Source organism: Brevundimonas sp. FV1ye7S (genome assembly GCF_058680995.1).
Window position 1 is genome coordinate 2792199 of sequence record NZ_CM178726.1, and the last position, 113126, is coordinate 2905324.

Here is a 113126-nt window from a genome sequence, read left to right on the forward strand (position 1 = left end):
CCGCCAGGCCGAACAGAGCGGCGCGCAGGCGCGGGCGCGCCTTGAAGAAGGCGTTGAACATCGGATGTCTCCCTTGGATTTTAGGTTTGGTCCGCCGCCGTCAGGCGTGCGGGTTCTCGAAAATCTCTTCCACCGGCCGCTCGAAGACCGCCGCGATCCGGTAGGCCAGGTCCAGCGACGGATCATGCCGCTCGGTCTCCAGGGCGATCACCGCCTGTCGCGACACGCCCAGCGCCTGGCCCAGTTGCTCCTGCGTCCAGCCGCGCTCGACGCGCAGCAGTTTCAGCCGGTTCTTCATCGGCTGCTCCGGATGAAGGGCGCGGTCAGGCCGTACATGCCCCAGAACAGCGGCACGATCAGCCAGGTCTGCATATGCGGCGCGCCGGCGAAGCTCTCCCCGAACCCCCAGAAGGTGGCGACCGCCATGGCCAGTCCCGAGGCGACGATGAACTGTTTCGCCGTCACGCCTCGCACGAACTCATCGCTCTCCCGCATCAGCGAAAGCACCGCCCAGATCTGGCCGATCACCGGCGCAGAGACCACCGCCGCCAGCCCCCAGGCCGCCGGCTTTCCCATCACCTCGTCAAAGGCGTCGGTCGTCATCATGGCCACGCAAATGGCCACATAGGGGATGGTGAACGCCATGATGCGAATGACATATCGCCGGTGCGCCGGTGTTCCGTTCTTCCATGCTGCAAACATCGTCGGTCTCCTTGTGTAAGGACAACCTGACACCAACCAAATGTCATGTCAACCTGACTTTTTGTAATGCGTACCTAACGTAATTGCGTTGCTTTTCTAGACGCGCGTCAAGGCCTAGACTGCCCCCATGCTCGCCGCTCCGCGCATCGCTCCGTCAGCCCTGTTCACACCCGAGGAATGGGCTCCGTTCCAGGCCCGCTCGGCATGGGTCGGGCCGCTGCTGGTCGCCCACTGCTGGGCCGTGATCGCGATTGCGGTCGTCACGGGCGTGCTGATCCCCTGGCTGATCCCGCTGTGCGTCATGGTGATCGGCACGCGCCAGTTGGGCCTGGCGATCCTGATGCACGAGGCGGCGCACGGCGGCCTGTCCCGGAACCTGCGGCTGAACGATTTTCTCGGCCACTGGCTGTGCGCCGTGCCCATCGGCGCCAGCCTGACCGCCTATCGCCCCTATCACCTGGCCCACCACCGCTTCGCCCAGCAGCCGGAGGATCCCGACCTGATGCTGTCGGCGCCCTTCCCCGTCTCGCCCGCCTCCCTGCGGCGCAAGCTGATCCGCGACCTGACCGGCCAGACCTTCTTCAAGCAGCGGGTGCTGCTGCCGCTGGCCCAACGGCGCTCAGGCAGCCCGAAGGGCGATAGCGCACAAACAATGAGCGATAGCGCCCACCAATATGAGGCCGTCGTCACCGGCCGCTCGGTCCTGCCCTTCCTCGCCTTCAACGCCCTCTTGCTGGCGGGCTTCGTCGCGGCGGGGGTCTGGTGGGCCTTCTTCGCCTTGTGGCTGCTGCCGATGGCGACCTGGTTCCCGATGGTGACGCGGCTGAGAAACATCGCCGAACACGCCTGCGTCGAGGGCTCGGCCGCCGACGCCTTCCGCGCCGCCCGCACCACCCGCGCCGCCTGGTGGGAGCGCGCCTTCATCGCCCCCTACTGGGTCAATTTCCACGCCGAACATCACCTGTTCATGCATGTGCCGTGCTGGAAGCTGCCGGCCCTGCACCGCGCCGTCCACGCCCGTCCCCAGGCCGCCGGCATGGAGGTCGCGCCCGGGTATGCCGACGTGCTGAAGACCGCGACGCGTCGCCGGGCATGACCATCCCCGATCCGGCCGCCTTCATCCACGCCAACACACGTCTCCAGCCCGTGCCCCATGCGCCGGAGATCTCGCTGTGGCTGGCGGACGAGATCACGCCGATCTGGCGGATGACGGAAGAGGAACTGGGCGAACTGGGCCTGCCGCCGCCCTTCTGGGCCTTCGCCTGGGCCGGCGGCCAGGCGCTGAGCCGCTATCTGCTGGATCACCCGCAAGAGGTCGTCGGCAAGCGGGTGCTGGACTTCGCGACCGGTTCGGGCCTGGTCGGGGTGGCGGCCATGCGGGCGGGCGCCGCCTCGGTCCTGTGCGCCGACATCGATCCCTTCTGCCAGGCCGCCGTCGCCGCCAACGCCCAGGCCAACGGCGTGGTCCTGGACTTCACACCGCTCAATCTGCTGGACGCCCCGCCGCCGGCCGTGGACGTCATCTGCGCCGGCGACATCTGCTACGAAAAGCCGATGACCGAGGCCGTGCTGGCCTGGCTGGGCCAGGCCCGCGCCGCCGGAACCCGTGTCCTGATCGGCGATCCCGGCCGCACCTATTTTCCCCGCTCGGGCCTGGATTTCCTGGCCGAATACAGCGTGCCGACGACCAGAGAACTGGAGGACCTGGAAATCAAGCGATCCTCCGTCTGGGCCATGCCCTGATGTCACGGCGCGGCCGCGCTTGCCTCTCGCGCCGTCGCCGCCCATCTTCAAGGACATGAGACCGATCACGACCCTTTCCATAGTGATCGCCGCCATGGCCTCCAGCGCCGTGGCGCAAACCCCGCCCTATGTCCCGCCTTACGCCGCGCCCTACGGCGCCTATCCCGGCGGCGGTCCTGCGGCGATCGCCGACCAGCATCGCTATGAAAACGACCGGCTGCGGCGACAATCCGAGGCCAACGCCGTCCTGGCCCGACAGCAGCAGATCGAAACCCGTCAGCGCCTGATGCAGATCGAAGCCGCGCGCGAACCGACCGTGTCGCCGGCCGTCCCCGCCCGCCCCCTGTATGACGTCGCCCAGGAGCGCAGCCTGCGCGAAGGCGCCGCCGCTCGTCGCCAACAGACCCGCCAGGGCGTGACCCAGATCGACGACTGGCTGGATCGGCCGAACTGACGCATCCCTTCCCTTTCCTCCTCGTTCCGGCCTAGCTTCAAGACGGATCAGGCGGAGGGAACGGGCATGCGCTGGCAGGGCGGACGGACAGGCGGCGGCGGGGTCGAGGATCGGCGCGGTCTCGGCGGCGGGGCGCTGGCGGGCGGCGGGATCGGCGTCGGGGTCCTGGCGATCATCGGCTATCTCGTGTTCGGCATAGATCCGGCGACCACAACCCAGTTGGCCAGCCAGTTCGGCGGCGTCGGCGCCGAGCAGCAGCAGGGTCAGGTCGGGACGCCTGAAGATCAGGCCGGTCGGTTCGTCGATGTCGTCGGGGGCAATATCAACGACGTCTGGACCCAGAAGCTGAACGGCTACGAACCGCCCAAGGTGGTCATCTATGAACAGGGCACATCGACCGGCTGCGGCTTCGGCCAATCGGCCATGGGCCCCTTCTATTGCCCGACCGACAAGACCGTCTATCTGGACCTGGGCTTCTGGCAGGAGATGGAGACGCAACTGGGCGCCTCGGGCGCCGACTTCGCCCGCGCCTATGTCATCGCCCACGAGTTCGGCCACCACGTCCAGACCCTGACCGGAACCTCGGCCCAGGTCCGTCAGGCCCAGCAGCGCGCGCAAGGGGAAGCCGAAGCCAACCAGTATTCCGTCGCGCTGGAGCTTCAGGCCGATTGCTACGCCGGCGTCTGGGCCAGAAACGCCTCGGCCGTCTCAAACGGCCAGGTCGCCCTGGAGCCCGGCGACATCGAGGAAGGCATGAAGACCGCCCAGGCCATCGGCGACGACACCCTGCAACGCCGGGGCGGCGGGCGCGTTTCGCCAGAGAGCTTCACCCACGGCTCCGCAGCCCAGCGGGTCGAGTGGCTGCAACGCGGCTATCAGTCGGGCGACCCGGCCGTCTGCGACACCTTCAGCGGCGCCTGAACAAGGTTTTCGGTGATGGATTCTGCGGGTTGCGGGTGTGGTCCCGCGCCCCTAACACCGCCTCGCGCGCCCCAGCGACGCACAGACCGACGGATACACTCTCATGCACGCTCGCGCCGGCCGCCAGGCCCTACCGGAAGACCTGATCGACCTCGACGCCCTGATCGGCGCCTATGGATCCGGCCGGCCCGACATGGCCGACCCGGCCCAGCGGGTGGTGTTCGGCACCTCGGGACACCGGGGCTCGGCTCTGGACGGCGCCTTTACCGAGAGCCACATCCTGGCCATCGCCCAGGCGGTCGCCGAATATCGCGCGGCGCAGGGGATCGACGGCCCGCTGTTCGTCGGGCGCGACACCCACGGCCTGTCCGAACCCGCCTGGCGCACTACGCTGGAGGTGCTGGTCGGCAATGGCGTCGAGGTGCTGATCGACGCCCGTGACGGCTTCACCCCGACCCCGGCCGTGTCCCACGCCATCCTGGCCTACAACCGCGCCAATACGCGCCAGGCCGACGGGATCCTGATCACCCCGTCGCACAATCCGCCCCGCGACGGCGGCATCAAATACAATCCCCCCTCCGGCGGTCCGGCCGGGAGCGACGCCACCGGCGCCATCGCCGCCCGCGCCAATCAGCTGATCGAGGGCGGCCTGGCCGAGGTGAAGCGCGTCCCGTTCGACAGGGCTTACGCCACGGCGGGCCGGTTCGACTTCCTGGGCGCCTATATCGACGACCTGCCCAGCGTGCTGGACCTGGACGCCATCCGCGACGCCGGGGTCCGCATGGGGGCCGATCCGCTGGGCGGAGCGGCCGTGGCCTATTGGGGCGAGATCGCCGATCGCCACCGGCTGAACCTGACCGTGGTCAACGACGCCGTCGATCCGCGCTGGGCCTTCATGCCGCTGGACGCCGACGGCAAGATCCGCATGGACTGTTCATCGCCCAGCGCCATGGCCAATCTGATCCAGATGATGCAGGGCGGATCGGCCTATGATCTGGCCTTCGGCAATGACGCCGACGCGGACCGCCACGGCATCGTCACGCCCGACGGCGGCCTGATGAACCCCAATCATTTCCTGGCGGCGGCCGTCGCCTATCTGTTCGTCAACCGTCCCGGCTGGGGCCCGGACGTGGCGGTGGGCAAGACCCTGGTCTCGTCTTCGATGATAGACCGCGTCGTCGCCGGCATGGGCCGCCGCCTGCTGGAGGTGCCCGTCGGGTTCAAGCATTTCGTGCCCGGCCTGCTGGACGGAACCGTCGGCTTCGGCGGCGAGGAATCGGCCGGGGCGACCTTCCTCCGGCGCGACGGCACGGCCTGGTCCACAGACAAGGACGGCCTGCTGCTGTGTCTGCTGGCGGCCGAGATCCAGGCCCGCACGGGTCAGAGCGCCAGCCAGCTCTATGCCGGCCTGACCGAACAATACGGCGCTCCCGCCTATGCCCGGATCGACGCCCCCGCAGATCGGACGCAGAAGGCGCGTCTGGCCGCCTTGAGCTCCGCCGACGTCGCCGCCACCACCACCCTGGCCGGTCAGCCGATCACCGACATCCTGACCAAGGCCCCCGGCAATGGCGAGGCCATCGGCGGGCTCAAGGTCGTGACCGCCGACGCCTGGTTCGCCGCCCGCCCGTCGGGCACCGAGGACGTGTACAAGATCTACGCAGAGTCCTTCCTGGGAGCGGATCACCTGGCCCAGGTCCAGGCCGAGGCCAAGACGCTCGTGGCCGCCGCCCTGGCGGGCTGAAGGGCTTCAGGCTTGACTTTACGTCCGCGAACCTCCATTTGCGCTGCGTCGCACAATCGCGATCTCCGGCGTCTCCAGCGCGTGTAAGTCCATCTCGGACCTGTCTGTAGAAGCCGCCGGCCCCTCAAGTTCATTCGCTGCCCGGACACGCGGGGCGGCGCCCGATCCACCCCGCAGGCTTCATTCCGAAGCCCGGCCGGGACTGGCGGTGCGCGGCCCTACGGCGTCATGCCATGGCTGAAAGCGCCCTGCCGCACGCGAAAGACACTGCTGTGAGCACCACATTCGAATCCATGGGCCTGAACAAGGCCCTTCTCCAGGCGCTGGCGTCGGAAGGCTACACCAAGCCGACCCCGATCCAGGAAAAGGCCATCCCCGACGTCATGCAGGGCAAGGACCTGCTGGGCATCGCCCAGACGGGCACCGGCAAGACCGCCGCCTTCGCCCTGCCGATCCTGCACCGCCTGGCCGAGAACCGCATCGCCCCCAAGCCGCGCACGACGCGCGTGCTGGTCCTGTCGCCCACGCGTGAACTGGCCACCCAGATCGGCGACAGCTTCAAGGCTTACGGCGCCCACCTGGGCTTCCGGGTCGCGGTCATCTTCGGCGGCGTGAAATACGGCGCCCAGGAGCGGGCCCTGCAACAGGGTCTGGACATCCTGGTCGCGGCGCCCGGCCGTCTGCTGGACCACATCCAGCAGAAGAACCTGGACCTGTCCTCGACCGAGATCTTCGTCCTGGACGAAGCCGACCAGATGCTGGACCTGGGCTTCATCAAGCCGATCCGCCAGATCGTCAGCCGCATCCCGGCCAAGCGCCAGAACCTGTTCTTCTCGGCGACCATGCCGACCGAGATCGGCAAGCTGGCGGGCGAGCTGCTGAAGGACCCGGTCAAGGTCCAGGTCACGCCGCAATCCACCACCGTCCAGCGCATCAGCCAGTCGGTCGTCCACGTCGAACAGGGCCGCAAGCGCGCCCTGCTGACCGAAATGTTCAGCGATCCCGAGTACACGCGCTGCCTGGTCTTCACCAAGACCAAGCACGGCGCCGACAAGGTCGCGGCCTATCTGGAAGCGGGCGGGGTCGAGGCCGGCGCCATCCACGGCAACAAGTCCCAGCCCCAGCGTGAACGCACGCTGGACGCCTTCAAGAAGGGCAAGCTGCGCGTCCTGGTCGCCACCGACATCGCCGCGCGCGGCATCGATGTGGACGGCGTCTCGCACGTCGTGAACTTCGAGCTGCCCCATGTGCCTGAGGCCTATGTGCACCGCATCGGCCGGACGGCCCGCGCGGGCGCCGACGGCACCGCCATCAGCTTCGTCGCCGGCGACGAGATGAAGCTGCTGAAGGATATCGAAAAGGTCACGCGCCAGAAGATCCCGGCCATCGACCGCCGCAACGACAAGGCCCTGGGCCAGCTGGACGCCACCATCATGGCGACCGGCGTCGGCAAGAAGGCGACCATGCCTGAACGCGAAGGCGGCGAGCGCAATGAAGGCGGCCGGGGCGGTCGTGGACGCAGCCGCGTGCCGCACCGCGACGGCGTCCGTCCGGAAGGCGGCGGCCAGCCCCATCGCCAGCGCCGCGCCCGTCCCGGCGAGACTCCGGCGGCTCCGCGTCCCGAGCGCGCCTACAACCCCCTGGCCGGTGAGCGCGTGCCCTCGATCAACGACAACGCCAAGCCTGCGGAAGGCGAAATGAAGCGCCGTCCCCGTCGCCGTCCGTCGAACGGCGGCAAGGGCTACGGCGGCGCGGCCAAGGCCTGATCCCCGCTCGCCACCCTCGGGCTTGCCCCGAGGGTGGCGGACCGGAAATCGGCGATAAAAAACGGCGGCTCCTTTGCAGGAGCCGCCGTTCTTTTTTCAGCCGATGGCTGTGGACCTTAGAAGTTCCAGGTCGCGCCCATCGAGAAGCCGACGCCGTGGCCCTTGGCCTCGCCGCGCAGGGTCGAGACAACCAGGCCGTTGCCATACACGTCGCGGGTGTCGTTGATCGTGGCCGTATCGATGTCGATATAGGTCACGGCGCCGTCGAAGGTCATGGAGCCCACGCTCTTCGACAGACCGGCGGTGTAGAGGAACCGGTCGCCGTCCGGGATACGCGCGGTGCGGTGATCGTCCGGCGTCGGGGTCGGGTCGTAGCCCAGGCCGGCGCGGACCGTCATGGTCGGATCGATCTTGTAGTCGAAGCCGATCGCGCCGGAGGTGACGTCGTCATAGTCCTGAACGATGGTCGAGGAACCGGACGTTCCATAGGTCACGCGGATGGCGTCGAACTCGCTCCAGCCGATCTGGTTGACCTGGGCGTTCAGCGTCAGGCGGTCGTTGACGGCGTAACGGGCCGAGACGGTAGCGTACCAGGGGGTGGTGAAGCTGGCGACGCCGTCAGCCGAGACGTTGGCGGCCGCCAGAACGCCGGTCAGGCCCGAGATGTTCACGGTGCCTTCCAGCTCGTGCTCGATCTTGGAGCGATAGGACAGACCCAGGTCCAGCTTGCCGAAATGCATCTGGGCGCCGGCGTTCCAGCCGTAATCCCAGCCGTCGCCCTCAAGCTGGTTGCGGCCGTCGGTGCTGGGCGAGACGGCATAGGTCGGAGCAAAGACGCCGGGGATGGCCACGTTCGGCAGGGCCGAGCTCAGGGTCGCCTTGGCGTACTGGGCGTCAAAGCCGGCGCCGATGTCCAGCCAGTCCGTGACCGTCATGGCGGCCACCAGGCTGACGTTGGCCGAGCGCAGTTCCGACGTCAGGGCGTCGTAGCGGGCGAAATCGGTCGGCTCGTACTTGGTGGTGAAGTTGAACGGCGCCTGGACGGCCATGCCGACGTTGAAGCGCTCGCCGATCGGCATGGAGACGGCGAAGTTCGGGATGATGCCGCTTTCGACCACGTTATGGACGTGCGGATCGCCGTTGACCGGCGCAGTCCGGCTGACGATGGCCGGGGTGGGGACGTTGTAGGTCAGGCTGGAGCCGCGATCATTGACGTCTGAGTCCAGGATCAGGCCGTGCATGCCGGTGTAGACCTGGCGCTGGGTTCCGGCGATCGCGGCGGGGTTCCACCACAGCGATTGCACGCCCTTGTCGGCGCCTTCGCCCGAGTTGGCGCGGCCCTGGCCGCGGGTCGATTGTTCCTGCACGTAGAACGAACCGGCCATGGCAGGCGCGGCGACGCCGGCCAGCAGGACGGTGGTCAGGGCGATGCCGCCCATACGAGCGAGATTCCTGGGAGTCATTAAGCCATTCCTATAGTGTTGCCCCCGCCATCAAACGCGGCGGTGGGTATCGGGGAGGGTTGTGCACGGCAGCGCTTTCGTCAGGAAAACGTTGCATGCGTGGCGGGTCTCGGCCGGGAAACGGGCGAAACTGTGTCGGAAAAATCGCACACGATCACACCGGCGAGAGGTTACGCGGCGGCAGGTTCATTCCGTCAGGCGACAGTGTCGTGCAACACACAGTCTGGCATGACGTCGGGTAAGGAATCCTTGACCGCCGCACAATCGCCTTGCGTATCCATGATAGGATGGTCATCTGAAAATACCCGCCGCTGCTGATTGAACCATGTACGAAACGCCCGATCTCGAAACCGACGCCCTGGTCCGCACCAGCGCCATCCGCATTCACCAGGCGGAGGACTTCGAGGGGATGCGCAAGGCCGGTCGTCTGGTCGCCGAGGCGCTGGACATGATCACCCCCCATGTTCAGCCGGGCGTGCTGACCAGCACGATCGACGACCTGATCCGCGAGTTCACTCTGGACCACGGCGGCCTGCCGGCGTGCCTGGGCTACAAGGGTTACGAGAAGACCGTCTGCACCTCGATCAACCACGTCGTCTGCCACGGCATCCCCGGCGACCGGGTGCTGAAGGACGGCGACATCGTCAACATCGACCACACGGTCATCGTCGACGGCTGGCACGGCGACTCAAGCCGCATGTATGCGGTCGGCGAAATCAACGCCCGCGCCAAGAAGCTGATCGATGTGACCTATCAGTCGCTGGAGCTAGGCCTGGAACAGGTCAAGCCGGGCAATACCTTCGGCGACATCGGTTTCGCCATCCAGAAATTCGTCGAGGCCCAGCGCATGAGCGTGGTGCGCGACTTCTGCGGCCACGGCATCGGCCGGGTCTTCCACGACAGCCCCAATGTCCTGCACTACGGCCGCAAGGGCGAGGGCGCCGTGCTGAAGCCCGGCATGTTCTTCACCGTCGAGCCGATGGTGAACCTGGGCAAGCCCCATGTGAAGGTCCTGTCCGACGGCTGGACCGCCGTGACGCGCGACAAGTCCCTGTCGGCCCAGTGCGAACACACCATCGGGGTGACGGAAGACGGGCTGGAAATCTTCACCGTCAGCCCGGCCGGACTGTTCCGCCCCAACTGAACCCTTGATCCCCCCTCGTCTTCCGCACAGGTTGCGGCGGGAGAGGCAGGGGACATGCTGGACGACCTGACACCCGAACCCAAACCGAAGCCGCGCCACAGCGGTCATCGCGACCGGCTGCGCGAGCGGGCGGCCAAGGGCGGGTTGGGCGCCCTGCCCGACTATGAGCTGCTGGAACTGCTGCTGTTCCGCTCGATCCCGTACAAGGACGTCAAGCCGCTGGCCAAGGATCTGCTGTCCCGGTTCGGCGGGTTGGAGGGCATAGGCGCCGCCAGTCACGAGGCCGTCGAGGACCAGGTGGCGCGGACCCTGGCCTATGTGCCCGGCAAGGCGACGCGGGCGGTCGCGCTGGACCTGCAGCTGATCTTCGACGTGACGCGCCGGATCGCGCGCGAGCCGACGGCGAAACGGCCGGTCATCTCGTCGTGGAGCGCTTTGCTGGCCTATGTCCGCGTGGCCCTGCAACATGAGCCGCGCGAGCAGTTCCGCATTCTGTATCTGGACAAGAAGAACCAGCTGATCCTGGACGAGGTGCAGAACCGCGGCACCGTCGATCACGCCCCCGTCTATCCCCGCGAGGTCGTGCGGCGCGCCTTGGAGCTGTCGGCCAGCGCCCTGATCCTGGTCCACAACCATCCGTCCGGCGACCCCACCCCCAGCCGCGCCGACATCGAGATCACGAAACAGGTTGTGCAGGCCGGCCGAGCCCTTAACGTCGAGGTTCACGACCATCTGGTCGTCGGCCGCGACGGGGTGGCCAGCTTCAAGCAACTGGGCCTGATGTGAACTCTGAAATTCTCAAGACTGAGAGGCTGGTTCTGACGCCGGTCGAGGTGAACGACCTAAGCTCCCTGATCACGCTTTGGGCCGACGAAGAATTCACCCGCCACATCACGGGTCGGGCCCTGACGAGCGAGGAGGTCTGGTTTCGGCTGCTACGCGACCTGGGACAGTGGAGCGTCGCCGGCTACGGCGCCTGGACCGTCCGCCTGGCGGACAACGGCTCCTATCTGGGCAGCGTCTCGATACTGGATCACCGACGACTGATCGATCCGCCTCTGGCCGACCCCGAACTGGGCTGGGGCCTTTCGCCGGCCTGCCAAGGCCAGGGCTTCGCTTTTGAAGCCGTGCAAGCGGTTCTGGACTGGGCGGACGTCCGCCTGCCGGCCGCACGCACTGTCTGCATGATCGCGCCGGAGAACCTCGCCTCCGTTCGGCTGGCGGAACGGGTCGGCTACCGCCCCTATGCGACGACGACATACAAGGACAGTCCGGTTCAGCTCTTTGAACGGCCGAAACAGGCGTAGCCCGGCATTAAGGTTTATCGGGCATGCTGAAGGGGAACGATCCGAGAGCCCCGCCCATGCCCATGTCCGTCGAAACCCTGCGCCAGCATCTGGTCGAGGCCTTTCCCGACGCCGAGATCGCCATCGACGACCTGGCCGGAGACGGCGACCACTATCGCGCCCGCATCGTCTCCAGCGCCTTCGCCGGCATGCCGCGCGTGCGCCAGCACCAGTTGGTCTATGCCGCGTTGAAGGGACAGATGGGCGGCGAACTGCACGCCCTGGCGCTCGAAACCGCCGCCCGGCCCAAGGAGGCTTGATCCCATGCGCTATCGCCCCTTCGGCGTGTCCGGCGCCGCCATTTCCAACCTGACCCTCAGCTTCGGGCTGGACAATCTGGCGCGCGGTCGTGAGGGCGCGCTGAACCTGCTCTATTCCGCCCTGGAAGCCGGGGTGAACTCCTATCGGCTCGAGACCGCCGATCCGGTTGCGGCCGAGGTGCTGGGCGAAGCCCTGGCCCATGTGGATCGCAAGCTGGTCTGTGTCAGCCTGACCCTGGGCGTCGGCGCAGGCCGCGAGGCGGCGCGCGATTTCTCGGCCGAAGGCATGACCGGCGCCATCGACCGGGTGCTGCATTTCTCGGGCCTGGGCTGGATCGATGTCGCGGTGCTGCACGAGCCGGGCGAGCACGAGCTGCCGCAGTCGTCGCTGAACGCGCTCAAGGCCCTGCGCGCCACCGGGCGCATCAAGCTGCTGGGCGTGGCGGGCGGCGGCGAGGTCATGGACACCTATGTCTCCACCGGCGCCTTCGACGCCCTGGTGACCCCGTTCGACATCAACGCCGACTGGAGGCTGCGCAATCGTGTCCGCGCCGCCCGCGAACAGGACATGTCGGTCTTCGCCTACGACTATTTCACGGACCGCCGCGCCAAACCGCGTGGAACCGAGCCTGTTGCGAAAAAGGGCTTCTTCGGCCTGGGCGGCGCGCCCAAACGTCCGCCCCAATCGCGTCAGAGCGACGCCTTCGGCTTCCTGTATCGTACGCCCAACTGGCCGGCCGAGGCGATCTGCCTCAGCTATGTCCTGACCGATCCGACCATCTCCAGCGTCATCATACGCGCCAATGACGTGGAACGGCTGAGCATGCTGGCCTCGACGCCGGAACGCGACCTGCCCCCGGGCCTGGCGGCCCAGATCGAAATGGGCCGGGTCACGGCCTCGGCCGCGGCCTGATCTCGAAGCATAGACGCGACCACGCCTTGACCCGGCCGTCGCCTCTCCCTAGCTGACGACCTTCACGAAAGGCCCTCTCCCGTGACCGACACCGTTCCTGCCGCCGATCCCGTCCACGCCTTCATCGGCGACACTGTCGCCCAGCATGACGTCGTGCTGTTCATGAAGGGCACGCCGGACCAGCCCCGCTGCGGCTTCTCCTCGCTGGCCGTCCAGATCCTGGACCATGTCGGGGCGTCCTTCGTCGGCGTCGACGTGCTGCAGGACGAAGCCCTGCGCGAGGGCGTCAAGAGCTTCACCGACTGGCCCACCATTCCCCAGCTGTATGTGAAGGGCGAATTCGTCGGCGGGTCGGACATCATCCGCGAAATGTTCCAGGCCGGCGAACTTCAGGCCCTGATGGCCGAGAAGGGCGTGCCGCTCGGCGAAGCCTGATGGCTCGCCCGGTCCTGACGCCGCGCGAGGATCGCGAGGTCTTCGTCGTGCCGCTGGAGGTCCGCCCCGAACACATCGACGCCAACGGCCACGTCAACAATGTCGTCTATGTCGGCTGGCTTCAGGACGTCGGCACGGCCCATTGGAACGCCCGCTTCGACGCGGAGACCCGGGCGCGATGCTCCTGGGTCGCCCTGCGGCACGAGATCGACTATCTGCGCGCCATCGCGCCCGGCGCGACCGGGATTGTGGCCCGGACCTGGGTGGGCGACCCGCAGGGACCACGCTTCAACCGCTATGTCCGCATCGAGGACGCCGAGGGCCGGGTCTGCGCCCAGGGCGTCTCGGAATGGTGTCTGGTGGACGCTGCGACCCTGAGGCCGCAGCGCATACCGTCGTCGATGCTGAAGGTGTTCGAGACTACTTCAGCGGATTGAGGATCCGCGCCGGCGCGCCGGGCTCCAGGCCCAGGTCGGCGTAGGTCCAGCGCAGTTCCACGCCGTCGGGCAGCAGGGCCTTGCACAGGTCCGGCTTGGTGCGACGCAGGGTGATCTCGGTCGGCGAATTCTCGGCCACGGACACTTCGAAGTCCGAAGCCTGGGTGCAGCCGTTGGAATCGACCCGGACGACCAGGGCGCCGTCTGCAAAGCGCGCCTCGCGAATGGCTTCGGCCGGCGGGGCGTCGTTGCGGGTCACGTTGACCGAGACGTTCTCGCCCGCATCGCTGTCATAGATGACGCAGGCCGACAGCAGCGGCGCGACGCACGCTGCGACCGCCAGACCCTTCAGCAGGCCGCGCATCATTGGTCCGACGCCGGGGCGGTGATGACCCGCGTGGTCGGCTTTTCGGTCGAGACGATGATGCAGCCCGACAGCAGCGGGGCGGCGATGGCGATGGCGAGAGCGAGACGAAGCATTGGTGTGATCCCCTAATGAGCTTGACGCTTTTGTGGCGCGCGTCGACGCGCCAGGCACGTGAATTTTCGGCAAGCCAGGTGAACAATCGGAAAGGTCGGGCCTTGATCGCGACTGCAACCGGCATAGCTACCGTCCTTCTCCCCTCCCCGGACGCCCCCATGAGCCAGCTCTTTTCGCCGCGCAGCATCGGCCCCCTGACGCTGAAGAACCGCATCGTCATCGCGCCGATGTGTCAGTATTCCGCGGTCGACGGCGTGCCCCAGCCCTGGCACGTCCAGCATATCGGCCGTCTGGCGGTGTCGGGCGCGGGCCTGGTCATCATCGAGGCCACCGGGGTGGAGGCCGCCGGCCGGATCACGCCCGACGACACCGGCCTGTGGAACAACGAACAGGAGGCCGCCTTCGCCGAGATCCTGCGCGGCATCCGAACCTATTCCCACACCCCCATCGGGGTTCAACTGGGCCACGCCGGCCGCAAGGCCTCGACCTCGGCGCCGTGGAAGGGCGGTCGCGCCCTGGGCCCGGACGAGGGCGCCTGGCAGACCTACGGCCCGTCTGCGCTGCCCTTCCGCGACGACTGGCACACCCCCGCCGAAATGACCGAGGCGGACATGGACCGGGTGATCGCCGCCTTTGAGGACGCGGCTCGCCGCGCCGACCGCGCCGGGTTCGACCTGGTCGAACTGCACGCCGCCCACGGCTATCTGCTCACCGAATTCCTGTCGCCCCTGTCGAACCACCGCGCGGACCAGTACGGCGGTTCAGCCGAGGCCCGGATGCGCTTCCCGCTACGGGTGGCCCAGGCTCTGCGCGAGGCCTGGCCCAGGACCAAGGCCCTGGGCGTGCGTTTCAACGGGTCCGACTGGGTCGAGGGCGGCGTGGCCCTGGACGAGGTGATCGCCTTCGGTCGCGCCCTGCATGAGATGGGCTACGACTATCTGCACCTGACCTCGGGCGGCAATGTCGCCCGCGCCGAGATTCCGGGCGCCGAGCCCGGCTATCAGGTCCGCTTCGCCGAGGCGGTCAAGCAGGCCGTGCCGGACGCCGCTGTCATGGCGGTGGGCATGATCTTCGATCCGCAACAGGCCGAAGACATCGTCGCCTCGGGCCAGGCCGACATCATCGCCATCGCCCGCGCAGCTCTGGACGACCCCAACTGGCCCCACCACGCCGCCGTGGCCCTGGGCCAGGGCGAGGGTCTGCCGCGCCAGTACGAACGGGCGGGCAAGGCGCACTGGCCGGGTTACGGCCGGTAAGCGCGGCTCAGGTCTGGGGCAGCTGATAGGGGTTGTTGACGCTGACGGGCGAGCCGGGCGCCAGGCCCAGTTCCTCGAACGACCATTTCAGCTCGACCCCGTCGACCAGGGGTTCCTTGCAGGTGTCCTCGTCGAGGCGGCGCAGGGTGATGACCGCATCGGCGCCCTTGATGCTGACGATGGGGATCAGGTCTTCCTTGCGGGTGCAGCCGTTGGAACTGACCCAGAAGACGGCCGCGTCCTTGGTGAAGGCGGCGGCGTGGATCGGTTCAAGCGCGCCGGGCATGCCCAAGGTCGAAACACTGGGCGCATCCCCCCCCGCGCAGGCGGATACGCCCGACACAGCGGCGATAAACGCCATAGATTTGAAGACGGCGCGCATCGCTTAGGCGGCCTCCCCTGCTCCGTCGAACCCTGAACAGCCCGAGAATGCGCCTGTTCGCCCCGGAAGGGAACAGGCCGATAAACGAAGGGCCCCGGACGGATCCGGGGCCCTTCCAACTCAATTTTCTGCTGCCGCTCAGATCGCCCGAGGGACGATCGCCGCGCCAGAGAAGGCTTCGATTACGAAGCGTAGTATTCGACGACCAGGTTCGGTTCCATCTTCACCGGATACGGCACGTCCGTCAGTTCCGGCACGCGGACGTAACGGACCGAGAACGAACGGTCGGACAGTTCCAGATAATCCGGCACGTCACGTTCCGACGACTGCTGGGCTTCGATGACCAGCGCCATGTTGCGCGACTTTTCCTTCACCGTGACGACGTCTTCCGGCTTCACGCGGTAGGAAGAGATGTCGACCTTCTTGCCGTTGACCAGGACGTGGCCGTGGCTGACGAACTGGCGGGCGGCCCAGACGGTGGGGACGAACTTGGCGCGGTAGACGATGGCGTCCAGACGCGATTCCAGCAGGCCGATCAGGTTTTCCGAGGTGTTGCCCTTGCGACGAGCCGCCTCGTCATAGGTCTTGGCGAACTGCTTCTCGGTGATGTTGCCGTAGTAGCCCTTCAGCTTCTGCTTGGCCTTCAGTTGCAGACCGAAGTCCGAAACCTTCGACTTGCGACGCTGACCGTGCTGGCCGGGACCGTAAGAACGCTTGTTGACCGGCGACTTGGCGCGGCCCCACAGGTTCTCACCCATGGCCCGGTCGATCTTGTATTTGGCGCTGTGGCGCTTGGACATTCTATTCTCTTTTCGACGATACGGCCCGGCATCCCCTCGATTGGGAATGCGATCTCAACGGCGGTCCACGCATCTTCCGTCATCAATCCCGCTTCCGGCGAACCGGAAACGTGGAAGGCGGCGCTTATCGCCACACAGCCCCCCGGAGTCAAGCCGTGGTGAGCGTTAAGCACGATGGACAGGAACCCCACGACCTCGGCCGATCTTTTTGTCGTCGGAGGCACATCTCCTGATCCCCTCGCGGAGGGCGAAATGGCGCATGCGACGACGACCGGCCTGACCGACGAGGCCTTTGACAGGCTGAAGCAAAAGCTGATCGACCTGGTCGAACCGCTGTCCGACAGCCAGTTGCTGGATCTCGCCGATGGGATCCACGAGTTGCTGCGTCAGCGACGCACCCTGCGGCAGCATCATGCCGAACGCATGACGGAACGCGCGCGCCTGGCGTCGCTGAGCTGACCCCGCGACGCCAGGCCACGATCAGGCGGCCGGCTGCGCCTCGCTGATGAACATCGCCCGGCCTTCCCGGGTCTGGATCTTCCCCAGGCCAGGGAAGGGGAAGTGATAGGCGTAGATGTGCGCGCCCGACGCCCGCAGGGCCGTGATTTCATCCAGACGCGCCTTCTTGCCCGCCGTCGGGTCGTCGTCATAGCCGACGGTCCAGTCCGGATGTTCGACCGACAGGACCCAGTGGTGCATCAGGTCGCCCGTATACAGCAGCTGGTTCTGACCATCGGCGATCAGATAGGCGACATGGCCCGGCGTATGCCCGGCCGTGTCCTGGGCCTCCACGCCCGGCGCGACCTCTTCATCTGGACGGAAGGCCTGGACCTTGGGCGCGATCACGCGGACCAGGTCCGCCATTTCCGGATTGGCGCGGATCGACGCCCATTCCGCATCCGACATCCGGATAGCGGCGTTGGGGAAGGCCGGGGCGCCGTCGGCGACCAGACCGCCCACATGGTCGGGGTGGCCGTGCGAGATCATCACGTCAGTGATGCTGGCCGGATCGACGCCGGCGGTCTGCAGGCTCTGCATCAACTGACCCTTGCCCGCGCCCAGACCGGCGTCGAACAACATGGTCCGGGCGCCGTTCCGCACCAGCAGCGGATGGATCTCCAGCATGATGGGATCGGCCGGTTGTCCTGCGGCGGTCAGTGGGGCGGCGACCGCCTGGGGCGTCAGGCCCACGCCGAAGACCTTGTTGTCGTTCGGCACGGGGTTCTGGCCGTCGAACAGGGCGATAGCGTCCAGTGCGCCGATCTTGAACCGATAGACAGGCTTCTCCGCCGGGGCGGCGACCGTCTGGGTCGGGTTCGGCGGCGCAGGCTCGCCGGATTTCTGATCGTTCGCCGCCGGGGAGCAGGCCGCCAGGGTCAGGGCCGTCACGGCCGCCGTCGCCATAAGAATCCGCATCGTTTCACTCCTGTGTGCAGGCTGAATCGAAAACGCCCGCCGGAGGTTCCGGCGGGCGTCGTCTTGTCGCTTAGGCCAAGCCTAGACGGCGGCGGCGTACAATTCGTTGACCTTGTTCCAGTTCACCACCGACCAGAAGGACTTCAGGTAGTCGGCGCGGCGGTTCTGGTATTTCAGATAATAGGCGTGTTCCCAGACGTCGGCGCCCAGGACGACCTCGCCGCGCTCTTCCACGACATCCATCAGCGGATTGTCCTGGTTCGGCGTGGAGGTGATCTTCAGCTTGCCGTTCTGGACGATCAGCCAGGCCCAGCCCGAGCCGAACTGTGCCGCGCCGGCGGCGTTGAAGTCTTCCTTGAACTTGTCCATGCCGCCCAGGTCGCTGTCGATGGCGGCCTTCAGCTCGGCCGAGGGTTCGCCGGTCTGATCGGCGGGGGCCAGCAGTTCCCAGAACAGGCTGTGGTTCCAGTGACCGCCGCCGTTGTTGCGCACGGCCTTGGGGGCGGTCGAGATGCTGGTGAAGATTTCTTCCAGCGACTTGCCCTGCAGATCCGCAGCCGCATCGATGGCCTTGTTCAGGTTGTCGACATAGGTCTGGTGGTGCTTGTCGTGGTGGAAGGTCATCGTCTCCTTGTCGATGGCCGGCTCCAGCGCGTCATAGGCGTAGGGCAGCGGGGGCAAGGTGAAGGCCATGTCTGTCTCCTGAAGACGGTTGTTCTGAACCCCATTTAGGGGCTGTGGCGTCTGACCCAAGCGAATTAATCCAGTTTTTGTTCAGCTTGGCCATTTGCATTGCCTGACAAGACGAACGATTGTCCATACGTCAATCGGAGGCTGTCATGTCGCGCATCGGATTCATCGCCCTGACGGCGCTGGCCGTTTCCGGAAGCGGTTGCACCAGTTTGCGGGCGCTGGATCAGGCCGCGACCGATCTGGCCAACCAGACGCCGACCTGCACCCAGGAACCCGCAGTCGGCATCGACAACTATGGCGGCAAGACCTGCACGATCACTCATACCGTTCGGTCCTCAACGACCACGACCACGACCACGACCGTAGAGGAAACAGGCAAGGAGCCCGTCACCACCCGCACCGTCACGACGCCGTCGGGAACAACGACCGAGATCGTGCCGACGCCGTAAGGGATAAAGTCAGCCGACGGGCAAGTTCGCCTTCAGGCATTCGCGCACGGCGCGCTTGACGTCGCCCGGCGCATTGGGCTCGTCCACGCCCTCGGCAGCGAAGACGGCGCGCACGGCGGCGTCCAGACCGGCCGGCAGTGCGGCGATCACGCGCTTTTGCCCCTTCTCATGCAGACAGAAGCCCACCTCGCGGCACAGGGCGGAAAACATCGGCTCATAGGGATCGGTGGCGCTCATCGCGCCCCTCTAGCATCAGGGGATGAGACGCGACAGCCAGTGCATCAGGTTCAGTGCGAACTGTTGGTCGTCATGGCCGCCGGTGTTCAGGCCGAAATGATAGGGTTCGCGGTCCGGCTGGTGAGGGAAACGCACGATCTGCGCGGTCAGCATGCCGGCTTCACCCAGCACCACGACCCTGCCCGCGCCGAACGGGAAGGCGAGCCCCTGGGCCGGCAGGGCGGGCCGCGCCAGCTCCGCCGTCACGACATCCACATCCTCGCCCGCGCGCAGGCGCTGCCGAATGGCCTGAAGGGTGGCGAGATCCGGCGCTTCGAACGCGTCGTCGCTCATCGCCAGCAACACGGTCGATCCGTCGGGCCCCTTGAGGGACTGGCCGGTGAAGGTCTTGACGATCTGCACGCCCTCGCCGCCCCCACGACCGGCGATGATCGGGTGATCCCCCAGCGCCTGTCGCGGAAAGACCAGATTGGCCGTGCCGTCGTTGCGAACAGATTGAAAGGCGTAGCCCTTGCCCATCGTCACGCCGAACCGAGCGCCCAGCGCCTCGGCCGCCGTTCCATGCGGCGCATGATCGGCCGCCAGCAGTAGCGACCCGCCACCTTCGACCCACTGCGCCATGGCCTCGATCTCGGCCTCGTCAAAGGCGGAAACGCGAGAGCCGTTCTCGGGACTGGCGGCGTTGGCGATCACCAGCACCGCGACCCCATCCAGCGCGCCCGGCGCATCCAGTCGCCCGCGCCCCGCGTCAACCCGATAGCCGTCGGCCCGCATGAGGGCGGCAAACCCGGCATATCGGCCGTCGATAGTCTGAAGGCTTCCATGCCCCTGATCGACACGGATCAGGGGTCCATCAGCCGTATAGGCTGGAACGGCGACCTGCGGACGCCAGTCGAGATCGCCCGCCTGTTCCTGCGCTGCGGCCAAAGAGGCGTTTAAGGCCACGAGCAGCCCCAGCATCAGGACCGAGCCGAGGCGCATCATCCTCAGGCCTTCAGCCGTTCAGCGTGGAAGGCGATGTGGTCGCCGATGAAGCTGGTCATGAAGAAGTAGGAATGGTCGTAGCCGGGCTGCAGCCGGATGGTGACCTTCTGACCGGCGGCGTCGGCGGCGGCCTGGAGCAGTTCGGACTTGAGCTGGTCGGTCAGGAAGCTGTCGGCGTCGCCCTGGTCGATCAGGATGTCGTCATAGACAGACTTGGCGGCGCCGGCCTCGATCAGTCTGGCGGCGTCGTGACGATCCCAGGCGGCGCGATCCTCGCCCAGATAGGCGGTGAAGGCCTTTTCGCCCCAGGGGCAGCGGGTCGGAGAACAGATGGGGGCGAAGGCCGAGACCGAGCGGAACAGGTCGGGATGGCGCAGCGCCAGGGTCAGGGCGCCGTGGCCGCCCATGGAATGGCCCGAGACCGACCGGGCGCCTGTGGTGGGGAATTCGGCGTCGATCAGGGCGATCAGTTCGTCCGTGACATAGGACTCCATGCGGAAGTGCGGAGCCCAGGGCGTCTGGGTCGCATCGACATAGAAGCCCGCGCCCTGGCCCAGGTCATAGGCCGGATCATCGGCCACACCCTCGCCGCGCGGCGAGGTGTCGGGCGCGACGATGATGACGCCGTGCTCGGCGGCGGCGCGGTAGGCGCCGGCCTTGGTGGTGAAATTGTCCTCGGTGCAGGTCAGGCCCGACAGCCAGATCAGCACCGGGAACGGCCCCTGCCCGCCCGGCGTGAAGACCGACAGGGTCATCGGCGTGCCGGTCACGGCGCTGTCGTGCTTCAGATAGCGCAGGGTTCCGCCGTGGACGATGTGGGTCTTGGTGGTCTGCATCAGTCGACGACCCGGTGCATGGCGCAGATCTTGTTGCCCGAGGGATCGCGCAGATAGGCGAGATACAGTTTGCCGAACGCGCCCTGGCGCAGGCCGGGCGGATCTTCGATCGTGGCTCCGCCGGCCTCGACGCCTGCCGCGTGGAAGGCGTCGACCATGGCCGTGTCCTTGGCCGCAAAACCGATGGTGCCGCCGTTGGCGTGACAGGCCGGCTCGCCGTCGATCGGCTTGCCCACGGCGAAGGCGCCGTGCGCCGTGCGCCACCAGTAGCGGCCCTTGGGATCCGGCCCCTGAGCGGAGTCGATGCCGAGAGCGCCGAGAGCGGCGTCATAGAAGCGGCGCGACGCCTCGATATCGTTGGCGCCGACGGTGACGTGGGTGAACATGCGTCTCTCTCCCTTGAACTAGAAGACCACCACCGACCGGATGCTCTCTCCGGCGTGCATCAGGTCGAAGGCCTTGTTTATCTCTTCCAGCGGGAAGGTGTGGGTGATCATCGGGTCGATCTCGATCTTGCCGTCCATGTACCAGTCGACGATCTTCGGCGTGTCGGTGCGGCCGCGCGCGCCGCCGAAGGCCGAGCCGCGCCACACCCGGCCCGTGACCAGCTGGAACGGGCGGGTGGCGATCTCCTTGCCCGCCTCGGCCACGCCGATGACGATGCTCTCGCCCCAGCCGCGGTGGCAGGCTTCCAGCGCCTGGCGCATGACCACCGTGTTGCCGGTGCAGTCGAAGGTGTAGTCGGCGCCGCCGCCGGTCAGTTCGACCAGATGGGCCACCACGTCCGGCACGTCCTTCGGATTGACGAAATGGGTCATGCCGAAGCGACGGCCCCACTCCTCCTTGTCCGGGTTCAGATCGACGCCGACGATCATGTCGGCGCCGACCATCTTCAGCCCCTGGATGACGTTCAGGCCGATGCCGCCCAGGCCGAAGACCACGGCGTTCGCGCCCGGCTCGACCTTGGCGGTGTTGACCACGGCGCCGACGCCCGTCGTCACGCCGCAACCGACGTAGCAGGCCTTGTCGAACGGGGCGTCTTTCCTGATCTTCGCCACCGCGATCTCGGGCAGGACGGTGAAGTTCGAGAAGGTCGAGCAGCCCATGTAGTGGGCGATGGCCTGGCCCTTGTAGCTGAAGCGCGACGTGCCGTCGGGCATCAGCCCCTTGCCCTGGGTGGCGCGGATCGAGGTGCACAGGTTGGTCTTGCGCGACAGGCACGACTTACACTGGCGGCATTCGGGCGTGTACAGCGGAATGACATGGTCCCCGACCGCGACCGAGGTCACGCCCGGCCCCACCTCGACCACCACGCCCGCGCCCTCGTGGCCAAGAATGCTGGGGAAGATGCCCTCGGAGTCCAGGCCGTCCAGCGTATAGGCGTCGGTGTGGCAGATGCCTGTGGCCTTGATCTCGATCAGCACCTCGCCGGCGCGCGGCCCCTCCAGATCGACCTCGACGATCTCGAGCGGACGTTTGGCCTCAAAGGCGACGGCGGCGCGGGTTTTCATAATTTTGGTCCTTCGGACGTCCCTACCGCTCGCCGCGCGGCGGCTTGCTACATGAGGAACAGGCTGGATGATGTGATCCTGTTCTAGGCCGCTCCCGGCATCGATGAAACGGCGATAAACGCAAAACATTATTGCCAGGCAGGGACAATCGTGTTGGACCCTCCGTATGAGCAGTCGTTGGGACGGGATCGACGAATTCACGGCGGTGGCTGAACAGGCCAGTTTCTCGACGGCGGCGAAGCGGCTGGGCCTTTCCACCTCTGCGGTCAGCCGAGAGATCGCGCGATTGGAGGACCGACTGCAGACCCGGCTGCTGAACCGGACGACCCGCCGGGTCGAACTGACCGATGCAGGCCGCGATTTCCTGGCGCGTTGTCGCCGGCTGATCGACGAAAGGGACGAGGCCCTGGCGGCCGTTCAGCCGGATGACAGCGCCCCGCGCGGCCTGCTGCGGATGACCTGTTCCGTCTCCTATGGAGAACGCTTCGTGGCCCCGGCGGTCAACCGCTTCGCCCGCGATCATGCCGAGCTGTCGATCGAGCTGGACCTGGATAATCGGCTGCGCGACCTTGTCGGCGACGGCTATGATCTGGCGATCCGGTTCGGGCATCTGACGGACTCGCGACTGATCGCCCGCCGACTGGCGTCACGACGGCTGATCCTGTGCGCCGCGCCAGCCTACCTGGCCCAGCGGGGCGCGCCGCGCGATCTGTCCGAACTGCCGGCCCACGATCTGCTGACCGGATCATCGGAACACTGGCGCTTCAGCGAGGGCGGGCGCGAGACCAGTTTCCGCCCCCAGGGCCGATGGCGCTGCAACTCGGGCGCCGCCGTGCTGGATGCTGCGATCCAAGGGCTGGGCCTGTGCCAACTGCCGGACTTCTATGTCACCGAGCCGCTTCGCGCCGGCGCCCTGACCGCCGTGCTGACAGAGCACCGCCCGCCCGATGAAGGCGTCTGGGCCGTCCATCCGCACCGCCGCCATGTTCCACCCAAGGTGCGGCTGATGATCGAACATCTGCGCGCCAGCCTGGCGGCTTGACACATCACGGGTCTGCATCGTCCACGCGCAATGATCGTGTCTGATCCAGCCGCGGGGGTCCCTGCGCCGACAGAGGACCCGGAACGGCCGGAACAACATCGCGCGCCGATGGATTCTTGGCCGGCCCGACTACGCCGCCTATCTGGCGAATTTTGGCGCTTGCTGACCGAGCCGCAGGTCAGGCAAACAATCGCATCATGAACCTCGTCGTCCTGACCGGCGCTGGCATATCGGCCGAAAGCGGCGTGCCCACATTTCGAGCCGAGGACGGCCTGTGGTGCGGGCATCGGGTCGAGGCTGTGGCGACGCCGGAGGGCTATGCGGCGGATCCCGCCCTGGTGCAGGACTTCTATAACCAGCGGCGGCGGCAGTTGGCGCAGGTTCAGCCGAACGCCGCCCATCGCGCCCTGGCCGAGCTGGCGGCGCGGTGGGAGGGGGATTTCCTGCTGGTGACGCAGAACGTGGATGATCTGCACGACCGGGCGCACGCCGAGGTCCCGCCGCGCGCCGGGTTCGAACTGATCCATATGCACGGCGAACTGCTGAAGGCCCGCTGCACCCGGTCGGGGGTGGTGATGGCCTGGGCCGGCGACATGGCGGCCGACGAAGCCTCGCCGCATCATCCGCAGGGGCGGATGCGGCCGCACATCGTCTGGTTCGGGGAGATGCCGTTAGCCATGGAGCGGATCGAGACGGCGCTGGAGACCTGTGACCTGTTCGTCTCCATCGGCACCTCGGGGGCGGTCTATCCGGCGGCGGGGTTCGTGCAGTCGGCCCGATACGCGGGGGCGCGGACGGTCGAGATCAACCTGGAGCCGACGCAGGGTGCGCGCCTGTTCGACGAGGGGGTGTACGGCCCGGCAACCCAGGCCGTGCCGGCCTTCTTCGAAACGTTGTAGATGCGAAAACGGCGGCCGCTGCGATGCGGCCGCCGTTCGGGTCTTCAGGTCTGCGAAACCTTAGGCGAGGACCACGATGGTCACGCGGCGGTTCTGCGACCGGCCCTCGGGGGTGTCGTTGGAGGCGACCGGCTCTTCCGGACCGTAGGAGATGGTCGACATCCGGTTCAAGGCGACGCCCTGGCGGTTCAGGAAGCGACGCACGGCCTCGGCGCGCTGCTCGCCCAGCTGGTTGTTGTGTTCGACCGGGCCGGTGGCGTCGGTATAGCCCTGGATTTCCAGATAGACGTTCTTGTTCTCGTCGCGCAGACGTTGGGCGAACTGGGCCAGGCGCTGCTCGGCCTCGGGCGACAGGGCCGAGGCGTCGGTCGGGAACTTCACGGAATCGTCCGACAGGACGACCTGATAGAGGAACTTGCCCTCGGCCAGTTTGTGGGCGTCGTTGGCGCGTTGCAGGGCCTGGCCCGCCGTGCCTTCGACCCCGGTGACGCGGGTGTCCACCACCTCGACCTGATCACGCACGAAACGATGGCTGGCGCAGCCGCTGGCCGCAAAGCCGAGGGCGATGAGGGCGCCGCCGACGACCGCCGTCCTGAGTTTCGATCTGCTCAAGTTCTGTCTCCTTCTTGCCGGGGGCGCCACACCCAGTTCATGCGCCAGATGAAAATGGCGTAGGCGACAAGGCGGAGTAATGACGTGCTTTAGGCCGGAAAATGTCAGCTTAGCTATATAATCCGAACCGAATTCGCATGATTATTGCGTCAGATCGGAACCGGAGCGCGAGCTGGTACGTTAGCCCGCCAACAGGCTACGCCCTGTGGCGGATGAACTGATCTATCGCTGATCTTGAACAGCGAGCGGTTGTATTCGCAACCATGCCACCGTCCTGCCGCGACAGAATGTTTTCAACAGGACGTCGTGATTTTTTACAGGGGTTGGCGACGGATGACCATGCGACCGATCATCTTCGACACATCACGGATCGGCGATTGAGCGCCGCGCGTCCCGACCGGACCCGGCGCTGGCCCCTGGCGGCCGCCTGCGTCGTCGCCGGCCATGCGGCCCTGGTGCTGGTCATGACAGCGGCGCGGCCGGAACCGCTCGCGGCGCCCCATGAAGCGGCGCCGGTGATGGTCGAACTGGTCGATCCGCCGCCTCCGCCCACTCCCATCCCCGCGCCCGATCCGGCGCCGACGCCCGACGCGCCGGCCGCAGCGGCTCAAACCCCGGCGCCGCCCAAACCCGCGCCCCAGCTTCGACCGCCCGCCGTGGCCGCTGCGCGTCCCCGAAAAGTCGTCGCCAAGCCGCCCCTGGACGTCGAGCCCCTGCCCGCCGCCCCCGCGCCGCCGGGACCGCCCCTGCCCCTGCTGGGCGCGGCTCAGTTGGCCGGCGCCGCCACGGTCGGATCGGGTCCGGGCGGCGGCGCTGGAAACGGCGTGGGCGGAGGCGGCGGGACGGGCGGATCCGGCGCCGGATCAGGCTCGGGCGGCGGGACTTGCGACATGGTCCGCTGGGTTCAGGACGCCGTGCGTGACGACGCCGCCGTGCGCCGCGCCGTCATCGCCGCCAGCGAAGAGATGGACGCCTCGGGCCGCGCCATCCTGGTCTGGAACGGCGACTGGCTGCAAAGCCGCAACCAGTCCGGCAAGGGCCTGGCCGGGGTGCGCCAGGCCATCGCCCTGGAGGTCGCCTTCGCCCCGGCCGAGTGCAGGACCCAGCGGATGACAGGCCTGGCCGTGCTGAAGCTTGAGGACGGCGCCGACGGCGCGCGGATCGCCCTGGGCAAGGGCAGCTGGCGCTGGTCGGATCTGCTGGGGGCGGGATGACGACCTCTTGCGTCATCCTCGGGCTTAACCCGAGGATGACGGGGAGAAGGAGCGACTCCTTATTCGCTCGCATTCCCCTTCGCCGCCCGTTCGGCCGCCAGCTTGGCCAGCACCCGCCCCCGTCCCTTGGCCAGGGCGTGGATGGCGCCGCGCATGGTGGCGACCTCCTGTTCGGAGAAGGCGGCGCGGCCCAGCATGACCCGCAGGTTCTGGCTCATCGAACGCTTCTTCTCGGGCGGATAGAAGAAGCCGCCGCTCTCCAGCTCCGCCTCCAGATGTTCGTACATGCCGACCAGCAGGTCGTTCGACGCCGGCGGCTCGCTGTCGCGGAAACGGGGCGGCGGGGCGTCCAGGATCAGGGTGCGCCACTCATAGGCGTTGATCGCCACCGCCTGGGCCAGGTTCAGCGAATGGTGTTTCGGGTCGATGGGAATGGTGACGATGCCGGCGCACAGGGCGATGTCGGTCGTCTCCAGCCCCGCGCGCTCGCCGCCGAACAACAGGCCGGTCTTCAGTCCCGAGGCGGTGTCGTCGTACAGGATACGGCCGGCTTCGCGCGGCGTCCGCACCGGCTGACGCGTCTCGCGCGGACGGGCGGTGGTTGCGAAGACGGTGTTCAGGTCGGCGACTGCCTCGGCGACGCTGTCGAACACCCGCACCCCCTCCAGCACCCAGTCGGCCCCCGAGGCCGTGGCCCAGGCCCGCTCCTGGGGCCAGCCGTCGCGCGGCGTGACTAGACGCAGGTCCGTCAGGCCGAAGTTGGCCATCACTCGCGCCACGGCGCCGATATTCTCGGCCATCTGCGACTTGTCGAGGATGACGGCAGGAGGCGTGAGGTCGGCGGCGGCGAAATCGGGGGAAGCGGACATGCCGCCTCCCTACCCGTCCAGACCGTAACGGACCAGAGCGGCGCGCAGATCGTCCAGATGTGGCGCATAGTTCTTCCATCGTCCCGAGGCGCGGGCGTACAGGGGCTCGCGCACCTGCCAGACGCTGGCGGTGCGGACCGGCCCCTGGCGCTGATGGAAGTCCATCACCGACGGCTCCCACGCCAGGTCGCAGGCCGCCACCAGATCGCGCACGGCCGGCTCGCCCCGCGCGACCAGGTCGTCGTAGTCGACCTCGTGCACGTCATCCGGCCAGACCGATTTCCAGTGCGCCGCCAGCCGTCGTTCCTGGGCCGTCCAGTGGGCGGCGTGCTCCAGGTCCAGCGCATAGGCCATGTCGTAGGACAGGTGCAGGAAGAAGACCGACAGTGCGTTGTCGATCGGATTGCGCACGGTGTGGATGATCCGAGCCTTGGGGAACAGGGTCTTGGCCAGGCCGATGTAGAGGATGTTGTCCGGCCGCTTGTCCGTGACGACGCCGACGCCGGGCACGCGCTCGCGCACGGCGTTCAGATAGACGTCGCGGATCTTGCGCCGACTGGCGTCGTCGAACACGCCCAGGGCTTCGGGGAAGGGATTGAAGACGTTGGCGGCCAGGGTCGGCAGCAGATCCAGCTCTCCGCCCGCACGCACGCCGCTGTGGCCGCCCAGAATACGCTCGACCAGGGTCGAACCGGACCGGAACATGCCGCAGATGAAGATCGGCGCCGCCTCGCGATCGTCGTCGTCCAGCGCCGCAACCGGGGCCGGCGTCGCCGCGATCAGCCGATCAACATAGGCTTCGGCCAGGGCTGGATCGTAGACCACGCCCTTGGCGCGAGCCAGGGCTGCGCTGATCTGGTTGGCGGCGACATAGGCTTGGAAGGCGGCGTCATACTCGCCCGCCACATCCAGGATTCGTCCCAGGGCGAAACCCAGGTCCGCCTGTTCCAGCCCCTCGGGCGTGGCGGCCAGGGCGGATCGCAGCCGACCGATCAGGGGATCGTCCGACGTCGTCGCCGCCTGCAAGCCCGCCAGCCGCGCCAGGGCGGTTCCATGGCCGGGATCTATGGCCAGGACGGACTCATAGGCCTGCCGCGCCTCGTCGCGTCGCCCGGCGTCCTCATGCAGATTGCCCAGGTTGAGCCAGGCGGGCGCATAGGCGGGCGCAATGGCGAGGGCGGTCCTTAGTTCGGTCTCGGCCGCATCTGGCCGGTTCAGATCCTCCGCGAAGATCACGGCGCGGTTCAGGTGGATTTCCTGCGGATCGCGCGCGCCCTGGGCCAGGGCCTGGTCATAGGCGGCCAGGGCGTCGTCAAGGCGACGCATACGCCTCAGAAGCCGCCCCAGATCGTACCAGACGTCGCCCAGCTCGGGCCGCTCGGCCACGACGGATTGATAGAGGACCACGGCCTCGGGGATGCGCCCTTGGCGCTCGAGGGTCGCGCCTTGCGCCAGGCGGACCTGGCCCGCGTCGGACATCAGTCTTCACCAACCATGGCGATCCAGGGATCAACGGTTCCAGCCTCGACCTCGGCCACCTTGACGGCGGGCCAGCCGATGGAGGCGCTGCCCGAGGCGGTCCAGGCGGTGGCGATGAAGTCGCGCAGTTCGGCGGCGCCGGCCGCCAGACGCTCATTGACGAAGGCGGCGCCGCGCGGATCGCTGTCGCGGAAAGCCCCGGCTTTCTCCAGCCGGTAGAAGGGGATGACCGTGCCCAGGGTGGTGGTCAGATAGGAGACGGTGCGCGCCTTGACGTCGAAACCGTCCAGATCGGCGGCCGGCATGGCGGCCTCGACCGCGTCCAGGCGGGCGACGCGGTTGGTGAAGGCGCCTTCGAACAAGGCATGGGTCTGGCGCGAATTGGTGAAGCCTTCGGGGTTCGGGAACTCGCCCCAGCCATTGTAGTGGATCGTCGTGTGATGGGGTTGCGACCCGTCGCCGACATAGTGGCCCATGACCCCGATGTCGCGCAGGATCAGGGCCTCGCGGCGCAGGCGGTCGGCCCGGTACCAGGCCTGGCGCTCCATATTGGTCTCACGTCTTTCGGCGGCGTTCAGCACGCGCCAGTAGGCGAAATCGCGGCCCAGATTCTGCCAGGCGTCGATCATGGCGTAGGGCAGATAGCCGGCGTCATCGACGTCCAGCCCCGCCTTGGTCAGGGCGGCGTCATATTCGGACTTCAGGCGGGGCAGTTCGGCCAGGGTCATGCCGCGCGGGTCGAAGACATGGCCGGCGTCGTCCAGGTCGATGAAATGGGCGGTGTCGCGTTCGCGGTCGTGGGGCTGGCCCGCGCCCTTCCAGCGGTCGGGTTCGCGCGCCAGCTCGCCGACGTCGGCGATGGCGCCGGGCGTCTTCAGAAAGCCCGGCATGTCGGCCGGCAGGGCGCGCATTGCGGCGATCCCGATCAGCCGGTGGCCGGTGTTGCCCCAGGCGTCGACCACGGCGGGGGTGGCGACAGCGACGAGAGCCAGGGCGGCGATGACGAGACGTTTCATGACGGACAAACCTCAGTGAGATCACGCCCGTCTAACGTATCCTTGATCGGCTCTCCAGCCCGCCGGGGTGGCGATCACGCCGCGAACGCCTAGATTAAGCGGGCTCCCCGCTCCTTTATCCTTACAGGCGCCACAGCCATCGGGGAGCGATGACGTGATTGCGTCGTCGCCGTCCTTGCACGGCATAAGTGGACGCCAGATCGAAAGGACCACGCACCATGCGCGCGCCCCGCCTCGCTCTTTTTGCTTCCGCCGCCGCTCTGCTGACCGCCGCGGGCGCACACGCCCAAACCCCTTATGAAGCCTCGGGCCAGACCGCCCCGACCGCGGCGCCTGCCCCGGGCGCAGCCGACTTCACCGACGAAGAATTGCGCAAGTACGATGTCGCCATCACCCGCGTCCGCGCGGTCAGCGACACCCTGAACGGCACCCAGCCGACGCCCGAACAACAGGCCGAAATGGCGGCTGCGGTTCAGGAATCCGGCCTCGAGGTCGTGCGCTTCAACGCCATCTCCAACGCCGCCGCCGAAAGCCCGGTGATCAACGCCCGCATCAACGCCATGAAGGCGCCGAAGCCTGCTCCCGGATCGGTCGCGGCCGGCGTCAGCGACGCGGAACTGCGCCAGTTCGTTGAAGCCATGACCAAGATTCGCGCCGTCACCGCCAATGTCCAGAACGGCCAGGCCACCCCGGAACAGAGCGCCCAGCTGACGGCGGCGGTCGAGGGGTCCGGCCTGGCGGTGGACCGTTTCAACGCCGTCGCCACCGCCGTGTCCCAGGACGCTGGCCTGCGGGCCCGGGCCGAGTTGATCGGCGCGCGACAACAGGAGGCCGGCGCCCAATAGGGCGTCAGGTCTCGGCGGGTTCGCGCCGTGTGTCCGGTGCGGCCGGACCCGCCTCGTCCTCGTTCAGCAGTCGGCCTTCGCGACGCGGCTTCACATAGGGAGCGGGTTGCGGCGTCGGCATATTGCCGCGCATCAGTTGGCGCCCGGCCTTGATTCCGCCGGTCAGCTGCAGGTCCAGACGCGCCTCGTCGCGGCGGCGAACGTCGCCGATGGCCTCGGCCGCCTGGCCCTCGTCCATGCCCAGTTCGATCAAGGCGCGCTCGCCGAACTTCAACGCGGACTCGAAGGTCTCGCGGATCTGATAGTCGACCCCGGCCTGGATCAGCCGCATGGAATGCCCCCGGTCGAAGGCCCGGGCCATGATCTTGGTCGTCGGGAACTCGGACTTGACCAGTTCGACGATGCGGTCGGCGACCTCGGGCTTGTCGACGCAGACCAGGACGATTTCGGCCTCGTCCGCACCCGAGGCCCGCAGCGTGTGCAGCTGAGCGCCGTCGCCATAATAGACCTTGAACCCGAACTGCGAGGCGGCCTGGATCATCTCGACGTCGTTCTCGATGATCGAGACGTCCACATCCCGCGCCAGCAAGGGCTGTGACACCACCTGGGCGAAACGGCCGAAGCCGATGATCAGCACCTGCCCGCGCAGGTCCTTGGCGAAGTCCACCCCCTCGGCGTCCTCGGCCGACAGGGTCGGCTTGGGCAGCAGGCGCTGGGTCAGCAGACTGGTCAGCGGCGTCAGGGCCATGGACAGGATGACGATGGCCGACAGCATGGCGCCGATCTGGGCGTCGAACAGACCCGCCGTCACCGCCGCGCCATACAGGACGAAGGCGAACTCGCCGCCTTGCGCGAACAGGGCCGCCCGCTCGACCGCCTCGTGGTGCGAGGCCTTGAACAGTCGCGCGACGCCATAGATGCCCAGCGCCTTGACCGCCATGAAGGCGATCACGCCGCCGACCACCAGACGCCAGTCGGCGACCACCACCGACAGGTCCAGCGACATGCCGACGCTGAGGAAGAACAGACCCAGCAGGATGGCGCGGAAGGGCTCCACATCGGCTTCCAGCTGGTGACGGAAGGTGGATTCCGACAACAGCACGCCTGCCAGGAAGGCGCCCATGGCCATGGACAGCCCGCCCAGCGACATGGCCCAGGCGGCGCCGACCACGACCAGCAGGGCCGCCGCCGTCATCACCTCGCGACCGCCGTAACGGGCCAGCAGGCGGAAGATCGGATTGACCAGATATTTGCCCGCCAGCAGAACGCCGCCGACCGCCGCCACCGCGAAGCCGATGGTCTGCCACAGGGGGGGCGCCTGTTCGTTCGCCACGCCCAGCACCGAGGCCAGGACGGCGACGATGGCCAGCAACGGCACGATGGCCAGGTCTTCCAGCAGCAGGATGGAGACGGACCGCTGACCGGCCCCGCCCGCGATCTCGCCCCGCTCCTCCAGCATCTGCATGATGACGGCGGTGGACGACAGGACGAAGCCCATGGCGCCGACAAACGCGACCGGCGCGGAAAAGCCGGCCAGCATGGCGGTCAGGGTCAGGATCAGGCCGCAGAACAGCACCTGGGCCGCGCCCAGGCCGAAGATCTCTTTCCGAAGACCCCACAGACGTTTGGGCCGCATCTCCAGCCCGATGATGAACAGGAAGATGACCACGCCGAACTCGGCGACATGAAGAATGGTCTCGGGCTCCTGAAACAGTTTCAGGCCGAACGGCCCGATGGCCAGCCCGGCCGCCAGATAGCCGAGCACCGAGCCCAGACCGACCCGCTTGAACACCGGCACGGCGATCACGCCCGCCGCCAGCAGGGCCGCCGCCGCGCCCAGATCCAGTCCCGTCGTCGCCTCGGCCATCGTCACCCCTTCGCAGGATATTCATAGTGGGGGAGAAGCCGTAGGATTGCGAGATGGCGCCGACGACACGATCACGAATGGAGCGGCGACAGGCGCCTGCATCGCCACAGTTTCGCCTCAGGCGACAAGCGGAGTAGCGTCCAGAACAACCGGAGGAAGCCATGTCGCGTCTCGTCAGGATCGCCGTCGCCGCCACCCTGGGCCTGTCCGTCGCGGCGCCGCCCGTAGCGGCTCCGACCTTCGCCCTGGCCCAGCCCCAACGCCCGTCATTGGATGGCGAAGCCACGCCGGCCGCCTGCGCGCCGTTGGGCTTCGTCCTGTCCCCGCCGGGCGAACCGATGCAACATCTGACCAGCCCCGTCCGGCCGACGCCGATCCCGGCCCCGACGCTGAGCCGTATCGAGGGCGGGGCGCCTCCCCCGCCGCCCCCTCCTCCTCCACCGCCGCCGCCGGCCCCGCCAGCACCCATGCGTCCGGCGGTGGTCGCCGCCGCACCGGGGCAGGCTCCGCTCAACGCCGTGGTCGTGACCGGATCGCGCATCATGCCCGGCGCCCCGGCCCCGTCCGACACCGAAACCTATCCCGACGCCACGCCCAACCCGGTCAAGCGGACGGCGGACCAGCCGGTCTCCACCTTCTCGATCGACGTGGACACAGCCGCCTATTCCAATGTCCGCCGCTTCATCGACGAGGGCCGCAGCCCCCCGGTGGACGCGGTGCGGGTCGAGGAGCTGATCAACGCCTTCGACTATGGCTATGCCCGCCCGACGTCCCAGGCTCGACCTTTTGCCATCACCACCGCGGTCGCCGCTTCGCCCTGGGCAGACGGCCGCCAGATCGTCCAGATCGGCTTGCAGGGTTATGAGCTGCCGCAGGGCGAGCAGCGGCCGCTGAACCTGACCTTCCTGGTCGATGTGTCGGGCTCGATGCGCAGCCCGGACAAGCTGGACCTGGCCAAACAGGCGATGAACCTGGCCATTGACCGGCTTCGGCCGCAGGACAGCCTGGCCGTGACCTATTACGCCGAGGGTGCGGGCACGACCCTGCAGCCCACGCCCGGCGACCAGAAGCTGAAGATGCGCTGCGCCGTCGCCAGCCTTCGCGCCTCGGGCGGCACGGCCGGGGCGACCGGGATGACCAACGCCTATGACCAGGCCCAGGCCAGTTTCGCCCGCGACAAGGTCAACCGCATCCTGATGTTCACCGACGGCGACTTCAACGTCGGCGTGACCGACAACAAGCGGCTGGAAGACTATGTCGCCGAAAAGCGCGGAACCGGCGTCTATCTGTCGGTCTACGGCTTCGGGCGCGGCAACTACCAGGACGCCCGGATGCAGACCATCGCCCAGGCCGGCAATGGCGTGGCGGCCTATGTGGGCGACCTGCGCGACGCGCGACGCCTGTTCGGCCCGATGTTCGACAAGGGCGCCTTCCCCATCGCCGACGACGTCAAGATCCAGGTCGAGTTCAATCCCGCCCGCGTCGCCGAATGGCGGCTGATCGGCTATGAGACCCGGCTGCTGAACGAGGCGGACTTCGCCAACGACCGCGTCGACGCAGGCGAGGTGGGATCGGGCGCCAGCGTCACGGCCCTGTACGAGATCACCCCGGTCGGCGGTCCGACCCAGGTTCCCGAGCGCCGCTATCCCGACAATCGGATCGGCGCCGGCGGCGGCGATCCAAACGGCGAGATCGGCTTCATCCAGGTCCGCTACAAACAGCCGGGCCGCAGCCGATCGGACCTGATCCAGCAGCCTCTGACCAGCCGCCCCGCCGGCGCCCAACCGCCCGAGGCCACGCGCTGGGCCTTGGCCGTCGCCGCGTTCGGTCAGAAGCTTCGCAACGACCCGTGGATGAACGCCGACTACGGCTGGGACCAGGTGCTGGCCCAGGCCCAGGGCGCGCGCGGCGAGGATCCCTGGGGCGACCGGGCCGAGTTCGTCCAGTTGGTGCGCGCGGCCAAGGACCTGCCTGAACGCCGCGCGCCTTAAGGCCGAGCGGCGTCAAGCGGGCGCACAGCGGCGGAACCCCGCCGTGCGCGGCGGGTTTTCACGGTGACGCTACACCCCAGGAGACCGCCATGAAGATCCGCGACGTCATGACCAAGGATGTCCACCTCGCCCGACCCGGCGACACGCTTCAGGAGGTCGCCGCCCGGATGGCCAAGGGGGATTTCGGCTTCGTGCCCGTGGCCGACGGCGACCAGTTGATCGGCGCCATCACCGACCGCGACATCGTCGTGCGCGCCATTGCCGCTGGTGCGTCGCCGACCGCGCCTGTGGTCGAATACATCACCCGCGACCCGCAGACGGTGCTGGACACCGACGACCTGAAATCCGTGCTGGACCTGATGGGGTCGCGCCAGATCCGCCGCGCCCCCGTGGTGGACAAGCATGGCCGCATCGTCGGGGTCATCTCGCTGGGCGACCTGTCGACCCGGGTGAAGGAGAAATACGCCGGCGAGACGCTGGAGAGCATCTCGCGTTAACCCTCCCCCCTCACCACGCGCTAACCGGCGTCAGTCATCCTGCACCCTGAACGGTGGGAGATCAGAATGGCGCGCGCGCAGTTCCAGAAGGGTCAGAAGGTCTGGGTCGAGTGCGTGGGCGCCTGGGCCACCATCGAGAAGGTTCAGCCGGTCTGGGCCAAGGGTTTCGACGAGCCGGTGCGCGTCACCTACGACGTCGGCCTGGGGCGTGAGTTCGCCGCCGCCGAACTGATGATGGCCGCCGCGGACGCCGCCGGGGCCGAGGTCGGCGACTGGCGCGTGCTGCGGGCCCGCAACAAGTGGCAGGCGGAAGAGGACTGCCTGCACCACCCCCAGCCCGGCACCTATCCCGTCGTCGTCACTGACACGGCCGACTGGGGCGGCTGGCGCGTGCCCGGCGCGGAATATGACCGCGACCCCCAGCGCATTGAATTCCAGTCCCGGCTGATCGCCGCCGCGCCGCGTCTGATGCAACTCGCCGAAAGTCTGATGGACCTCGTGGCCGAGAGCCCCGACGACGCGCCGCCCGCCGTTCTGGCCCTGGCGCGTCAGGCCCGCGACACGCTTCAACCTGTGACGGAAATTCTGGAAGCGGCGCCGGCCCGGGCGAGCGGCGTCATGCCGGGTGCGGACGCCGGCCTGGCGGAACGCTGAACAGGAGCGCAGGCTCAGATCGCCCCGCTTGACTCCGCACGGCATAGCGCGCCATTTGGAACAAATGGAGAACATTGGACCTGATGACCGTTTGGCCGCCTTGAGGACGCGGCTTGAATCGCTCAATGCCTGCACCCTTTCGCTTGCTCCCCGCCAGACACGGGACGCCAGCGTCTTTCCATCCTGCTGGGCGCGCGGGGCAGTACATGACCTGTACGCCGAAACACCGGCCGACGCTGTGGCGATCAACGCCTTCGGCCTGGGCGGCGCGCTTCAGGCGGCGGACGGACGGGCCATCGTCTGGGGGCTTCACGACATGATGGGGCTGGAGGCGGGGCGGCCGCATGGACCGGGGCTGCATGAGATGGGGCTGGCGCCGTCGGACATGCTGCTGGTGCGAGCGCCGGACATTCAGACGCTGCTCATTATCGGCGAGGAGGCGTTACGGACACCGGCGGTGGGCGCCGTGCTGCTCAGCGCCTGGGGCGAGGCCAGGGCCTTGTCCCTGACGGCCAGTCGGCGGCTGGCGCTTGCGGCCGGGGGTGGTCATGGGACGCTGTTCCTGGCGAGGGCCGGCGCCGTTCCGGCGCCCAGCGCCGCCGAAAGCCGATGGTCGGTGCGCGCCGTGGCGTCCGCGCCGCTCGAGGGCGGAGCGCCGGGCAGACCGTCTTTTTCCGCCACCCTGCTTCGGCGACGCGGCGGGGGCGAGCCCAGAACCTGGATCATGGAGTGGGATCGTGACACGCGATCGTTCCGCGAACCGGCGCCGCTATCTGGCGCTGTGGTTCCCCTGGCTGCCCAGCGACCGGCTGAAGCGTCGCGCCCGTTCCGCAGACGGGTCGCCTGAGCCCGATCCAAGGCCTTTGGTCCTGGTCGAGAAGATCGGCGGCGCGCTGCGGCTGGCCGCCGTCGATCCGGCGGCGTCCGGGGCGGGGCTGGTCCCCGGCCTGACGCTGGCCGACGCCCGCGCGCGAACGCCCGCCTTGCGCACCATTGTTCATCGACCGGATATGGACGCGGCCTTGCTGCTGCAGGTGATGGAGGATTTCGGCCGGTTCACGCCCATGATCGCCGAGGATTCGCCACATGGGCTGATGCTGGACGTGACCGGCTGCGCCCATCTGTTCGGCGACGAAACCGGACTGGTCCGCGCGGCGCATGAGCGTGCGGGGCGTATCGGCCTGGGGATCCGCAGCGCCCTGGCGTCCACGCCCCAGGCGGCGCGCGCTCTGGCCCGTTTCGGGCCGGGCGGACGGTTCGAAGCGGGACAGGATCGACAGGAGGTGCGTCGGCTGCCTGTTGCGGCGCTGGAACTTTCGCAACGCGAGACCCAGGCCCTGCAGCGCGCGGGTCTGAAGCGGATCGCCGATCTGGACGATCGTCCGCGCGCGCCGCTAGCCGCGCGCTTCGGCGCCGATTTTTCCGCCCGGCTGGCGCGGATCCTGGGTGACGAGGACATGCGCATCACGCCGTACCGGCCGCCGCCGCCCATCACCGTCGACCGCATCTTCTTCGAACCCATCGTCGATGACGCGGATGTAGAACGCGTCCTGTCCGATCTGTTGATCGAGACTGCGGATCGACTGGATCAGGCAAGCCAGGGCGGCCGGGCCTTCGAGGCGGGCTTCTACCGCGTCGACGGCGAGGTCCGACGCATCGTCGTGCGGACCGGCCGGGCCACACGCGACCGGATCGCGGTGCTTCGTCTGTTCCGTGAAAGGCTCGCGGCCCTGGCCAATCCCCTGGACCCCGGCTTCGGCTTCGATCAGATCAGGCTGTCTGTTCTCGAGACCCAGACGCTGAAACCCGACCAGCCAAGCCTGGACGGCGACAGACCGGACGGCGAGGATTTCAGCCGCCTGATCGACCGGCTGACGGCGCGGCTGGGGCCTGAAGCCGTGCTGCGGTTCGAACCTCTGGGGTCGCACATGCCCGAGCGCGCCGCACGGATGGTCCCGGCGACAATGAAGGTCGGGCGAGCGGCCCAGGACTGGCCGGATCTGACGCCTGACGATCCGCCGTTACGCCCCTTGCAGATGTTCGACCCGCCCCAGCCGGTCGAGACCCTGGCCGAGGTGCCCGACGGTTCGCCCTTGCGCTTCCGCTGGCGCCGGGTGCTGCATGAGGTGGCTTGCGCCGAAGGACCGGAGCGGATCGGCGGCGAATGGTGGCGCGCGCCGGATCAGAAGACGCGCGACTACTATCGCGTCGAAGACCGCGAAGGCCGCCGGTTCTGGCTGTTTCGGCAGGGCCTGTACGGCGAGACCGACGAGCCGCGCTGGTTCGTACACGGCCTGTTCGCATGAACGCGCCCGCCTATGCCGAACTGGCCAGCGCCAGCAACTTCTCCTTCCTAAGGGGGGCGTCGCATCCGAAGGATCTGGTGATGACCGGAATTCTGCGCGGTCATGCGGGCCTTGGCCTGGCCGACCGCAACACGGTCGCCGGGGTGGTGCGGGCCTGGAGCGCCCTGCGTAGCCTGCGCGAAGACGGCCTGTCGCCGCCCGATGTCGTGCGCGACGGCGCAGGGCCTGGCGAAGCGACCTATGTCGAGGATCGGTTGAACGATCCGACCCTGTCGAAAGAGGTCAGACGACGGGCCGCGACCTTCAAACTGGCGACCGGCGCGCGTCTGGCTTTCAACGACGGAACGCCCGACATCATCGCCTATCCCGAGACGAGAGCCGGCTGGGGGCGACTGACGCGGCTGCTGACCCTTGGCAATCGCCGAGCCGTGAAGGGCCAGTGCGAAATCGGGCTGCGCGACCTGCTCGCCGCACCGGAGGATCTGCTGCTGATCCTCATGCCGGACGCCCGGCTGGACGGTCTGGACCGGACGCTTGACCGTGTGACCGAGGCGGCGCCCGGCGCGGTCTGGCTGGGCGTCGCCATGGGCCGGCGCGGCGACGACGGGCGGCGGCTGGCGCGGCTGAAGGCGCTGGCGGAACAGAGCGGCGTCCCGCTGCTGGCGGTCAACGACGTCCTCTATCACGACGCCGACCAGCGCGACCTGCAGGACGTGCTGACCTGCATCCGCGAAGGCGTCACGGTGGAGGCGGCGGGGCGGCGTCTGAACGCCAACGGCGAACGCTGGCTCAAGCCGCCCGCCGAAATGGCCCGCCTGTTCCGCAACGCGCCCGAGGCCGTCGCCGAGACCGCGAACCTGCTGGCCCGCGTCGGTTTCGACCTCAGCGACATCAGCTATCAGTACCCCGAGGAGACGACCCCGCCCGACCAGACGCCGCAGGCCTGGCTGGAACATCTGACCTGGCTGCACGCCGAGATGCGCTATTCCCAGGGCGTCCCCGATAAGGTGCGGGTGCTGCTGGAGAAGGAGTTGGCCTTCATCGCAAAGGCCGACTACGCACCCTACTTCCTGACCATCTACGACATCGTGAGGGTGGCGCGCGACAAGCGGATCCTGTGTCAGGGGCGCGGTTCGGCGGCCAATTCCGCCGTCTGCTATGTGCTGGGCATCACGGCGGTGGACCCGGCGGAATCCGACCTGTTGTTCGAACGCTTCCTGTCGTCGGACCGAGGCGAACCGCCCGACATCGATGTCGACTTCGAGCACGAGCGGCGAGAGGAGGTCATCCAGCACATCTACACACGCTATGGCCGAGAACGCGCCGGCATCGCCGCCACCGTCATCCGCTATCGTCCCAAGAGCGCCATCCGCGACGTGGGCAAGGCTCTGGGCCTGACCGAGGACGTCACCGCCCGTCTGGCCTCCAGCCAGTGGGGCAGTTGGGGCAGCGAGATCGGCGACCGCCATGTCGAACAGGCCGGGCTGGACCCAACCAATCCGATGATCCGGCGCGCCGTGGCGATGGCGACGCGGCTGCTGGGTTTTCCCCGCCACCTGTCCCAGCACGTCGGCGGCTTCGTCCTGACCCAGGACCGGCTGGACGAACTGGTCCCCATCGGCAACGCCGCCATGGCCGACCGCACCTTCATCGAATGGGACAAGGACGACATCGACGAACTACGCCTGATGAAGGTCGATGTGCTGGCGCTCGGCATGCTGACCTGCATCCGCAAGGCCTTCGATCTGATCCGCACCCATTCGGAGGAGGACTGGGCGCTGCATACCATCCCGGCCGATGACGCCGGCGTTTACGACATGCTGTGCCAGGGCGACTCCATCGGCGTCTTCCAGGTCGAGAGCCGCGCCCAAATCAACATGCTGCCCCGGCTGAAGCCGCGCAAACTCTATGATCTGGTGATCCAGGTGGCCATCGTCCGGCCCGGTCCGATCCAGGGCGACATGGTCCATCCCTATCTGCGACGTCGCAACGGGCTGGAACTGCCCGACTATTCCAAGCCGGGGCCGCAATACCCGGCGGACGAGCTGAAACAGGTTCTGGAAAAGACCCTGGGCGTGCCGCTGTTTCAGGAACAGGCGATGAAGGTGGCCATGGTCGCCGCCGAATTCACCGAGAAAGAGGCCAACGGTCTGAGGAAGGCCATGGGCACCTTCCGGGGCGACGGCACCCTGCACACCTACGAAGACCGGATGGTCGGCCGGATGATCGAGCGCGGCTATGATCCGGCCTTCGCCCGGCGCTGCTTCGACCAGATCAAGGGGTTCGGCTCCTACGGCTTTCCGGAAAGCCACGCCGCCTCCTTCGCCCAGCTGGTCTATGTCTCGTCGTGGATCAAACACCACCATGCGGCGGCCTTCGCCTGCGCCCTGCTGAACAGCCAGCCGATGGGCTTCTACGCCCCGGCCCAGATCGTGCGGGGCGCCCAGGAGCATGGGGTCGAGGTGCGCCCGGTCGATGTCTCCTGCAGTGATTGGGACAACAGCCTGGAAGGCCCGAAGGGCGCGCCGGCGCTGCGGCTCGGCCTGCGTCAGATCGACGGATTCCGCGAGGACTGGGCCCAGGCGCTGGTCGCCGCTCGCGCCGCCGCCCGCCCCTGCGACGTCGAGACCCTGGCGCGACGCGCCGCCCTGCCCGCCGCCGCCATGCGCAAGCTGGCCGACGCCGACGCCTTCCGCTCGCTGGGCCTGGATCGACGCGAAGCCCTGTGGGCCGTGCGCCGTCTGCCGGACGATGCACCCCTGCCGTTGTTCGCCGCCGCCGATGCGCGCGAACTGGGCGCCGAACCCGACGCCAGGCTGCCGACCATGCCGCTGGGCGAACATGTCGCCGCCGACTATCAGACCCTGCGCCTGTCCCTGAAGGCACATCCCATGAGCATCCTGCGGCCCCTGTTCGACGCCGAGCGGATGCTGACCTGCGCCCGGACCGAGGCGAAACGCGGCGGCGCCCTGGTGCGGGTCGCCGGGGTGGTTCTGGTCCGTCAGCGTCCAGGCAAGGGCAACGCCATCTTCGTCACACTGGAGGACGAGACCGGCATCACCAATGTCGTCCTGTGGGCGCGGATGTTCGAACAGTTCCGTCGCGAGGTCATGGCCGCCCGGCTGATGGAGGTCGAAGGCGTCGTGGAAAAAAGCCCGGAAGGCGTGGTCCACCTGGTCGCCCGCCGCGTCATCGACCGCTCCAGCGAACTGTCACGCCTGTCCGAAGACCACGACACCTCCGTCCAACTGGCCCGCGCGGACATTGTCGCCAATCCCCAACCGCCCCGTCACGCCCCACACCGCCACCCCCGGGACGTCCGCATCCTGCCGGGCTCGCGAGATTTCCACTGAGCTCCGCCGCTCAGATCTGTGTGCGTGTGTCTCTCAGGGCCATGTTCAGATCGTCCTATCCGACACCGGCGGCGCGGATGGCGTTTTCATCGCACTCGCCGTCCCGCACTGATATCGAGCGGGCTCCATTTGCCGAAGGCGCGGGTCCCGACGGATCGCGCCGCCAGCACGCCGACGGCGAAGTGAGGACGCCCGGACCGTTTCCGAGCGAGTCAGGCCTAGATCAAATCCATGGTCACGCTGAGCGCGGCAAGGCCGTCAGAGAGCCGTCGGTTTCGAGAAACACGGCTTCAAGATCGTCGAGACGCTGGACGCCGGCGGCGCGCGCGGCCGCCTGAACCTCTCCCTCGGTTACGCGCTGGCGTCGCATTGCGCGCGGCAATAGCTGGCCGTCTCGCAAAAGGAGGGTCGGCTCGGCTTTCACCAGCCGGTCGATCAGCTTGAATCGGACGGAAGCGGCGGTGACCGCCAATTGCATCGCGACGAGCAACAGAAGCGCCGTCAGCCCCTCAACGAGCGCCAGCGACTTGCTGGTGATGATCGAGGCCAGCGTCGAGCCGATGGCCACAGTGACGATCAGGTCGAATGCGTTCAACTTGGACAGCGTCCGCTTGCCCGACAGCCGCAGGATCACGACCAGAGCGGCATAGGCCGCGGGCGCGATGATCAGGATGCGCAGAACGCCTGACCAGCCGTCGAACAGGGCTTCAGGAAGAGGATTGGAAGGCATGGCAAGCGAACGACTTGGCCCCGGGGGAGTTGCGTCCCCGTGGCAAGTGGTGCGTAGAACCTCGGCCGCCCTCGTCACGCAAGAACGCCATGACCCCGCTCCATCTGTCCCCGTTTGACGCCGCCGCGATTCTTATCGTGCTCAGCGCTGTGCTGGGCTGGATCAATCACCGCTATTTCCGACTGCCCGGCACAGTCGCGATGACGCTGATGGGAGCTCTGGCCTCGCTGGCGGTCATCGGCGCCGACGCGCTTTTCCAGGGAAGCGACATCTCGGCGCGGGTCAGCCGGTTTCTCGAGGACATCGACTTCCACGACACTCTGATGAACGGCATGTTGTCCTTCCTGCTGTTCGCCGGCGCCCTTCATGTCGATATCGAACATCTCAGGCGCGGGCGCTGGCAGATCGCCATACTGAGCACGATCGGGGTGGCGGCTTCGACCTTGATCGTCGGCTTCGGCCTCAAGGCGCTCACCGGTCTTGTCGGCTTCGACGTCCCGCTCATCTGGTGTTTTGTGTTCGGGGCTCTGATCAGTCCGACCGACCCTGTCGCGGTCATGGGCGTGTTGAGGACCGCGAAGGTCCCCCCGACCCTCCAGGCTACGATCGCGGGGGAGAGCCTGTTCAATGACGGCGTGGGCGTCGTGGTGTTCTCGATCCTTCTGGCCAGCGCCGTCGGAGGCGAAGCCTTTTCGATCTCCCACGCCGGCGAGCTGTTCCTAGTCGAAGCCTTGGGCGGGGCGCTGCTGGGCGCGGTCGTGGGCTGGATCGCCTATCGGGCCATGAAGATGATCGACGACTATTCCGTGGAGGTCATGATCACCCTGGCGACCGTGATGGGCGGCTACGCCGTCGCCATGACGCTTCAGGTCAGCGGTCCGGTCGCCATGGCGGTGGCGGGACTGATCGTGGGCAATCAGGGCGTCAGCTACGCCATGAGCGACACCACCAAGGACTATGTGCTGAAGTTCTGGGCCCTGATCGACGAAATCCTCAACGCCGTCCTCTTCCTCCTGATCGGATTGGAGGCCGTGGTGCTTGCGGACAGCATCGGCCTGCTGGGGCTGGGTCTGCTCACCATTCCCCTGGTGCTGATTGCGCGCGCGGTTTCCGTGGGCGCCCCGCTGCTGTTCTGGCGACGCCTCCTCCCGATCCGGATGGCCTTTCCGGTCATGACGTGGGGCGGCCTTCGCGGCGGGATTTCAATCGCCCTGGCGCTCTCGCTGCCAGCCGGCCCGATGAAGGACCTCATCCTAGGCGCGACCTATATGGTCGTCCTCTTCTCCGTCCTGGTTCAGGGCGCGACGATCAGCCGTCTGGTGCGTCGTAGCGCCGCTCGCGCGATGGCGGACGGGTCGATCCGCTGAGCATGATCTGTGATGTCCTGCCGGGCTCGTTCCCGAGCCCGGCAGGGTCGCCCAGGCATACTCCGTTCGATTCAGGTCATTCGTGCTCCGGAACCTCTCGCCACAGCGCCGCAAGAACGGGCAGGACGATCAGTGTGAGCACCGTCGCGGTGGTCAGCCCGCCGATGACGACCGTGGCCAACGGCTTCTGCACCTCGGCCCCCGCCCCCGCCGCGAACGCCATGGGCACGAACCCCAGCACCGCGACCAGGGCCGTCGTCAGGACGGCGCGCAGACGGCTGACGGCGCCGTGAAGCGCGGCCTCGCCCGGCGGGTCGCCGTCCGTCAGGCGTTGGCGAATGGCCTGCATCAGCACCAGGCCGTTCAGGGTCGCGACGCCTGACACGGCGATGAAGCCGACCGCCGCACTGATCGACAGCGGCATGCCTCGCAGCGCAAGCGCCAGCGCCCCCCCGACCAGGGCCAGGGGCACGCCCGCGAACACCAGGGCCGCGTCCTTCCACGACCGCAGGGCCAGGACCAGCAGGCCGCCGATGGTCAGGAAGACGATGGGCACGATCAGGGCCAGGCGGGCCGAGGCCCGCTGCAGGTTCTCGAACTGTCCGCCCCAGTCGATCCAGCCGGACGGCGGCGGCTGGACCTGAGCGGCGACCCTGGCTTGCGCCTCGGCGACGAAACCGCCCAGGTCGCGACCGCGCACATTGGCCTGGACGATCATGCGACGCTTTCCGTCGGCGCGACTGATCTGGTTCGGCCCCTCGGCCACGTCGAAACGGGCGACCGAGGACAGGGGCACGGTCGGAGCGCCGGCCTGGGCGTTTTCCGGCATGACCGGCAGTTGCTCCATGACCGTGGGGTCTGCGCGCAAGGCGTCGTCCAGCCTCACGACGACGTCGAAGCGTCGATCGCCCTCGTTGACCTGACCGGCGGAGCGGCCGGCGAAGGCGATGGCCAGGGCGTCGGCGGCGTCGGACGCATGGACGCCCTGCGCCGCCGCCACGGTGCGATCGACGCTGGCGGTGATGGTCGGCTGGCCCGACACCTGTTCGACCCGCACATCGGCCGCGCCCTCGATGCCGTTCAACACGCCGGCCACCTGCTGGGCCGTGCGGTCCATGGCGGCGAAATCGTCGCCATAGATCATGACCGCCACGTCCGACCGGACCCCGGCGATCAGCTCGTTGAACCGCATCTCGATGGGCTGGGTGAACTCGTAGTTGTTGCCCAGCAGGCTCGACAGCCGTTCCTCCATGTCCGCCACCAGATCGGCCTTGGCCAGTCCCGGTTCAGGCCAGTCGCGGCGGTCCTTCAGGATGACGAAGGTGTCCGAGATCGACGGCGGCATGGGGTCCGACGCGACCTCGGCAGTGCCTGTCCGGGTGAAGACCCGCTCGACCTGCGGTATGGCCTTCAGCGTGCGTTCGACCTGGAACTGCATCGCCTGGCTCTGTTCCAGCGAGGTCGAGGGGGCACGCAGGGCCTGGACCAGCACGTCGCCCTCGTCGAGCTGGGGCACGAACTCGCGACCCAGGGTCAGGAAGGCGACCAGACCCGCGAGCAGGGCGATCCCCGCGCCCGTCAGCACCAGCCGCGGCCGGCCGATGGCCCCTTTCAGCAGCGGTTGATAGCGGGCCTTGGCCGCGCGTGTCAGGCGCGTCTCCTCGTGATCCGCCCTGGGCTCCCTGACCAGCAGGGCCGCCATGGCCGGCACGAAGGTGAAGCTGAGGACGAAGGCGGCGGCCAGGGCCAGCATCACGGTCGCGGCCATCGGCCCGAACATCTTGCCCTCCACGCCTTCGAACATCAGCAGGGGAGCGTAGACCAGCAGGATGATCGCCTGGCCGAAGGCGGCCGGCCGGGCCATCTCACGCGCCGAGGCCGCAGCGACGGACAGACGTTCGGCGGTCGTGAGGGCGCGCCCCGTCTCCGCGCTCTTGAGGCCGAGCCGGCGCAGGGTGTTCTCGATCACCACCACGGCCCCGTCGACGATCAGGCCGAAGTCGAGCGCGCCGAGGCTGAGCAGATTGGCGCTGATGCCGAACCGGTTCATCGCCGAGGCGGCGAACAGGAAGCTGAGCGGAATGACCAGGGCGGTGATGATCGCCGCCCTGACATTGCCCAGGGCGAAGAACAGCACGGCGACGACCAGCAGGGCGCCGAGCAGCAGATTGTGCTCGACGGTGCGGACGGTCGCCTCCACCAGTTCGGTCCGGTCCAGTTCAGGCCGCAGGCGCACCCCGGGCGGCAGGCTGGGCTTGATTTCCTCGAGGCGTGCGCCGACGCGGCGGGCCACCTCGCGCGAGTTCCCGCCCTGCAGCATCAGCGCCGTGCCGACCACGGTCTCGCGGCCGTCGGCGCTGGCCGAGCCCAGGCGGGGAGCGCGGCCGATCTCGACCGTCGCGACGTCGGAGACGCGGATCACCTGGCCGCCGCGATTGAGGATGGGCGTCTGGGCCAGATCGTCCCGACTCTTCAGCCGGGCGTCGGCGCGGACGATGTAGGCTTCTCCCGCGCGGTTGACGTAGCCCGCGCCGGCGATGCGGTTGGCGTGCTCCAGCGCCTCGACCAGTTGCACCAGACCCACGCCGTAGGCCGCGAGGCGACCGGGGTCGGGATGGACCGCATACTCCTTCACATAGCCGCCCAGCACGTCCACGCCGGCGACGCCGGGAACGGTCTTCAGCTGGGGGGCGACGAGCCAGTCCTGGATCGTGCGGAGATAGGTCGCCTTCTCCTGATCGGAGACCAGACGTTCGCCCTCGGGCGTGACATAGGCGGCGCCGGGCCGCGCCGCCGGGCCGGTCAGTTCCAGCGTCCAGATATAGACCTCGCCCAGGCCCGTCACGACCGGCCCCATCGACGGCGAAAGCCCTGCGGGCAGGTCCTCGCGCGCCGCCTGAAGCCGTTCGTTGACCAGGTTGCGCGCGAAATAGATGTCCGTCGCGTCGGTGAAGACGGCCGTGATCTGGGAAAAGCCGTGGCGTGACAGGGACCGCGTCTCTGTAAGACCCGGCAGGCCCGCCAGCGCGGTCTCCAGCGGGAAGGTGACCTGGCGTTCGACCTCCTCTGGCCCCAGGGCCGGGGCGACGGTGGTGATCTGCACCTGACGGTTGGTGATGTCGGGCACGGCGTCGATGGGCAGGTGCAGCAGTTCGCGTCCGCCCAGGATGGCCAGCACCACGGCCAGTCCGACGACCAGCCAGCGGAAACGCACGGAGGCGTCGATGATCCGGTTCAGCATGATCAGTGTCCGTGCTCGGCTTCGCCCTTGGCCAGTTCGGCCTTGAGCAGGAAGGCCCCGGCGCCGGCGATACGCTCGGCGCCGGACAGGCCGGACACGATCTCGATGCGACCATCGGATGTTCGGCCGGTCACGACAGGCCGGGCGCGGAACCCTCCATTCTCCTGCACGAAGACGGACGGCCCGCCCTCTAGGGTCTGCACCGCGTCCAGCGGCGCGACGGGCGTTCCCGTCCCGGCGCCGGCCGAGACGCGGGCCGAGACGACGGCCCCCGCGGGGGGGACATCGCCGGACGGGCGGGCGCGCACGATGACGACGCCGTTCGCATTGGCGGGGGCGATGGCGATGACGACGCCCGACACGACGCGTGATCCGGCGACTGTGCTTTCCAGCCTGTCGCCGACCTTCAGGATGGCGGCGGCGGCGGGCGGCGCCTCGAACAGCAGTTCGACGCGCCCCGGATCGGCGACGGCGGCGACCTGCAACGCCTCTTCGTGCAGCACCTGGCCCGGCGCGGCGCTCAGGCGGGTGACGACGCCGGCGATGGGACTGCGGACCACCGTCAGGCCGTCGGAGCCCGGCGCGCCGAAAGCGCCGACGCGGGCGCGGGCGGCGCGATGCTGGGCCTCGGCGCGACGCGTCTCGGCGGCGGTGACGTCCAGCCGGGCCTGCGAAACCCAGCCCTGTTCGAACAGGGTGCGGTCGCGGCGTTCGGCCGCGCGGGCCGCCTCGACCGTCGCCCCGGCCGCGTCGGCGTCGGCGCGGGAAGCTGCGCCGTCCGGGCTGCGCACGGTGATCAGCGGCGAACCGGCGGCCACGCGATCGCCCAGGCCGACGTGGACGCGCACGACGGCGCCGCCCAGAGGGGCGTCCACGACCGCCTCGGCGCCGGGCGCGAAGGCGACCCGGCCCGGCAGTTTCAGCTCGGCCCCGCCGCCCCGCTGAACGGCGACGACGTAGACGCCGGCCCGCGCGGCCGCCTGGGGCGTCAGGGCGACGAAAGCCGCCTCGGCGGATGGGTCGGCGTGGCCGTCCGCCTCTGCGTGGTCGGCCTCGGCGGGCGGGCGCTCCATAAGTCGGGCGGCGCCGAAGCCCGCGCCCAGGGCGATGACGACGGCGGCGCCGCTCATCAGCCAGTGTTTCTTCAAGGTCATGATCGATCCTCGCCCGGCGCACGGCCGGGCCCAGAGTTCAGGACGCGCGGCGTCGCCGCCGCGCGCAGGGCTCAGTCAGGGCCGGACGCCGGGTCCGGCCGAGGATCAGATTCTGGGAGGGCGCTCAGGACCGTCAGGCCGCCCGAGCGGTGAGGCGACGCTGTCGCTCCAGGCGTGGGGTTGGCCGAAGACCGCAATGAAACGCGGCGTGGCCATGTCGTTGGACACGGCCGAATGCGGCGCGTGGCAGCAGCCGTTGGCGCACGCAGGCCCGCAGTCGGGGCACTGGCGATCGCCGGCGGCGTCGGCCAGAGATGCCGCTTCGACGGATGCAGGTTGGACCGCGCAGGCGTGGGTTTCGAAAGCGGGCACGGCAAAGGCCAGCGTCAGCAGCAGGACGCTGACGAAGCCAAATCGACTGACCATGACCCGCAGAGGTTTGAGCATTGACGTGTTCTTATCACCGATCATCAGCGAAGTCGTCGCCGCCTTGCGCCGGTGGGATATCGCCACCTTGCCCCACCCTGCTGCGACGGCCAAGGCCGACCATCAGCCGCTCGGCCAGGCGGACGCTCTTCGAACTTCAGCGCTCCGGGGTGCAGCCGCACATCTTAAGCCAATCGATCAGCGCGCCCGGTTCGTCGGTCTGGATGATGTTGGCGCCCATCCGGATCAGCCGTCCCCAATGGGCGTCGGGATTTCGCAACGCCTCTTCATCGACATGGCCCGCCGCATGGGCAGGTTCGAGGGTGTTGACCCACACCCGCCCCGAACGCGCCCGAAGCAGGGGCGCGCCGGCTTCCAGATAGGCCTCTGTCGTAAAAACGACCTCATAAGCGGGCGGCTGCGGCCTGTAGCGATCAGGCGCCGTCGAAAGAACCGTTCCATCGCGTTCGCGCAAGATGGGCATGAAGAGCAGCAGGTTGCGCCCATCAAGCACGGCGCGAAGTTCCGGATCGTCCGCCGGCGCCGGGCTCTTGATCACCACTTGATCCACGAGGCCCATACGCTCCAGTTCCTGCACCGCCTGAAGATTGACCTCGCCCTTGGCGTCGACGTTGACCAGGATCGCGCCACGCGCGGCCTCCATGGCTTCAGAGAAGGTCGGCGGCGCCTCGTCCGTCAGGGCCGCCGTCGGGCCGCCGGCGCCGACCTTGAGACGCAAGGCCTTGATCTGCGCCAGGGTCAGATCGGCGACCCTGCCCGACCCGTTTGTGGTGCGATCGACCGTGGCGTCGTGCATCAGCATGAGGCGGCCGTCGCGCGTGCGCTGAACATCCAACTCGACCATATCGACGCCCAGGCGACGGCAGGCGGCGATGGCGGCCAGAGAGTTCTCGGCGGTCGTGGTCCAGCAGCCGCGATGGGCGACGACCATGGCCGGACCGTTCGAATCCAGAAACCGTCGTCGCAACTCGGACGCCCGGTCAGCGCGCTCGACCGTCGGTTTCGACGGCCGAGGGTCCGAGAGAGGCGCGCAGCCCGCCAGGGCGACGACGCCGACCAGGGCGAGCGACAGGGCCGCACGACCCGCAAAACGACTGATCATCGGCGTCCTCAGTGGCGATAGCTGAAGCCGAAGAAATAGGCGGCGCCGTAATCGGCCGCGACCATCGGCAATTCCTGGTCCCAGCCGATCCATTCGGTCCGTCCTTCACCGGTGATGTTGGATGCTGTGAACGAGGCCGACCACGCCTTGCTGACCCTATAGCGGATCTTGAAGGCCAGGGACTGGTTCTCGCCGTCGAACCTGTTGCGATAGACCGAGGTGGTGTTCACCCGTTCCGACAAGCGCTCGCCAGCGTAGTTGTAGGCGAGTCGGGCCGAAACCGGTCCGCGATCATAGGTCAGGGCCAGATTATAGGCGATCTTCGGCTGTCCGATCATGGTTTCCAGTTCGACTTCGGACCCGTCGTTCATCTGCTGTCTGAAATTGGTGTCCAGAAGGGTCAGGTTCGCCGTCGCGGTGAGGCCTTGCAAGACACCAGGCAGCAGGCCGTCCAACTCCTGCACGAGGTTGAATTCGACGCCGTAGATGTCCACCGGATGGCCCGCATTCTTCGGCTGCGTCACCATCGCCTCGACCTGGCGGCCGTCCAGGTCGATCATCATCAGGTCCGCCGAGGTGAAGAACTCGTTCTTCACCCGCTTGTAGAACAGGCTTGCGGACAACAGATTGCGCCCCCCGCCCGGATACCAGTCGATCGCCAGATCCAGATTGTCCGCACGGCGCGGCAGAAGGTCGGGATTGGAGCGCGTCAGCCTCACGTCCGACCCGTCTTCGGTCAGCTTTTCGCCCACAGGCGCGATGGCGTTGAAGGGCACACGGCCAAGGGATTTCGAATAGGCCGAGCGCAGTTTGACGGCCGGGGCCAGCGCATAGGCCAGATTGACCGAGGGCAACAGGTCGTCGTAGCCCCCGTCGTTGTCGACCGTTTCCCAGACCTTGCCGACCAGGCGTTGGCCCCGGCCGTTGGTGCGGGTGTCTTCATAGCGAAGACCCAGGTTCAGGCTCCAGACCGGACCGGCGCGCGCGATCAGGCCGTAGGCGTTCCAGACCGTCTCCTCCATGGAATAGTCGAGGTTGTTGTCCTCTGTGGCCATCGGATCGAAACGCCACTGACCGGGATTGGCGGCGAGGTGGGCCTCGAAGGCTGTGATTGCACGGCCCGGATCGATCGCCACCATACATTGGCCGGCGCCGGCGCCGGGCGGACGCAGGCAGAGGTCCGGGCGCAGGACGCCCGAGGCCAGCAAATTATAGGTGTTTCCCTTTTGCGGCAGATAGCGGTCCCGGTTCTCGTCGAAGGCCCGCTCGATGCGTCGCACCCCGGTTCCGACCTTGAACCGCCAGCCGTCGCCCAGTCGGTTCAGGTCGCGGCCGAAGTCGATGCGGCTCTCATAGACATCCTCATCCAACTCCCGATCATCGAACTGGCGGCGATAGGGCGCATAGGCCGCGTAGTCGTTGAAGGCGCTCGGATTCAGCGGCGTGAAGACGTAGTGGTCGCCGACCTGCTGGTAGGAGAAGGCCGCGCCAGCGCCGTTCTGTCGCCACTCGGCCCAGTGCTCGGGGTTTCTGAAGTGCGAGCCCGAGTAGTTCAGGCGCCAGGACAGATCGCCGCCCATGGCCCCGTGATCGCCGCCGCCGGTCACAGCCCAGACCGAGCGTTCGAAATCGAACTGGCCCAGATTCTCCTGGATGGACAGGCCCGAAGGGTTTTGCAGCGTGCCGCCCGTGGCGGTCGCGTTCGTCAGGACGCCGCCGCCGCTGTACGTGAGAAGGTCGGTCTGGCGCGCCTCGTCGTCGGTCGCCGTGTTCCAGAAGCCGCGAATGAACAGATAGTCGTCCGCCGAGCCGCGATACTCCAGCTTGGCGCCGCCGCCCACCCGGGTCCTGTCATTGTGGTAGAAGTACCACCGCCGCTCGCTGGGAACGGCGATCCCTGTGCCGGGATAAACGCCCGTATTGGCGCCCGGCTGGCCGGCGCTGACCCCGGAGGCGTCATAGAAATACCGGGAACTGCCGTATTCAGCCTGACCCGAATAGGAGTCGCGCTTGTAGTAGTTGCCGAACAGCACCAGGCCGAATTGATCGGCGCTGCCGAAGGTCGTCAGATAGCGGGCGTCCAGGGTTCCGGACGGTCCCGCGCCTTCGAAGCCCTTATGGTTCTCATATTGGCCGATCTGACCGGAGACCGACAGGCCCCGGCTGCGTCGGTTGAAGGCGCTTGCGGTCCGAATGTCGATAATTCCGCCGATGGCGCCGCCTTCCTGATCCGCCGTAAAGGTCTTGTAGACATCGATCCGGTCGGCCAGCGAGGCCGGCATGACGTCCATAAAGACCCGGCGGCCGTTCCGGTCGGGCACGGCGATCGAAACGCCGTCGACCAGGGTGTAGTTGTAGTTGGCGTTCAGCGCCCGCACCGTCACGAAGCGGGCTTCGCCCTGGTCGTTCTGGACCGCGATGCCCGGCAGACGCATCAAGGCCTCACCGATGTTGAAGTCCGGCAAACGCCCGACGTCGTCCGATGTGACGGAATCGGTCACCTGAAGATTTTCCCGACGCTCTGCGACGGCCTTGCGGTTTTGCAGCCTGGCGCCGGTCACCACGATTTCGGCGACCTCGGAGGGCTGGCCCGCAGGCTGGGGCGGCGTCCGGGCCGGCGTTTGGGCCATGGCGGCGCCGGCGACGGCGAAACCGGCGGTCGATGCCAGAAGTGCGGTTCTGAAGCGGATTTGAAACGTCATGACATCCCCCTGTCTGCGTGGGACGCCTATTACTCACTCAAACTCACTATTTTATGACAATGGTGGACGATTCCGTATTTGACCCCCCGCCAGCCGTCAGGCCACACAGCCTCCATGATCCAGAGACTCGCCCCTCAGGCGCCGGCGGCCTTTTCCAGACGGCTCGACGTGGCGGCCAGTCGCAACGAGCGCGCCTTGCTCGATCTGATCTTGCGTCACGGCTGCCTTGGCCGGGCGATGCTGGCGCGGGAAACCGAACTGACGATCCAGTCTGTTTCGCGCTTGATCGAAGGATTGGAGGCGCGCGGCCTGGTGCGTCGGGGCGACCGGATCAGCACCCGCGGCAATCCGTCCGGCGGCTATGGGGTGGAACTGGCGCCGGACGGGGCCTTCACCCTGGGCGTCTCCCTGATGACCGACGCCCTGTCGATCGTCCTGATGAACTTCCGCGGCGAGGTTCTGGAAAGCCGGTTTGAACCCCGTGAGGACATGTCGGCCGAAGCGGTTCTAAAGGCCATTCAGGCCGCGATGGAGGCCTTGATCGCCGCCCATGTGCCCGATCGCAGCCGGATGCTCGGGATCGGCGTGGCGGTGACGGGCTATTTTCTAGAAGGCGGCCGCAAACTTAACCCCCCGGAACCGCTGGATGATTTCGCCCTCGTCGATCTACAGTCCATGTTCGCCGGTCGGCTAGGGCTGCCGGTCATCGTCGAGAACGACGCCAGCGCGGCGGCCGTGGCGGAGAGTTTCCTGGGCGTCGGGCGCGACCATGGAACCTTCGCCTATATCCATTTCGCCGGCGGCGTCGGCGGGGCGATCGTCGTCGAAGGAAGACTGATGCGCGGCGCACGCGGCAATGCGGGCGAGGTTGCGGGAATCCTGCCGCTTGATCTCTTTGAGACGCGGCCGACCCTGACCTTGCTGCTGCGGCTGTGTCGCGAGGCCGGGGTGGAGGTGTCGTCGATTTCCGAACTGGTCGCACGACTGGATTTGGACATGCCGGGCGTCTCCCTCTGGAGAGAGGTCGTGCGCGCGCCGCTCGACGCCATCGTCTCGGCCTTAGGCGCGGTCGCCGACCCGGAGGTGATCGTCCTGGGCGGCCGCCTGCCCACCGCTCTCGCCGAAGCCCTGATCGCCGACGTCCGGCCCTTCGAAATCCCGCGACGGGGCGCGCCCCGCCCTCTGCCGTCGCTTGTCCCGGCCCGGGTGACAGGCGAACCGACAGCCCTGGGCGCGGCGGTCCTGCCGCTGAAGGCCCACTTCTTCGGCTAGCGCCCGCCGTCTGACGTTGGACCGTCATATGCGGCTGGTAAGAGCGAGAGCTTCTGGAAAGCTTCTGGAAGATGGGGCGTTTCAGTGCTCGGCAGGCGCGACGGATGGACCACGACCGCCGCCTATGGTGCGGCTCACTACGGCAAGAGCCTGTTCTGGTACGGCGGCGAGGTCCTGTTCGCCTTTTTCCTGACCGAGGTTGCGGGCCTGACCCCCGTCCATATGGCCGGCGTCCTGGCGGCCGGCTTTCTTGTCAGCGCAGTCTTTGACCTTCAGGCGGGCCGTCTCTTGCTTCGCCGGCCGGCGGGCGTGAGGCGCGCAGCCGGCCTGCAAGCCCTGGGCGCGATTTTCAGCGGCGTCGCCCTGGTGGGCGTGGTCGCCACCGCCCTGCTTCCGGAACCGATGCGCGTCGCCTGGGCCCTGGCGACCGGCGTCCTGTTTCGCCTCGCCTTCGCCGTCTACGACGTCTCTCAAAACTCCCTGATGGCCAATGCGACCTCGGAAGCCGAGGCGCGGTCACGTGTGGCGGTCACGCGTATCTTCGCCAGCGGCCTGGGAAATCTCAGCGTCGCCGCCGTCGTCGGTCCCTTGATCGCCGCCGAGCGGCGCGGCGGCGGGGGCGTCATGCTCATCGGCCTTTCGCTGCTCGCCGCCCTGGTCGCCGTAACGACGGCGGTTCTGTTGAACTGGCGCCTGCGGCGCTCGGCGGATCCAGCCGTTCTGGACGCCCCGGCCCCGATGAAAGGATCGGGTCTCGGTCTGGCGGCCTTGTGGCCCCTGTTCGCCATGATGGTCCTGATGATGTCGGGCCCCTCTCTGTTTCAGAAGCTGGAACCCTATTTCGCGACCCGCGCCTTCGTCTCATCGACGACGGGCGGCGCCCTGATCGTCGCCGCCGCCGCCGGCGTCTGCTGCGGCCAACCGCTCTGGCTCGCGTTCTTTCCTCCGGCGCGCCGCGGTGCCCTGTTCATGGTTTCGGCTCTGCTGCAGGCGGCGGGAGCCGTCGTCTTCGTTCTGGCGCCGTTCGACGCGCCGATCGCCTTCATCGCCGGCGCCTGGCTGTTCGGCCTGGGCAACGGCGGTTTGGGGATGGCGAAGTGGGCCAGTTTCAGCGACCTGGCGTCTCGCCTTCCGGCCGACCGCCAAGGCCCGGCCTTCGCTGTCTTCAGCGCCTTGGCGAAGATCACTCTGGCGCTGGGGGTGCTGATCGTCGCCGTCGCAATCCATCCGGATGCGACAGCGGAACGGCTGCGCGGCTTCATGGCCGCCGGCCCCATCCTGACGTCAATCGGAATGATCATCCTGGCGCGACGGGCCACACGCCGTCCGGATCGCGACCTTAATGTGTATTGAGCCAGTTCTAAGTGGTCTCTGAACGACGGCGAACAGCAAGGAACCTGTCCCAAGCTAAAGCTGCCACTACAGGGCCCCCGAGCGTCTCGGTTCGTCCCCTAGCCAAGAGCAGTCACGATGGCCTTCGCCCCGCATCAAAAGTCAGTCACGCGGATCATGGCCTTCCATTTGTAATGGGTCGCCGAGTTGACACCGTGACGCCGACATACCTCCGTCGTCGCCAAACCGGCCTCCTACTCCCGCGGAATCCCCGTGATCTTCTCTCGATTGAACCTTGATCGCTTCATCCTGTCCGTCCTCCGCTAGGACGGACTCCAACTATTCGTCCAGAGGTTCAAGGGGTCAGGTCGGCGTTAGCGGTCCTCCACCTCCGAGGTGCTAGCGATGGCGACGGTGCATTCGCCGATCTGGATGAGCATGGCGGCGACCGACATGGGGCCCGCGTCGGAGACGCGCGCGGTTTCGAAGGCGAAGGCAGCGGACATGTCCACTTCATCGCCCAGCGCGGGATACTGGTAATAGGTCACTGTCAGGGTAGCGCCCTTTGGGAAGGCGCCAGAGGGCGAGGTCGCCGTGACCACTAGGTTGCCGGAGAAATTCGCCGGCACGCTGGCGTCGAAACCCGTGATCTGGTTACCGTTTACGTCGGGCGCGGGCAGCGTCATGTTCTGGTTGATCGGGCAGGTCTGGTCGGTGCACTGAGCGCTAACCGCCGTGCCTGTCGCGAAACCGCGGCCGAGCACCCGAAAATGGAAATAGGCTGGCGTGGGGTTGATACTCGCGAAGCTGAAGGTCCGGATGATCTGCGTCGATGTATTCGACTGGTAGCTAATGTTCCGCCAGCCCACGGCAGGATTGTTCTGGACCCACAGGGCGAAGGCCGCATTGGACGGAAAGGTTGCCGGTATCTGGATCGGGTGGGTTGCGGTCTGGAGGACGGAGATCAGACAATAGTGCGGCCCGGGAGGAAGACCCGTCAGGAGGAAGGATGGACTGCTGATCGCGATCCCGCTCGCGGCGATGTTGGTGTTGCCCGTACCGTCCACCAGAGACAGCGCGCCAGCGCCGCCGGCGCTGTTGATCTGGGTCCAGGTCGTCGGCAGCAGAAACAGAGAGGCGTCGGCATAGTAGAGGCTGGCCGTGCCGGCGCCCGCGACCGTATTCAGGTTCTTGGCCCGGACATAGATGTTGTTGACGCCGCCGTTGATGATCCCCTGCCCCTGATCCGGTCCGGCGTAGGTGGAGTTCGCGGTCGCCCAGGTGAGCGACCCGCTCTGGACGGGGATGATGTCCGGAGACTGACAGGGATTTCCGCCCGACGGATAGAGGCCGGTGTCGCCGAAATTGTCGCGGACATAGAGGTCATTGTACATGGTGGCAGCGACGGCGTTGCGGATCAGGGCAAGCATGAGTGGGCTCCTGTGAGCGGTTGAGATCGTTGAACGTCAGGACGCTGCGGCCAGAATTTGACGGTCAACCACAGTGGCGAAGGGTAGGACCGACACAGGTTCGTCGCCGATGCTGCGGACGTCCCCGAGCACATTGTGGCGGACGAAGAAAACGACAGTGACCAGTTCGCTGTGTCCGCGGAAGGCCACATCCCCGACCTTTGGCTCCTCAGTTCGGCCATCGGAACCGCCGAAGCGCGGCAGGGTGACGGCCATGGAGTGCGAAAGGAGCTCCAGCAAGGCGGCCAGGGCAGCCCCGTGGTCCTCAAGCTCGCTCACCCGCACCATAATCCGATGCTCGGGGTGGGCCGCTTCATGGAAGTAATCCGTATAAACCCGCGCATCCTGGGCCACACGCCGTTCGAAAACCCAGTTCTCGGACGGTACTTCAAACAGGGCTAGCCCACGGGTCCGGAGCTCCGCCGCTGCGCCGACGCGACGCGGCCACGCCTCAAATTCGAACCTTTTTTTGGCGCCCTCGAGCCAGGCTTGATCGGTCATGGAGCAGTCTCGCTATGCCACCGGCCTGCGGCCAGAGTTGGTGTTGGCGTCAGGGCCATACGGGATGCACCGCGCGATGCCTGCCGCCGTATTGGCGGCGAGGCGCTCCCGATAGCTGGTGGCGGTGAAGGGGGTCGGTATGGGGACGAACGGCGAGGGGCTCGCGCCCAGGGTCGAGAACGGCACCTTAACGGGCAAGCCTGCGGTATGGGGCCCCATTCCCCAGGGGTTGGGGCCTGTGTCGTATTGCAGGCAGGCGTCGTAGAGCGGATCAGAATAGCTCCCCGTCCCGGTCCAGGTCACTTCATGATAGCTGAAGCCGCCGCTGCCGTGGGGCGGCGGAAAGGGAACGGACCAGGTCGTATATCCGATGGCGAGGATCTGGTTACAGGTGAAGCCCGTCGAGAAATCCGCCGTATTGAGCATCATGGAAGCGAAGACGTTGGCTCCCAGCACGTTGGAGAAGGTGGTGACGATGGTGGCGCAGTCGGTGCAGTTCACCGTTTTGCCGTTGCCCTTGCCCGTTGTGAGATAGTCAAGGAACAGCCCACACAGGAATCGGGAAACGCCTGCGCTCGGCCCGGTGTAAAAGGAGGCGCCAGCCGTCAAATCGTACTGAAGGCCGATACCGGAATTGACCTGGGTTGTGATCTTGCTGAGGAGCTGATCCGGGGTGGTGACGCCCTTGGCCCATACGCAGGCATAGTCCAACAAGTCCGTCCACGGCAGCTGCTGGTTGGTTCGTAGCGCGCCCTGCTGCCACGGCGCGTTGGGCAGGCTGAGCGTCACATAGACCCGATGACTGGTCGTTGCCATGTTGGCCCAGGCGCCGTCATCGACCTGATACTGCCACGTCCAGGTTACATCTTGGCGCTGAACGCCGCCGCCCGCCAAGGCATGGTGCGTGAGGGGAATCGTAACGGTCGCCGTCGTGCCGCTGAAGGTCACGGCGATGGGATCCAGGGCGCCGAGGATGCCGCCGCCGGTCGCCTGTATCCTGACGGCATGGGTCGTCGGGGCCGGGATGTTGACCACCACCTGGATCGAGGGTGTCTTGCCCGCGACACTGGCGAGCGCATACGCGCAGGGCGCCTCCTTGGCCGAAACCCGCCCGGGCACCCATTCGGGCACGGAAACGTCCGTTCCGAAATTGCGCCGTATGGTTAGGGCCTCCACGGTGGCGGCCGTGGGATCATAGTCAAACGCGACACTGGCCAAAGCCACTGTCGGCAGGGGGTCGCAGGTCGCCGGCTTCTCGAGGTAGATCTTGACGAAGGTGACGACGGTCGCCGCCAGCGACGCGATCACCCGCGCCGTACCGACGCCTGCGGCGATCAGAAGCAGATTGGCGACGACCCTGATGAGACTCCAGAAGCCAACATCAATGAGGGCCAGTATCAGGGGCCTGAGGAGACCAGCGGTATAGGCCGACCCGAGGATGGCGAACGCACCGGCGGCCGTCATTCTTGCACCGGCTGCCATCTGGGTCGCGACGCTGGGGATGGTCAGCATCCGGCCGATCAGGACGATGGCCTTATCACCGAGTGCGCTGCCGACCCCAGTGAAAGCGTCTATTGCGCCGCCGATGACCGTGAAGATCAGCCGCACCTTCCACATGGTACAGTCGTCGATGGCCGTTGGATCACCCCGATAGGCGACATAGGACCCGCTCGGCCGATGGACGATGATCAGGCGCTCGCCATCGATGTCATGCTGGGCGACCAGGAACGGCAAGGCCGTCGGGTCTTCCGCCAGCTTGCGTCGGGCATCTGTCCACGCCGCCTCAACCAGCGCAACGTCTTTCGGGTCGTCAAAGGCCGCCAGGTCGCTGGCCATGGCGGCGTCGAACTCGGCGCTGTTACGTGCATGAAAATCCGAAAAGTCCAGGTCGGCCCGCAGCGCGGCCATGACCTTCGGATCAAGACCCATGGGCGGCGGAGGCGCATCCTCCTGACCGCCCGCCTGCGGCGGCATGGCGGGCGCGGGCTCGAGTTGCCCGGCCATGACCGCGCCCTCCGCCAAACCTACCGGATGACCGTTAGCCTGGTTGCGGGCCGGAGAATTGGTGAAGACATAGGCCGCCGACAGGTTCGTCGAGGTGACGTCGGGCGGTGTGCCCATATAGGTCAGGATATCGGCCGCGCTCAGCGCCGTGGACCAGACATCGACCTCCTTAAGGAAGCCTTGCAGGGTCGTCGCTCCGGAGGGGATGCCCCGGGCGATGGCTGCGCCGATCAGCAGGTCGCTGAACTGGCTGTACAGCGGAATGGGTGGACAGGCCTTGGTGCTGTCTAGGACGCCGTTGATGTAGATCGACAGCGTCACGCCGTCGAAGGTCGTGGCGATATTGGTCCAGACCCCGACCCGAACCGAGCCAGACGAGGTGAGAACCTGCCCGCTATCCCCATCCGAGCCCCTTTGCGACACCACCCGGAAGGCGGACACCGTGGTGTCGTATTGCAGATAGAGGGCCACCCCCGTGTCCATCGAAAGGTCGCTGTTGACGAACACCGCCTGGACCGGATTGAGGGCCGACGAGACATAGACCGAGGTCTGGATGGTGTACGGATCGACCTGGCCGCCGCCGGGATTTATCGCCTTCTCTCCCATCGGCCGGATGAAGCCGACGGTGCCGAGAGACGCGGCGGGAGAGACCTTGATGGGAACGGCATTGCCCTGAAGCGTGATCGGATAGGCGCTAGGCCCGCGATCGACCGGAGGATTACTGCTAAAGTCGAAATCCGCCACAAGTGTCCCTGCTGCGGGCGGCCCGAACATGTTGTTGAGCACATCCTCAGCGTTCAGGGAGGTGTTGTAGATTCGCAACCGGCGCATCAGGCCCTGGACGCCTTGGCCGATGGTCACCTGGTTGGCGTTCGCCGCAACCTGCCCCATGCAACTCTGGCCGGTGTTGAACTGGCCGTCGATATAAAGCCTGACCATCGCCCCATCGAAGGTCATGCAGATGTAGTGCCAACTGTCGTCCTTAAGCTGGGCCTGGGTCAGGTCCGATAGGACGATGGGCAAATTGTTGAACTCAAAATAGACCGAGGGACCCTGGCTGCCGAAGGCGAACACCCCGTCCTGGCCTATTGCGACGGTGCTGGCGGGCAGACCGTTGAACCGAACCCAGGCATCAACGGAGACCGCCTTGTTCGCGGTGAAAAGCGCCCCGGCCGCCGCGCTCGTCTGGGCGCTGGAGAGGGCGTCGAGCGCGAGCGAAACATAGCTACGATCAGTTCGCGGATCGGTCGGCATTCTGAAGCCTCGATAGCCAGATTGCAGGGGACGCATTGTAAGGAACGGTAGCCGGAACTGCAGGAACGCCCGCGAACCGCAGCAAAAACAACGACAACCCCGTCGATGACCCAGGGTAGTTTGCCGACATCCGTAGATTGGCGCCGATCGTGGCGTCTAGCAACATAAAATAGATGACTACTCGCTTATAAGGCGAATGACCCCGCAGATACTGGGTATCCGGTCTGCGTCCCGACGAAGCGCAGCGCCGCGAGTCTAGGCCCTCGCCTCGCCTCGCATCGATACCAGCCTGCTGACGAAATCGCCGCTGAGCCGCCAACTGGTTCACTAGACAGACCTCAACGGGATCCCATCATGGCTGATCCGGCTGCTCGCGACTGAATAGCTCCAACGGCCTTGCAGCGGTCGCCGGTACAAGGCCTGGCCAAAAGGGAACCGGTTTTGGCGGCCCCGGATTCTCCCATGCAGAAACGAGGAGACGTCGCCGATAAGCAGCGATGATACCGTCGGGTCCCCAGAGACTTTTGCGCTCCCAGAAGCCAGAGCGATCTCGCTCAAAGCCCTTAAAAGGGAGCCTCCAGTTCAGAGCGGCTGTCCTCATACATAGCAGCGCGGAAATCTCCTGAATGCTTATGTAGTTCTGGGCGAACTGCTCCACAGAACGCGCCTCAAACACAGTCGGCTTTTGGCTCACGACATTGAGAAGGTCGCACTTGCACAGACGGCTAATATCAGCGGGAAGGCAGTTCAGAAGGCGTTCGACTTCGGTGCGGCTTAGGATATTCGGCCTCAGGGAGCCCATGGAGGCGGCCGGCACATGGCACATGACTGGGTGCCGGCTGAGGGCGCGTTGGCGGATGTCAAACGCTACCGATTCATGGACCAACAACCGTCCCAACTTGAGCTCGCGTGACCCAGGGTATCTAAGTCCGTGGGGTAAGGAATCCGCCAGAGCTGCTGTGATGACCGCAGCCCAAGGCTTGTAGCCCCCACCAATGCTGGCGAAAGCCCATTCGATAGGAACAAAGTCTTCGCCCTCGCTTGAGAACTGAACCTTGGAAAGGAGGGCTTCTTCGAACGCTCGTAGACTTCCGATTTCTATCTGGAGACTGCCCTGAAAAGCACGATCAACCGTCTCAGAGCAGCGCTGGAGGAGTCCCGACGCCATCAGCTGGCGCACGTCCGCCACGCTGAGATCGACCTCTTTGGCCCAGGTCGAAGCGAAGGTCCTACCGTCCAGACACTCCCGCCCCAAGGCCACGTCACGGTCCGTAAACCAGTCGCACTTCCGCACGACCCCGCGCGGATTGCGCTGACCAAACACGCCGGCGTCCGCCATCGCCTTGACGGACGCATTCTCGACTCTCAACGCACGGGCCAGCTCTGTCGTTGAAAGGAGATTGTTGCTCTGCCGAATGTTCCTGAGCCTTACGATGCCAGGGACTTTGGGGTCCATAGCGCTCATCGCGATCATGACCTTGCGCAGATCACCGCCCCTCGCCTCTGCCGCCACTTCCATGCGACGGAAAAAGACAGGCTTCAGCGCATTTAACGCCGCCGCCTCCGTCAGGGCGTGGACAGAGGCTGGATAGCCCATCACCAATTCCATCCCAGCGGCTAGGCTTAGATAGCTCCACCCTTCGTCCTTTTGCAGCTTCTGGCCGGATCGAGGGGGCTTCAGAGCGCGGCCGCAAGCGACCACAAGCTGGAAGACTTCGACAGGACTCAGGGAGCCCAGGTCCTCATGGAGAGCGATCTCGGCGCCTAGGTCTTGGCGCTCAACAGTGGCCAAGCGCATGGCCTGTGTGAGGACCGGTCGCCAACTGTCGGGCACATAGTCGCTGTCTGCTTTGCGGAGGTCCGCTGTGCAGGAGGGGCATGTGTGGACCGAAGGCTGACCCCAACCCAGCGGAGCGCGGCATGAGGGACAACTTTCGATCAACATCTGCCAAGTCTCGACGCAGAAATCGGCGGCGCTGATGAACCAACTCGCCCTGTGGTGAGGCGAGATGCGCAGCGACGCTGGAGCGACGCGGCGACGCCCATAGCTCAGCATCTTACGGGGAAGCTCCGGAAAAACGCTCCTTTCGCAGACCGCCTTGAACGTCTGGATCGGAATCCCGATGATCTGGGCGATGCCGTCCTGCTGGAACCTCGTGAGCTTGCCCGGCGGCCAGTCACACACTCCGTCGAGAATGTCGGCAGGGCGCTGAAGGACGTTATGGTCCGCCACCCGCGTAAGGTAACCCAGCAAGCTCTCATTGGGGGCGGGTTGGATCCTGATCACAAGACGCCGGCGGGGGGCGTTGGCCGCTCTCACCGAAGCAAGGACCGGAACGGGTTGGTCGAACAGAAGCTGTTCGGGATCGCCCATCGATCCGTTGCGAGAACGAAGTCATAGAGTTCGATCCGTTCGGCAGACCGCCGGATTGCGATCGTCATCGCCTCCTTCGCCAGCCTGGACACCGTGCCGACGACGCCGCCGGACACATTGTGCAAAGCACCAAGGAACTCCGCTCCATCCAGACCGGAGGCGCTCCGCATCAGGCCGCGCTTCACGACCTCCGCATCCAGCCGCTGCCAGAAGCCGCTAAACAGCTCGGCGTCTTCCGCCACCGTGGCCCTCAGAGGCTTGAAATCACAAGGCGGAAGCAGCCGCCCGTTGAGCTGCAAATTCCGATTGAACATGGCCTCGGCGTCTTCCGTGCCAAGGAAGACGATGGGGACCACGCCCGTATCCAGAAGCGACTTCAGCGCATCCGTGAAGTCGTTTTTCGCCGAGCTTCTGAAATTGAGATGCTGCACCTCGTCGATGATCAGAAGCTGGGTTTGGAAGTGTTCAAAGCACGCAATGACACGACGCCTCAGGGTCTGTTCGGTCCCCCTGTCTGCGAACCCGTCTCCCATCTCGGTGAGGATGTCTGAAAACAGCTTCTTGGGGGTCGCAGCGCTCGTGAGGCTCACCATCACCACAGGCTTTACGTCTGGGTCGGAACGCTCCCGGGTTTCCAGTTTGGCGATGAAGGTCCGCGCCGCAGTGGATTTGCCGGAGCCGGACGGCGCCAGCACCCGCAAGCCGCTTTGCGGACGCCCCTTCGTCGCCAAACCGAGCTGACGCAGATAATCACAGTCGGAGTGGAAGGTGACGTGCCGCGGGTAAGGCAGGAAAATCTCCTTATAGGTCGCGACTGCAGCGGCGACCTTCGCGTTGGCGACGGACGAAGTGTCTTCCACGACATCGCCCGTCTCGGGCGCGAAGCCCTCACCAAGGGATCGAAAGCGCGTCATTTGAACTCATCCCAGTTGCGGCTGGTTGAGACGATCGCGAAGGCGTTCGGTTCGGCGCCCTCTTCTCCCTTCGGTTTCCGCTTGGATGCTGGTTTCTGGCGTGATTTCGGTCGCGCAGGACGACTGGGACGTATGCCGCCGTCCGTCCGCTCCGACGCCAGGGCGATCTGGGGAATGATCGGCGCGAGTCCGTCATGTCGTGAGGCGGCGTACTCGATTTCGACCACCCCGGACGGCGCCGCTTCAACCACTGGCGCACGGAGCATCCGAACCAGGGCTCTGCGCTGTCGCTGCTTGGCGTCCGGCATCAGCCGCTCGGCCTTGGCGACCAGCCGAGCCCGGGCTTCAAGGCGCTCCCGCTGAGAACTGAACTTCAGGCCCTCCTCACGGGCCGAGGCCTGGACCTGCTCGTGCTGCCAAAGCGACAATCCTTCGGCATAGTCCGGCTCCGTGCAGGGCAGGCGGACATAGACGTCCCGCCGGTGATTATAGACGTGCACCGCTCCCAGGTTCGCGGGATTGTATTTGACCTTCACTCTGCAGACCGCAGAGCCTGAGTTCCTCTGCTCCCTGACTGGGGCCGAGAACACGAGATCCTCCAGCAAGGGTCCGACCAAGGCGGGGTCGTGGTAGGTGAGGTTGTTGAGCAGAATCCCGGATCGGCTCAGCTGTCGCTCCATGGGCACGCCAAGCACTTTGTCGAGCACGGACGGATCATCATAGATCGGTATGCCGTAGGCGGCAGCGTCACGCTTCCACAGAAGACCGGGCGGAAAGCCCGTCCCTGTATGCACATCCAGGTGATAGATTCGCAGCGCCTCCCAGATGAGGTCTTCGATTTCCTCAATCGTCAGGATAGCCGTTGCGAGCGGATTGTATCCCAGCTCCCTCGACCGCTGGATCGAAAGACGGGCGCCGGGAAGCTTGTGTACGACCAGGGTGTTGAGGGTGCGGAAGAAGCGTTCGACGATGGCCTTGTGTTGGGGAGACGCAATCGGCGCCAGTTCGAACGTCGTGCCGAGATCGGTCAGGCCATCTTCGGCCGTAATGCCGGAGAACTCCTTGCCGTTGTCCATGATGATGTGATCGAACCTGCCGAAGATCTGATCGAACCCCCGGCTCTCATCCTTGCGGTCGAAGTAGACCTTCTTCGGCAAGGCGGCGCGCTTCACGCACTCGGCGACGGTGTAGATGGAGGGCGGCTCAAAGCTCAGGACGAACCCGACCACGCACCGCGTCTTCACGTCGATGATAACCGTCAGCCAAGGCGTTCCGATTGGAAGCATATGGACTGCGTCGAAGGCGGCGATCGCATCCAGGGAGGTGCTGTCCATGCATCCAATGGCAAGGAAGCGAGACGCCCTCAGCTGGCCCTTCACCGCCTTGAATCGGGCAGCCGCATCCTTGTCGCCCCATTTCGCCGCGTGGGCCCGTCGGCTGTCGCACTTCTTGATCTTGGACCGGAAGAACTCGCCGGACGGCATCGGGAGCGGCTGAAGACCCGCACGCTCTCGCCAGCGGTTTAGGCGATGTATGCGACTGGCGAAGACGGCGTAGGCGTCAGCCTGCGACCAGCCCATCCGGGTCCAGTAAAGCACCGCATAGCGGTCTGCAGCGCGATGCAGGGCTTGGGGATGGCGGACAGCGCGAGGGACCCGTCCCGTCATCGACATCATCTGCCCTAACGATCGGCGTCCCGCTTCGCCGCGATCCTCCAGCCATCGGATCACTGTCCGTGGATGCGGCTTCTCGAACTGCGCCGCCTTCTCCGCCTGTTCAGACCAGAGCCTGGCCATGGCGTAGCTGATCTGGGTCTCGCTACGCTTGACCAGACCCAGTTCATCCAGCCCCCGCAGAACGAACACACGTCTGCGCGCATCACGGTCCATCTGATGGATGGCGCCGGGATCATATTCTCGCTCCGCCGCGACGCGACGCGCCAGCGTGGCCTTCATCGGAGGAAGACGCCGCAGCTTTCCTGATCGGTAGGCGTCCATGGCCCAGGCGCTGTCAGGCAGACGGTAGCCCATGTCGTCCTGAAGCTGGAACGGTGCGCCGGAGCGTTCGATCCGGAACTGTAAAAGGTCGCCGCCGAGTTCGCGCTCAAAGGTCAACACTAAACCCTCGAACGCCCAACGCTCGCCCGGTTCCAGTCTGATCGGTGAGGGCATCAGACTTCTCCCTCAATCAAACTGCTGTAGGCCCTGACTTCACTGTGGGCCGTCAGTGGCTCCTCCAGATCAATCTGAACCAGCCGGGCGACCATCAGCGCTCGCAAGATGGCTTCACCTTTCGGCGGCGCCTCGATCACTGAGGCGATCTCGTCAAACAGTCCCTCCCCGCCCCGCTCAGCCAGCGCCGCTCGGGCTCTGTAGACGTGCCGCTCGTCGAACAGCACCATTCTATCCTGCTGGATGAGCTTGATGTTCTCACGGCGCACGCGGGGAAGGTGGATGCGTTCGCCGACGGCAAAAGCGAGCGTCCAGCCGATCATGGCGCAGATTTTCGCCACCTGGCTGAGCTTGCCGCTGTAGTCCGCGTCACGCAGGTACCGGCTGTCCGCCTTCACCTCGACGACCTCTATCCGACCGCTGTCAAGCAGCCTGACGCAATCTGGGATGTAGCGCCTCAGCTGGCCATCAAGCACGAACTCGAACCGGAAGGGTTGGGCCCGATAATCGACAACGCGCGGATCAACCTCGCACTCCTGGTAGAAGGCCAGTTCATTGTGGCTTTCGAAGACCTGACCGCGGCCGGCTTTACGGCTGGCGTACTTGCCGGTCATGTTGCGTTTGCGCCCTGTGAGAACGCTTCGGATCGGCCGCCCGTCCGGCGTGAGTACGATGCGGCCGGCCACGCTGTGTTCGCGATGCCCGGGCTGGGCCAAGGCGCCTTTGACCGCCGCCATCAGAAGCGAGGGCGTTTCACCCCTCAGCGGCGCCCGAGATTGCAGGTTTGCGGTTGGGGGCTCAGCCAGGTGCTCCCGGCTTCCCGCCAACGGAAATGCTGACATCGGATAATCTTCCTCATGCCTCACAGCCGACCGGCGTCGAGGCCCTCGGCGAGTTGCGGACGAGCGTCAGGGCTCCCGCGCCGACGATGGCGACGGGTTGCTTGACGCGATCAGTTGTTTGAGGGAGAGTCCGACGTCGCATCCTACGACTTCGGGGTTCGCCCCTCGAGAGGCCCACGCTTTGGCGAGCGTGGGCTTCTTCAGTTCTGGACCTGGTGGGTACGTCAGGGACTGGGCATGTCGACCGCCCCTTCCTGAACACGCACCGGCATTGGGTATCGTTCTGGCCAAAGGTGAGCAGGCTCTTTCCCCGCCGCGCGGGCGATTGCCGTCTCCACCCGTCGGGAGCGACGATCCCCTTGGCTCACGATCGTGACCGTGCTGGCCGCGACGCCGAGCTCTCTGGCCACCTGAGCCAGGGTGCAGCCGTTGACGGCCAATGCCGCCTTGACCCGCTCATGATTGGCTTTGGCATCCATCATCGCGGCCATCCTTAGACTACTACAATGCGAGTGCGCCTTCCCAGCGGATTCGCCTCTGATGAAATACCGCAAACAAATATGATGAAGTCAATACAGTAAAATTCTCCACTTTCGGACTGATGATTTCGTTCAGCGACGCACACAAATTTGACAACAAAAACAATGACGCCCCACCCTCTCACCCAAAGCTGTTTAACTGCCTCACACAGAACTGCTTAACTGCCTCACGCAGAACTGCTTAACTGCCTCACACAGAACTGTTCGACAGCCCCAAAACTGCGCGGCTTTAGACTCGGCTACTCATGCGGCCGCACCGGCCCGTCGCAAGAACGCGCAGCATCGCGCCCAGAAAGTCGGGACGTCCTCGACACGCCGCCCTTAGGAACCCTTGCGGGAGGGGCTGGCGCTCTCGAGTGTTCTCCCTGATGGTCAAAGCACCACAGAAACCTGAAGGTGAACATGTCTGTCCCATCTACTCGCCAAGGTCTCGAACACGCCTCCACAGGCCTGCTTCTTTTGATCAGCGCATGGGCCTCAGCCAGTACGGCCTACTGGTCGATGGGACTGGCCGCGGTTGCACCGGAATGGATCAAAGCCGTTAACTCCCTAGAGAGCCCGACAGCCTTTGGCTGGACTGGCGCGCTTGTGACCGCCGGCTTCTTCGTGATCGGATTGAGCTGGCTTTTGTCGACACTGATCGCAACGGCGTCTGGCGGGGTGATCGTCAAGCGCCTGCAAGCAGGTCGTGCTGATCGTGGCCCGCGTTGAGGGCAATCAGATCTCGGCTGCCAACCCCGAACAGGTTCGCCGGGCGATCAGCCTGATAAGGGCCGGCCGGTCGAGCTGAGGACCGCCGACGCGATCTTTGCAAAGGCGGGGATGTCGGATGGCCGCAGTGCGCCGATACTGTTGAAAAAGTCCGCAGGCCCGCCGTGATCGACCTTTTTGGGCAGATCTAGTGCTGCTGCGAAAGTTTAAGCGATTGATTTCGTTGGAGTCGGATTTCGAGGCCAGCACGCAATTTGCGCCGTTTCAGCGGTCCCCCGACTTTTTCAACAGTATCCGCCCGGACCGGACATTCAGACCTAAGCGACCTTCAGACGTTCCGCTTGAGCCTACACCACCTCTCCGAACATCCGGTTCGCTCAAATTCAGCCGTGCTCGTCATCCGCGCCAGCGGCAGCGAGACGTCTCACAGGAGCATACTTCAGCGAGGCTCACCTACCACTCGACCGTTAGAGGATAGAGGTCAGCTTCGTCGCCAACGCCGACGTAGAGTCCGCCCGGAAAGGAAGTCCGTCCGACGATCACCATCAGAACGCCAGCCAAGACCAGCCGTGACTTCCTAGCCGTACTTTTGACCGTCCGGATGTCGCGTCCAGACGGCTCGGGAACAGCTTGAGGGTGGGTGTGCCAGTCGCCCACATAGTGCCAGCCCAAGGCACACATTTCCTGAATCTCGCGCTTCTCGGCGGCTCTATCAGGAATGTATGAGAACGGCCTCCGGATGTCCGTCGGACGCGGCCCAGTCGCGACTCCAATGGAAATGACATCGGTACTGAACTTGGCGAAGAGTTGCCCTCCCGCCTCCAACTGCCAGAACCGAAGCTGGCGGTGTTTATCGAAGCGCTCCAGTACGGACGGGGATATCTCGACGATTTGCCCCGACACGCCAACCACGTATCGCATCATGCCCTTCCACAAACGTGACAGCCGTCCATTCGAGGCCAATAACGGGTGATGGCCCGATTGGACGGCATTTTGTCCGTCGCCTCGATCCACTCGTTCGTCCAAGCACCGCCCGCCCTTTCCAAGTTCGATGCCGGTCCGGACCAAAGACGATGCTCCGCCGCTTTCGCCCTGCCCGAGAGTGCGTCGAGAGCGAGTTCAGCCACGGAAATCGCGCCTCGCTCAAGCTGCAGAGCTCCATAGGGTTGGAAGAAAGCCCCGCATGCCGGTTCCTGAACCAGCGTCCGCGACGCCCAGTCGGTCACCTTGAAGTGCGGCTCGCCCCTTTCCGACATCCCGCAAGCAAAGCATGCAGCCTTCTGGGAGTGATCAAGCAGGAGTGCCTGTCCAGCCGCTGCTTCCGGCTCTACCCACCCATAGAGGACGCACGCCTGACGGTCCTGCAGCCATAGGTCCAACATGCTTTCAGCCGTCCAACTTCCGACCGTGCTTATCACTAGATCGACGTCAAACAATGAGGAGCGAGCATCCGCCGCAACCTGCCACTCGTATTCTGCGACGGTGACATCGAAGATGTGGGGGTAGTCGAGTTCCAGCCGTCGGCCCAATTCCCGAGCTTTCTTCAAGCCAACGGACGACGCGCCAAGTGCGTGACGGCTAGTGTTAGCCGCTGTCAGGTTCTCGCCATCGACGAGGGTGAAGCCGCCTACTCCGGCTTGGGCGAGCAACCGCGCGACCGCCGATCCTAGAGAACCGCAGCCGACGAGAGCAACAGTGGATATGCGGAGGGCCTCGACATCCCGGTTCGTGTCGCGGCCATGGACCCAATCTGCGTCAATACGCTCTACCTGTCGCCGCGCGATGTGGGCGCGATTGGTGAACCGCATGGCGGCAGGTTTCCGCCCCGCGCGTGCCGTGGGCCGAAATCCACGGGTTAGCCACTCACGGTTCGGGTATCGCGACGCTCGCCCGGACTTCGACGGGTAGACCGTGGCCGCGACATACGACGCGCCTGGAGGCGTGGGAAAACCGAAAACCACCATCACCCCGTCTGGAGCCCCCATGACCACATTGGGGAGGTCGTCGGACAGGCCAGATTGCTCAAGACGTTCTTCAAGCTCGCCACACGAACGCGGAAGTCCACTCGGCAGTGGCGGCTCATCGAGCCAGCAGAACAATCCCCGGACCAGGTGGGGTCTACTCCGCATGCTCGGAAAGCGATGCTTTATCCAATCTGTCAACGCACGGGGGTCATCACCGACAACCGCGAAGGTCTTGCCTTCCCAGACATAGATGAGACGACTCGGGCCCTCCCGATCCAAGAGCGCCCTAACAGGCTTCCATCCGGAATCAGCCCGCCAATACGAGAGCGCCTCAGCACGGAAGTCGCCCTCGTTCGCCCCGCTCAGTCCATCGATTAGCAGGTTCCGTGCAGCGAGGATTTGATCCTCGACCAGCCCAACAGGATCCGTCGTCACCCACTCGGCCGCGCCGGTCAGAAGGCAAAGCCCGCCGTCAGGCTCAACATGGGGAAAGCTCGGAAACGGGGGCGCATCGACGAGTGCGACCTTCGGCGCCTCCCAAGGGAAGCCCGGCGGAAGCCACAACTCGACTTCAATCTCTTGATCAAGGACCGGCAGAAGAAACCGCCAAGCACCAATGGCACCCGGGTATCGATCCTCGATGATGTCAGCCGGGGAAGCCTCGGCCTTAGCCATCCATTCCGCTATCGCGTTCGCAGCCTCTTGCGAAACTGCGCCGATGCGACCGTCTCTTGGTGCCATTCAGCCGTACCGACCGTCACCGTCCTTTTCGACAGCCTCACGTTCTTGGGCGCGCTCCGCCATTTCACTCAACAAGCCCGACGACAGGACGGCAGGCGACGAGATCGCGGGCGGGTTGGGATCATCGGAGCTGATCAGGGTAATGTCGTTGGGGATCCGCTCCCCGAAGGCCGAGATGAGTTCGTTGAGCGCCGCTTGCTGGGCGTCCGTCCCACGCAGGGCGTGACCAACTCGGGCAGCAAGCTCCTCCGCCTTCACAGCGTAGTCCGCGCGTTGCTCCGGTGACCATTTCTCATCTAGGCGTTGGCCCTCGACCACTGGGTTGTCGATCCGATTCCGGAGCAGGTTCGGCAGACATTCGGCGACATCGAGAAGACGGAGATCATCACGGTTTTCGGGGATCTTCGGGTTCGCGTCGAAAGCCTCGCGGACGCAGGCCATCAGGGCGATCGAGGCGAGTCTGCACTCTGACCACTGATGATCACGCCAGCCCTTCAGATACCGGCAGATCCTCCGGAATTGTGGACCATAGTCGGACACGCCATCTCGTACCCAGTCCTCCAGCTTCCGAGGGTCCGACGGCTTCCAGCCCTCTTCCCGATGAGCCAGCATGATCTGGTTGGGGTCAAGCGCTCGGTAGGTCGTTTCACTGATTTCAGTGGCGTCACGCATCGCGACGCGAGCCATTCCGTCGAACGCCGCCTTCTCGACGAGAACCTCAAACTCTTCGTCAGGGATCGCATAGAGCGCCACGTCCATATGAACGCCTTCGCCGAGGCGAATCCGCACGCAAGACGGGAGATCCGTTTCGAGTTCCCACCCGTTTTCATCGCAGAGGGGTTGGAGCGCCGTTTCGACCACTGTGAAATAGCCGGTATGAACGAGGGTCGGATGGGATCCTCCCTGCTCGGCAAGGTAGGAAACGGGGAGGAACATCCCGTCGTCCAAGTCGATTTCCTGCGGTTTCTGCGCAGGCTCATTCAACGTATGATAGGCGAAGCTGCCTTGCATACGGAACTTCGGCAGCAGGGTTTGTTGGGAGGCTGAGGCGGTCTCGAAGAGAGCGTCCGTCGCTAAGAAGCTGGCCCAGTCCCTGAAGGCAGCCTTGAGAGTGTCGCGGACAGTGTCACGCACCGAACGCAGCTGTGCCTGCTGGTCGCTCTCGACCGTTATTGCCGCCAGATAGTTTTTGCCCGTGGTGTTGTCGAACACCCGGTGCGCGTTGAGAGCCATCGCCCCCTCCCTTGATAAGGCAACATCGTTTTCCCAAGTTAGGAAGCTCTACCGTCGGGAACAAGGGGTGAACGGTGTATCAATCCATCGGTCTGGGGAAGATCCTGACGCTTTTTGCTATGATTGCAGGGGTGGTCGCCGTTGGGACGATCTTTCTATTCCCTCCAGCCAACCTTATGGGCTGGTGGAAGCCCGTGAGTTTCGGGATGACTGCCAGTAGCTTGCTGATTGTGGGTATAGGCCAATCTCCCCTGTTTCCGTGGTTGTGCAGGCTGAGTTGGCTGCGCGAACTCGCCCCAGACATCAGCGGTGCTTGGCGGGCGACCCTTCGCAGCAATTGGCCGACAATCGCGAACCTCTCCGGGCATAATCCTGGCAGCGGCGCGCCAATCACTGCGGACATCAACGTTGTCGCCAGGCTTCTGCATGTGAAGATTAGGTTCTGCTCCGACACCAAGTATTCCAAGTCGAAATCAGTCAGTGTTAGCGTTCATCGAGATGAACATGATGGGGCCGTTCGAATTTACTACACCTATGAGAACACGACAGAAAACCCTCTTGAGACCGATAGCTCCCATCATTTCGGATCAGCCTACGTGGACGTAACTGGGGTGGAGGCGGAAATGACTCTCGAAGGTCTCTATTGGACCAACCGAAACTGGACTGACGGGCTAAACACTGCCGGAACGATTACGTGGACTCGTCATTCTGGCCCGCCCGTAAATGCTGCCTGACCACTGTCGCTGAGTGCCTTCAGCCACAAGTGCCTGCGCCACGGCTTCAGTCTGGCTGTTTTACAGACCCGCCATATCGACGAGTGCTGACAAGGACCGCCAGATCTTCTGGTTTACAGCTATTGCGTGGAGTAAACGAAGGAACATTCAGCATGGGAAGCGGGCGGTGCCCAAAGCCGACCTCCCGGATCACCGCTAAGAGTCAGAGGCGGCACCGGTGCGAAGCTCAAGGTCTTCGGGGCGTTCGGTGCCCTTCCCCCGCCGTCCGCCAATGTCTGAGAGGCGCTAGGAGCGAACATAGAACTTTGGCCGGGAAGGAGACCTATCTGGGCGCATAACGACCAATAGTCAGACCGTCGATCGTAACCGACTAATAGTTTCAGTTCGTCCAGCGCATGAATAACTCCGTTGCCGTTTCGGCATTCGAGCCATGCGGCCGGCCTGACAAAACACGCATGCCGCAGCCTCAGATCCACACGCATAAAATCCTCCAACGACGTCATTGTCGGCGAGATGGAGGCTCTCGTGGAACAACTCGGTCTTGATGTCGGGATCGCGCCACGCGATTTCTATCCGGCGGAGCGGATGTTGGCGACCACGACCGGTCCCGACCTAGGCGTTAAGCCTGCGCCAACGAGAGGCGATGGCCCGCGACATGGCGGAACGCTTTCGTGCGGCAGGTCAGCAATATAATCTGCATGCGCTCGCTGGCGGTGGTCAGGATATTGGTCATCAGCTCGAACCGACCGTCATCCGAATAGACCAAGGGATCGTCGAGGATGAGGGACACAGGTCCGCCCCTGTCCAGCAGGAGGTCCGCGAAGGCCAGGCGGGTAAGCACCGCCAGCTGCTCCTGGGTGCCCCGGCTCAGGTCGCCGCTGGCCTCCGCCGTCGATCCCCTGGTCAGGGCCGTCAGGGTCATCTCCTCGTTGAACCGGGGCTCGGCCCCCGGCAGGACCTGTTCGACATAACGGGCCACCCGCCGCGTGACCGGCTCGAGGAAGGTCCGCGCCGTCTCACCGCCCACATCCGACAGGGTTTGGCGCAGAAGCTCCAGCGCGTCGGCTTCCGCCGCCAGCCTGGCTTGTCGCTCCAGTGCGGCCTGATGTTGTTCGTCCGCCTCAGCCGCTAGGCTCGCCGGCCCCTTGGAGCCCTCGTTGTCGATCAGGGATTCCAGCCCGCCGATCTGGCTGGCGAGATCGATCTGCTCCTGCTGGCCTTGCGCCTGTTCCCTGACGATGTTGGCGATGCCCTGGGCGATCCGAGCGACATCGAACGTCCCTGCCAGCTGGCTGACCTGTTCCAGCGCCTCGGATCGACGTGCGAGTTCCTCCTTGAGCGCCAGGCAGGACGCCTCCACCGCCTGCAGATCGCCCTCCTGCTCGGCTGCTTCGAGAGTCTGGCGGGCCTGTCCCAGGCCACGCACCAGGTCGGCGCGTTCGGCTCCAAGGCGGGCCAGGGTCTTGTCATGCTCGTGCGCGACGGCCTGCTGGGCCTCCAGACGCGTCCGGGCCGTTTGTTCCTCTTCGCGCGCCGATTGAAGCGCCGCCTCGAGCGCGGCCAAGTCGACGGCCGGGCCGTCGGGCGCCGTATCGGCCACATCGCCCAGATCGATCAGCAGAGCCTTCAGCGCCGCCGAGCCGGGCGCCAGCCCCAAAACCGGCTCGCCCGGGCAAAGCCGCTCTAGCTGTTGCCTGAGTGAGGCGATCTCCTCGATCGCATTGGCGGCGCGTTCGGCGCGCGCCCGCGCGGCGGCCACGGTCTCCGATCCTAGCGGCTCCAAGGCGCTCGCCAACGCCGCCTCGGCGGATTTCAGTTCGGATTCGGCGGCCAGCCCCGTCGCCCCGGGCGGCGTCACCACGATCCTCGCCGCCTTCTCCACAAGGAATTCGGTCGGACGAACGAGGTCGCGCCGCCCCGGTTCGGCGGCCTGGCCATCCACCGTCAACGCCACGTCCGACAGGAGTTCGATCTCGACCGCCACTGCGCCCAGTTCGAAGGCGATCCGCGCCTCGGTGACCTTCAGGTCGAGCGCGTCCAGGGCCTTGAGGTCCGCAGCGTCGATATGAAGCCTCGCCGTCTCGTCGCGCTGCGCGATCACCTCCTCGAGCCGGCGGATTTCCGCGTGCTGGGCCCGGATGCGCTCCACGGCGCCTTGTTTTTCGCGCTCCGTGAAATACGCCCTGGCCTCGATCAGGGCCTTGTCCGCCACGCCCAGACGCTCACGGGCTTTGGCGAGGCGGTCACGGTTCGCATCGAGGACTTTCAGCGCCGCCGCGAACTCGGCCTCTTCCCCGGACTGGGTGAGTTCGGACCTGGCGAGGGCTTCAGACAGGTCCACGACCTCCTTGATCGCCGAGCGATGGCGCTGCAGGCGCTGTTCGAGATTCAGCACGGCCGCCGCCGTCTCGCCGAAACGCGCTTCGGCGCTCGACAGCCTCAGCTGGCTGTTGTCCGCCGCCTTCTTGTCATCGTGAAGCCGGCGTAGCCGTTCGGCGATTTCCGGATCCGCGAGATCCCGATCGAGCAGCCGCCGGCGCGCGCGCGCCTCCTCGAGGCTGGCGAGAGCGCCCTGATAGGCCGCCAGCTTCGCGGCGGCTTCGTCGCGCCTTGAGCGGGTCGCCTCCACCTCGGCCTCGGCCGTCGCGAGCCGGCCCGTGGACTTGCCGGCCCGGCTCGTCCGGTACTCGGCATAGGCCTCCTCGACGCGCGCCTTGACCAGATCGAACCTGCGCCCGCCCAGGACGACGCCGACCTCAGCCTCGAGCGCTTCGCGCACGCTTTCCCGAACCAGTTGGCCCGGCGCAACGACCGACAGGGCCGTGGCTTGTTCGACCCAAAGCAGACCGAGAACGCCGCGCGTTTCGGGATCGCTCCCTCGATTGTTGCCCTTCTCGAAGCCGAGCAGATCCTGCAGTCGCTCTTCGGCCGCGTCACTCTCGAGCCGCCCTTCCGGCCCCTCCAGCAAGACCGAAGGTGCCTTGAGAAACTGCTTCTCCAGCCGCCAGCGCTGTTGATCGATCTCGAACTCCACCGCGACACGCGGCGCGACATCGTCGCCGAAGGGACAGAAGGACCGTACAAGCTCGCTCTTGGCGGAGTGACGCACGAAGAAGGCCGCGCGAAGCGCCTCCAGAAGCGTGGATTTGCCCGTCTCGTTCGGCTCGACGACGATGTTCAGCCCGTCGCTGAACTCGGAGATCGTCACGGGTTTGCGGAACTTGCGAAAGTTGGCGAGCGTGAGATTGCGAACCTTCATGACGACGCCTCGTCACCGACCCGCAAGGCCTCGATGTAGAGCCGTTCAAGCGCGGCCCTAGCCGTCTGGGCGCTCGCATCTCCCGACCGGGAGGAGGCCAGCAGGCGTTCGGCGACGAGCGCCAGGACGCCCTGCACATCGATATTGGATAGGTCGTCGTCCGTAGGGCTGGCGAGCAGATCCTCGCTTCTCGCCTCCAGCCAGCGAAGGGCGTGCGCCACGTCCTGTTCCAGCCGCTCGAGCACCGCCACCCGCGCGGCCAGGGAAACGGACCCCGCGACGGTCAATTTGAGCAGGGTTCGGGCGGGCTTACAGGATGCGCGAAACGCGTCGAGCTGGTGCTCGAAATCCTTCGCGTCGGAGAGCTCCCAACGCCGGGTCAGCCACCGGAACCGGCCGGTCTCGACACGCTCCAGCCTGGGCGGCGCGCCGGGCCGGACGTCGGCGACGATGACGCTGCCGGCCTCGTCGCGACCGAAGCGATCCACCTCCGGCGTGCCGCTGTAGGCTGTGTGGGCGTTGATCTCCAAATGCCCGTGCCAGTCCCCAAGAGCTAGATAGTCCAGCCCCGCCGTCCGGGCGCGATCGGGGGAGATCAGGTTGGAGGAGTCGTTCGACCCGCCGAACTCTGTGATGGAGCCGTGGGCCAGCCCGATCCGCGTCGCGCCCGCCGGCGTGGCTATTTCGCCGAAGCCCGCCGTGGGATCGTCGCGGTTTCGCCTGTGGTCCAGCGGGGCGGGCAGCAGCCAGGCTCCCTCCTCCAGCATCGTTGCCACGGGCGCGTCCAAAATCCGGACCTTGTCGGGCGCCCTGGCGCGCACGCGCGTCCACAGGCCGGCCGCCCGGGCGTGATCGTGATTGCCCGGCATCAGCCACCAGGTCACAGGCACCTGGTGCATTCTGGACAGCGCCTGGCCGAGGATGCGGTCTCCCGGGTCAATGTTGTCGAACACATCCCCGGCCACCACGACGTGTAACGCCTGGTGGGCCAGCGCGACCGCCGCGATCCGGTCGATCGCCTCGAAACGCGCTTCCGTCAACGCGGACCGGACATCGTCCGGAAACCCGCCGAAGGGTTTCCCGAGCTGCCAGTCCGCAGTGTGGACGATCTTGACCATGAGGCCCCTGTCCTAGACCGCCACTCCGGCGGCCATCAAGACCCGCAGCCTCACTGCTTCTGATACGGGTAGCGAGGCTTGATGTAGGCGTTCAGGTAGGTCCCATGGGACCCGGCGGCCATTAGGGCGTCGTACTCCGCCTCCGGCACATTCAGATAATGGTAGACAGACCCGTTGAGGAACTCGACCTCGAGGATCTGGAGGGCGGCATCGTAGCCGATGGACGCGATATTGCTGGAGCTGACGGGTTGGCGATTCATGGCTTAACTTTCTGGATTTTCGGTTTCGACCAATTCGGGTTTTGCGACCGCCAGGCGGCGGCCAGTCGTTCGTAATCTTCGTCTCCCCTGGGTCTGGCCCAGGCCTCGGCGACATCGGGATCGGCGCTGTTGGGCCGCTCGTTCTCCGGTGGAAGATTGATCCGGCACCGGATCGGCAGGCGCGCCGCCTCTCCCATGATGATGGCCTCGCCGGTCCTCAGGACCGGGAGGGTGTCGACCAGTCCCCCGAGGCTGTCCGGCAGGGAGGCCTTGACCTTGCTCTGGTCCGCGCTGTTGGACAGTCGCAGCGCCATCAGCGATCCGCACTGGGATAGGATGGTCTCGTCGATCTCCGAGGGTCGCTGACTGACGATCATGGCGCCGACGCCGAACTTCCGGCCCTCCTTGACGATCCGCTGCACCATGTCGCGCGCCGGATTGTTGGTATCCTTGCCGAGGTAGCGGTGGGCCTCTTCCATGACGATCAGGCTTGGACGGGCCCGCCCGCCTTCGGGAAGCGAGCGCCCCCAGAACATCGCTTCGTAGGTGATGTTGAGAATCCCGCCGATCAGGTGGATCAGGACGTCGCTGGGAACGCCGGACAGGTCGAGAACGGTGATGGCTTTGGGGTGACCGAACCAGCCAGCCAAGAGATCCGGCAGTTCCTTCGCAGGCTTGCCCTTCAGGTCGGGCTCCCATTCGCCCGGATGCAGCATGAAGTCGTACTGGTGATCGAGCAGACGCGATCGCATCTGGTTCAGTTGACGGCGGAGGCCGAAGACACCGACCGTGTTCTGGTGCGGCAGGGCTGACCCGGCCCCTGCCGGTTCATACTTCGGCATGCGGAGGGCTTCCGCATCCCCCTCCGTCTCCAGCGCCGGCACGGTGCGCGCCGCGTCCGACCAGGTCCTGTATTCCGGATCGACGAGATGAAACCAAAGCTGCTTCAGGCTGAACGGCAGGGGCGTGTTGGCCGTCAGAGCATTGACGTCTACGCCTGCGACACCCGGGGCGACCGCCAGCTTGGCCTCCTGGATCCGGTCGAGTATGCCGGTGTGAGCGCTCTCCGACACCTTGCCCAACAGGAATTCAATCAGCTGGGCGGTGTCCAGCGCCCAGTAAGGGACGTGAAGCGGCCGGTCGTCCGCCTCGGTCGGATTGATCCGGAACACGGTCGCGATCGACTTGAGCGCGTCGCCGTATTCGCCGTGGATATCGAGCAGGAGAATGCGGGCACCGGGGCTCTCGTTGCGCCCGCCGGATTTGCAGATCGATCGAAGCAAGCTGGCCACGGTCGTGGACTTGCCGGACCCGGTCGAGCCGAGAACGGCACTGTGTCGCGTGACCAGCTTGTCCAGATCGATCCTGACCGGGATGCTTTCGGCCCCCGCCAGCCGGCCGATCACGATCTGTCCCATGTCGTCGAGGCCGTAGATCCGCCCGAGATCGTCCTCGGTGACCAGATGGACCTCGTCGTTGATGCCCGGATACTGGCTGATGCCGCGCTCGAAACTGGTCTCGACGATTTCGCCGACCAGCTGGACCGTCATCCAGCTTTCCCCCCGCTGCCGGGCGTCCACGAGAGTCCCGGGCGTCGCCTCGGCTCCGACCTCCGAAATGACGCCGTAGAGGTCGTGATACCCTTGGGGGATCCTCACAAAACTGCCGACCTGGCCTACGCGATAGCTGCGTCCGCCGATGATGGAGATGCCGGAGGCGACCGACTCCGATTGCCGCACGCTGACGGTGGAGCCAGCGACGTTTCCGACCCGGCCGAGGAATGTCGGCGCGGTCACGCGGCAGGCACCGGCGCCGGCGCCGGTGCCGGATCGAAGGCCTGCGGAGACCTGGAGTTGGCGAAGAAACGGGCGAAGGCGTCGATGGCCCCCAGCTGGAACTCGGGCGGCTCCCCCTCGGCGCTCGGTGCCCAGTAACTCTTGCGGATCGGCCCCCAGTCCTTTGTCGGCAGGTCCCCCGGCGCCGACCAAGGCGCGGCCACTCCGTTGATGACGGCCTTGTCCCGCGCATAGACGCTGAAGTTCGAGCGTTTCGTCGCGAGATCGACTGCGCAGACCTCCTTGTCGAGGGTCTGGTACTGAAAGGCAAACACGCTGGAGGCCGGATTGGCGGCGAGCGCTTCGCTGATCCGGGCGGTGATGTGGGCGTCCGCATAAGAGAAGCCGACCGACACCAGAAGGGTGTCTTCGGTTGCCAGGAACGCCCGCAGACGGTCGAGCAGCGCCGCATAGGGCGCCTTCTGGGTCTGGTCGTATTTCAGATGCTCGGGGAAGATCAGGTGGGTCGCATTGGGTTGACCGGTCCGGATGACCTCTCCTCGCCCGTTGGCCCGCCATCCCAGCGACCCATGCAGTTTCCAGAGCTTGCTCCAGCGTGGCGACAGACTGTCCTCGGACACCGAGGCAGGATCGAAGAAGGCTTCGCGGGATCCGGAGAAGCCGTCGAAATACGGCGCCTGGGCGCGTTCGAAGGCCTCCTCGAACAGAAGGTCGTAGTTCGTGGTGAAGACCTCGACCGGATGGGCGCGCGACGCGCCGGTGATCCAGCTCACCAGTTCAGTGTAGGGCGAGACGTCCGGGGGAAGCCGCACATCCACGATTTTGCCGATCTCGGCGCAGATGGCTTCGGCCATCTCCCGGTAACCATCGGCGTCCAGACCATGCACCTGGGTGGAGCCGATGACGGTCGACAGGGACCGGATGCGAGACAGCAGGGTCTCGATATCGTGGGTAGTCAGGTCAACCTTCAATCCTTCGATCTGCGCCGCGTATTTCGGACCGAGGGTGTTGAGGACTTGGGTCGTCAGGCCCGCCACGGCCGGAATGAGCGGCCTTGAGCCGTCAGCCCGGCACATTCCCGCCGGCGCGCCCGCCCCGACAAGTACGGCGATCCTTTTGCGGCTCTGCGCAATCAGGGTGCGTAAGGCGGCCATATACTGATCGGGATTGTGGACGCTGACGCTCAACCTGTGCCCCCCCTTAGTGATCCGGCGTCGGACACATTTTCCGGACCCCGACTCAACCTTGACGGTAATCTCGCACCAAGTTGCGCCACACTCCAGATTGAAATGCGAAAGTTAAAGCCAATCTCGATCCAGTGGTTGTCATTTCACCTCACCGTCGTCGAGACGCGCTGCAGCGGCCTCGGTCGCCTCATGGTCGATCAGGCCCAGACGGGCTAAGATGAGACGTTCGGCAAAGGGCGTCACGACTCCTCGGACCACGCCGATGTAATCCTCCGCCAAGGTCGGAGAGATCATCTGGTTGGAGCCTTCGGTGGCGACCCGCTGCGCCGCCTCGCACAGGAACATGGCGGAATCGCCCACCGTTGGATGCGGATTGTCGCCCAGGAAGAGCGTGAGGGTCTCGAGATCCGAGGTCAGTCGCTCCGCCATCATATTGAAGAAGACTTCCTCCTCTTCATTGAGCAATCCGTCACGCTGTCGGCTCATGAACGACAGGGCGAAGGCCGCGTCGATGCCGCGTTCGAAGCGCTGGCGGGCTTCGCTTTCCGGCAGGGGCGGGAACGGCAGGTGGTCCTTCCAGTCCTGCAGAAAAGTTGTGAGGGGAAAGACGGAGGAGATGTAGACGAACCCGACGGGCGCCACATGACCCTGAACCACTGGCGCGAGGCTCAGGGAGCCGTCCAGCTCGAGAGCAAGGCCGCACTCGCCGAGAACCGGCTCCAGCGGGAACAGGTCGAACACCGTCTCCATCGGAACCAGCGCCGCATACTCCACCTCGGGCCATTGCCAGCCGCGCGCGTTTTCGGCGGGCCGCGAAATCACCGTAGCAGTCACCCCGCGCGAATCTAGGGCGACCCGGATGGCTTCGCGGGCCTGTTCCGTCCTCCGCTCGGCCCGCGCTCGCGCCCGGTCGGCGGCCCGTTGCAGGATGCTGTGACGGCGGCTCACAGTGCCGAACTGGAGCGCGGCCGTTTGACGAGACGAGGAGTCGTTTACGGCGTCGCCCAGCACGGCGCGGATATTCCACAGCGTCGCCTCCAGCGCCTTGAGCGGCTCGATTGGGGGCTCAGCGGTGTTGCGCCAGATGGTCGAATCCTGGAGCTTCAACGCCTCGCGGGCCAAATCGACAGTACGCGCGGCGATAAGGTTAGGCTTGTCGCTGATCCCATCCGTCAGCTCCGTCATCAGTCGCTCGAGCCCGGTGACGAACCCATGCAGATGATCGTGACCCGCCATGGCGCCGGCGGCCAGCGGTCCGCCCTGAGCATTGTCGACTGGCGGCGGACTGACGAAGGTGGTCAGCAATTTGCGGACCTGCAGGAGGGCCAGCCAGCGCGTGTCAGGCCGTGTCTGACGGCAGTAGAAGTCGCCCGCCTGCTCGACCCAACCGGCAACCTCCCGAATGGCCGAGGCCAGGAAGGTGACCCGCCCCGTCGCGGTCCCCGTTGCGACCAGCCGGCTGATAGCGCGGGACTGCGCTCGGTTCCAGGCGACGGCGGCGTCTGGTGTCACAGCAATTCGGGTAAGCCTGAGCGTGGCGATCGTGTGATCGCCCATCCCGGCAGGCTGACCGTCCGCCCACACAGCGTCGCAGACAATCCGTTCAGCTCCGGGGGCCACGGCTCCCAGCTTGCGGCAGTAGGCGACCGCAGCAGCGTGGATGTCAGGCTGCACCTCGGGGTGAACGAACTTCAGGTTCGAGAACACTGCGGCCTGCCCTTCCAACTCTCCGAGGGTCGGCGGCGTCGCCCACGCCGTCTCGGCATAGAGACGGTTCAACAAATGGTCGGCCCCGCCTGCGGCGTCGACGAGGGTCTGCGCCGGTTCAACGCCGCGCATCCGCGCCGTCTCAAGAAGCGGTATCAGCGAGTCCAGGTCGGGATCACCGAGCTCCGGAGGAACCAGCGTCATGGTCGGCGGCTCGGGCGCACCATGAAGGGGAAGCAGCGCGGCGGCCAGGGCATTTGCTTCGGCCCAGTCCAGTTCAGGCGGCGACACGCCGTCCTCAATGCGGTCGAGCAGCGCGCGTCGTCGATCCGGAACCACGAGCTTCGTAAAGGCGGCACGAGCCCGGTTGAAGTTCGCGAAGATGGGATCGTCGCCGAACTCGGAGTTCATCGACGCCAGCATGAACAGGGTGTCCGTGCTGCGATCGTCGAGCTCGGCTTCCCTGGAAATGTCCAGCCAACGCGCGGCCACATCGTCCGCCGTCGCCAGACCAAGGCCATGGAACGCGCCGATCCAGGTCGCGGCGTCCGCGTCCCCGAGGCGCTCGACCAGGCCCTCCATCACCACTGCCTCGGCCTCCGGCCAGCGCCGCAGCACACCCGGAATGAAAGCGGCCAGACTGGCGGGGGTGAGCGTCCCGAGTGCTGCGGCGATCGCGACCTCCGGCATTTCGCCGAGCAGGGATCGCACCGCCTCGTCCAGGTGCTGTGATCGGATCTCGTGAAGCCCCGCGATGGACCCGTCCGGACGGACCCGGATGGCGTGCTCATCGACCAGCCGCTGCATTGCTTGGGCGAAAACGATCTCGTCGAGATCTTCGCGGTCACGGAGACGGATCGGGTCCACCGCACCCCCATGAGTCGAGGCGCACGCGACCGCGCGCAGCACGCGAAGCTCGGCTCCTCGGCCCTCGGCGAGACGACGCCGCACCTGTTCCTGGATCGTCTCGGCGAGACGTTGGCCCGCCGTGAGAAGGTGGACGTACTCGAGGAGGAGCCCGGCGCTCTTCTCGAAAGGCTCTCGCCAATGGGCGAACTCAACCGAGCCCTGCGCGTGCAGCGCCGCCCAGAGACGTGCGGCCATATCCTCTTTCAGGGTCGGACGGATGGCGCGGGTCCGGGTCGCAGTCGCTAGCAGGAACAGGTCTTCCTCGCGAACCGTGGCCAGAGCGAGCAGACCAGGGGTCTGTTCGACCTCCTTGACCAGATCATCCCAGCCGTCGGTCGCGTCACGGCCTACATCGTCGAGAACGAAGCCGACCGGACGCGCGGTCGTGGCCTCGAGGCGTTTGGCCAGGGTGGCGATACGCCCCACGTCTACTTGCCTCAGTCCCCTCAACCGGTACCAGCGGACCGTATGGCGAGAATGGTAGGCGGCTAGCCAGGCGAGCGCTGACTTGCCCGCGCCCGACGGTCCGACGACCAGAGCAGCCCGGCGGCTCTCGAGCGCCTCGAGAACCTCGGCGACGGCCTCGGGCCGATCGAAGACGAGGCCCGCGCCGACGTGGCCGGGCGCGGTGTTTACGCCGGAATAGAAGCCCTCGGTCGGCGTCGCAGCCGCGAAGTCCGCGATGTCGGCCAATCCGGCCGTCAAGTCCAGATATCCAGTCGGATCGATCAGGCCGGCGGCGTGGTCGAGCCGCTCTTGAACGTCTGTTCGGCCGAGGGTGAAGATCTCGGGAGGCGAGGCCCGATAATTCCGATCCGCGCGATCGCCTGCGATGTCCCGCAGCATCTGGGCGACCAACGTCCGCGCCGCCGGGTCAAGGTCTGAAGGGACGAGGACCTTGGCGCAATGGGCGAGCGGCTCGGGTTCGACGACCACGCCTATCCGATCCATCAGCGCGACCAGATCGACCCCGTCAGGGAGCTGAGCGCTCAGCGCCTCGGTGAAGGCATCCAGCGACTGACCCGAGGATGCGAGGCTATTGAGGAATCCGGTCTCCACCAAGTCGACGGGTGGTCGCTCTAGGACGATCGCGATCCGGTATGTGGGGTTATCGCTCCATCCTTCCGGGAGGTCGAGCGCCGCCTTTGCGACATAGCCGGCGATCTCGGTCGTGCTGAACAGGCCTCTGGGATCGTGCCGGGACTTGATCTGAACCCGGGTCTCCAGGCCTTCGCCGTGCAGGGTGGCGTCATCGACGCCTTCCGGGACGACCGTGACCCACGCCGTTCCGCCGGACCAGGCCTCAGCGGCCAGCCAGGCCGAAACCGAATCCTGATACCGGAAGCCCCGGCCGGCGCGCGCGCCGCTCCGCGTCCGCGCCCAGAGCTCGGCGTCAATCAGATGCAGTTCGTCCGGCTGCAAACCCATGGATCAATACCCTCCTCCCACGCCCGAAGCCACACCTAGGTCTGGCCGGGTCGAAGAGATCAGATGGGTATCCGGTGCCTACCTCACTATGGTTCGCTCGGCCGGAAGCGCGGGTCCGCTGTGGAAACCGCCAGCTTCCCATCGACCGGCCAGACGTGCCGCGCATCCGCAGCCGGGTGACCTCCCGCCGACGTTATTCAAATGCAGACATTCCGAACCGCCGCAATGAGTCAAAGTCGGACCTTGCCAACTTCCGGGCTGCGTAAGCGACATGCGCCGTCTGTCGGCTTGGATCTCGACGCCGTGAGAAGTTTCTACTCTGGTTCGCGCTCTTCCTTAGGGCGGTCCGGATCCGGAATGTACCGGATTAAACGATCACTCAGAAAGAAGAGCATCAGGCCCACTCCCAGGCCTATAAGGATCTGGTGATCCATAAACCGTATCCCCATCACGGGAAGAATCGCGATCATGATGAACGTGACGCCAGCGTAGCCTAGATTTCTGGCCCACATCACGAGCCAGATTGATTGTTGGTAGGGTGTCAAAGACATTCGCAGCATCTCCCATGGTTGGCGATTCGACAGCCGTCGGAACGTCAGAGCAACGTATGCATACCTCGCTCAGATACCATCGTGTCGTGTTACTTGGAACAGACGCTTAGGCTGCGACCACCAGGGGTGAGGTCGGCGGGCCTCAGCGGCGTGAGGCTGGGCGCGCCGAGAGAAAAACAGCCGTACGTACAGCACGGGTTAGGCGCGGCGGAGTAACACAACGGTCTGGATGGGCTGGTGCTCTTAGAGAGGTTCAGCCCACCTACCGCAGGACGCCAACTTAAGCCTGTCCAGCCCTTCCCAAGAGACATCTCTCTGATATCTCGATGATATTTTCCAGAAAAAGCCTGTCCAGAGCCGTTTTAGGACAGCTTTAGCTTGGATTCAGGACAGCCTTAACTTGGCTCAACAAAAAACATGGCGACCCCGGGAGGACTCCAACCTCCGACCTCGGCTTTAGGAAAGCCTTGCTCTATGCGGCTGAGCTACGGGGCCACGCGGGATGACCTAGCGGTTCGTCGGGCGGGGGGAAAGATGGGGCGGGGGTCGATGTGCGATTTCGGTTCTGGACCGGGACCTTGCCGCAACGATCCGGTTGTGGTTAATAGATCTTAAGATACAATATCTTGCGGTGAACAAATCGCGAATCGAAGCCTGTGTCCGATTCGGTCCTGATTCGTTTCGCCCCTGTTCCGGATTCGCGAAGGGCGGCGTTAACCGGGGTGGACGGCCTGTTCGGCCACGGCGCGCAGACCCGCCAGCATCTGATCGACGGCCTCGCCGCCCTGGCAGTCGTTCGCCAGGATCAGGCTCAGGGCGCGGGCGTGGACCTGAACCTCGGGCCAGGACCAGGCGTCGGCGGCGGCCATCCGATGGGCGGCGTCGCACAGGCTGTAGGCCGCCGCATAGAAGGGCGGAATCTCCATGAAGCCGGACATGTCGACCAAGGCCGACGCCAGGGCGTAGACCTCGCCGTCGGCGCCGGCCGGGCGGTCGGCGCACAGGCGGTTCAGGGCGTCGACCTTGTCCTGAAGCACAAGCAAGGTCCGGCCGCGCTGTTCCCCCAGCCCCTCTTCGGCGCGCGCGACGGCGTCCGCAATGGGCACGCCGCCTGGGCGCGCCATCTGGCGCTGAAGCGACGTCTGGACATTTCGGAGACGGGGCGGGGTCGCATCTGCGGTCACAGGGCCACCTTCATCGGCTTCAACAGCATGTCGATATCGTCCTGATCCATATTGGCCTCGACGGCCTCGCCCAGTTCACCCGACAGGTCGGTCTGGCGGCGGCCTTCCTCTCCGGGCGGGGGACCATAGTTGCGCACGCGGCGATCGGGTCCAACGTAGTTTTCGACTTCGACGAACTGGCGCGTTTCGCCGCCCAGCCAGATGATCCGCTTCAGCAGGACCGCCGGAGTCAGGGGTTTGGCGACGATGAAGCTGGCGCCGCAGTCGCGCCCCTTGGCGACCAGGGCGCGGGCGGCGTGGCCCAGGATCATGATGACGGGCGTGAAACGGATCGGCTCGGACGCCTCTCGCCTGAGCCAGCGGACGAAATCATAGCCGTCCATCTCGGGCATGGCGCAGTCGATCAGGATCAGGTCGACGGACCGGCGCTGCACCAACTCGACCGCATCCTTGGCCGAGGGACACTTCAGCTGTTCGCGAACTCCGAACCCCTGAACGATCGAACTCAGAAGATCGAGCGAGGTCGGCTGATCATCGACGAGCAGAACCGTCGAATGCGCCAGATTGATCTTGTCCGGCGTCTTGGGCACGGCGTCAGAACAGCATGAGGTCGCCCGAATCGGCAGCCTCGGTCGTCTTGACGCCGGCGGCGGGGCGCAGGCGCACCGCCATGTCGGCCAGGGAGATCCGGCTCACGGATTCCGCCGGTGTCGCGCCGTCGCCCAGCATTCTCAGCACGCCGGACAGGGCTTCCAGCCTCTGGGTCAGGGCGTCCAGGGCCTGGGCCTCGGTCAGGGCCTCCGCCCGATCCTCTGCCGGCGCGCGCCGCACCAGACGGCTGACCAGGGCCTCGACGTGATCGATCCCCTCGCGCACACGCATCAGCTCGTCGGCGACGGCGACCAGGAGGTGGGCGTGTTCGGGAGGGGCGTGCATCAGAAGAGCTCCAGGGCGCCCGTATCGACGGGGGGCCGAACGACGGGGACGGGCTTGGGCGCGACGGTGTCGGTGACGGCGCGCTGCATGGCCTTGCCGGTCACCGGCCAGTAGTGCAGGCGGCGTCCGCCGTCCCCGCGCAGGCTGCCGCCCACCACGGGAATGCCTTCGTCACGCAGGAATTTCTCGGCGAAGTCGGCGTTCGAGCGGCCGACGTCCCGCAGACTGTCGAACATGCGGCCGCCGCCGAACAGCTTGGCCTCCAGCCGCTCGCGGCGTCCGCCGGCCTTCAGCAAGTCGTTGATCAGAAGCTCCATCGCATAGGCGCCGTAGCGACGCCCCGCGTCAGTTCCCGCGCCGGATCCCTCGGGCAGCAGGAAGTGGTTCATCCCGCCGATCCCGGCGACCGGATCGCGCAGGCACATGGCCACGCAGGAGCCCAGAATGGTGCTGAGGACCACGTCCGGGTCGGACGTGATATGATGCTCGCCCTGGCCGACGTGCAGTCGTTTTTCCTTGTTGTCCTTGAGGGCCGAGAAACTCATGTCAGCGGACCGAAGACGGCTTCCAGCTTGCCCTTCAGTTGGGCCACCGTGAAGGGTTTGACCAGATAGTTGTTGACGCCGAACTGCACCGCCCGCTGCACCAGTTCGCGGTCGGCGCGGCCGGTCAGCATGATGAAGGCGGTCTTGGACGTCGGCGGGTGGGCGCGCACGGCGCGCAGCAGGCCCAGTCCGTCCAGGTTCGGCATGTTGTAGTCGGAGATGATCAGGTGCGCGGGCTTGGAAATGATGTCGCGCAGGGCGATTTCACCGTCGGCGGCTTCGCGGATCTCGCGCACGCCCAGTTGTTGCAGGCTGGTGCGAACCAGCGAGCGCATCGTCATCTGATCATCGACGACCAGGCAGTGGAGAGAGGCGGCGGCGGGCATGATGGCGCTCCCGGGGGTCAGGCGATCGACCGTGCGCCCGAGTCGGCGCACAGTTCTAGAATAGCGGGGGACAGGCGGTGGAGCGGCAGCTGCCGTTCCACGGCGCCCAGTTCGAAGGCGGCTTTCGGCATGCCGTAGACGACCGAGGTCGATTCGTCCTGGCCCAGGGTGCGGCCGCCGGCGTCGCGAATGGCCTTCAGGCCCTTGGCGCCGTCCTTGCCCATGCCGGTCAGGATCACGCCGGTCATCGGCCGCTTCAGCCGGACCAGGGACTCGAACATGACGTCGACCGACGGACGGTGGCCGTTGACCGGGTCGCTCTGCACCAGATGGCAGCGGGGGGTCATGCCGGGCGTCAGCTCCAGATGAGCCGCGCCGCCGGGCGCCAGATAGATGTGGCCGGCCTTAAGTTGCGCGCCTTCATAGGCTTCGGTCACGGTCGGGGCGCAGACGCGGTCCAGACGGGCGGCGAAGCTGGCGGTGAAGGTCGCCGGCATGTGCTGGGTGATGATGGTCGCCGGGCAGTTGGCCGGGAAGCCGCTCAGAACGGTCAGAAGGGCTTCGACCCCGCCGGTCGAGGAGCCGATGGCCAGGATATGGCTGGCGGCCGGGCGATAGGCGCTGGGCGCCGCCGCCGAGGCCGGCATGTCGGCGCGGGCGCGGACGCGCGAACGCGCCGCCGTCTTCACCTTCTCGATCAGGTCGTGGAAGGCGTCGACGCTGGCCACGGCCGGTTTGGCCACCGCGTCCACCGCGCCGATTTCCAGCGCCGCCAGGGTCACGTCCGTGCCCGCCGCGGTCAGGGTCGAGACCATGACCACCGGCATGGGCCGCAGCCGCATGATCTTCTCGAGGAACTCCAGCCCGTTCATGTTGGGCATCTCGACATCCAGGGTCAGGACGTCGGGATTGAGCTCCTTGATGGCGGCGCGGGCCTCGATCGGATCGGCGGCCGTGCCGACGACCTCGATTTCGGGATCCGACTTCAGGGCGGCCGAGATCAGGCCGCGCATCGTCAGGCTGTCGTCCACCACGAGGACTTTGATCTTGGCGCTCATCATGCGGCTCCCAGGCGGTAGGTGGTCAGGCCCGCGGTCTGCAGCAGGCTGGCGGCCGGCCCAGCCACGCGTTCGGAATGGCCGATATAGAGGGTGGCGCCGGGGTTCATCAGGGGGACGAAGCGGCTCCACACCCGCTCCTGGGTGGGATCGTCGAAATAGATCACCACGTTGCGACAGAAGATGACGTCGAACTTGCCCTTCATCGGCCAGTCGCCGATCAGGTTCAGTTCCTTGAACGACACCAGGCGTTTCAGCTGCGGCCCGGCGGTCCAGGCGCCACGATCGGCGCGGTTGAAATACTTGCGCCACAGGGTGACCGGCGCCGGTTCCAGCGCCTCTTCGGAATAGGTCCCGTCGTGGCCCTGAGCGACCATGTTGGGGTCGATGTCGGTGGCCAGGATGCGCACGTCCAGGTCCGCCGCCTCGGGCAGGACCGACAGCACCGTCAGGGCCATCGAATAGGGCTCCTGCCCGTTCGAACAGGCCGCCGACCACAGCCGCACCCGGCCGCCGGCGCGGGCGCGCTCGACCAGTTTCGGCAGGACCCGGTCGCGCAGGTCGTCGAAATGGTGGGGCTCGCGATAGAAGCGGGTGACATTGGTCGTCAGGGCGGCCGTCATCTTCTGCCGCTCGTCGACCCCGTCCACGCCCTCGACCAGGGCGCAGTAGTCGCGGAAACTCGACAAACCCAGGGTCCGCAGCCGTTTGGCCAGGCGCGAATAGACCAGAGCCGCCTTGCCCTCGTTCAGGGCGATGCCCGCGTGGGCATGAAGCATTTCGGCGATCTGACGGAAATCCTCGGCGGTGAAGACGAATTCGCCCTCGACGATGGATCCCCGTCCTGGGGCGGGATTCATGCGGCTTCAGCCTCGATATGGGGCAGGATGTGGTCCAGTTCGATCAGGCTGATCATGCGCCCGTCGATCGAGAATATCCCCTTGACGAAGGTCTTGACCTGGTCGCTGGCGACGTCGGGCGTCGGCTGGACCGAGGCCTCGTTCATCTCCAGGATGTCCGACACGGCGTCCACCAGCAGCCCCACCATCCGGCCGCCGATATGGGCGACCATGATGACGTGACGGGCCGTCGGCTCGGACGTCTCCAGACCGAAGCGCGCGCCCAGGTCGATGATCGGCAGGACGGTGCCGCGCAGGTTGATGACGCCCTTCATATAGCCGGGCGAGCGCGGCAGCGGCGTCGCCGGGGTCCAGCCGCGGATTTCACGCACCGACATGATGTCGACGCAGAATTCCTGGCGGCCGATGCGGAAGGCGATGAGTTCGCGTTGGGAGTCGTTGGCTTCGGTCATGGCTCAGCTCGCAAGCTTGAAATCGGGGCGGGAAGATCGGCGGCGCATGTCTGTGACCAGGACGTCCACGTCGAGGATCAGGGCCACGCGACCGTCGCCCAGGATGGTGGCGGCGGCGATGCCCTCCACCTGCTGGTAGTTGGTCTCGAGGCTCTTGATCACGACCTGGCGCTGGCCCTGGATGGCGTCGAACAGCAGGGCCGCCTGTTGGCCGCCCTCGGTCTCGACGACCACGGCGACGCCTTCGGACGGGACCACCGGGGTGTCGCGGAAGCCCATGGTCATCGCCACATCGATCAGGGGCAGGAAGCGGTCGCGGAAGCGGATCACCGGATCGACCCCGCCGACATAATGCAGGTCGCCTTCTTGCGGCGTCAGGCTTTCGACGATGGCGGGCAGCGGGGCGATCAGGATCTGGTCGGCGGCGGACACGACCATGCCGTCCAGCACCGCCAGGGTCAGCGGCAGGCTGAGGGTGAAGGTCGACCCCTTGCCCGGAACCGAACTGATCGAGATGCGGCCGCCCAGGGCCTGGATCGAGCGCTTGACCACGTCCATGCCCACGCCGCGGCCCGAGATGTCGGACACCACGGCGGCGGTCGAAAAGCCGGGCAGGAAGATCAGATTGTCGATCTGCTCGTCGGTCAGGGCGGCGTCAGGTGCGACCAGCCCCTTGTCGATGGCGATCTTCTTGACCCGTTCGCGATTGATGCCGCGCCCGTCGTCGGAGATTTCGATGACGATGCGGCCGGACCGGTGCAGGGCGGCCAGGCGAACCGTGCCCTCGGCCGTCTTGCCGGCGGCGATCCGCTCGTCGGGCGTCTCCAGGCCGTGGTCGATGGCGTTGCGCAGCATGTGGGTGATGGGCTCGGCCAGGCGTTCGACCACGGTCTTGTCGACCTCGGTGTCCTCGCCGGCGGTGACCAGACGAACCTGTTTGGAGACCATGTCGGCGACTTCGCGGACCAGGCGCGGCATGCGCTGGAACACCGACTTCACCGGCTGGGCGCGAATGGCCATGACGCTGTCCTGGATCTCGCGCGTCAGAAGCTCGAGGTCTTCCAGGCCCAGGGCGATGCCGGACGAGCGGGCCAGGCCGCTTTCCAGCACGCGTTGTGACAGCATGGCCTGCTGGATGACCAGTTCGCCGACCACATTGATCAGGCGATCGACCCGGTCCAGATCGACGCGGATGGTGACAGGGGCCGGCGCGACGGGCGCCGCGACCTGGGCGGGCGGAATCGGCGCGGCCGGCGCCGGGGCGGCGGCGACCGGAGCGGGAGCGGGAGCCGGAGCGGCCGGAGCGGCCGGAGCGGGAACCGGGGCCGGGGCGACGGCTTCGAGGGCTGGGGCGGGTGCGACAGCGTCGGGGGTCGGTTGTTCGGCGGCGGGCGCGTCGCCTGCGGCCTTGGCCAGAAGGGCCGCGATATCCAGTTCGTCGCTGGCGGGCAGCACCGCCGGCGGCTCTTCCTCGAAGACGAGGACCGGTTCCGATCCGCCGCCCAGGGGCGAGATCGTCAGGTCGCAGTCGGCCTCGACGAAGTCGAACACCTCGCGCACGACCTTCTCTTCGATCGCCGCGGTCAGATCGATGGTCCAGGTCAGATAGCCGTCCTCGGCGACCAGCACGTCCAGCGTCGGCAGCGCGCTGTCGTCCACCGACACTGTGATCGGTCCCAGGCGGCCCAGTTCGCGCAGCAACAGGCCGGCTTCGTTGGCGCTGCCGTACATGCGGCCATGGGGCTTGAACAGGATGCGCCAGCCCGTCTGGGCCTCGGCTGCGGCGGCTTCAGGCTCGCCGAGGGACGGCAGGGGTTCGTCCAGCGGGACGTCGAAGGCCATCGGCACGAAGCCGAAGTCGTCTTCGTCCTCCTCGACCACCGGCGGCGCCTCGCCGCCGTGGGTCAGCAGTTCCAGTTCGTGAACCAGACCGGCCGAACGCTCCTCATCGACCGGCGGGGCCAGGCCTTGCGCGGCCTGGATATGATCGGCCAGCACGTCGGAGGCGCGCAGCAGGGTCTTGATCGTCACCGTGTCGCACGGCTTGCGACCGGCGCGCAGCTCGTCCATCAGCGTTTCGAAGACGTGGGCGAAACGGACCAGAGCCTCCAGACCAAACGCCCCCGCCCCACCCTTCACCGAGTGAACGGCGCGAAAGACGGCGTTGATGGTTTCAAGGTCGGTCTGACCCTGTTCCAGCAGCATCAGCTTCGATTCCAGTTCCGCGAGCAGTTCGTCGCATTCCTGGAAGAAGGTGGCTTTGATGGCTTCGAAGGCGTCCATGGCTTGCGGCCGATCGATCTGTGAGGGTTAGGCCGCGACGCGGCGGACGGCGTCGACCAGCTTGACGGGATCGAACGGCTTGACGATCCAGCCGGTGGCGCCGGCGGCGCGGGCGCGGGCCTTTTTCTCGGCGTCGCTCTCGGTCGTCAGCACCAGGCACGGGGTGGTCCGGTGGTTCGGATCGGCGCGCATGCCTTCGATGAAGCCGAAGCCGTCCATGCGGGGCATGTTGATGTCGGTGATGACCACGTCCGCGCCTTGCGCGGCCAGGGTCTCCAGACCATCAATGCCGTCGACGGCCTGGATCACGGTGTAACCCGCGTCCTCCAGGGCCATCAGCAGCATGTCGCGCATGGTGCGGGAATCATCGACGGTCAGGACTGTCTTTTTCACGCGAGAGCTCCTTCAAGGGGATCTTGGGCAAGGGGGTCGGGGACATTGGTTTCGGACGCGCCGAAGGCGGTCCACTGTTCGGAAAAACCTTGGGATTGAGGCGTGATCGTCAGATCGACGCCGTCGGCGGCCCAGGTCTTGCGGGCCGACAACAACACCTGCAGGCAGAGACCGCCCAGACGCTCGACGTTCGAGGCGTCCAACGTGACCGGCTGACCCCGTCGCGCCAGCAGCTCCGCCTTCAAAGGCTCGGCCGCATTCATATCCAGCACCGTCGCCAGCACGATGGCGTCCGTCATGAGAAGTTCCCTTCGTCTGCCCCAAGACCATGCATGGCACAGCTTTGGTAAATAGCCTTTGAAGACGGAATCATCAGAACTCCTCCCAACCTTCCGGATCGGCCTCGACCTTGGGCGCGGCGCCGCCGCGGCCGACGGTCTTCAGGGCCTGGATCATGCGATTGACGGGCTTGGGCGCGGCCTGAGGCGCAGGGGCGGGGCGAGCGGGCGCCGGGCTGCGCCGGGCGGCGGCGGCATGACCCTCTGAACCCTGCCCGACCTTGAACTGGGCCACGGACGTCTGCAGGGCTTCCGCCTCCTGGGCCAGCGAATGGCTGGCGGCGGTCGACTGCTCGACCATGGCGGCGTTTTGCTGGGTGACCTGGTCCATCTGGTTGACGGCGGTATTGACCTCGGCCAGGCCGACGGCCTGTTCCTGGGCCGAGGCCGCGATCTCCGACACCAGGCCGTCGATCTCGGCGACCCGGTCCACGATCCGTTGCAGGGCCTCGCCGGTCTGACCGACCAGTTTGACGCCCGAGCCCACTTGGGTGGTCGAGGCGGAAATCAGGGTCTTGATCTCCTTCGCCGCCTCGGCCGAACGCTGGGCCAGGGCGCGGACTTCCGACGCCACCACCGCAAAGCCGCGACCGGCCTCGCCCGCGCGGGCCGCCTCGACCCCGGCGTTCAGGGCCAGAAGATTGGTCTGGAAGGCGATTTCGTCGATGACGCCGATGATCTGGTTGATCTGGGATGACGAACCCTCGATCGCCTGCATGGCCGAAACCGCGTCGCGGACGATGACGCCCGAGGTTTCCGCGTCGCCCTTGGCGGCCTGAACCACGTCAGAGGCCTGACGCGCGCCCGAGGCGGTCTTGTTCACCGTGGCGGTGATCTCGTCCAGAGCGGCGGCGGTTTCCTCCAGAGAGGCCGCCTGCTGTTCGGTGCGGCGCGACAGGTCGTCGGCGGCCTGCGAGATCTCGCCGGCTCCCGAGCGGATGCCCGCCACATTGCTGAGCACCACGCTCATGGCCTGCTGCAGCTGGGCGATGGCGGTGTTGAAGTCGGTCTTCAGCTTCTCGGCGCGCGGGGCGACCTCTGCGGTGAACCGGTGGGTCAGATCGCCGTTCGACATGGCGGCCAGACCGTCGGCCAGGGCCGTCAGGGCGACATGATCCTCTTCGGCGATGCGCGCCTTCTCGGCTTCATTGGCCAGACGCTCGGTCTCGCTCATCGAGCGGGTCGAGGCGGCCTCGGCCTCGATGCGGGTCTTTTCGACGGCGGCGTCGCGGAAGGCGACGATCGCCTGGCCCATCTTGCCGAACTCGTCCTTGCGGTCGGCGCCGACGATCTGGATCGAGGTGTCGCCCGCCATCAGCTTCTGCATATAGCCGATCATGCTCATCGTCGGCCGCACGATGGCGCGGGTCACGCCGAAACCGACGGCCAGGGACAGCAGCAGAACGGAGACCAGACCGATCATCACCGCCATCATGGCGTTCTTGGTCGCCGTCTCCTGCGTGTCGCGCGCGACCACCAGCGCCGCGTCGTTGGCGGCCTTCAGCTCATCGACCGCCTCTTCCGCCGGCGCGATATAGGTGTCCGCGACGCCTTGGCGTCCGACCATGTTCTCGGCTTCCTCCAGGCGGCCTTCGCGCACCAGGACCTTTCCGACCTGGACGACGTTCTTGTACCATTCGGCGTTGGCTTGGGTCGCCCGGTCTATCGGCGCCGTGCGATCCGCAGGCAGGCCGGCGCGCTCTTCTTCCAGGGCGGCGATGAATTTGGCGCGGTGGGCGTCAAGTCGCTCAATGTAGTAGGGATCTTGCGACAGCAGGTAGCCTCGATAGGCGTTTTCCTGCCTGGCCAGATAGAATTCCGCCCGGGCCGTGGCCTGCGCCATGGCGTTTTCAGTGCTGCGGGCCTCGCCCGCGCTCTGGAGGGCCAAAAGATTCGCCACGACGACGGCGCCCATGACGGCGATGGCGACCAGCACCAGCGCAAACGCGCTGAACAGCTTGCGCCCAACCGGCATGTTTTCAGTAAACTTCACGCGTACTCTCCTCGGTATCGCAAAAAATCAGATCGAATCCGCAGAGACGGCGAACCCGTCCGAGTGGAGTCTCCCAAGGTCGCATCCCGATCCGCCTGCAGCCGCCGCGACCGCCGGACATCCGCCGACCTGCGCTTGGCGCGGATCGGTCAAACGCCTGGACGTCGACAGGCTTTGGAGAAGGATTTCGGGGAACATCAACGACCTCGGAGCATCTGCATTCTGCCCGGGAACCATGAGATGATGATTAATATGATTTCTGAACCGCACCCTAGGTAGGAATGCGTAAGCGTGGCGGCCCACTCCGCGCCGACGGGAATTTTCGCCCATCAGGCGAACCTGATCGCAAAAATTAATTATGCGTGCTTTTCCCTAACTTCAGGAATGATATAGAGATTGGGTCAAAAAAGCGGCAGGGACGTGACGACAATGGTTTCGCAGATGCGAAATATCGCATGATGCAAGCACGACCGGCGGCTTCTACTAGACCTGCTCTGCCCCGGCTTATGGTTCGATTTGCCCGGACGTATTGGGGCGGCTTTTTGCTTGCCGCCGGGTGCGTATTGGTTGGATCGGCTTTCCGCCTGACTATCCAGACTGTCGGCCACGTCCACTATCTGCCCATGCTGGCGGCGGTGATGGCGACCGCCCTGGTGGCTCAGCGCCCGGCGACCTTCACGGCGATCGTCCTGTCCGTCATCGCCGACATGCTGATCCTGCCTCGACAGGGGATTGCGAACGCCGTCGTCCACGCCGCCCTGTTCGTCGCCGTGGCCCTCGTGATGGCGGAGGTCTGTCACCGGTTGGCCAGCCGCAGCGCCCTGTTGGACAGCATACTGGCCTCCGTTCCGGTCGTGACCTTGAATGGCGAGGGCCGCATTTTGCGAATCACCCCGGCCGCCGCCGATCTGCTCGGCGTCACGCCTGATGAGGCCCTCTCCCGCCCCTTCAGCACCTTTGCCGCCGATTTCGACACGACCGCGTTCGCCGCCGTGATGGACGGCGCCCCGCTGTCCCTTCCGGCGACCGGATCATGGCTGGCGCGGCGGCCGGACGGAGAGATCGTCCCCATGACGATCCACGCCAGCCTTCTTTCCCCCAGCGTGGATCCCGAGCGGATGGTGCTGTCCCTCGGCGACCAGCGGCAAACCACGGCCGCCAATGAGCGCATGCGCGACCTGATGAACCAGCTCAGCAAGAGCTGGCGGCTGAACTCCATAGGCGAAATGGCGGCGACCCTGGCGCACGAACTGAACCAGCCTCTGACGGCCGCCACCGTCTATCTGCACGCAGGCCAGACCGACATCGCCCGGGCGGGGCCGCTGGGCGACAGCGCCGGCCGCGCCCTGGATCTGGCCAAGACCCAGCTCATTCGGGCCGGCGACATCATTCGCCGCATGCGCGAATTCGTCTCGACCGGCGCCCGCGAACTCACGGACCAGCGCGTCTCCTCGATGATCGAAGACCTGCGCCCCCTCTTCGACCTGATCCGCATGGACACAGGGGTGGTGATTCGCGTCGATGTGCGCGACGTCGGCGATCATGTGCTGGCGGATCGCATCCAGTTCCAGCAAGCGATCAACAATCTGGTCCGCAACGCCGTCGACGCCGTCGCGGGGCGCGAACTCGGCCTGGTGCGCATCACCGGCCGCAGTCTTGGAAACCAAGGTTACGAGATCATCGTAGAAGACGATGGTCCTGGAATTCCGGAGGACCAGATGGACCGGATCTTCCAGCCGATGACCACGACCAAGGCGAGCGGAATGGGCCTGGGCCTGTCCGTCACCCGCTCAATCATCGAGAGCCATGACTCCGTCCTGACCGTCGGCCGCAGTCCGCTGGGCGGCGCGGCCTTCTCCTTCTGTCTTTCTCCCGTCTTGGAGCTCGAAGCCGCATGACTCAACACTCCGTCTTCGTGATCGACGACGATCAGGCCTTGCGGGATTCGCTATTGATGCTCCTGAGGGGCGAGGGCATTCGCGCCCGCGGCTTCCCCAGCGCCACCGCCTTCCTGGACGCCCTGCCCGAAGAAAAGACGGCCTGCGTCATCACCGATCTGCGCATGCCGCAGATGGAAGGCGCCGAGTTGATCCGTCATCTGTCTCGATTGCGCGGCGAGACCTGGCCCGTGATCGTCATCACCGGTCACGCCGAGGTGCCTCTGGCGGTTCAGCTGATGAAGGCGGGCGTCGTCGACTTCATCGAAAAACCCTTCGACCCGAACCGTATTCTCGAGGCCGTGCGCGGCTGTCTGTCCGCCTTGGAGCGCCAGGAGGTCGAGAGCGAGGCGCGCGAGGAGGCGACGTCCCGCCTGGCCAGTCTGACGCCGCGCGAACGTCAGGTGTTCGAGGCCCTGATCGACGGCAAGTCGAACAAGGAAATCGCCATCAGCCTCAGCATCAGCCCCCGAACCGTCGAGATCTTCCGCGCCAAGGTGATGCAGAAGATGCAGGCCACCAGCCTGTCCATGCTGGTGCGGATGGGGCTCCGCTGCGCCGAAGTCTGAAAAGGCCCTTGAGCCGCACGGCGATCATCGCCACCTTGCAGGGGTCATGAGCGACCGGTCCGCAGGCCTCGCCCCTTCCCGCGTCACGGCGGTGCTGGGGCCCACCAACACCGGCAAGACCCATCTGGCGGTCGAGCGGATGCTGGGTCACGCCTCGGGCATGATCGGCCTGCCGCTGCGGCTGCTGGCGCGCGAAATCTATGAGCGTATCGTCAAACAGCGGGGGGCGGCCGCCGTCGCCCTGATCACGGGCGAGGAAAAGATCGTCCCGCCGCGCCCGCACTATTTCGTCTGCACCGTCGAGGCCATGCCGCTGGAACGGTCGGTGGAATTCCTGGCTATCGACGAGATCCAGTTGGTCGCCGACCCCGAGCGCGGCCACGTCTTCACCCAGCGGCTGCTGCACGCGCGCGGCCGGTTCGAGACCATGTTCCTGGGCGCCGGGACCATGGAGCCCCTGATCCGCCGTCTGGTCCCGGACGTCGAGATCGTGACCCGCGACCGGCTGTCCACCCTCTCCTACGCCGGGTCCAAGAAGCTGACCCGCCTGCCCCGCCGCAGCGCCATCGTCGCCTTCTCGACCGAGCGGGTCTACGCCATCGCCGAACTGATCCGCCGCCAGCGTGGCGGCGCCGCCGTGGTCATGGGCAGCCTCTCGCCCCGCACCCGCAACGCCCAGGTCGCCCTTTACCAGTCGGGCGAGGTGGACTTCCTGGTCGCCACCGACGCCATCGGCATGGGGTTGAACATGGATGTGGACCATGTCGCCTTCGCCGGCCTGAGGAAGTTCGACGGTCGGCGGACCCGCTGGCTGCACGCCCACGAGATCGGCCAGATCGCCGGCCGCGCCGGCCGCCATCTGCGCGACGGGACGTTCGGCGTCACGGCCGAGGCCGAGGATCTGGACGCCGATCTGGTGGAACAGGTGGTCGAGCATCGGTTCGATCCGGTCGAGGCGGCGGAATGGCGTAACGCCAGACTGGACTTCGACACCCTGCCCGACCTGCTGCGCTCCCTGACGGTCACGCCCCAGCGCAGCGGCCTCAGCCTGACGGCCGAAGCCCTGGACGAGACCCTGCTGCGCCGCCTGATCAAGGACGAGGAAGTGGCCCGCGTCGGCCGTTCGCGCGGCGCCGTCATGCGGCTGTGGGAAGCCTGCCAGCTGCCCGACTTCCAGAAGACGACGCTGGACGAGCACGCCCGCCTGGCCAGGGACGTCTTCCACGCCCTGACCGGCAAGCGGGGCCGGCTGACCGACGACTGGATGGCGCCGCGCTTCGCCTTCGTGGATCGCGACGACGGCCAGATCGACCAGCTGTCGGCCCGGCTCTCGGCCGTCCGCACCCTTTCCTATATCGCCAACCGTCCCGACTGGGTTCATGACGCCCAGGGCTGGCGCGACAGGACCCGTGCGCTGGAGGACCGTCTGTCCGACGTGCTGCACGAGCGGCTGACCGCCCGGTTCGTCGATCGCCGCACCACCGCCCTGATGCGGGCCCTGAACGTCCGCGAGGATACGTTCGCGGGCGTCGCCGACGACGGCGAGGTGACGGTCGAGGGCCAGGTGGTGGGCCAGTTGGACGGCGTCCGTTTTCAGATGGAGAAGGGCGCCTCCGCCCTGGAGGACCGCACCCTGCGCCAGGCCGCGGTCCGCGCCGTCACGCCCGAGATCAACCGCCGCCTGGGCCGTCTGGCCGCCGAGACCGACGAGGCCTTCGCCGTCACGCCGGACGGGGCCGTCCTTTGGCGCGGCGTCCTGACCGCCCAGATCCAGTCCACGCCGACCGGCGCCGATCCCTTCTCGCCCTCCGTCCGCCTGCTGGGCGAACTGGGTCCGACGCCCGCCCGCGAGCGCGCCAAGCGTCGGATCGAGGCCTGGCTGGCGTTCGAGGCCGGCCGCGCCCTGCGCGACCTGCGCCGCCTGCGTCAGGCGGTCGAGTCCGGCGCCCTGAAGGGCCTGCCGCGCGGCATCGCCTTCCGCCTGATCGAGGCCGGGGGCCTGATCGACCGTCGCGACGTCGAACGCGACCTGGCCGCCTTCAGCCAGGTCGAGCGCCGCACGCTGAAAAGCTTCGCCATCCGCGTCGGCGCCCATTCCGTCTGGCTGCCCGGCCTGCAGAAGCCCCGCGCCCGCCATTTCGCCCAGGCCTTCCTGGACGCCCCCCTGATTCCCGCGACGCCCGATCTGATCCCCGCGCCGCCCGAACCGCCCTCGCCCCGCCTGCTCTCGGCCCACGGCCTGCGCGCGGCCGGCCGCTGGCTGGCGCCCGTCGAGACCCTGGAGAAGATGGCCGATCTGCGCGCCGCCAATACCGCGGACCGCGGCCGCCTGTCCGACGCCGCCCTGATCGACCTCGGCTGGACCGCCGATCAGGCGAAACAGGTCATCGCCGCCCTGAAGACCGAGCGCGCCCGCCAGCCCGACAAGCCCGGCGTCGCGCCGAAGCCGCCCAAGGATTCGCCCTTCGCCGCCCTGGCCGTCCTGACAGCGCCCCCGACGCCGCCGGCGCGCGCCAAACGCCGTCGCCCGCGCCGAAAGGCCCAGGCTTGAGCGACGACGCCTGCCGCATCGACATCTGGCTGTGGCGGACGCGCTTCTTGAAGACGCGAAGCCTGGCCGCCGCCCTCGTCGAACGCGGCGCGGTGCGTTTGACGCATCAGGGGCGGGAGACCCGGCTGGACAAGCCCAGTCGCTGCGTCCGCCCCGGCGATCTGCTGACCTTCGCCCAGAACGGCCGGGTCACGACCCTGCGGGTGGAGGCGATGGGCGAAAGGCGCGGGCCGCCTGAAGAAGCCCGCGCCCTCTATTCCCTGATTATCGCGCCCTGAGGGCCAGGGGCCCGGCGCGAAAATCGCTTACTGCTTCAGGACGAACTCGCCCTCGATGTGCAGCTTCACCTCGTCGGACACGGCCGGCAAGGCGTAGTTGATGCCGAAGTCGGAGCGCTTGATGACAGCTTCCCCGTCGAAGCCGGCCTTGTAGGCGCCCATGGCGGTTCCGGCCTGGTTGAACTCGACTTCGATCGTGACCGGCTTGGTCACACCGCGAAGGGTCAGATCGCCGACCACGGTCGCCTCGTTGGCGTCATCGGCGTCGACCGTGACGGAACGCGAGACGAAGGTCGCCGTCGGATGATTGGCGGTGTCGAAGAAGTCGGCGGTCTGCAGGTGGGCCTTCAGCTTGTCGTCGTTCGGGGCCACGTCGGTCAGCGGAATGGTGGCGGTCAGGGTGGAGGCCGAGGGATTGGCGACGTCCAGCTTCAGCTCGGCCTTCACGTTCACGAACTGGCCCGTGTAGGTCGAGAAGCCGAGGTGGTTCACCGACCAGGTGATCTTGCCGTGGCCGGAGTCGAGATCATAGGCGCCGGCGGTCACTTCCGACGGGGTCTTGGTCAGGGCGGCCTGGGCCACCACCGCGCCGCCGGCGGCGAGGCTGACGGCCAGGGCGCCGGCGAGGGCGTATTTCATGAAGGGGGTGCGCATGGGGAATGTTCCGGTTGAAGAGGATCGTTATATGCAATCAACACAGTTGCGATTAAGCCTGACTGTTGTCAAGTCGTGTCAGACCGCCTGCGAACGTCTCCCACCTTAAGCCGCGCTGTTGACAGTTGGTTGCGTGGCCGCCATGTCGCAGGCCTCCCACCCACAGTTTCGCCCCCGTTCGCCGCCCCATGACCTACATCGTCACCGACGCCTGCGTGAAATGTAAGTTCATGGACTGCGTCGAGGTCTGTCCGGTGGACTGCTTCTACGAGGGCGAAAACTTCCTGGTCATCGCCCCGGACGAGTGCATCGACTGCGGCGTGTGCGAGCCCGAATGCCCCGTCGACGCCATCGTGCCCGACACCGAGGACGAGCCGGACGGCAAGTGGCTGCAGGTCAACGCCGAATACGCCAAGGTCTGGCCCAATATCACCGTCAAGGGGACGCCCCCCGCCGACCGCGAACAATATGAGCGCGAGACGGGCAAGTACGAGAAATACTTCAGCCCCAAGCCCGGCAAGGGCTCCTGATTTCTCGACGACTTTCGGCGCCTCGCCCCGCCGAACGGCCAAGGTTGAACTGTCGCAAATCCACGTCCGCCCTGTGGACGTTTTGAAATTCCGCAAATTTGTGATAGGTTCTGTTTCATTGGATCGGGCGGTCCGCGAAATCTTCGCGCCGCCCGTGTTTGCGACAGAATCCCGCCCACAGACGGGATCGGCCAGAGGTTTGGTGATCCGTTTCCGCATTTGACGCCCAGCATCATCCCGACCGACGGAGAGATCCGGCGGCCGAGATCCTGTTTGCGTTTCCTGCGCCTTCGCGTCGCCCGGCCCTGACCGGGAAAGGACGAATATGACGAGCAAGACTGGTCTGGAGTTCAAGGTTGGCGACGCGGTCGTCTATCCGGCGCACGGCGTCGGCAAAGTCGCGGCGGTCGAGACTCAGGAAGTCGCGGGCATGTCGCTGGAAGTCTATGTCGTGACCTTCGACCACGAGAAGATGACCCTGCGCGTCCCGACCAAGAAGGCTGCGACGGCCGGCCTGCGTTCGCTGGCCGCCGACGACGTCGTGACCAAGGCCCTGACCACCCTGAAGGGGCGCGCCCGCATCAAGCGCACCATGTGGTCGCGTCGCGCCCAGGAATACGAGGCCAAGATCAACTCGGGCGACCTGATCTCCATCGCCGAAGTGGTCCGCGACCTGCACCGCGCCGACACCCAGCCGGAACAGTCCTATTCGGAGCGCCAGCTCTATGAATCGGCCCTGGACCGGATGGCGCGCGAAGTCGCCGCCGCCAACAAGATCGACAAGGACGCCGCCGTCGAACTGCTGGCCAAGTCGCTCAGCGCCAAGAAGCCGATCCCGACCGCCGAAGCCGCCTGAATACAGGTTGGGGCTTCCGCCTCGAACCAACGGAAAGGCCCCGGAACGATCCGGGGCCTTTTTGGTTTGACCGACATCAAGGCGCGCCTGCGGCTTCGACGTCCACATGGCCCTTGATCAGGAGCCGACCATGACCGACGCCGACCCCGCCGCCCCGCTGGGCTTTCATCACATCCGTCTGGAACTGGCGCGCGAGCCGCAGGCCCCGGCGGGCGATCCCGAGGCGGGCTATGATATTCTCGCGCCGCTGACGGCCGAGCGCCGCCTGGACGCCGCCGTCTGGCGAGAAGCGCCGGAAAAATGCCGGGTCCGCCGCTTTTCGCACGGCGCCACCCTGGCCTTCGGTCGGCTGCGTCACGCCGCCCCCGACCGCTGGTTCCTGGATTTCGAACCCGGCGACGCGGACGACGTCCACGGTTTCCGCCTGGCCGACGAACGCCTGGAGACCGGCGAATACGTCAGTCTCTCGACGGACGACCAGATGCACACCTATGTGGTCGCCCGCTCCGAACCCGTCTGAGGCTCAGAAATACTCCGCATCGGCCGGGCACTGGGCGCTGATGCGGCGCGCCGTGATGGTGGCGGGAATATAGGGGGTGCCGCGCAGCAACTGGGCCCCGCCGCGGAAGCTGAAGCTGGTGTCCTCATAGGCGCCGGTCAGCCGCACATTGACCCGGCGGCCCTTCTTGTCCTGACACGTCCCCTCGAACCGCGCCCGGCCGTCCCCGACCACGCGGGTCGGATAGGTGCAGCGCCAGCGGTTGGTCGACAGACCGCCGAAGAAGCGGTTGATCTCGCTGGGCCGCACGCATTTCTGTTCGGTGTCGCGTTGGCCGAGCGCGCTGGTCGTATATTCCCAGTAGCCGGGCAGGACTTCGCTCTGGGCGGCCGTCTGGGCCGGGGCCAGGGCGGGGGCGGCCAGCAGGACGCCGCCGGCCATGACCGGAGCCAGCACGGCCCAGACCTTCAGGGACAGGGCGCGTTTGGACAGGCGATCAATCAGGGACGGGCGAGACATGGCGGCCTTCTGTTCAGCGTGGATCTTCATGATATGACCCATAGCGCGCGTCATTTGAATGACGCCTGAACGAAGTCGTGTCCCGGCCGACGCGCGACGGGCCTCGAAAGCCCAAGACTCGGCTTGACGCCGAACCTCCTCTTCCCTTATACGGCCCCCTCTCGCGCGGGCTGCTTCCCGCGCGTACTTGTTTCATGCGTCTTCTCCCTTGTTTCGGGCTGGACGCCGCACCTTAAGGATCTGACGATGTCGCGTCGTTGCGAACTCACCGGTATCGGCCCGATGGTCGGCCATAGCGTGAGCCACTCGAACATCAAGACCAAGCGCCGCTTCCTGCCGTCGCTGAAGACGGTCAAGGTCACCTCGGATTCCCTGGGTCAGACCTTCTCGCTGCGTATCTCGAACGCCGCGCTGCGCACCCTCGACTACAAGGGCGGCCTGGACGCCTTCATCGTCAAGGCCCGCGACGAGCAGCTGTCGATCGCCGCCCAGCGCATCAAGCGTCAGGTCCGCGCCAAGCTGGCCGAGCAAGCCGCCGCCGCCTGATCGGCGACCGCTGCATCTGTTTCTGGAAAAGGCCGGCGGCGACGCCGGCCTTTTTCTTTGCCCCCCGCCCCGGCCGACGGCTAGGCTTCAGCCGTATTCGGAGGGGATTCCATGACGATCGCGCGCACCCTGGCCTGCACGGCCGCCGGCCTCGCGCTGACGGCCTGCGCCACGACCCCGCCGCCGCCGCCGTCCTTGGCTCCGCGCGAGTCGACCGCCTTCACCCTCGCCACCGATCAGCCCCTGACGCCTGAACAGCAGGCGATGCGGTTCGACCAGGCCGACCTGTCGATCCGGGTCCTGCCCGAGGACCGGGCCATCGACGCCGTCGCGGTTCTGGACTTCACCGCCACGGCCCCGCTGCACCGGCTGGAGGTCGAACTGGACACCCTGCTGGCCATCTCCTCCGTCCAGATCAACGGGGTCGAGGTCGCCGCCGACCGCTGGGCCAATCCCGAAGGCCGTCTGACGGTCCAGTTGCCCCGCGCCCTGGCCGCCGGTCAGAGCGTCGCCCTGCGCGTCGCCTACGCCGGCCGGCCCCGCGTCGCGCCCCGCGCCCCCTGGGACGGCGGCTTTGTCTGGTCCACGGCCCCGTCGGGCGAGCCCTGGATCGCCACCGCCGTCCAGGGCGAGGGCTGCGACATCTTCTGGCCCTGTATCGACAGCCCGCACGGAGAGCCGGGCCGGGTCGACCTGCACATCACCATCCCCTCGACCCTGTCGGCGCCGTCCAACGGCCGGTTCCTGGGCACGGTCGATCACGGCGACGGCTGGACCACCTGGAACTGGTCGGCGAAGAGCCCCAACACCTACGCCATCGCCCTGAATGTCGGCCCCTACGAGGAGGTCAGCGGTCAGTACGAAAGCCGGTTCGGCAATACGATCCCGATGAACTACTGGCATCTGAAGTCGGACGCGCCCGACAAGGTCCAGGCCCTGTTCGCCCAGTTTCCAAAGATGCTGGACTTCTTCGAGGCCAATGTCGGCCCCTTCCCCTTCGGCGACGAGAAGATGGGCGTGGTCGAGACCCCGCACCTGGGCATGGAGCACCAGACCATCAACGCCTATGGCAACGGCTACAAGATCGACGGACGCGGCTATGACTGGCTGCTTCAGCACGAGTTCGCCCACGAATGGTTCGGCAACCAGCTGACCAATCAGAACGCCGACGACATGTGGCTGCACGAAGGCCTGGGCAGCTATATGCAGCCCCTCTACGCCCGCTGGCTGCTGGGCGACCGCTATATGCAGCGCGAACTGGCGAACCAGCGCGAGGGATTGATCAACAAGTTCCCCGTCGTCTCGGGCACGCCCAAAACCGAGGACGAGGTCTACAAGGGCGACGTCGGCCCGGGGAACGACATCTATTCCAAGGGCTCGCTGATCAGCCATTCGCTGCGGATGCTGATCGGGGACGCCGCCTTCCACCAGGCCCTGACCCGCCTGGTCTATGGAACCGATGATCCCCGGCCCGGCGCCTTCAGGCCCCTGTACCGCTCGACGCGGGATTTCCTCCAGATCGTCAACCAGGTGACGGGCCAAGATTACGGCTGGTTCTTCCGCGGCTATCTCTACAACGCCGCCCTGCCGGTGTTGACCCAGACGCGAGAGGGCGGCGTGCTGCGGCTGGAATGGGCGACCGGCAACGGCGAGACCTTCCCCATGCCGCTGGACGTCGAAATCGACGGCCGCGTCCAGACCGTCGCCATGACCGGCGGCCGGGGTGAGATCGCCGTTCCCGCCGGGGCGCACGTCCTGATCGATCCTCAGAACAAGGTGCTACGCCAGATGGACGTGATCGACGCGCTGCAGGCCTATAAGGCGGAGCAGAAGGCGAAGACGCAGTAGCTCCTCACGCGCAATCTCCGTCATCGCTCCCAATCTCCGTCATCCTCGGGCTTGACCCGAGGATCGGATGATCTGCCGCTCATACAGAAGCGTTAGGCGCAGCCCGCCACTACGCCCGATCCTCGGGTCAAGCGACGGATGGGTGTTGGAAAAGACCCTAAGCCGGCGCCACCGTCACCGACTGCCGCACCATCTGGCACCGCTCCTGAGTCGTCAGGAAGGCGATGTCCGCCGCGTCGCGTCCGCAGGCGATCCGCACCAGACCCTCGACCGGCGCCAGCCGCGTCGCATCGACCAGCCACCAGCCGTTATCCAGCCAGACCTCGAAGATGGCGTGGAAGTCGGGCGGATTCAGCTGGTGTGCAAAGGCGCTGACCGCCCGCGCCGGAATGCCCGACGCCCGGCACAGGGTCATGCCCAGGTGGGTGAAGTCGCGGCACACCCCGGCCCGGTCGATGAAGGTCCGGGCCGCCGTCGTCTCGGTGTCCGACACGCCGTGCTCATAGTCCAGGTTCTCGGTGATCCAGTTCAGGATCGCCAGCACCCGCGCCCCGCCCGAGGTGTCGCCGAACTCCCGCGTGACGAACCGGCCGAACTGGTCCGAAGGGCAGTACCGGCTGGGCTGCAGATAGGGCAGGACCTCGGCCGGCAGCTCGCCCCAGTCATGCTGGGACACGCTGGGCGGCAGGCCCTTCAGCACCCCGTTCTCGACCACCGCCTCATAGGTCAGGGTCACTTCGCCCTCGACGTGGCAGCGCAGGGTCCGGGCCCCGAAATCGACGTCCTCGTCCTCGTGGAACTCCACCGGGGGATCGAAGGTCAGGGTCTCCTGCAGGATGTCCTGGCCGGGCCAGTGGGCGACCTGGATCTTGTAGATGGCGTCCGTCGGCGGATCGAAACGATAGACGAGCTCGGCGCGGACGCGCAGTTTCATGAAGGGCTGCCAACTGGAAAGGGGAACCGTATCCCAACGCCATGGGACTGCGGCCGTTCCGTGTCCATGGCCCGCCTCGGCCAGCGGCGCGACACTGTCCGCCACCGGACACTTCTAACGCGAAATAGACAAGCGCCGCCCGTGTGTTACCTTGTCGGTCGCATGAACCTCCCCACAAGCGAAACCCGGCGAAACGTCCCGGAACCGCCACGCTTCTCCGGCGCGGGCGACCGGACGTCCGCCGCATGAGCGCGCCCGCCGCCCTCATCGACCTGACCGACTGTGATCGCGAGCCGATCCATGTCCCCCAGGCCATCCAGCCGCACGGCTTCCTGCTGGTGCTCAATCTCGAGGCCCAGACCGTCGAACAGGTCGCCGGCGCTGTCGAGGAACTGACCGGCCGCACGACCTGGCTCGATCAGTCGGCGTCCGATCTTCTGGGCGAGATCGTCGGCCGTCGTCTGCGCGACATGGCCCGCAGCCGCGAGACGGGCTTCGCCGGCCGCTGGCGCGCGACCAATCGACTGGAATACGACATCGTCGTCCACTATGCGCCGGGCCGGGGTCTACTGGAGCGGATGGTGGTCGAGGTCGAGCAGAGCTCGCAGCAGGCCCGTCTCGGGGTCGAGCTGATCACAAGGCTCGACGCCGCCGCCGCCGCCCTGGAACGGGCCGCATCGGTCCAGACCGTGTGCGAACGCGCCGCCGACGCCTTCCGCAGCCTGACCGGCTTCGAACGGGTCATGATCTACCGTTTCCTCGACGACGAGGCGGGCCAGGTGGTCGCGGAATCGCGCGCGGCCGGCGCGTCGTCCTTCCTGAACCACCATTTCCCGGCGACCGACATTCCCCGCCAGGCCCGCGCCCTGTATCTGCGCAATCCGGTGCGGGTCATCCCCGACTGCCGCTATACGCCCCAGCCCCTGCGGCCGGTCGCGCCGGGCGAGCCGCCGCTGGACATGAGCGACAGCGGCCTGCGCTCGGTCTCGCCGGTCCATATCCAGTATCTGAAGAACATGGGCGTGCGGGCCTCGGCCTCGGTGTCGATCATCGTCGACGACGTCCTGTGGGGCCTGGTCGCCTGCCACAGCGCCACGCCGCTGCTGCTGCCCTATGAAATGCGGGTCGCCTGCACCACCCTGGCCCGCACCCTGGCCCGTCAGTTGAAGACCAAGGCCGACGCCGAACTGTATCGCGACCGGGTCCGCCTGCGCCGGCTGGAGGACGAACTGATCCTGCGCCTGTCCACCGACCGCGATCTGGACGCCGCCCTGGCCGAACATTCGGGGCAGCTGACCGAGCTGGTCGGGGCCGACGGCCTGGCCATCGTGCGCGGCGACCGCATCGCCTGTTTCGGCCACACCCCGCCGCAGGAGGCCGTGCGACGCCTGTCGGACTGGCTGGGCCAGCAGCCGGGCCTGCGCCCCGTCGCCTCCAACGCCCTGTCCGCCCTTCTGCCCGAGGCCCTGGCCTGGCGCGTCCACGCCAGCGGCCTGCTGGCCGTGCGCCTGGCGGGCGACCAGCCCCTGTCGCTGCTGTGGTTCCGGTCCGAGATCCTGGAGACGGTCCGCTGGGCCGGGGATCCGTCCACCGCCGTCAAGTCGGCGGCCGACGGCGGCCCCCTGACGCCCCGCGCCTCGTTCGAGGGCTGGTCCCAGACCGTCACCGGCCGCGCCCGACGCTGGAGCGCGGCGGCCGTGGAATCCGCCGCCCGCCTGCGCGACGCCCTGTTCGACTTCGCCGCCGTCAATCAGTTGCGCAGCCAGAACCGGTCGCTCCAGGCCCGGCTGACCGAGCGTGACCTGCGACTGGAGCAGCAGCAGTTCCTGATGCGCGAGGTCAATCACCGGGTCCAGAACAGCCTGACCCTGGTCTCCAGCTTCCTGGGCCTCCAGGCCCGCGACCTGGGCGACAGTCCCGCCGGCTCGGCCCTGCAGGAGGCGCGTCGTCGCGTCCGCGCCGTCTCGACCGTCCACAGCCGCCTCTATCGCGGCGACCACGACACGACGATCGACCTGTCCCGCTACATCAGCGAACTGGTCGACGACCTGGGCGCCAGCATGGGCGCCGACTGGGCCGCCGCCATCGAGACCGACCTGGCCCCGGTCTGCATCGACGCCGGCCGCGCCGTGACCCTGGGCCTGATCCTGACCGAACTGATCATCAACGCCCAGAAATACGCCTATGACGGCCGGCCCGGCCCGCTGCGCATCACCCTGAGCGAGAGCGACGACCGGTTCCGCCTGGTCGTGGCCGACGACGGCAAGGGCGGCCACAAGGCGGGCAAGGGCTTCGGCTCCCTGATGATCGGCAGCCTGGTCACCCAGTTGGACGGCCGTATCGACTATCGCGACCTGGCCCCCGGTCTGGAAGTCGCGCTGCGCGCCCGGATCGATCCCGCCTCCGATCTGGCCTGACCTGTGGCGGGAGGTCGCGGGGCGGCGTAAGAGGCCCGCCATGTCCGCTCTCGCCGCCCGCGTCTCCCCCCGCGCCTTCGCCCTGATCGTCCTGCTGATCGCCGCCTGCGTCCTGGGCCTGGCGCCGATCCTGGTGCGCCTGACCGAGACCGGTCCGGCGGCGGCCGGCTTCTGGCGGTTCGTCTTCGCCCTGCCCCTGCTGACCCTGCTGGCGTCGCGCGAGCCGGGCGGGATCGCCGCCCCGTCGAAATGGGCGCTGCTGGCCGGCCTGTTCTTCGCCCTGGACCTCAGCTTCTGGCACTACGGCATCGTCATGACCTCGGTCGCCAACGCCACGGTCCTATGCAACCTGACGCCGGTCGTCGTCACCCTGTTCGGCTGGATCGTGCTGAAGGAGACGCCGCACCGGCTGTTCCTGCTGGCCCTGGCCCTGGCCATGGGGGGGCCTTCGCCATGGCGGCGGGCGCCGACGGCGGACAGGGGACCAACCCGCCGCTGGGCGACATCTTCTCGCTGTCGGTGGCGGTCTGGTACTCGGGTTATTTCCTGGCGGTGAAGGCGGCGCGCGCCACGGCCGGCGCCATGCGCGTCACCTTCTGGGCCACCCTGCTGGGCGCGCCCCTGCTGCTGATCGTGGCCCTGGTTCTGGGCGAGGACATCATCCCCGCCAGCCTGTCCGGCTGGGCCGCCTGCCTGGCCATGGGCGTCATGCACGTCTTCGGCCAGGGCGGCGTCGCCTGGGCGCTGGGCAAGCTGCCGGCCTCGATCACCGCCGTCACCATACTGATCCAGCCGGTCGTCGCCGGCCTGCTGGGCTGGTGGATCTTCGGCGAGACCCTGACCCCGATCCAGGCCTTGGGCGGCGCCCTGGTCCTGGGCGCCATCGTGATGGCGCAGAGATCACAACGCGTCAAAGCCGTCCCTGACACATCTGTGAAGAGCAAATCGTAGAGACCTAGCCCTGAATCCAATCAATATGCCGGGGCATTAGGAGTGCGACCTTGGAAAATCGAAAACTGAAAATTCTAGAGTTGGGTCCGTCAGGAATTGGCGACATCTGGAGAGCCAAAGTTCGCGTCACGATTCCCCAGACATTTGGGAAAGACGGCGAGTTTTTCGATCATGTCGAAATGATCGTCACATTACCCTGCGAAGATCAACAAACTGTCGAAACGCTTAAGATTCTGGCGATCAGGGCTGCTAGCGATCGCGTTGATGAGGCTGCTGAATTCCTCGCCTCCGGATCGACAGACCGACTCCTCGCCAATTCACTTTAACGAAAACAGGCGCGGAGGCCTTAGCCCCCGCGCCTGGTTCCTAGCCTTGTCTGCCGTTCGGCTTAAAGGAGCTTGAGGTCGATCGCCGAAGTCTTGCCGCGCTGGTTTTCCAGCTCGTATTCGACCTTGGCGTTCTCATCGAGGCCCTGAAGGCCGGCCTTCTGAACGGCGGTGACGTGAACGAACACGTCAGAGCCGCCGCTGTCGGGCTGGATGAATCCATAGCCCTTGGTGGGGTTGAACCACTTGACCGTACCGGTCGCCATGTCTGCGTCTCCGTAAACGCGCTTTTCCAGGCGGATCCCCCTCAGGGTGACCCGACAGTCCATCTGGACAGCTCGTTCAGGCGAAGGAGCGAGACGCGGGTGTGGACCCCACGCAAAATCCGGACTGTGCTGTTGTTGTCACCCGGCTTTTCCGGTCGGTCAACAGCAAAGCGATTCGCGTCAGGGGCGATTCAACCTTAACGGCACAGGCCCCGCTCAGCCCCGTCGACATGCAGATGGTTCTCGTGGGCGGCGTTGTAGTCGGGCGTCAGCACGGTCGAGAACAGTCGGCACGCCCCGTCGCGCACCGCGTGCAGGAACCGCCCGCCCGGCTCGCCCGCCGGACCCTGGCCGCGCCAGTCGTTCAGCACGCTGACGGTCCGCCCGTCCTCCAGCCGCACCGCCGCCACGTCCAGGGCGTTGGCCCGCGCATGTTCGCTGGGCCGCTCCTGTTCGTCCTGCGAGCCATAGATGCGCCGGCATGAATAGGTCCCGTAGTTCTCGACCCGCGCCGGGGCCGAGCCCAGGATGCTGCGCGCCGCCGGCTGCAACACCTGCCGGTCCCAGATGACATAGCGGACGGCCAGCGGGCACTGCATCACCACATCGGCCGGGGCCAGGGGCGTCACCGCCCCGCCGGTGATCCGCACCGCCCCGCGCACGACGCAGAAGCCGCCGTCGTCGCGATCCGCCGCCCGCTCGACCTCGATCCCCGCCTCGCGCAGCACCTGCATACAGGCCTCGGTCGCCCCCTGGACCTCTTCCGAGGCCGCCGTCGGGGCGATGTCGAAGTCGGCCACCTTGGCCGCCGTCGCCCGGCCCAGCGGCTGGCTCAGGTCCAGCGGCTTCCACGGCAGGTCCTGCGGCGGCGCATAGGCGTTCAGCAGCGCGAAGGCCGCGCAGGCCAGCAGCCCGACCTCCCACAGCAGATTCCAGAAATCGGCGAAGTCGCGCTTCATGCAGCCCCAGCATGGACCGCCCACGGCCCCGCTGGCAAACGCCGCGAGGGGGCGAAGCGTTCAAATACAGCCGCCCGCGCCCCTAGGCGGCGGTAGGCAGCACCAGAGGTTTGACCGGGCGCAGCATGATCCTGGCGCCGGCGACCTTCTTCACCCCGGTCAGCGGCGTGTGAATCAGCCGGCCTGATTCCGGCCAGAACTCGAGCCTGCAGCCCGCCGCCCCGCTGCGAACGGGAGCGGCGGTCGCTATGCCGCGCTCGGCCAGATAGGCCATGGCGAAATCGACGTTGTTCTGGCCGATGGGATTCTGGACCGGGCCGGGACTTGCGCCGCCGAACACCTGGGCCTCCAGGCGCTTCAGACTGGCGCCCCGTTCAAGCAGGCGGTCGATCAGCAGCGGCATCAGCCGGGAGCCGTAGCGGGAGGGGTCGCTCCGCGAGCCGGAGGGAAGCCGAGGCAGGACGAAATGATTCATCCCGCCGATTCCGGCCTTGGGATCGCGCACACAGGCCGCAACGCAGGATCCCAGGACCGTGGTGATCACGGTGTCGGGATCGTCGCTGACGCAGAATTCGCCCTGGCCGAGCGAGACGTGGTCGACCTGACGCCCGTCACGCTCCCAGCCGCCTCGTAAGACATTGTAACTCAGCACTGTGTACGCCTTCACTCACTCACCGCTCTGGAATAACCGCAAGTGGTCTACAGAGCATTTAGAACGGGTCTGGAATCTGCTCAGGCGTTCAGCCGTCCGATCAGTTTTAGCATCAGGGCGGTCGTCGCCGCCTGACCCGCGCCCTGATTGCTCAGGGCGATGAAGGCCACGCCCCGCGCCGGGGCGACCACGGCCGTCGCGTACCATAGGGTGTTCGACCCGTCGTGCGTCAGCACCGGCCCGCCCGCCCAGGGAATCTGCGGCGGCGCAATCCACCCCAGGGCGTAGGGCATGCCCTCGCCCGCGCCCGGCGTGGCCAGTTGCGCCGCCGTCTCCGGCTTCAGCCAGCCGCCGCCGTCCGTCACGAACAGCCTCAGCCATTTCGCATAGTCGTCCAGGCTCATGTGCGCCGTCCCCGCCGGCCCCAGGGCCGGGGGATTGTCCGCGCCCGGATCGACGGGATCCACAGCGACCCGCGCCGCCCCTTCGCCGCGATGCCCCCAGACATTGGGGCCGCCCGCCGTATCGGTCTTCGGCGCGCCAAAACCGCCCGACGTCAGGCCCAGGGGCGCGAACAATTCGGCCTGAACGACCTGTTCCCACGACCGGCCCGTGATCCGTTCGATGGCCGCCCCGACCAGCATATAGTTGGCGTTGGCGTATTCGAACGCCCCCTTCGTCCCGGTCGGCGCGACGCCCAACATCCGCTCGACCACGGCCAGCCGCTGTTGCGGCAGGGACCGCGGGTCGCCCCTCGCGGTCAGGAAAAAGACCATGCCCAGGGCGTCGGCGTCCTTCACCCCCGCCCGGTGATGCATGAAGTCGCGGATCGTCGTCCCGTCCCAGGCCGGGTCGATCCGGACGCCGGGGAACAGATTCCCCAGCGGCGCGTCCCAGTCCGCCCGTCCCTGGTCGACCAGCCGCCCGTAAAGGGCCGCCGTCATCGCCTTGGTGTTCGACCCCAGGTGCCAGCGGTCGTCCAGGGTCGCGGGATCGGTCCCGCCGATCCTTCGCACGCCCCGCACCCCGGACCAGACCAGGCCTTCGCGCGTGACCACGCCCCCGGCCAGGGCGACCGGCCCGGTCTCCGCAAAGGCGGCGTCCAGCCCCGCCTCATAGTCTGCGGCGTCGCCCGCCGAAGCGGACGACACGCCTCCGGTCGCCGCAGCGACCAGTCCGGCGGCCAAAAGCCTGCGGCGATTCAGCGTCATCGAAGCCTCCACTTTGGAATATCCTAGCCCCGGTCGTCGCTGGCGGCACGTGAGAAGCGCGTCATCTTGCATCGCCCGTCAACGCCCCGCTTGCCCTCGCCCCCGTCCCGTCCCACTCTGATCGAATGGGAAAGAAGACAGACGCCTACGACGCCGAACTCGAAC

Annotated in this window: 107 protein-coding genes and 1 tRNA gene (2 of these 108 cut by a window edge); 45 read left to right on the top strand and 63 right to left on the bottom strand. The window is 66.5% G+C overall.

Annotated elements, in window-relative coordinates; genetic code table 11:
• The 3 genes in view from ACW18C_RS13620 to ACW18C_RS13630 are tightly spaced (at most 39 nt apart) and all read right to left on the bottom strand, a layout consistent with a single transcriptional unit that may run on beyond the window.
• Positions 1–61, bottom strand: the 5' end (the start) of a protein-coding gene (locus ACW18C_RS13620; RefSeq protein WP_492071466.1) for an alpha/beta fold hydrolase. It extends 872 nt beyond the left edge of the window; only the first 61 of its 933 coding nucleotides appear in the window; its start codon is at positions 59–61; its stop codon lies beyond the left edge, outside the window.
• Positions 62–100: 39 nt separating this feature from the next.
• The gene (locus tag ACW18C_RS13625; protein WP_372705145.1) at positions 101–298 is read right to left on the bottom strand and encodes a helix-turn-helix transcriptional regulator; all 198 of its coding nucleotides are present in this window, start codon (positions 296–298) and stop codon (positions 101–103) included.
• Positions 295–702: a hypothetical protein gene (locus ACW18C_RS13630; protein WP_492071468.1), complete on the bottom strand. Its 408-nt coding sequence runs from the start codon at positions 700–702 to the stop codon at positions 295–297. Before ACW18C_RS13630 ends, ACW18C_RS13625 begins: the two co-directional genes overlap by 4 nt.
• A gap of 127 nt (positions 703–829) precedes the next feature.
• On the opposite strand from ACW18C_RS13630, the gene ACW18C_RS13635 reads away from it, so the two are divergent.
• From ACW18C_RS13635 to ACW18C_RS13660, 6 genes are all read left to right on the top strand, one after another.
• Positions 830–1798 (top strand): fatty acid desaturase family protein, encoded by a 969-nt coding sequence (locus tag ACW18C_RS13635; RefSeq protein WP_492071469.1) that lies wholly within the window; start codon positions 830–832, stop codon positions 1796–1798.
• Positions 1795–2445: a class I SAM-dependent methyltransferase gene (locus ACW18C_RS13640; RefSeq protein WP_492071471.1), complete on the top strand. Its 651-nt coding sequence runs from the start codon at positions 1795–1797 to the stop codon at positions 2443–2445. The genes ACW18C_RS13635 and ACW18C_RS13640 overlap by 4 nt, the downstream gene beginning before the upstream one ends.
• A gap of 55 nt (positions 2446–2500) precedes the next feature.
• Complete coding sequence (locus tag ACW18C_RS13645; protein ID WP_492071472.1) at positions 2501–2899, top strand: hypothetical protein; 399 nt, start codon at positions 2501–2503, stop codon at positions 2897–2899.
• Positions 2900–2965: 66 nt separating this feature from the next.
• Entirely contained in the window at positions 2966–3820 is an 855-nt protein-coding gene (gene ypfJ, locus ACW18C_RS13650; protein ID WP_492071474.1) for a KPN_02809 family neutral zinc metallopeptidase, read from the top strand.
• A 103-nt stretch (positions 3821–3923) separates the two neighbouring features.
• A complete protein-coding gene (pgm, locus tag ACW18C_RS13655) occupies positions 3924–5564 on the top strand; it encodes a phosphoglucomutase (alpha-D-glucose-1,6-bisphosphate-dependent) (protein ID WP_492071475.1) in 1641 nt (546 codons plus the stop codon).
• A gap of 233 nt (positions 5565–5797) precedes the next feature.
• The gene (locus ACW18C_RS13660) at positions 5798–7330 is read left to right on the top strand and encodes a DEAD/DEAH box helicase (RefSeq protein ID WP_197019757.1); all 1533 of its coding nucleotides are present in this window, start codon (positions 5798–5800) and stop codon (positions 7328–7330) included.
• Between the two features lie 116 nt (positions 7331–7446).
• Here ACW18C_RS13660 and ACW18C_RS13665 read toward each other — a convergent pair whose 3' ends face one another.
• Complete coding sequence (locus ACW18C_RS13665; RefSeq protein WP_492071476.1) at positions 7447–8769, bottom strand: OmpP1/FadL family transporter; 1323 nt, start codon at positions 8767–8769, stop codon at positions 7447–7449.
• Between the two features lie 349 nt (positions 8770–9118).
• On the opposite strand from ACW18C_RS13665, the gene map reads away from it, so the two are divergent.
• The 7 genes from map to ACW18C_RS13700 all read left to right on the top strand — a co-directional run bounded on the left by map (position 9119) and on the right by ACW18C_RS13700 (position 13328).
• Complete coding sequence (gene map, locus ACW18C_RS13670) at positions 9119–9937, top strand: type I methionyl aminopeptidase (RefSeq protein WP_492071477.1); 819 nt, start codon at positions 9119–9121, stop codon at positions 9935–9937.
• Between the two features lie 54 nt (positions 9938–9991).
• The gene (gene radC / locus ACW18C_RS13675) at positions 9992–10723 is read left to right on the top strand and encodes a RadC family protein (protein ID WP_492071478.1); all 732 of its coding nucleotides are present in this window, start codon (positions 9992–9994) and stop codon (positions 10721–10723) included.
• On the top strand, positions 10720–11244 hold the full coding sequence (locus ACW18C_RS13680; RefSeq protein WP_492071479.1) for a GNAT family N-acetyltransferase: 525 nt from the start codon (positions 10720–10722) through the stop codon (positions 11242–11244). Before radC ends, ACW18C_RS13680 begins: the two co-directional genes overlap by 4 nt.
• Positions 11245–11300: 56 nt before the next feature.
• A complete protein-coding gene (locus ACW18C_RS13685) occupies positions 11301–11543 on the top strand; it encodes a BolA/IbaG family iron-sulfur metabolism protein (RefSeq protein ID WP_492071480.1) in 243 nt (80 codons plus the stop codon).
• Between the two features lie 4 nt (positions 11544–11547).
• Positions 11548–12456, top strand: coding sequence for an aldo-keto reductase family protein (locus ACW18C_RS13690; protein ID WP_008261640.1), 909 nt, complete (start codon positions 11548–11550; stop codon positions 12454–12456).
• 81 nt (positions 12457–12537) lie between these two features.
• Positions 12538–12891, top strand: coding sequence for a Grx4 family monothiol glutaredoxin (gene grxD / locus ACW18C_RS13695; RefSeq protein WP_008264037.1), 354 nt, complete (start codon positions 12538–12540; stop codon positions 12889–12891).
• The gene (locus ACW18C_RS13700) at positions 12891–13328 is read left to right on the top strand and encodes an acyl-CoA thioesterase (RefSeq protein ID WP_008258943.1); all 438 of its coding nucleotides are present in this window, start codon (positions 12891–12893) and stop codon (positions 13326–13328) included. Before grxD ends, ACW18C_RS13700 begins: the two co-directional genes overlap by 1 nt.
• On the opposite strand, the gene ACW18C_RS13705 is transcribed toward ACW18C_RS13700, so the two are convergent.
• Complete coding sequence (locus ACW18C_RS13705; RefSeq protein WP_008260732.1) at positions 13312–13695, bottom strand: hypothetical protein; 384 nt, start codon at positions 13693–13695, stop codon at positions 13312–13314. The genes ACW18C_RS13700 and ACW18C_RS13705 overlap by 17 nt on opposite strands.
• A 272-nt stretch (positions 13696–13967) precedes the next feature.
• On the opposite strand from ACW18C_RS13705, the gene ACW18C_RS13710 reads away from it, so the two are divergent.
• A complete protein-coding gene (locus ACW18C_RS13710; RefSeq protein ID WP_492071481.1) occupies positions 13968–15065 on the top strand; it encodes an NADH:flavin oxidoreductase/NADH oxidase in 1098 nt (365 codons plus the stop codon).
• Between the two features lie 7 nt (positions 15066–15072).
• Here the strand turns inward: ACW18C_RS13710 and ACW18C_RS13715 are convergent, their stop codons facing one another.
• Together ACW18C_RS13715 and rpsD are read right to left on the bottom strand one after the other, a co-directional pair.
• Complete coding sequence (locus ACW18C_RS13715) at positions 15073–15447, bottom strand: hypothetical protein (protein ID WP_492071482.1); 375 nt, start codon at positions 15445–15447, stop codon at positions 15073–15075.
• Positions 15448–15629: 182 nt separating this feature from the next.
• On the bottom strand, positions 15630–16247 hold the full coding sequence (rpsD, locus tag ACW18C_RS13720) for a 30S ribosomal protein S4 (protein WP_008260153.1): 618 nt from the start codon (positions 16245–16247) through the stop codon (positions 15630–15632).
• A gap of 252 nt (positions 16248–16499) precedes the next feature.
• On the opposite strand from rpsD, the gene ACW18C_RS13725 reads away from it, so the two are divergent.
• On the top strand, positions 16500–16706 hold the full coding sequence (locus ACW18C_RS13725; protein ID WP_492071483.1) for a hypothetical protein: 207 nt from the start codon (positions 16500–16502) through the stop codon (positions 16704–16706).
• A gap of 21 nt (positions 16707–16727) precedes the next feature.
• Here ACW18C_RS13725 and ACW18C_RS13730 read toward each other — a convergent pair whose 3' ends face one another.
• Both ACW18C_RS13730 and ACW18C_RS13735 read right to left on the bottom strand, forming a co-directional pair.
• Positions 16728–17663 (bottom strand): MBL fold metallo-hydrolase, encoded by a 936-nt coding sequence (locus ACW18C_RS13730; RefSeq protein ID WP_492071485.1) that lies wholly within the window; start codon positions 17661–17663, stop codon positions 16728–16730.
• An 81-nt stretch (positions 17664–17744) separates the two neighbouring features.
• Positions 17745–18356 (bottom strand): superoxide dismutase, encoded by a 612-nt coding sequence (locus ACW18C_RS13735; RefSeq protein WP_008263343.1) that lies wholly within the window; start codon positions 18354–18356, stop codon positions 17745–17747.
• Positions 18357–18502: 146 nt separating this feature from the next.
• Between ACW18C_RS13735 and ACW18C_RS13740 the strand changes: the two genes are divergently transcribed.
• Entirely contained in the window at positions 18503–18805 is a 303-nt protein-coding gene (locus tag ACW18C_RS13740; RefSeq protein ID WP_492071486.1) for a hypothetical protein, read from the top strand.
• Between the two features lie 9 nt (positions 18806–18814).
• On the opposite strand, the gene ACW18C_RS13745 is transcribed toward ACW18C_RS13740, so the two are convergent.
• The 5 genes from ACW18C_RS13745 to ACW18C_RS13765 are packed head-to-tail and all read right to left on the bottom strand — an operon-like array spanning position 18815 to position 22373.
• Positions 18815–19042: a hypothetical protein gene (locus tag ACW18C_RS13745; protein ID WP_183198411.1), complete on the bottom strand. Its 228-nt coding sequence runs from the start codon at positions 19040–19042 to the stop codon at positions 18815–18817.
• 15 nt (positions 19043–19057) lie between these two features.
• A complete protein-coding gene (locus ACW18C_RS13750; protein ID WP_492071487.1) occupies positions 19058–20026 on the bottom strand; it encodes a DUF4350 domain-containing protein in 969 nt (322 codons plus the stop codon).
• A gap of 2 nt (positions 20027–20028) precedes the next feature.
• On the bottom strand, positions 20029–20862 hold the full coding sequence (gene fghA / locus ACW18C_RS13755) for an S-formylglutathione hydrolase (protein ID WP_492071489.1): 834 nt from the start codon (positions 20860–20862) through the stop codon (positions 20029–20031).
• Positions 20862–21248 (bottom strand): VOC family protein, encoded by a 387-nt coding sequence (locus tag ACW18C_RS13760; RefSeq protein WP_008264038.1) that lies wholly within the window; start codon positions 21246–21248, stop codon positions 20862–20864. Before ACW18C_RS13760 ends, fghA begins: the two co-directional genes overlap by 1 nt.
• Positions 21249–21266: 18 nt before the next feature.
• A complete protein-coding gene (locus tag ACW18C_RS13765) occupies positions 21267–22373 on the bottom strand; it encodes an S-(hydroxymethyl)glutathione dehydrogenase/class III alcohol dehydrogenase (RefSeq protein ID WP_035308526.1) in 1107 nt (368 codons plus the stop codon).
• A gap of 166 nt (positions 22374–22539) precedes the next feature.
• Here ACW18C_RS13765 and ACW18C_RS13770 point away from each other — a divergent pair, with 166 nt between their 5' ends.
• Entirely contained in the window at positions 22540–23415 is an 876-nt protein-coding gene (locus ACW18C_RS13770) for a LysR family transcriptional regulator (protein ID WP_492071490.1), read from the top strand.
• Positions 23416–23612: 197 nt separating this feature from the next.
• Positions 23613–24314: an NAD-dependent deacylase gene (locus ACW18C_RS13775; RefSeq protein WP_492071491.1), complete on the top strand. Its 702-nt coding sequence runs from the start codon at positions 23613–23615 to the stop codon at positions 24312–24314.
• Between the two features lie 60 nt (positions 24315–24374).
• On the opposite strand, the gene ACW18C_RS13780 is transcribed toward ACW18C_RS13775, so the two are convergent.
• Complete coding sequence (locus ACW18C_RS13780) at positions 24375–24926, bottom strand: OmpA family protein (protein ID WP_008263328.1); 552 nt, start codon at positions 24924–24926, stop codon at positions 24375–24377.
• A gap of 377 nt (positions 24927–25303) precedes the next feature.
• Between ACW18C_RS13780 and ACW18C_RS13785 the strand changes: the two genes are divergently transcribed.
• The gene (locus ACW18C_RS13785) at positions 25304–26140 is read left to right on the top strand and encodes a hypothetical protein (protein WP_492071492.1); all 837 of its coding nucleotides are present in this window, start codon (positions 25304–25306) and stop codon (positions 26138–26140) included.
• A 59-nt stretch (positions 26141–26199) separates the two neighbouring features.
• Here ACW18C_RS13785 and ACW18C_RS13790 read toward each other — a convergent pair whose 3' ends face one another.
• The 3 genes from ACW18C_RS13790 to ACW18C_RS13800 are packed head-to-tail and all read right to left on the bottom strand — an operon-like array spanning position 26200 to position 29504.
• Complete coding sequence (locus tag ACW18C_RS13790) at positions 26200–27009, bottom strand: RNA methyltransferase (RefSeq protein WP_492071493.1); 810 nt, start codon at positions 27007–27009, stop codon at positions 26200–26202.
• Positions 27010–27018: 9 nt separating this feature from the next.
• Complete coding sequence (locus ACW18C_RS13795) at positions 27019–28488, bottom strand: tetratricopeptide repeat-containing sulfotransferase family protein (RefSeq protein WP_492071494.1); 1470 nt, start codon at positions 28486–28488, stop codon at positions 27019–27021.
• The gene (locus ACW18C_RS13800; protein ID WP_492071496.1) at positions 28488–29504 is read right to left on the bottom strand and encodes a phospholipase C/P1 nuclease family protein; all 1017 of its coding nucleotides are present in this window, start codon (positions 29502–29504) and stop codon (positions 28488–28490) included. Before ACW18C_RS13800 ends, ACW18C_RS13795 begins: the two co-directional genes overlap by 1 nt.
• Positions 29505–29722: 218 nt before the next feature.
• On the opposite strand from ACW18C_RS13800, the gene ACW18C_RS13805 reads away from it, so the two are divergent.
• The gene (locus ACW18C_RS13805; RefSeq protein ID WP_492071497.1) at positions 29723–30349 is read left to right on the top strand and encodes a DUF4168 domain-containing protein; all 627 of its coding nucleotides are present in this window, start codon (positions 29723–29725) and stop codon (positions 30347–30349) included.
• 4 nt (positions 30350–30353) lie between these two features.
• Here the strand turns inward: ACW18C_RS13805 and ACW18C_RS13810 are convergent, their stop codons facing one another.
• Complete coding sequence (locus ACW18C_RS13810) at positions 30354–32216, bottom strand: monovalent cation:proton antiporter-2 (CPA2) family protein (protein ID WP_492071499.1); 1863 nt, start codon at positions 32214–32216, stop codon at positions 30354–30356.
• Between the two features lie 161 nt (positions 32217–32377).
• Here ACW18C_RS13810 and ACW18C_RS13815 point away from each other — a divergent pair, with 161 nt between their 5' ends.
• The 6 genes from ACW18C_RS13815 (at position 32378) to ACW18C_RS13840 (ending at position 41017) form a co-directional block, all read left to right on the top strand.
• Positions 32378–34207: a vWA domain-containing protein gene (locus ACW18C_RS13815; RefSeq protein WP_492071500.1), complete on the top strand. Its 1830-nt coding sequence runs from the start codon at positions 32378–32380 to the stop codon at positions 34205–34207.
• 89 nt (positions 34208–34296) lie between these two features.
• Positions 34297–34704, top strand: coding sequence for a CBS domain-containing protein (locus ACW18C_RS13820; RefSeq protein WP_304936946.1), 408 nt, complete (start codon positions 34297–34299; stop codon positions 34702–34704).
• A gap of 66 nt (positions 34705–34770) precedes the next feature.
• Positions 34771–35358: a hypothetical protein gene (locus tag ACW18C_RS13825; RefSeq protein WP_492071501.1), complete on the top strand. Its 588-nt coding sequence runs from the start codon at positions 34771–34773 to the stop codon at positions 35356–35358.
• A gap of 238 nt (positions 35359–35596) precedes the next feature.
• Positions 35597–36205, top strand: a complete 609-nt coding sequence (locus tag ACW18C_RS13830; protein WP_492071502.1) for an ImuA family protein — start codon at positions 35597–35599, stop codon at positions 36203–36205.
• Positions 36096–37664, top strand: a complete 1569-nt coding sequence (locus tag ACW18C_RS13835; protein ID WP_492071503.1) for a Y-family DNA polymerase — start codon at positions 36096–36098, stop codon at positions 37662–37664. The genes ACW18C_RS13830 and ACW18C_RS13835 overlap by 110 nt, the downstream gene beginning before the upstream one ends.
• On the top strand, positions 37661–41017 hold the full coding sequence (locus ACW18C_RS13840) for an error-prone DNA polymerase (protein WP_492071505.1): 3357 nt from the start codon (positions 37661–37663) through the stop codon (positions 41015–41017). Before ACW18C_RS13835 ends, ACW18C_RS13840 begins: the two co-directional genes overlap by 4 nt.
• Before the next feature lie 235 nt (positions 41018–41252).
• On the opposite strand, the gene ACW18C_RS13845 is transcribed toward ACW18C_RS13840, so the two are convergent.
• Positions 41253–41825: a DUF421 domain-containing protein gene (locus ACW18C_RS13845; protein WP_426024774.1), complete on the bottom strand. Its 573-nt coding sequence runs from the start codon at positions 41823–41825 to the stop codon at positions 41253–41255.
• 11 nt (positions 41826–41836) lie between these two features.
• Between ACW18C_RS13845 and ACW18C_RS13850 the strand changes: the two genes are divergently transcribed.
• A complete protein-coding gene (locus tag ACW18C_RS13850; RefSeq protein WP_492071506.1) occupies positions 41837–43114 on the top strand; it encodes a cation:proton antiporter in 1278 nt (425 codons plus the stop codon).
• 76 nt (positions 43115–43190) lie between these two features.
• Here ACW18C_RS13850 and ACW18C_RS13855 read toward each other — a convergent pair whose 3' ends face one another.
• The 5 genes from ACW18C_RS13855 to ACW18C_RS13875 form a co-directional block, all read right to left on the bottom strand.
• Positions 43191–46355, bottom strand: a complete 3165-nt coding sequence (locus ACW18C_RS13855) for an efflux RND transporter permease subunit (RefSeq protein ID WP_492071507.1) — start codon at positions 46353–46355, stop codon at positions 43191–43193.
• Positions 46356–46357: 2 nt separating this feature from the next.
• Positions 46358–47509, bottom strand: a complete 1152-nt coding sequence (locus ACW18C_RS13860; protein ID WP_492071508.1) for an efflux RND transporter periplasmic adaptor subunit — start codon at positions 47507–47509, stop codon at positions 46358–46360.
• 105 nt (positions 47510–47614) lie between these two features.
• Complete coding sequence (locus ACW18C_RS13865) at positions 47615–48022, bottom strand: hypothetical protein (protein WP_492071510.1); 408 nt, start codon at positions 48020–48022, stop codon at positions 47615–47617.
• Positions 48023–48092: 70 nt separating this feature from the next.
• Complete coding sequence (locus ACW18C_RS13870) at positions 48093–49058, bottom strand: glycerophosphodiester phosphodiesterase family protein (RefSeq protein WP_492071512.1); 966 nt, start codon at positions 49056–49058, stop codon at positions 48093–48095.
• An 8-nt stretch (positions 49059–49066) separates the two neighbouring features.
• Positions 49067–51760 carry a TonB-dependent receptor gene (locus ACW18C_RS13875; protein ID WP_492071514.1) on the bottom strand — a complete coding sequence of 898 codons (2694 nt, stop codon included), beginning with the start codon at positions 51758–51760 and terminating at the stop codon, positions 49067–49069.
• 114 nt (positions 51761–51874) lie between these two features.
• On the opposite strand from ACW18C_RS13875, the gene ACW18C_RS13880 reads away from it, so the two are divergent.
• Together ACW18C_RS13880 and ACW18C_RS13885 are read left to right on the top strand one after the other, a co-directional pair.
• Positions 51875–53032 carry an ROK family transcriptional regulator gene (locus tag ACW18C_RS13880; protein WP_292148933.1) on the top strand — a complete coding sequence of 386 codons (1158 nt, stop codon included), beginning with the start codon at positions 51875–51877 and terminating at the stop codon, positions 53030–53032.
• Positions 53033–53116: 84 nt separating this feature from the next.
• The gene (locus ACW18C_RS13885; protein WP_492071516.1) at positions 53117–54385 is read left to right on the top strand and encodes an MFS transporter; all 1269 of its coding nucleotides are present in this window, start codon (positions 53117–53119) and stop codon (positions 54383–54385) included.
• 134 nt (positions 54386–54519) lie between these two features.
• Here the strand turns inward: ACW18C_RS13885 and ACW18C_RS13890 are convergent, their stop codons facing one another.
• The 9 genes from ACW18C_RS13890 to ACW18C_RS13930 all read right to left on the bottom strand — a co-directional run bounded on the left by ACW18C_RS13890 (position 54520) and on the right by ACW18C_RS13930 (position 66384).
• A complete protein-coding gene (locus ACW18C_RS13890) occupies positions 54520–54609 on the bottom strand; it encodes a transposase (protein WP_492071517.1) in 90 nt (29 codons plus the stop codon).
• 129 nt (positions 54610–54738) lie between these two features.
• On the bottom strand, positions 54739–55794 hold the full coding sequence (locus tag ACW18C_RS13895; RefSeq protein ID WP_492071519.1) for a hypothetical protein: 1056 nt from the start codon (positions 55792–55794) through the stop codon (positions 54739–54741).
• 36 nt (positions 55795–55830) lie between these two features.
• Positions 55831–56334: a hypothetical protein gene (locus tag ACW18C_RS13900; RefSeq protein ID WP_492071520.1), complete on the bottom strand. Its 504-nt coding sequence runs from the start codon at positions 56332–56334 to the stop codon at positions 55831–55833.
• A 12-nt stretch (positions 56335–56346) separates the two neighbouring features.
• On the bottom strand, positions 56347–59592 hold the full coding sequence (locus tag ACW18C_RS13905; RefSeq protein WP_492071521.1) for a LamG domain-containing protein: 3246 nt from the start codon (positions 59590–59592) through the stop codon (positions 56347–56349).
• A 352-nt stretch (positions 59593–59944) separates the two neighbouring features.
• Positions 59945–61966, bottom strand: a complete 2022-nt coding sequence (locus ACW18C_RS13910; protein WP_492071522.1) for a TniQ family protein — start codon at positions 61964–61966, stop codon at positions 59945–59947.
• On the bottom strand, positions 61909–62880 hold the full coding sequence (locus tag ACW18C_RS13915) for a TniB family NTP-binding protein (RefSeq protein ID WP_492071524.1): 972 nt from the start codon (positions 62878–62880) through the stop codon (positions 61909–61911). The genes ACW18C_RS13910 and ACW18C_RS13915 overlap by 58 nt, the downstream gene beginning before the upstream one ends.
• Positions 62877–65051: a TnsB C-terminal domain-containing protein gene (locus ACW18C_RS13920; RefSeq protein WP_492071525.1), complete on the bottom strand. Its 2175-nt coding sequence runs from the start codon at positions 65049–65051 to the stop codon at positions 62877–62879. The genes ACW18C_RS13915 and ACW18C_RS13920 overlap by 4 nt, the downstream gene beginning before the upstream one ends.
• Positions 65051–65893 (bottom strand): TnsA endonuclease N-terminal domain-containing protein, encoded by an 843-nt coding sequence (locus ACW18C_RS13925; protein ID WP_492071527.1) that lies wholly within the window; start codon positions 65891–65893, stop codon positions 65051–65053. The genes ACW18C_RS13920 and ACW18C_RS13925 overlap by 1 nt, the downstream gene beginning before the upstream one ends.
• A gap of 224 nt (positions 65894–66117) precedes the next feature.
• Positions 66118–66384, bottom strand: a complete 267-nt coding sequence (locus tag ACW18C_RS13930) for a helix-turn-helix domain-containing protein (RefSeq protein WP_492071528.1) — start codon at positions 66382–66384, stop codon at positions 66118–66120.
• Positions 66385–66828: 444 nt separating this feature from the next.
• On the opposite strand from ACW18C_RS13930, the gene ACW18C_RS13935 reads away from it, so the two are divergent.
• Positions 66829–67143: a hypothetical protein gene (locus ACW18C_RS13935; protein WP_492071530.1), complete on the top strand. Its 315-nt coding sequence runs from the start codon at positions 66829–66831 to the stop codon at positions 67141–67143.
• A 453-nt stretch (positions 67144–67596) separates the two neighbouring features.
• On the opposite strand, the gene ACW18C_RS13940 is transcribed toward ACW18C_RS13935, so the two are convergent.
• From ACW18C_RS13940 to ACW18C_RS13950, 3 genes are all read right to left on the bottom strand, one after another.
• The gene (locus ACW18C_RS13940; RefSeq protein ID WP_492071531.1) at positions 67597–68067 is read right to left on the bottom strand and encodes a Mov34/MPN/PAD-1 family protein; all 471 of its coding nucleotides are present in this window, start codon (positions 68065–68067) and stop codon (positions 67597–67599) included.
• Positions 68064–69782: a ThiF family adenylyltransferase gene (locus tag ACW18C_RS13945; RefSeq protein WP_492071533.1), complete on the bottom strand. Its 1719-nt coding sequence runs from the start codon at positions 69780–69782 to the stop codon at positions 68064–68066. The genes ACW18C_RS13940 and ACW18C_RS13945 overlap by 4 nt, the downstream gene beginning before the upstream one ends.
• Positions 69783–69848: 66 nt before the next feature.
• Complete coding sequence (locus ACW18C_RS13950; protein WP_492071535.1) at positions 69849–71081, bottom strand: CBASS cGAMP synthase; 1233 nt, start codon at positions 71079–71081, stop codon at positions 69849–69851.
• Between the two features lie 74 nt (positions 71082–71155).
• Between ACW18C_RS13950 and ACW18C_RS13955 the strand changes: the two genes are divergently transcribed.
• Positions 71156–71815: a Cap15 family cyclic dinucleotide receptor domain-containing protein gene (locus tag ACW18C_RS13955; RefSeq protein WP_492071536.1), complete on the top strand. Its 660-nt coding sequence runs from the start codon at positions 71156–71158 to the stop codon at positions 71813–71815.
• Positions 71816–72434: 619 nt separating this feature from the next.
• On the opposite strand, the gene ACW18C_RS13960 is transcribed toward ACW18C_RS13955, so the two are convergent.
• The 19 genes from ACW18C_RS13960 to ACW18C_RS14050 form a co-directional block, all read right to left on the bottom strand.
• The gene (locus ACW18C_RS13960; protein ID WP_492071537.1) at positions 72435–75074 is read right to left on the bottom strand and encodes an AAA family ATPase; all 2640 of its coding nucleotides are present in this window, start codon (positions 75072–75074) and stop codon (positions 72435–72437) included.
• Positions 75071–76192 (bottom strand): metallophosphoesterase family protein, encoded by a 1122-nt coding sequence (locus ACW18C_RS13965; protein WP_492071539.1) that lies wholly within the window; start codon positions 76190–76192, stop codon positions 75071–75073. The genes ACW18C_RS13960 and ACW18C_RS13965 overlap by 4 nt, the downstream gene beginning before the upstream one ends.
• A gap of 50 nt (positions 76193–76242) precedes the next feature.
• Positions 76243–76452 (bottom strand): KTSC domain-containing protein, encoded by a 210-nt coding sequence (locus ACW18C_RS13970; RefSeq protein ID WP_492071541.1) that lies wholly within the window; start codon positions 76450–76452, stop codon positions 76243–76245.
• Positions 76449–78002, bottom strand: a complete 1554-nt coding sequence (locus ACW18C_RS13975; RefSeq protein ID WP_492074033.1) for an ATP-binding protein — start codon at positions 78000–78002, stop codon at positions 76449–76451. Before ACW18C_RS13975 ends, ACW18C_RS13970 begins: the two co-directional genes overlap by 4 nt.
• A gap of 242 nt (positions 78003–78244) precedes the next feature.
• On the bottom strand, positions 78245–79435 hold the full coding sequence (locus ACW18C_RS13980) for an SIR2 family NAD-dependent protein deacylase (protein WP_492071543.1): 1191 nt from the start codon (positions 79433–79435) through the stop codon (positions 78245–78247).
• A gap of 138 nt (positions 79436–79573) precedes the next feature.
• Positions 79574–83479: a hypothetical protein gene (locus ACW18C_RS13985; RefSeq protein WP_492071545.1), complete on the bottom strand. Its 3906-nt coding sequence runs from the start codon at positions 83477–83479 to the stop codon at positions 79574–79576.
• Positions 83480–84448: 969 nt separating this feature from the next.
• Positions 84449–84525: transfer RNA gene (locus ACW18C_RS13990), tRNA-Arg, on the bottom strand.
• Positions 84526–84743: 218 nt separating this feature from the next.
• Complete coding sequence (locus tag ACW18C_RS13995) at positions 84744–85214, bottom strand: hypothetical protein (protein WP_008262327.1); 471 nt, start codon at positions 85212–85214, stop codon at positions 84744–84746.
• Positions 85211–85804: a response regulator gene (locus ACW18C_RS14000; RefSeq protein ID WP_292150761.1), complete on the bottom strand. Its 594-nt coding sequence runs from the start codon at positions 85802–85804 to the stop codon at positions 85211–85213. Before ACW18C_RS14000 ends, ACW18C_RS13995 begins: the two co-directional genes overlap by 4 nt.
• 4 nt (positions 85805–85808) lie before the next feature.
• The gene (locus tag ACW18C_RS14005; protein WP_008258631.1) at positions 85809–86150 is read right to left on the bottom strand and encodes a DUF8776 family protein; all 342 of its coding nucleotides are present in this window, start codon (positions 86148–86150) and stop codon (positions 85809–85811) included.
• Entirely contained in the window at positions 86150–86695 is a 546-nt protein-coding gene (locus ACW18C_RS14010; protein ID WP_008263088.1) for a chemotaxis protein CheD, read from the bottom strand. Before ACW18C_RS14010 ends, ACW18C_RS14005 begins: the two co-directional genes overlap by 1 nt.
• On the bottom strand, positions 86692–87081 hold the full coding sequence (locus ACW18C_RS14015; RefSeq protein ID WP_008262387.1) for a response regulator: 390 nt from the start codon (positions 87079–87081) through the stop codon (positions 86692–86694). The genes ACW18C_RS14010 and ACW18C_RS14015 overlap by 4 nt, the downstream gene beginning before the upstream one ends.
• Before the next feature lie 17 nt (positions 87082–87098).
• Complete coding sequence (locus ACW18C_RS14020) at positions 87099–88139, bottom strand: protein-glutamate methylesterase/protein-glutamine glutaminase (RefSeq protein ID WP_035310620.1); 1041 nt, start codon at positions 88137–88139, stop codon at positions 87099–87101.
• Positions 88139–88999, bottom strand: a complete 861-nt coding sequence (locus tag ACW18C_RS14025; RefSeq protein ID WP_008261553.1) for a CheR family methyltransferase — start codon at positions 88997–88999, stop codon at positions 88139–88141. Before ACW18C_RS14025 ends, ACW18C_RS14020 begins: the two co-directional genes overlap by 1 nt.
• Complete coding sequence (locus tag ACW18C_RS14030) at positions 88996–89451, bottom strand: chemotaxis protein CheW (protein WP_008262141.1); 456 nt, start codon at positions 89449–89451, stop codon at positions 88996–88998. The genes ACW18C_RS14025 and ACW18C_RS14030 overlap by 4 nt, the downstream gene beginning before the upstream one ends.
• A 3-nt stretch (positions 89452–89454) precedes the next feature.
• The gene (locus ACW18C_RS14035) at positions 89455–91734 is read right to left on the bottom strand and encodes a chemotaxis protein CheA (RefSeq protein ID WP_492071550.1); all 2280 of its coding nucleotides are present in this window, start codon (positions 91732–91734) and stop codon (positions 89455–89457) included.
• Positions 91735–91761: 27 nt separating this feature from the next.
• Entirely contained in the window at positions 91762–92127 is a 366-nt protein-coding gene (locus ACW18C_RS14040) for a response regulator (protein WP_008263015.1), read from the bottom strand.
• On the bottom strand, positions 92124–92426 hold the full coding sequence (locus ACW18C_RS14045) for an STAS domain-containing protein (RefSeq protein WP_008261250.1): 303 nt from the start codon (positions 92424–92426) through the stop codon (positions 92124–92126). Before ACW18C_RS14045 ends, ACW18C_RS14040 begins: the two co-directional genes overlap by 4 nt.
• A 73-nt stretch (positions 92427–92499) precedes the next feature.
• The gene (locus ACW18C_RS14050; protein WP_492074034.1) at positions 92500–94440 is read right to left on the bottom strand and encodes a methyl-accepting chemotaxis protein; all 1941 of its coding nucleotides are present in this window, start codon (positions 94438–94440) and stop codon (positions 92500–92502) included.
• Positions 94441–95021: 581 nt separating this feature from the next.
• Here ACW18C_RS14050 and ACW18C_RS14055 point away from each other — a divergent pair.
• Genes ACW18C_RS14055 through ACW18C_RS14070 form a run of 4 tightly spaced genes read left to right on the top strand, consistent with a single transcriptional unit; the run spans position 95022 to position 99793 of the window.
• On the top strand, positions 95022–96356 hold the full coding sequence (locus ACW18C_RS14055; protein ID WP_492071553.1) for a two-component system sensor histidine kinase NtrB: 1335 nt from the start codon (positions 95022–95024) through the stop codon (positions 96354–96356).
• Positions 96353–96964 carry a response regulator FixJ gene (gene fixJ / locus ACW18C_RS14060; RefSeq protein ID WP_444585078.1) on the top strand — a complete coding sequence of 204 codons (612 nt, stop codon included), beginning with the start codon at positions 96353–96355 and terminating at the stop codon, positions 96962–96964. The genes ACW18C_RS14055 and fixJ overlap by 4 nt, the downstream gene beginning before the upstream one ends.
• A 46-nt stretch (positions 96965–97010) precedes the next feature.
• A complete protein-coding gene (locus ACW18C_RS14065) occupies positions 97011–99515 on the top strand; it encodes a helicase-related protein (RefSeq protein ID WP_492071555.1) in 2505 nt (834 codons plus the stop codon).
• Entirely contained in the window at positions 99512–99793 is a 282-nt protein-coding gene (locus tag ACW18C_RS14070; protein ID WP_492071557.1) for an RNA-binding S4 domain-containing protein, read from the top strand. Before ACW18C_RS14065 ends, ACW18C_RS14070 begins: the two co-directional genes overlap by 4 nt.
• Before the next feature lie 27 nt (positions 99794–99820).
• Here the strand turns inward: ACW18C_RS14070 and ACW18C_RS14075 are convergent, their stop codons facing one another.
• Positions 99821–100447 carry a YceI family protein gene (locus ACW18C_RS14075; protein WP_155988087.1) on the bottom strand — a complete coding sequence of 209 codons (627 nt, stop codon included), beginning with the start codon at positions 100445–100447 and terminating at the stop codon, positions 99821–99823.
• Positions 100448–100635: 188 nt separating this feature from the next.
• Here ACW18C_RS14075 and fdxA point away from each other — a divergent pair, with 188 nt between their 5' ends.
• From fdxA to ACW18C_RS14090, 3 genes are all read left to right on the top strand, one after another.
• Positions 100636–100977, top strand: coding sequence for a ferredoxin FdxA (gene fdxA, locus ACW18C_RS14080; protein ID WP_017505910.1), 342 nt, complete (start codon positions 100636–100638; stop codon positions 100975–100977).
• 325 nt (positions 100978–101302) lie between these two features.
• Positions 101303–101833 (top strand): CarD family transcriptional regulator, encoded by a 531-nt coding sequence (locus ACW18C_RS14085; RefSeq protein WP_008260268.1) that lies wholly within the window; start codon positions 101303–101305, stop codon positions 101831–101833.
• A gap of 130 nt (positions 101834–101963) precedes the next feature.
• Positions 101964–102353: a hypothetical protein gene (locus tag ACW18C_RS14090; RefSeq protein ID WP_040350188.1), complete on the top strand. Its 390-nt coding sequence runs from the start codon at positions 101964–101966 to the stop codon at positions 102351–102353.
• Positions 102354–102356: 3 nt separating this feature from the next.
• Here the strand turns inward: ACW18C_RS14090 and ACW18C_RS14095 are convergent, their stop codons facing one another.
• Complete coding sequence (locus tag ACW18C_RS14095) at positions 102357–102881, bottom strand: DUF3617 domain-containing protein (protein ID WP_230307586.1); 525 nt, start codon at positions 102879–102881, stop codon at positions 102357–102359.
• A 216-nt stretch (positions 102882–103097) separates the two neighbouring features.
• Here ACW18C_RS14095 and rpmB point away from each other — a divergent pair, with 216 nt between their 5' ends.
• Positions 103098–103397: a 50S ribosomal protein L28 gene (rpmB, locus tag ACW18C_RS14100; RefSeq protein WP_035306987.1), complete on the top strand. Its 300-nt coding sequence runs from the start codon at positions 103098–103100 to the stop codon at positions 103395–103397.
• 111 nt (positions 103398–103508) lie between these two features.
• A complete protein-coding gene (locus ACW18C_RS14105) occupies positions 103509–105245 on the top strand; it encodes a M1 family metallopeptidase (RefSeq protein ID WP_492071560.1) in 1737 nt (578 codons plus the stop codon).
• A gap of 157 nt (positions 105246–105402) precedes the next feature.
• Here ACW18C_RS14105 and ACW18C_RS14110 read toward each other — a convergent pair whose 3' ends face one another.
• Positions 105403–106179, bottom strand: a complete 777-nt coding sequence (locus ACW18C_RS14110; protein WP_154725809.1) for a transglutaminase-like domain-containing protein — start codon at positions 106177–106179, stop codon at positions 105403–105405.
• A gap of 245 nt (positions 106180–106424) precedes the next feature.
• Between ACW18C_RS14110 and ACW18C_RS14115 the strand changes: the two genes are divergently transcribed.
• From ACW18C_RS14115 to ACW18C_RS14130, 4 genes are read left to right on the top strand one after another with little or no spacing between them, the layout of a single operon-like run.
• Positions 106425–108596 carry a histidine kinase dimerization/phosphoacceptor domain -containing protein gene (locus tag ACW18C_RS14115; RefSeq protein ID WP_492071562.1) on the top strand — a complete coding sequence of 724 codons (2172 nt, stop codon included), beginning with the start codon at positions 106425–106427 and terminating at the stop codon, positions 108594–108596.
• A gap of 40 nt (positions 108597–108636) precedes the next feature.
• Positions 108637–109152, top strand: a complete 516-nt coding sequence (locus ACW18C_RS14120) for an EamA family transporter (RefSeq protein ID WP_492071564.1) — start codon at positions 108637–108639, stop codon at positions 109150–109152.
• A complete protein-coding gene (locus ACW18C_RS14125; RefSeq protein ID WP_492071566.1) occupies positions 109050–109547 on the top strand; it encodes a DMT family transporter in 498 nt (165 codons plus the stop codon). The genes ACW18C_RS14120 and ACW18C_RS14125 overlap by 103 nt, the downstream gene beginning before the upstream one ends.
• A gap of 50 nt (positions 109548–109597) precedes the next feature.
• The gene (locus tag ACW18C_RS14130) at positions 109598–109873 is read left to right on the top strand and encodes a hypothetical protein (protein ID WP_492071567.1); all 276 of its coding nucleotides are present in this window, start codon (positions 109598–109600) and stop codon (positions 109871–109873) included.
• Positions 109874–109935: 62 nt separating this feature from the next.
• On the opposite strand, the gene ACW18C_RS14135 is transcribed toward ACW18C_RS14130, so the two are convergent.
• The 4 genes from ACW18C_RS14135 to ACW18C_RS14150 form a co-directional block, all read right to left on the bottom strand.
• Positions 109936–110139, bottom strand: coding sequence for a cold-shock protein (locus tag ACW18C_RS14135; RefSeq protein WP_008264090.1), 204 nt, complete (start codon positions 110137–110139; stop codon positions 109936–109938).
• A gap of 197 nt (positions 110140–110336) precedes the next feature.
• Positions 110337–111098, bottom strand: coding sequence for an extensin-like domain-containing protein (locus tag ACW18C_RS14140; protein WP_492071568.1), 762 nt, complete (start codon positions 111096–111098; stop codon positions 110337–110339).
• Positions 111099–111180: 82 nt separating this feature from the next.
• Positions 111181–111750: a chemotaxis protein CheD gene (locus ACW18C_RS14145; protein WP_492071570.1), complete on the bottom strand. Its 570-nt coding sequence runs from the start codon at positions 111748–111750 to the stop codon at positions 111181–111183.
• A gap of 80 nt (positions 111751–111830) precedes the next feature.
• A complete protein-coding gene (locus ACW18C_RS14150) occupies positions 111831–112961 on the bottom strand; it encodes a serine hydrolase domain-containing protein (protein WP_492071572.1) in 1131 nt (376 codons plus the stop codon).
• A gap of 125 nt (positions 112962–113086) precedes the next feature.
• Between ACW18C_RS14150 and ppk2 the strand changes: the two genes are divergently transcribed.
• On the top strand, positions 113087–113126 hold the start of the coding sequence (gene ppk2, locus ACW18C_RS14155; RefSeq protein WP_492071573.1) for a polyphosphate kinase 2. 710 nt of this gene lie beyond the right edge of the window; only the first 40 of its 750 coding nucleotides appear in the window; the start codon lies at positions 113087–113089; its stop codon lies off the right edge, out of view.

Excerpts from the sequence above, each read along its gene's own strand:
- ACW18C_RS13625 (WP_372705145.1), bottom strand. The coding sequence starts at position 298 with ATGAAGAACCGGCTGAAACTGCTGCGCGTCGAGCGCGGCTGGACGCAG.
- ACW18C_RS13630 (WP_492071468.1), bottom strand. The coding sequence starts at position 702 with ATGTTTGCAGCATGGAAGAACGGAACACCGGCGCACCGGCGATATGTC.
- ACW18C_RS13635 (WP_492071469.1), top strand. The coding sequence starts at position 830 with ATGCTCGCCGCTCCGCGCATCGCTCCGTCAGCCCTGTTCACACCCGAG.
- ACW18C_RS13640 (WP_492071471.1), top strand. The coding sequence starts at position 1,795 with ATGACCATCCCCGATCCGGCCGCCTTCATCCACGCCAACACACGTCTC.
- ACW18C_RS13645 (WP_492071472.1), top strand. The coding sequence starts at position 2,501 with ATGAGACCGATCACGACCCTTTCCATAGTGATCGCCGCCATGGCCTCC.
- ypfJ (WP_492071474.1), top strand. The coding sequence starts at position 2,966 with ATGCGCTGGCAGGGCGGACGGACAGGCGGCGGCGGGGTCGAGGATCGG.
- pgm (WP_492071475.1), top strand. The coding sequence starts at position 3,924 with ATGCACGCTCGCGCCGGCCGCCAGGCCCTACCGGAAGACCTGATCGAC.
- ACW18C_RS13660 (WP_197019757.1), top strand. The coding sequence starts at position 5,798 with ATGGCTGAAAGCGCCCTGCCGCACGCGAAAGACACTGCTGTGAGCACC.
- ACW18C_RS13665 (WP_492071476.1), bottom strand. The coding sequence starts at position 8,769 with ATGGGCGGCATCGCCCTGACCACCGTCCTGCTGGCCGGCGTCGCCGCG.
- map (WP_492071477.1), top strand. The coding sequence starts at position 9,119 with ATGTACGAAACGCCCGATCTCGAAACCGACGCCCTGGTCCGCACCAGC.
- radC (WP_492071478.1), top strand. The coding sequence starts at position 9,992 with ATGCTGGACGACCTGACACCCGAACCCAAACCGAAGCCGCGCCACAGC.
- ACW18C_RS13685 (WP_492071480.1), top strand. The coding sequence starts at position 11,301 with ATGCCCATGTCCGTCGAAACCCTGCGCCAGCATCTGGTCGAGGCCTTT.
- ACW18C_RS13690 (WP_008261640.1), top strand. The coding sequence starts at position 11,548 with ATGCGCTATCGCCCCTTCGGCGTGTCCGGCGCCGCCATTTCCAACCTG.
- ACW18C_RS13700 (WP_008258943.1), top strand. The coding sequence starts at position 12,891 with ATGGCTCGCCCGGTCCTGACGCCGCGCGAGGATCGCGAGGTCTTCGTC.
- ACW18C_RS13705 (WP_008260732.1), bottom strand. The coding sequence starts at position 13,695 with ATGATGCGCGGCCTGCTGAAGGGTCTGGCGGTCGCAGCGTGCGTCGCG.
- ACW18C_RS13710 (WP_492071481.1), top strand. The coding sequence starts at position 13,968 with ATGAGCCAGCTCTTTTCGCCGCGCAGCATCGGCCCCCTGACGCTGAAG.
- ACW18C_RS13715 (WP_492071482.1), bottom strand. The coding sequence starts at position 15,447 with ATGCGCGCCGTCTTCAAATCTATGGCGTTTATCGCCGCTGTGTCGGGC.
- rpsD (WP_008260153.1), bottom strand. The coding sequence starts at position 16,247 with ATGTCCAAGCGCCACAGCGCCAAATACAAGATCGACCGGGCCATGGGT.
- ACW18C_RS13725 (WP_492071483.1), top strand. The coding sequence starts at position 16,500 with ATGGCGCATGCGACGACGACCGGCCTGACCGACGAGGCCTTTGACAGG.
- ACW18C_RS13730 (WP_492071485.1), bottom strand. The coding sequence starts at position 17,663 with ATGCGGATTCTTATGGCGACGGCGGCCGTGACGGCCCTGACCCTGGCG.
- ACW18C_RS13735 (WP_008263343.1), bottom strand. The coding sequence starts at position 18,356 with ATGGCCTTCACCTTGCCCCCGCTGCCCTACGCCTATGACGCGCTGGAG.
- ACW18C_RS13740 (WP_492071486.1), top strand. The coding sequence starts at position 18,503 with ATGTCGCGCATCGGATTCATCGCCCTGACGGCGCTGGCCGTTTCCGGA.
- ACW18C_RS13745 (WP_183198411.1), bottom strand. The coding sequence starts at position 19,042 with ATGAGCGCCACCGATCCCTATGAGCCGATGTTTTCCGCCCTGTGCCGC.
- ACW18C_RS13750 (WP_492071487.1), bottom strand. The coding sequence starts at position 20,026 with ATGATGCGCCTCGGCTCGGTCCTGATGCTGGGGCTGCTCGTGGCCTTA.
- fghA (WP_492071489.1), bottom strand. The coding sequence starts at position 20,862 with ATGCAGACCACCAAGACCCACATCGTCCACGGCGGAACCCTGCGCTAT.
- ACW18C_RS13760 (WP_008264038.1), bottom strand. The coding sequence starts at position 21,248 with ATGTTCACCCACGTCACCGTCGGCGCCAACGATATCGAGGCGTCGCGC.
- ACW18C_RS13765 (WP_035308526.1), bottom strand. The coding sequence starts at position 22,373 with ATGAAAACCCGCGCCGCCGTCGCCTTTGAGGCCAAACGTCCGCTCGAG.
- ACW18C_RS13770 (WP_492071490.1), top strand. The coding sequence starts at position 22,540 with ATGAGCAGTCGTTGGGACGGGATCGACGAATTCACGGCGGTGGCTGAA.
- ACW18C_RS13775 (WP_492071491.1), top strand. The coding sequence starts at position 23,613 with ATGAACCTCGTCGTCCTGACCGGCGCTGGCATATCGGCCGAAAGCGGC.
- ACW18C_RS13790 (WP_492071493.1), bottom strand. The coding sequence starts at position 27,009 with ATGTCCGCTTCCCCCGATTTCGCCGCCGCCGACCTCACGCCTCCTGCC.
- ACW18C_RS13795 (WP_492071494.1), bottom strand. The coding sequence starts at position 28,488 with ATGTCCGACGCGGGCCAGGTCCGCCTGGCGCAAGGCGCGACCCTCGAG.
- ACW18C_RS13800 (WP_492071496.1), bottom strand. The coding sequence starts at position 29,504 with ATGAAACGTCTCGTCATCGCCGCCCTGGCTCTCGTCGCTGTCGCCACC.
- ACW18C_RS13805 (WP_492071497.1), top strand. The coding sequence starts at position 29,723 with ATGCGCGCGCCCCGCCTCGCTCTTTTTGCTTCCGCCGCCGCTCTGCTG.
- ACW18C_RS13810 (WP_492071499.1), bottom strand. The coding sequence starts at position 32,216 with ATGGCCGAGGCGACGACGGGACTGGATCTGGGCGCGGCGGCGGCCCTG.
- ACW18C_RS13815 (WP_492071500.1), top strand. The coding sequence starts at position 32,378 with ATGTCGCGTCTCGTCAGGATCGCCGTCGCCGCCACCCTGGGCCTGTCC.
- ACW18C_RS13820 (WP_304936946.1), top strand. The coding sequence starts at position 34,297 with ATGAAGATCCGCGACGTCATGACCAAGGATGTCCACCTCGCCCGACCC.
- ACW18C_RS13825 (WP_492071501.1), top strand. The coding sequence starts at position 34,771 with ATGGCGCGCGCGCAGTTCCAGAAGGGTCAGAAGGTCTGGGTCGAGTGC.
- ACW18C_RS13840 (WP_492071505.1), top strand. The coding sequence starts at position 37,661 with ATGAACGCGCCCGCCTATGCCGAACTGGCCAGCGCCAGCAACTTCTCC.
- ACW18C_RS13850 (WP_492071506.1), top strand. The coding sequence starts at position 41,837 with ATGACCCCGCTCCATCTGTCCCCGTTTGACGCCGCCGCGATTCTTATC.
- ACW18C_RS13855 (WP_492071507.1), bottom strand. The coding sequence starts at position 46,355 with ATGCTGAACCGGATCATCGACGCCTCCGTGCGTTTCCGCTGGCTGGTC.
- ACW18C_RS13860 (WP_492071508.1), bottom strand. The coding sequence starts at position 47,509 with ATGACCTTGAAGAAACACTGGCTGATGAGCGGCGCCGCCGTCGTCATC.
- ACW18C_RS13870 (WP_492071512.1), bottom strand. The coding sequence starts at position 49,058 with ATGATCAGTCGTTTTGCGGGTCGTGCGGCCCTGTCGCTCGCCCTGGTC.
- ACW18C_RS13875 (WP_492071514.1), bottom strand. The coding sequence starts at position 51,760 with ATGACGTTTCAAATCCGCTTCAGAACCGCACTTCTGGCATCGACCGCC.
- ACW18C_RS13880 (WP_292148933.1), top strand. The coding sequence starts at position 51,875 with ATGATCCAGAGACTCGCCCCTCAGGCGCCGGCGGCCTTTTCCAGACGG.
- ACW18C_RS13895 (WP_492071519.1), bottom strand. The coding sequence starts at position 55,794 with ATGCTTGCCCTGATCCGCAACGCCGTCGCTGCCACCATGTACAATGAC.
- ACW18C_RS13900 (WP_492071520.1), bottom strand. The coding sequence starts at position 56,334 with ATGACCGATCAAGCCTGGCTCGAGGGCGCCAAAAAAAGGTTCGAATTT.
- ACW18C_RS13905 (WP_492071521.1), bottom strand. The coding sequence starts at position 59,592 with ATGCCGACCGATCCGCGAACTGATCGTAGCTATGTTTCGCTCGCGCTC.
- ACW18C_RS13910 (WP_492071522.1), bottom strand. The coding sequence starts at position 61,966 with ATGGGCGATCCCGAACAGCTTCTGTTCGACCAACCCGTTCCGGTCCTT.
- ACW18C_RS13915 (WP_492071524.1), bottom strand. The coding sequence starts at position 62,880 with ATGACGCGCTTTCGATCCCTTGGTGAGGGCTTCGCGCCCGAGACGGGC.
- ACW18C_RS13920 (WP_492071525.1), bottom strand. The coding sequence starts at position 65,051 with ATGCCCTCACCGATCAGACTGGAACCGGGCGAGCGTTGGGCGTTCGAG.
- ACW18C_RS13925 (WP_492071527.1), bottom strand. The coding sequence starts at position 65,893 with ATGTCAGCATTTCCGTTGGCGGGAAGCCGGGAGCACCTGGCTGAGCCC.
- ACW18C_RS13930 (WP_492071528.1), bottom strand. The coding sequence starts at position 66,384 with ATGGCCGCGATGATGGATGCCAAAGCCAATCATGAGCGGGTCAAGGCG.
- ACW18C_RS13940 (WP_492071531.1), bottom strand. The coding sequence starts at position 68,067 with ATGATGCGATACGTGGTTGGCGTGTCGGGGCAAATCGTCGAGATATCC.
- ACW18C_RS13945 (WP_492071533.1), bottom strand. The coding sequence starts at position 69,782 with ATGGCTAAGGCCGAGGCTTCCCCGGCTGACATCATCGAGGATCGATAC.
- ACW18C_RS13950 (WP_492071535.1), bottom strand. The coding sequence starts at position 71,081 with ATGGCTCTCAACGCGCACCGGGTGTTCGACAACACCACGGGCAAAAAC.
- ACW18C_RS13960 (WP_492071537.1), bottom strand. The coding sequence starts at position 75,074 with ATGAAGGTTCGCAATCTCACGCTCGCCAACTTTCGCAAGTTCCGCAAA.
- ACW18C_RS13965 (WP_492071539.1), bottom strand. The coding sequence starts at position 76,192 with ATGGTCAAGATCGTCCACACTGCGGACTGGCAGCTCGGGAAACCCTTC.
- ACW18C_RS13970 (WP_492071541.1), bottom strand. The coding sequence starts at position 76,452 with ATGAATCGCCAACCCGTCAGCTCCAGCAATATCGCGTCCATCGGCTAC.
- ACW18C_RS13975 (WP_492074033.1), bottom strand. The coding sequence starts at position 78,002 with ATGACGGTCCAGCTGGTCGGCGAAATCGTCGAGACCAGTTTCGAGCGC.
- ACW18C_RS13985 (WP_492071545.1), bottom strand. The coding sequence starts at position 83,479 with ATGGGTTTGCAGCCGGACGAACTGCATCTGATTGACGCCGAGCTCTGG.
- ACW18C_RS14005 (WP_008258631.1), bottom strand. The coding sequence starts at position 86,150 with ATGCACGCCCCTCCCGAACACGCCCACCTCCTGGTCGCCGTCGCCGAC.
- ACW18C_RS14010 (WP_008263088.1), bottom strand. The coding sequence starts at position 86,695 with ATGAGTTTCTCGGCCCTCAAGGACAACAAGGAAAAACGACTGCACGTC.
- ACW18C_RS14015 (WP_008262387.1), bottom strand. The coding sequence starts at position 87,081 with ATGCCCGCCGCCGCCTCTCTCCACTGCCTGGTCGTCGATGATCAGATG.
- ACW18C_RS14020 (WP_035310620.1), bottom strand. The coding sequence starts at position 88,139 with ATGAGCGCCAAGATCAAAGTCCTCGTGGTGGACGACAGCCTGACGATG.
- ACW18C_RS14025 (WP_008261553.1), bottom strand. The coding sequence starts at position 88,999 with ATGAATCCCGCCCCAGGACGGGGATCCATCGTCGAGGGCGAATTCGTC.
- ACW18C_RS14030 (WP_008262141.1), bottom strand. The coding sequence starts at position 89,451 with ATGACCGAAGCCAACGACTCCCAACGCGAACTCATCGCCTTCCGCATC.
- ACW18C_RS14035 (WP_492071550.1), bottom strand. The coding sequence starts at position 91,734 with ATGGACGCCTTCGAAGCCATCAAAGCCACCTTCTTCCAGGAATGCGAC.
- ACW18C_RS14045 (WP_008261250.1), bottom strand. The coding sequence starts at position 92,426 with ATGACGGACGCCATCGTGCTGGCGACGGTGCTGGATATGAATGCGGCC.
- ACW18C_RS14050 (WP_492074034.1), bottom strand. The coding sequence starts at position 94,440 with ATGCCGGTTGGGCGCAAGCTGTTCAGCGCGTTTGCGCTGGTGCTGGTC.
- fixJ (WP_444585078.1), top strand. The coding sequence starts at position 96,353 with ATGACTCAACACTCCGTCTTCGTGATCGACGACGATCAGGCCTTGCGG.
- ACW18C_RS14065 (WP_492071555.1), top strand. The coding sequence starts at position 97,011 with ATGAGCGACCGGTCCGCAGGCCTCGCCCCTTCCCGCGTCACGGCGGTG.
- ACW18C_RS14075 (WP_155988087.1), bottom strand. The coding sequence starts at position 100,447 with ATGCGCACCCCCTTCATGAAATACGCCCTCGCCGGCGCCCTGGCCGTC.
- fdxA (WP_017505910.1), top strand. The coding sequence starts at position 100,636 with ATGACCTACATCGTCACCGACGCCTGCGTGAAATGTAAGTTCATGGAC.
- ACW18C_RS14085 (WP_008260268.1), top strand. The coding sequence starts at position 101,303 with ATGACGAGCAAGACTGGTCTGGAGTTCAAGGTTGGCGACGCGGTCGTC.
- ACW18C_RS14090 (WP_040350188.1), top strand. The coding sequence starts at position 101,964 with ATGACCGACGCCGACCCCGCCGCCCCGCTGGGCTTTCATCACATCCGT.
- ACW18C_RS14095 (WP_230307586.1), bottom strand. The coding sequence starts at position 102,881 with ATGAAGATCCACGCTGAACAGAAGGCCGCCATGTCTCGCCCGTCCCTG.
- rpmB (WP_035306987.1), top strand. The coding sequence starts at position 103,098 with ATGTCGCGTCGTTGCGAACTCACCGGTATCGGCCCGATGGTCGGCCAT.
- ACW18C_RS14105 (WP_492071560.1), top strand. The coding sequence starts at position 103,509 with ATGACGATCGCGCGCACCCTGGCCTGCACGGCCGCCGGCCTCGCGCTG.
- ACW18C_RS14110 (WP_154725809.1), bottom strand. The coding sequence starts at position 106,179 with ATGAAACTGCGCGTCCGCGCCGAGCTCGTCTATCGTTTCGATCCGCCG.
- ACW18C_RS14115 (WP_492071562.1), top strand. The coding sequence starts at position 106,425 with ATGAGCGCGCCCGCCGCCCTCATCGACCTGACCGACTGTGATCGCGAG.
- ACW18C_RS14120 (WP_492071564.1), top strand. The coding sequence starts at position 108,637 with ATGTCCGCTCTCGCCGCCCGCGTCTCCCCCCGCGCCTTCGCCCTGATC.
- ACW18C_RS14125 (WP_492071566.1), top strand. The coding sequence starts at position 109,050 with ATGGCGGCGGGCGCCGACGGCGGACAGGGGACCAACCCGCCGCTGGGC.
- ACW18C_RS14135 (WP_008264090.1), bottom strand. The coding sequence starts at position 110,139 with ATGGCGACCGGTACGGTCAAGTGGTTCAACCCCACCAAGGGCTATGGA.
- ACW18C_RS14140 (WP_492071568.1), bottom strand. The coding sequence starts at position 111,098 with ATGAAGCGCGACTTCGCCGATTTCTGGAATCTGCTGTGGGAGGTCGGG.
- ACW18C_RS14150 (WP_492071572.1), bottom strand. The coding sequence starts at position 112,961 with ATGACGCTGAATCGCCGCAGGCTTTTGGCCGCCGGACTGGTCGCTGCG.